The following is a 114,161-nucleotide window of genomic DNA, read 5'->3' as shown; positions in this document are numbered from 1 at the left end:
CCCCGAGACCGAGACGCTCGCGAACTACCGGCAGCGGCACGCCCAGTACAAGACCGACCTGGACCTGCAGGCCGCCCACGCCGCCGCCCCCTGGCTGGTGGTGTTCGACGACCACGAGGTCGACAACAACTGGGCCGACGAGGTGCCCGAGAAGCCCGAGGTGCCGCAGCCGAACTTCCTGGCCCGCCGCGAGGCCGCGTTCCGCGCGTACTACGAGAACATGCCGCTGCGCCGCACCTCCGTCCCGCGCGGCATCGACATGCAGCTCTACCGGCGCGTCCGCTGGGGGCGCATGGCCACCTTCCACATGCTCGACACCCGGCAGTACCGCGACGACCAGGGCTGCGGCGACGGCTACCGCGACTGCCCCGCCGCCGTCGACCCGGCCCGCTCCATCACCGGCGCCGCCCAGGAGAGGTGGCTGCTGGACGGCTTCCGCCACTCCCGCGCCCAGTGGGACATCATCGGCCAGCAGGTCTTCTTCGCCCAGCGCGACAACAACGCCGGACCCGCCAAGGTCACCAGCATGGACGCCTGGGACGGGTACGTCGCCTCCCGGCAGCGCATCACCCAGGGCTGGGTGGACGCCAAGGTGCGCAACCCCGTCGTGCTCACCGGCGACGTGCACGCGCACTGGGCCTCGGACCTCAAGCTCGACTACGACGACCCCACCGGCCCGTCGGTCGGCTCGGAGCTGGTCGCCACGTCGATCACGACCGGCGGCGACGGAGCGGACTCCGACCCCGCCACCCACCCCTACCTGGCCATCAACCCGCACCTGAAGTTCTACAACAACCAGCGCGGGTACGTCCTGACGAAGATCGAGCGCGACCTCATGAGCGCCGACTTCAAGGTGGTGCCCCACGTGCAGGTCGCCGGGGACCCGGCCTACACCCGCGCGACGTTCGTCATCGAGGACCAGGTCCCCGGCGTCCAGCAGACCTACCTGCGCTCGCTGGACACCACCCTCATGCGCACCCGCCCGATGACCGTCGAGGACACCGTCACCTGGGAGACCGAGCGCCCCTGACCCCTCCCCTCGACTCTGGTGATCGCCGGGCACCGTCGTGCGGCGGCGTCCCGGCGATCGGCCCGGCATCCCGGGGCTCTCGGCCCGCGTGTCAACCGGATCCGGTCCCCGTCGTGTAGGTCACTGTGAGACCTTCCGGACGGAGACCATGGATGGACGACGGGTTCGACGACTACGTGGCGGCGCGCTACGAGCGGCTGCGGCATGCGGCCTATCTGCTCACGGGCAACCGGGCCACCGCCGAAGACCTCGTCCAGACGGCGCTCGCCAAGGCGTGGGTGGCCTGGCGCCGCATCGACGGCGACCCCGACCGGTACGTGCACCGCATCATCGTCAACACCCACGCATCCTGGTGGCGCAGGAAGTGGCGCGGCGAGGTGCCCGCCGAGCACCTGCCCGACCTGCCCGACCAGCGGGACCTCGCGACCGAGGTCGGCCGCAGGCACGTCCTCAGACAGGCGATCGGCGACCTGCCCCGGCAGCAGCGGGCGGTCATCGTCCTGCACTACTTCGAGGACCTGACCCTGGTGCAGTGCGCCGACGTGCTCGGCTGCTCGGTCGGCTCGGTCAAGGCCCAGCTCAGCCGGGCCCTGCGACGCCTCCGCGTCGACTCCGAGACTCACCTGACGGGAGCTGAGCGATGACCTTCACCGAAGCCGACCTCCGCGCGGCACTGGCCGACGACCTGCGCGCCGGCCTTCCTGACGTGCCCGGCATCGTGCGGCGCGGTCACCGCATCAGGCGGGGCAGGGCCGCCTCCGCGGTGACCCTCGCGGGCGCCGCGGCGGCCGCCGCGGCCGTACTGATCGCCAGGCCGGAACTGGTTCCGGCGGCGGTGGACAGGACGCCGGTGACGGCGGCGACCATCGCGCCGCCTGACGGCCTGCCGGCGACGAACGATCTGGACGGCCCGTTGATCACGGCGGCCGTCTCCACCACCATGGTCACCAGCAGGGAGATCACCTTCCGGCCGCTGAGCACTTCCACCTCATTCAAGATCGTCTGCGACGATCCGATGGCATGGGTGGCGATCCGCACGTCCGACTCCGGGATGATGACCGGCAGATGCGGTAGGGACGGGATCGGCGACTTCTTCAGCGGCGATTCGGTCCCTTCCGACTGGCTGGACCGGCCCCAGCGGCTGACCGTCTGGGTGTTCCCCGCCGACACGCCGATCATCGACCACCGGCTGCGAATGAACCAGAGCGAGATGTACGCCGGCTGCAAGGTGGTGGACGACTCCGTGGGCCGGTGCGACGGCGGGTACCTCGCGCAGGTGCTGATCCTGCCAGGTCGCGTCGAGAAACTCGCCACCCAGATCGCTCCCCGACCAGGCCGCTGGGCCATCGGCGTCTACGACCGCCCCATCCCCATCCCCATCCCCATTCCCACCCCCTTCGCCAATCGGACCCACACCGTCTTCCCCACGGCCTCCCCTAACCCACCCACACCGCCGTCCCCGCCTCCCGCTGACTAGTGCGCTACCACGTTGGTGGGGCGGGGTACGGCGATGCCGGCGCCCATGTACGGTGCGCGCGCCTGGCAGGAGCGTGCGCAGGTAGGGTCAGCGACGGGCGAGTACCCGGCGTACGAGCCAGGCGAGGAAGATCACGGCTGCCAGGGCGGCGACGGCCGGGGCGACGCGCTTGAGCACGGGCACGCCGGCGATCTCCAGCAGGTCGAGCGCCTCCTCCTCGGCGGTGCGGGACGTGCGGGCCGTCCCGGCGGGGTGCACCTCGCGGCCCGCCGCCGCCTCCTTGGCGTACGGCGGCTCGTAGGAGTCGGGCACGGCGGTGAGATGCCGCGCGGGCGGTTGCTCCCCTCCGCCCGGACCGGCGGCCGGCGTCGCGGCCTCCGCCGGCGCGGCGGCCTGGAAGGGCGGCTCCTCGGCGGCTTGGGCGGACGGCTCCTCGACGGCCTGGCCGGTCCCCTCCTCGGCGGCCTGGCCGGATGGCTCCGCGGTGGCCGGCTGCTGGAGGTCCTGGTCGCCGGTGCCCCTCAACGGCACCACGTCGGCCGGTGCGCCGATCGCCGTCACCGTGGCCGGCTCCTGGTCGCCCACCGGGACGATCTCGGGAACCTCCTGCTCTTCGGCGTCCGGCAGAGACGTGCCCGGCTGGTTGAACGGGGTCGTGGCGGGCGCGCTGGGCAGCGGCGGAGCGGTCACCTCGGCCGCGGCCTCGGCAGGGGTCTCCGGTGCGGCGGCGCCTGTCGGGTCAGCGGGGGTCCCGGGGGGCGCGGCGTCCGTTGTCTCAGCGAGGGGTTGAGGGGGCGCGGCGTCCGTTGTCTCAGCGAGAGTCTCGGGGGTCGCGGCGTCGAGGGGCTCGGCGGGGCTCTCGTGGAGAAGGGCCGCCAGGTTGGCCGCGAAGCGGTCGAGCAGCTTGGCGCCGACCTCGGCCATCACCCCGCGTCCGAACTGCGCGGGACGGCCGGTCACGTTGAAGGAGGTCTCGACCTTGACCCGGGTCTGGGCGCCCTCCCCGGCCAGCGCCGCTCTCACCGTGGCGGTCGCGGTGCCGGTGCCGCGCGCCTCCTTGCCGGATGCCTTGAGGGTAAGGGTGTGGGCGTCCTTGTCGACCGCCTCGAAGCTCGCCCGGCCCCGGTAGGTGACGGTGATCGGCCCGACCTTCACCTTCATCCGCCCGGTGAAGTCGTCGCCCTCCGCGCTGTCCAGTGCGGCGCCCGGCAGGCACGGAGCCACCCGCTCGACGTCGAGGAGCACCGCCCACGCCTGCTCAAGCGGCACCGGGACCGTGAACTCGTGCTCGAACCGCATCGTCATCGACCCGCTCCTCATCCAGGTGCCGCCCAGCCGGTGGACGCGGGACGGCCCTCGTCGCTCTTGCGCCATTATGACCGTCCTCACCTACCTTGCTACCCCAGTGATTGGCCAGGCATCATCCGTCCCACCCCGTACACGGTCCACCGCGCAGCCCTGCCTTCTCCGCGCCGTACAGGTGTCCACCCTGGTGGAGGAGTGGTCAGCGGGACGTTTCCTTGGCCCGTCGTTCGAGGAAGGCCCGAACGGCCGGGTCCGTACTGAGGGTGGACGCTTGGGTGTAGGCCGCGACCGCGTCCTCGTGCCGGCCGAGCCGGGCGAGCAGATCGCCGCGTACCGCGTGATAGGGCTGGAATCGCTCTCGTTCGACGGGCAACGCCGCCAGCAGCGACAGCCCCGTCCGGGGTGATCGGGTCCGGCCGATGACGGCGGCGTGGGCGACCCGGCTCCCCAGGCTCGGCGCGATCGCCACCAGAGCGGTGTACAGCGTGCACAGTGCGTCCCAATCGGTGGCGCCACTGCGGGCCCGGTCGCAGTGGACGGCCTGGATCGCCGCCTCCAGTTGGAACCGCCCGGGCGCCTGGCCTGGCCGCCCGGCCCGGCGGAGGTAGGCCTCGCCCTCGGCGATGAGACGGCGGTCCCACTCGTCCGGGTCCTGGTCCTGTAACGGCAGATAGCGGTCGCCGGGAGCCGTGGCACGCGCCGAGGCCAGGGTGAGCAGCGCCGCCAGCGCCCACGCCTCGGGCTGGTCGCCGAGCAGCTTCGCGGTCGTGACGGCCAGGTACCGGGCCTCGCCCGCGGGCGACGTCCCCTCGCCCCGCTCCGCGAAGGTCAGCGCGTAGCAGGCGTACACCGCCTCCAGCACCGACGGCAGCCGTTCGGGCATCGCCTGCCGCCCGGGAACGGCGAAGGGAATCCGGGCGTCCTTGATCCGCCGCTTGGCCCGCACCAGTCGTTGCGACATCGCCCCGGCGGGCACGGCGAAGGCCCGCGCGATCTGGGCGGAGTCGAACCCGAGCACGGCCTGCAGCATCAGCGGGGTACGGACGCCGGCGGCGATGGCCGGGTGCGCGCAGACGAACAGCAGGGCCAGTCGCCGGTCGGGGATCCGGCCCGGGTCGAGATCGTCCAGCTGCCGGACGGCGTCGGCACTGATGTCCGTGGCCGTCTCCAGCGGCTGGTTGCGGCGGTGCGCGGCGGACCTCCACAGATCTCGCTGCCGGTTGCGTGCGACCGTCAGCAGCCAGCCTTCGGGGTTGTCCGGCACACCGTCGCGCGGCCAGGTGATCAGAGCCTGCTCGAAGGCCTGCGCCAAGGTGTCCTCGGCGAGTTGGAGGTCGCCGGTCGGAGCGGCCAGCAGGGCGACCAGCCGGCCATAAGACGCCCGTGCGGTGCGCTCGGCGACGTGCGCGGCGCTCTCACCGGTCACGACGACGCGACCCACGTCCCGGCCTCGATGTGCACCGCACCGGGCCGGACCTCGACGGTGCCCCACGACAGCGGCGGCGCCTGCCGCGCCCACTCCAGGGCGGCGTCCAGATCCGGCACGTCGATGACGACCACGCCACCGAGTTGCTCCTTGGTGTCGGCGAACGGCCCGTCCTGGATCCGCGGCTCCCCGTCGACGAGCGTGAGCGTGGTCGAACCGGTCGACGGTCGCAACACCTGGCCGCTCACCAGGATGCCGGCCTGCTCCAGTGTCGCGGCGTAAGCGGCCATGGCCCGCATCCCCGCGGCCATCGCCTCCGCCCCGATCGTCTCCTCGCTCGCCTCGCTGTAATGGAACAGCAGCATGTACCGCATATCCCGATCCTCCCTCGTCACTTGACCCGGTAGCGTGCGATGACCACTCCGGTCGTGGAGGTCGTCGCTTCTTGAAGTATCAGGTCGGTCCGTTCCCCCTCGCCGAACAGGCGCGCCCCTGAACCGAGCACGATCGGGTGGATCAGCAGGACGTACTCCTCGACCAGGCCGGCCGCATGCAGTGAGCGCACCAGTTCACCGCTGCCCAGCACCCTGATCACGCCGTCGGTACGGCCCTTGAGCCGTGCGACGGTGTCGGCCGCCTCCCCCACCAGCAGCGTGGAGTTGGGATAGGCGAGTTCGGTGCGCGCCTGGTGGGAGGCGACGTACTTGGGCGAGTTCACCAGCACCTCGGTGAACGGGTTGGGGTCGGCCACCGAGGTCCAGTATCCCAGCAGGTCGTCGTACGAACGGCGCCCGAAGAGCATCGCCGTGGCCCTGTCCATCCTCCCGACGAACTTCCCGATCACCTCGTCGGTGTACCCGATGCCCCAGCCGCCGTGCCGGAACCCACCCCTGGTGTCCTCCTCCGCCCGGCCCGGCCCCTGCATGACGCCGTCCGCACAGACGTTCGCGAAAACGCTGATCGTGCCCACCTCGAACTCCTCATCTCGTGATCCTCCAGGCCGCGGCCATGCGCGACATGGTGATGACGAGGTCGGGAGGGCAGGACAGACAGTGCGCGAACGCGCCTTCGGGCTCAGGCGGCCGACCAGGAAAGCAGGGTTCCGAGGACGGCGAGGGCGGCGTTGACGGAGATGGTCACCCCGTGGCGCAGGGCGAGGCCGAGGTACTGCAGCAGGGCCGTGGCCTCGGGGCGGAACCAGGCCGCGGCGGCGAGGGCGATCATGGCGGCGAGCTGGGCGAACGCGAACGCGGAGGCGGCGAAGTAGACCCCGTTCAGCCGGGCGACGATCGTGGTGAGCGAGGACGCCATGCGCTGCGCCCGGTCCGCGAAGGCCGTCCCGTCCGCGACGAACGCCGCGAACCTCCGCTCGGCGGCCGTGCTCGCCTCTCCGGTCCAGTCGGGGAACAGCGAGGAGCGGATCGCGGGCATCCACTCCGAGAAGATCGTCCGTGCCACCGCCGCCGTCCCGTGCCAGGAGCCGATGGCCGCGTCGATCGTCTCGTCGGACATGACCACCGCGTTGGCCGTCCAGAGCATCGACGCGGCCGCGGCGGCGAGGGAGAACGAGCCCGTCTTGCGCAGGATGGCGTCGGTCCGCCGGCTCAGCTTGGCGAGGTTGGAGACGCGGTCCTCCGCGACGATCTGCCTCTCCAGCGTGCGGCCCAGCGGTTTGTCCATGCCCGACTCGCCGAAGTCGTTGAACCTGGTCTCCGCGAGGACCGCGTCGTCCGGATGCATGAACGCCTTGCTGAAGTCCAGATCTCTCTGGGCTCCCCACACCTTGAGCGCCTGTTCCAGCGCCGTGTCCAGTTCGGCGCTCACCGAGTGTGCGGCGGCGCGCGCCTCGCCCAGCCTGCCGTCCACGAGGGAGCGCGCGACGTGACCGGTCACCCAGGTGGCGGGGAAGACCCCGACTCCCATGGCCTCGGCCGTCCGGCCGGCCACGGGGACGGCGCCCGTGGCCCGCGCCTCGGCGGCCCGCTCGATCGCGGAGAGGTTGGCCACCTCGGCGGACACGTAGCCGACGGCGCTCTTGCCGAGCGTCCGCGCCAGCGTCGCCGCCTCTCCCGCCAGGCCCGTCATCGCGGTGCCCGCCTCGGAGCAGCCGTCGTTGTAGCGGGCGCACGCCGGGGCGCCGATCACGCCCAACGCCAGGGAAGGCAGATGACAGTGCCGGTCGATCAGCACTCGTACCTGTTCGAGGTGGGCGGCGACCTCCTCCATGCTCACCGCCGTCGAGGCCAGCGCCTTGGAAGCGACCTGTAACGGTACTTCGACCATGCCGCCGTCCCCCGTAAGTGATCTACGTCTCCCCGGGCAACGTACCGGCCGCTCAATGACCGGCGAACCATCCCCAAGTGAATTCCCGGTGCGCCCACCCACGTCGCCCGCCCACCCCCACGCAGGGGAGACCTCTGCCGGTCCGGCCGGCCGGGCCTGATCCGGAATTCCGCCGGCCTGCTTTGCTGCCCTCGATAACGCGATAAATGCTATTCGGGACGTTGGTCGAGCGGGTTATGTCCAGTATTGATGCAAAGTTTTGGTCAGGCTTTGGTGGGGATGTAATGTCGCTGCCGTGCCTTCCCAAGAACACGAGGCGCTGATCCTGCTTTTCCGAAATCGTCCGGAATTGGCGGCCGAGCTGCTGGGCGATGGATTCGGTATGGAAATGCCGGAATACAGCGAGGTAAGAATCGAGTCGGGTGACCTCACCGCGTGCCCGCCGGTGGAGTACCAGGCGGACGCCGTCGTGGTGCTCTCGTCGGGTGCGTCGCCGGTGCTGGCGGTGGTGGTGGAGGTCCAACGCGGCCGTGACCCGCACAAGCGGTGGAGCTGGCCGGTGTACCTGGCGTCGGTGCGGGCTCGGGCGCGCTGCCCGGCGATTCTCCTGGTGGTGTGCACCGAAGCCCCGATCGCGCAGTGGTGCGCGGCACCGATCGACATGGGCCATCCCGGCTGGCGGCTCACCCCCATGGTCGCCGGTCCGGCGACCGTTCCGGTGGTGACCGATCCGTCCGAGGCGGTTCGCGCACCGGAGCTGGCGGTGTTGTCGGCGGTCGCCCACGGGGGTGACATCGAAGCGCAGCCGATCATGGATGCGTTGTTCGCGGCCTTGGCCACCATCGACGCGGATCAGGCACGGCTGTACGCTGATTTCGTCCTGATGATGCTCCCCGAGGTGGCTCGCAAACATATGGAGGAATTAATGGCTACCGGGACTTACGAGTACCAAAGCGACTTCGCGCGGCAATACGTCGCCGAAGGTCGGGCTGAGGGTAGGGCTGAGGGCCGCGCGGAGGGGAAAGCCGAGGGCCGGGCCGAAGGGAAGATCGAGGGCCGGGCCGAAGGGAAGGCCGAGGCGGTCCTGATTCTGCTCGGCACGCGGGGGGTCGCGGTCTCCGAGGAGGCCCGGGGACGCATCCTCGGTTGTACGGAGGCGGCCCGGCTCGATGTCTGGATCCAGCGTGCGGCCACCGCCGATGCCATCGACGACCTGTTCGCCTGATGGTCGTCCTTCAGTGTCGGCCTTCCTGACCGCTCTTCCGCGTCTGGTCTCCTGGTGGTTCCCCGCTTCGTCAACGCTGCTCCCCTAAGGGATGGAGACGTCGGTGAGGGGGTGGCTGAGGCGGCCCAGGGCGTCGCCGAGTGGGGCGCCGCATCGTTGGGGTGGGATGCGGCGCCCGTGGTGCCGGGGTCAGACGGTGGCGGCGGCCGTCAGGAGGGCTCTGTGGGTGAGGACGCCGGCCAGGTGCCTGCGGTAGCCGGGGGTGGCGTGGAGGTCGGTGGGCGGTGAGGTGCCGTCGGCCGCCGCCGAGGCGGCCTGGCGGAGGGCGTCGCCGGCGTGGGCGCCGTCAGCACCGTGGGCGCCGGGCCGGCCGGAGCCGTTGGTCCGATTGGAGCCGTTGCCGTTCGCTGTGGGACCGTAGGAGGAGCCGTTCAGTTCGAGGCCCGGGACGGTCGTCTCGACGGCGGTGGCGCGGACCGGGGTCGGGCCCATGTTGGTCAGGCCGATCCTGGCCTCCTCGACCCGGCGGGGCTCGCCGCGCGTGCCGCCGGAGACGCGCACGGCCGCCGCGACGCCGACGATGGCCCACGACTGGGCGGTGCGGTGGAACTTCTCGTAGTGGAAGCCCCAACCCTCGCCCAGCTTGGGCACCCGCACCGCGGCCAGGATGTCGCCGGGCTCAAGAGCCGTCTCCAGGTAGTCGAGGAAGAAGTCGCGGGCCGCCACCACCCGCTCGCCGGACGCGGAGTGGACCAGGAACTCCATGTCCAGGGCCAGGGCCACCGCGGGCAGGTCGCCGGCCGGGTCCCCGTGGGCGAGCGAGCCGCCGAACGTGCCGCGGTGACGCACCGCCGGGTCGGCGACGGTGGCGGCGGCGAGCGCCAGCAGCGGGCATTCGGCGTTGACGATGGGCGAGCGGACCACCTCGTCATGGGTGGTCGTGGCGCCGATCAGTACGTGGCCGTCCTCGTCGCGGACGCCGTGCAGTTCAGCGAGGCGTCCGACGTCGACCAGCACGCTCGGATAGGCCAGCCGGAGCCGGAGCAGCGGCAGCAGCGACTGCCCGCCGGACAGCACCTTCGCGTCCTCTCCGGCGTCGGCGAGCACCGAGACGGCCTCGTCGAGCGAGGAGGGACGGACGTAGTCGAACGGCGCTGGAATCATGAGGTGCCTCCCTGGAGGGCGCGCCAGACGCGTTCGGGGGTGCAGGGCATGGGGACGTCGTTCACGCCGTACGGGCGGAGCGCGTCGACGATCGCGTTCACCACGGCCGGGGTCGAGGCGATCGTCCCCGCCTCGCCGACGCCCTTGACGCCGAGCGGGTTGCTCGTGGCCGGCGTCTCGGTGCGTTCGGTGACGAAGTCGGGCAGGTCGGCCGCCGACGGCACCAGGTAGTCGGCCATGGTCGTGGTGAGCAGGTTCCCCTCGGCGTCGTAGACGGCCTCCTCGAACAGCGCCTGCGCGATGCCCTGGGCGAGGCCGCCGTGCACCTGTCCCTCGACGATCAGCGGGTTCACGACCTTGCCCACGTCGTCCACCGCGACGTACGACCGGATCTTCGTGGCGCCGGTCTCGGTGTCGACCTCGATGGCGCACAGGTGCGTCCCGTGCGGGAAGGAGAAGTTCTCCGGGTCGAACGTCGCGTCGGAGTCCAGGCTGGGCTCGACCCCGTCGGGCAGGTCGTGCGCGGCGAAGGCCGCCAGCGCGATCTCCTGGATGGTTTTGCCCGCGTCGGTGCCGCGCACCTTGAACCTCCCGCCGTCGAACTCGACGTCGTCGGCGGAGGCCTCCAGCAGGTGGGCGGCGATGTGCCGGGCCTTCTCCTTGACCTTCTCGCACGCCTGGACGACGGCGACGCCGCCGACGGCCAGCGAGCGCGAGCCGTAGGTGTCCATGCCCTTGTGCGAGATCGCCGTGTCCCCGTGGAGGACCGAGACGTCCTCGAACGGCACGCCGAGCGCGTCGGCGACGATCTGGCTCCAGGCCGTCTCGTGTCCCTGCCCGTGCGGGCTGGCGCCCGTGACGACCTCCACCCTGCCGGTCGGCAGCATGCGGACGGAGGCGTGCTCCCACCCGCCGGCGCCGTAGCTCAGCGAGCCGAGGACCCGGCTCGGGGCCAGGCCGCACATCTCGGTGAAGGTGGAGACGCCGATGCCGAGCTGCACTGGGTCGCCGCGGTCGCGCCGGTCGACCTGTTCGGCCCGCAGCTTGTCGTAGCCGAACAGGGCGAGCGCCCTGTCGGTGGCCGCCTCGTAGTTCCCGGAGTCGTAGGTGAGCCCGGCGATCGTGGTGTACGGGAACTCCTCGTGGGTGATCCAGTTGCGCCGCCGCACCTCGATCGGGTCGAGGGACAGTTCGGCGGCCAGCTCGTCCATGAGGCGTTCGACGGCGAACGTCGCCTCCGGCCGGCCCGCGCCGCGGTAGGCGTCGGTCGGCATCTTGGTGGTGAACACGCCCGTGCAGGTGAAGTCGTAGGCGTCCATCTTGTAGATGCCGTTGTACATGAACGCGCCGAGGATCGGGATCCCCGGCGTGACCAGCATCAGGTACGCGCCCATGTCGGCCAGCAGGTCCACCCGCATGCCGCGCAGCCGCCCGTCGGCGTCGGCGGCGAGGGAGACCCGCTGGAGCTGGTCGCGGCCGTGGTGCACGGTCAGGTTGCCCTCCGAGCGCGACTCGGTCCACTTGACCGGCTTGCCGAGGCGCCTGGTGAGCAGCAGGAGCAGGACCTCCTCGGCGGTGACCTGGAGCTTGGAGCCGAAGCCGCCGCCCACGTCCGGCGCGACCACGCGGAGCTTGTGCTCGGGGATGCCGGTGACCTGGGCCAGCATGATGCGCAGGATGTGCGGGATCTGGGTGGCCGAGTGGAGGGTGAAGTGGTCGCCGTCGGTCTGGGCGACGACGGCCCGCGGTTCCATGGCCGTCGGGATGAGCCGCTGCTGGACGAAGGTCCGCTCGATCACCACGGGCGCGTCGCGGAAGGCCGCGTCGATGTCGCCCTCGGCGTACTTCCAGGTGTAGGCGCGGTTGCCGGCCTCGTGGACCTTGGGGCCGCCGTCCTTGAGCGCCTCGGTCATGTCCAGCACCGGGGGCAGCGGCTCGTAGTCGATCTCGATGGCCTCCAGCGCGTCGCTGGCCTTGTACCGGTCGGTGGCGACGACGCAGGCGACCGCCTCGCCCGCGTACCGCACCTCGTCCACGGCCATCGGCGGGTGGTCGGGGATGACGATGTCCTCGGTGACCGGCCAGGCGCACGGCAGGGTGCCCTGCTCGCCCGCGAAATCGCGCCCGCTGAAGGCGGCGATCACCCCGGGCATGCTCCGCGCGGCCGAGGTGTCGACGCCGGTGATGCGCGCGTGCGCCATCGGGCTTCGCAGGAACGCCACGTGCAGCATGCCGGGGAGCTGGATGTTGTCGGTCCACTGGGTGCGGCCGGTGACCAGCCGCGCGTCCTCCTTGCGCCTGCGGGCGGCGCCCACCTCGTGCCGGTCGGGGGTGGGCTCGCCGAGCATGTCGCTTTCGGCGATCTTCTGGGCGACGAGGCCGGCGTCGAGCTCCTCGGTCATCTGCCGCTCACCGCTTCCTGGTCGCTCATGCTCTGCGCGCCCCGCCGTACGGCGCGGACGATGTTGCAGTAGCCGGTGCAGCGGCACAGGTTGCCCTCCAGGCCGTCGCGGATGGCCTCGTCGGAGGGGTCGGGGTCGTCCTTCAGCAGGTCGATGGCCGCCATGATCATGCCGGGTGTGCAGTAGCCGCACTGGAGGGCGTGCTCCTCGTGGAAGGCCCGCTGCATGGGGTGCCACCGCTCGCCCTCGGCCAGGCCCTCGACGGTCAGCACGTCGCATCCGTCGGACTGGACGGCGAGCACCGAGCAGCTCTTGGCGCTCCTGCCGTCGAGCATGACGGTGCAGGCGCCGCAGTTGCCGGTGTCGCAGCCGATCGGTGTCCCGGTCTTCCCCAGCCGGTCGCGAAGGAGGTGGACCAGGAGCAGGCGTGGCTCGACATCCTCCTCGTACTTGACGCCGTCGACGGTGAGGTTGATACGGGTCATTGGTCCTCCAAGCGCGCTGGCTGCTTGAACTATTGCCGTGCGCCGACCTGTGCGAACATCGCCGGACCTCGCGGGAGGTGCCGTCCCCGGCCGGCGGCCGGAGGCGCCCCCCTGCGGGGGAGGCGGTGGGTGGCGAGCGCACTAACGGTGAGAGGAGTGGATGGAGTGAGAACCGACAAATGCGAACGTACGCCCCTGATGTGGCCGGTCAACCCCTCGGGCGTCGAAACACCGCTCCCGGCGGTCGCGACGGTCAGGCGAGGGGGAACGGGCGGCCGTACTCCTCCGCGGGACGGGGGCCGAAGATACGGCGCTCCTCCTCGCCGATCGGCAGGTCGTTGATGCTCGCCTCGCGGCGGCGCATCAGGCCCTCGGCGTCGAACTCCCACAGCTCGTTGCCGTAGGAACGCCACCACTGGCCGGCGGCGTCGCGGCACTCGTACTGGAACCGCACGGCGATGCGGTCGCCGGTGAAGGCCCACAGTTCCTTGCGCAGGGCGTAGTCCAGTTCGCCGGACCACTTCCGGGTGAGGAATCCGACGATCTCCTCCCGGCCGGTCACGAACTCCGACCGGTTGCGCCAGACCGAGTCCTCGGTGTAGGCGAGGGCCACCTTCCGCGGGTCACGGGTGTTCCACGCGTCCTCCGCGGCCTGGACCTTGATGCGCGCGCTCTCCTCGTCGAAGGGCGGGACAGGAGGTTTCATCGCGACGGTCCTTCCTCGTGCCGGACGGGGAGCGGAGGGTTGAAGGGAGAGGCCTCGACGAACCGCCACGGCGCGGGCACCTCCCCCGCCATCTCCACGACCTCCTCCACCTCGAAGGCGATCTCTCCGGCCTCGCCGCCGCCGGGCGTGGCCCGGCCGGTGATCCGGAGCCCTCCTCCACTCTCCCAGTCGGGGAACAGCAGGCCGCAGGCAGGGTTGAGCCGCAGGTTCCCGAGCGTCATGAACATGAAGTTGCCCGGGTACTCCCGCCATGCCAGCCGCCGCTCGTCCAGCACCCGGACGAACCCGGGTGCGCCACCCCGGTGGGAGGCGTCGGAGCCCAGCCCGTCGACGTGGGTGGCGATGAAGAAGGTGTCGGCCGTGCCGATCCACCGGCGCTGCGCGGCCGTGAGCGCCCGGCCGGCGCCGAGCAGGCGGGACGGCCCGGACGGAACGGGCGGCCCGGTTACCCCGGACGGCTCGGATACCCCGGACGGCGCGGACGGCCGCGCCGGGCCGAAGCCGGGCTCGCGGCGCTGGATGTACTTGGGGCAGTTGGAGACCACCTGCTCGGTACGGACGACCAGGCGGTCTCCTTCGCGCCGGGCTCGGCCGTTCACGCGCATGCGGCGGCGCGTGGCGGGCTCGATGGCGATGACGCCGATGTCGCGCCCGTCCTGTCCGGCCTCGTCGAACAGCCCGGCCAGGGGCCCGGTGGGCAGCGCGCCGATGAGGAGGTGCCGCTCGTCCGGCGCGTCGGCGAACCCCTCGGGCCCGGTGAGCGCGCTCGCCCAGACCCGTCCCTGGTCGTCCGGGGTCGCGATCACGAGCATGCGCTGGTCGCGGAGGAAGGCGGCCGCCACGGCGGGGATCTCCGGACGCGCCCGGGCCGACCCCAGGGGCCTGGTCACGCCGGCCCGGCGCTGCAGCAGCAGCTCTCCCGGGTGCTCCATCAGAACCTCGGCAGGGGACCGTCGCCTTCAGGCGACGGGGGAATGCCGTCCCTGACTGGTTTTCTCTCTGCGCTCATCGCGGGTTCCTTTCTCCTGATCATTAGATGAGCGGTGCTGTTATAATGATCGTGTGACTCGTCAGGTGCGCACCTCCCCCGGCGCGGCGTACGACCTCGGGTACCACGTCGTGTGGTGCCCGAAGTACCGCCGCCCGGTCTTGGGCGGGCGGGTCAAGATACGCCTGGAGGAGCTGATCCGTGCTAAGGCGGACGAGCACGACTGGGAGATCGTGTCGCTTGAGGTGATGCCTGACCACGTGCACCTGTTCGTCAAGCCACACCCGAAGAACTCGCCGTCGTACGTGGCCAACCAGTTCAAGGGATTCACCTCCCACCACCTGCGCGCCGAGTTTCCGCACCTGCGCTCGCAGTTGCCCACGCTGTGGTCGCGGTCGTACTTCGTGGCCACCGTCGGCGCGGTCTCCGCGCAGACGGTGCAGCGCTATATCGAGACGCAGTACGAGCGCGCTCCCAAGGGGAGTGGCCGTGCGTAGGTCGTACAAGTTCCTGCTGCGCCCAACCTCCAAGAAGGCCGCCGCGCTCGCGGCGTGTCTGGAGGATCACCGGCAGCTCTACAACGCGGCTCTTGAGCACCGTCGCACCGCCTACCGCAAGGCAGGCGTCACCGTTCGCTACGGTGACCAGTCCGGGGAGCTGAAGCACATCCGCTCCGACGATCCTGACGGTCAGGGCCGGTGGTCGTTCTCCTCCCAGCAGGCCACGCTGCGCCGCCTGGACAAGGCGTTCGCGGCGTTCTTCGCCCGTGTGAAGGCCGGGCGCACGCCGGGGTTTCCCCGTTTCAAGGGGCGCGGCTGGTTCGACACAGTCGAGTGGCCGAAAGATGGGGACGGCTGCCGGTGGGACTCCCAACCTGAACACCCGTCCGCCACGTTCGTCCGTTTGCAGGGCATCGGACATGTGCGAGTGCATCAGCACCGGCCGGTGCGGGGCCGAGTGAAGACGATCAGCGTGAAGCGGGAAGGCTCCCACTGGTATGTGGTGCTGTCCTGCGATGACGTGCCCGCCGAGCCCCTGCCCGCGACGGGCGCGGCGGTTGGACTGGACATGGGCGTGGCCTCGCTGGTCACCACCAGCGACGGGGAGCACTGGCCAACCCCCGCCACCTGCAGGCGTCCGCTGACCGTCTCGCGGTGGCACAGCAGGCTCTCTCCCGGAAGAAGCGGGGGTCCAAGCGCCGCCGTAAGGCGGTCGCGCGGGTGGCCGCCCTGCACGCCAAGGTACGGCGGCAGCGCCTGGACGGCGCGCACAAAGCCGCACTTACGCTGGTCGCCGCGTACGACGTGATCGTGCATGAGGACCTGCGGATCGCGAACATGACCCGCAGCGCGTCCGGCACGATCGAGCAGCCCGGCCGGAACGTCGCCGCCAAGTCCGGGCTGAACCGAGGCATCTTGGACGCGGGTTGGGGGGTGTTCCTGACGGTCATCGCGCACAAGGCTGAAAGCGCCGGTCGAGAGCTGATCGCAGTGAACCCCGCCAACACCTCCCGCACGTGCGCCCGATGCGGGCACTGTGCGAAGGAGAACCGCTCTGGCCAAGCCGAGTTCTGGTGCGTGGCCTGCGGGCATGCCGCGCACGCCGACGTGAACGCGGCTGTCAACATTCTCAGGGCAGGGCTTGCCCTTCGCGACGCTGCGGAAGCGGCTTAGCGAGAAGCCGCTCCCTTCAGGGAGCGGAGGAGTCACTAGAAGAATCCGCAGGTGGGAGCCTCGGCGACCGGGGCTTTGAGGTCCTCGGCGCCGGTGGGGGAGGAGATCTCCACGCGGATGCCGTCGGGGTCCTCGAAGAACACGCCGCCGGACGGCCTTCCCTCGCCGTGCGGGACGGGCCCGTCGTAGGCGAACCGCACGCCGATCTCCTTGAGGGCGGCCTCCGCCCGGCGCACCGCGTCCATGTCGGGCACCTGGAAGGCCAGGTGGTGCAGGCCCGGCGAGGTGGTCGGGAAGCGGCCCTCGCTCTGCTGCCAGAGCGTCAGCGCCGTCCGGCCGTCGCGGCCCAGGGAGGCGTACCGCCGGTCGCCCTCGGTCGACTCCTTGAGCAGTTCGAACCCGAGGAGGCGCAGGTAGAACCGCTTGCTGCGCTCGAGGTCCGTCACGTTGAGCCCCACATGCCCGATCTGGAAGGTCATGCGCCCTCTCCCTTCGCCCATCCTTGTCAACGGTAAAAACAGATGCATCCGTTAGAGGACGGGGCGGAGCCTACCTAACGGATAATCTCGATTCAATCCGTTAGGTGGCGAGGTGAGGGGGGACCCGGCGTCAGCGCTTGCGGAAGGCCTTGCTGAGGACGCCGACGAAGCCGGCCAGGCCGAGGCCGAAGATGACGATGGGCGCCATGACCATCACGTCGGGCACGGGCGCGATCACGAAGCGGATGCCGACGCCGACGAACAGCAGCCCCGCGAGCAGTGACAGCCAGTCGGTCCTATGCCGCACGGCTGACCTCCACATCTCCGATGCCGGCCTTGACGTGCAGTTCGATGACCGGCACCGTCCCCGCGGAGGTGACGTCCGGCTCGATCACCTTGTCATGGTGGACGTCGGCGCCGCCCTGCACCACGTGCTCGATCTTGACGTCGCCGAGCCGGGTGTAGCCGAAGACCTTCACGCGCGCCGTGCGGGGCACGATGACCTTGAGCTCGCCGACGGACACCGAGGCGTCGAAGCGGGTGCTCGAGCCGGGCGGGAACTTGGTGTCCCGCAGGTCGAGCGTCCCGTCGCCGATGCCCACCGAGTAGGTGCGCACGGCCTGCGAGCTGTCGACCGGCTCCCAGGTGTAGCTGCCGATCTTCTTCGGGATCCCGTTCACGGTCGATCCGGCCACGAGGAGGAAAGCGACGATCGTTCCGGTCGCCACCAGGCCCGCCCCCCGGCCGAACCAGGTCGCGACCAGCAGCCCGGCGCCGATGGTGATGAGCACCGCGCCGCCGATGACCGGCGCGTTGAGCGAACTGGAGGATGACTGCGTGGCAACCATGATCCCTCCGACCATGAAGGCGATGAACACGGTGACCGCGCCGATGAACGACTTCGGCCGGTCGCGCCGCGCCGCGCGGGCGGGCGGGGTGTTGCCGTAGACCCAGGCGGGCGGCTCGTACTGGCGCTGCGAGTCGTACGGGCGGTAGGGGCCGCGCGGCGCGAACGGCTCACCCGAGCTGTCGAACCCGCCGCCCGCGGGCCGCCGGTCCCCATAGCGGGAACCGGCCGAGCCCGCCGGGGAGCCGTACCGGGCCGATCGGCCGGTGGAGGAGCCGTACCGGGCCGATTCGTGGCCGGCGGGGGAACCGGAGGCGGCGCGCGCCTCCTCGGCCAGGTCGGCGAGGCGCCGGTACGGGCCGTGCGCGTCAGGGGCCGGCGCGGGACCGGAGTCCGCGGGCGCGCCGGAGGCCGGAGGGGTGAACGCGGCGGAGGCCGGGGGAGGGGCGTCCGCCGGCGACGCCTGGACCCGCGTCACGTCGGCGGACCCGCCGGTGGGAAGCGTCTCGTCCGCCCGTGAGGACCCGCCGGTGGGAAGCGTCTCGCCGGCCCGCGAGGACCCGTCCGCGGGAAGGGTCTCGCTGAGCCGCGTTCCGGCCGATCCGTCCACGGGGAGCGTCTCGGCCGGGGACGCGTCCGAACGGCCGTCCGTGGGAAGCGTCTCGCCGGGAGAGGCGCCGGAGAGCGAGGTGTCCGCGGGCATGGCGGACGCGGCGCGTGCCGCACTCGGAGCGGGCGGAGCGGGCGGAGCGGGCGGAGCGTATGAGGCATACCGGTCATCGGTCGGCGGACCGTACGGGTCGCGCGCGGACGCGCCGTATGGGTCGTACGGGTCGCCGGGGGCGGCGGTGCGCTGAGCGTACGGGTCGCCGGCGGGCGGGGCCGCCGCGCCGGGGCCGCCGGCGAACGGGGTGGGCGGGAAGGGCGGGGGGCCGCCGAACGGGTGGCCGAGCCAGCTGTCGGGCGCCGGCCGGGTGCCCTTCTTGCCCCTGACCCGCTCGGGCAGGCTGCGCGCCATCGCCAGCAGGTCGACCCCGCGGGCGTGCGCCGCGAGCAGGGTGATGGCCAGCAGGGTGCCGACCACGACGGTGGCGGTGCTGATGCCGCCGGCCGCCAGGTTGATGATCAGGCCGAGCGCGAAGATCGCCGCGAGCAGCGCCATCACCGTCTCGGTGTCGAAGACCCTGCGGCTCCACTGCTCGACGTACCCCGGCCCGCCGTTCGTGCTCCTCATCAGCAGGAACGCCGCGACGTACAGCATGATGCCGATGCCGGAGCCGATGACCAGCGCGGCGAACCCCACGCGGAAGATCACCGGGTCCATGCCGGTGTAGCGGCCCAGGCCGGCGCACACGCCCGTGAGCATGCGTCCCTCGTCGCTACGCTGGAGTACGCGCTCCTCGTTCACAGGTGCGAAGCTACCTGGCTCCATCGTCGTATCGGGACCGCGTGCGTCGTTCATGGCTCCATCGTGGCCGCGCGCCCGCGTCGCCCACCATCGGGGAGACCCCTGACTCGTCCCCGAGCACTCAGGGCAGGAGTCAGGGAGCGCCCTGATGCGTTCCTTCCCTTCACGTGTGACGATGCTCGAGAGATGTCTGAGACCCCCACCATTCCCGAGGCCTACCCCCGCCTGGTCCGTCCGCTCCGCGGCCGGCTCGTCGCGGGCGTCGCCCAGGGTGCCGCCGCCCAGCTGAAGCTCGACCCGGTCGTGCTGAGGCTCGCCTTCGTGCTGCTCAGCGTCCTGGACGGGCTCGGCGTCCTGGCGTACGCCGCGCTTTGGATGTTCACTCCGCACGAGCCCCACGAGGGCGAGGCGCCCAGCCGCGACTGGGGCCAGATCGCCGCCTACGCCGTGCTGGGCATGGCGCTGACGGCCTTCGGCTGGCTCACCGGCGCCTCCACCGGCGGCGCCGGCACCTGGTCGATCGCGGTGGGCGGCATCGGCACGCTCATCCTGTTCCAGCAGGCCGAGCCCGGCCGCCGCCAGCGCTGGATGACCGACGCGGTCCGCCAGGTGCGCCGCTCGTGGATCCGCACCGGCATCGGGCTGCTGCTGGTGGTCAGCGGCGCGATCGGCTTCCTGGCCGCCCAGGGCAAGCTCGCCGAGGCGCGTCCCGGCCTGGTCTTCACCGCCGTCGTGGTGGGCGGCATCGCGCTCATCGCGGCTCCCTGGCTGACCGCGCTGTGGAAGGAACTGCAGAAGGAGCGCCGCGAGCGCATCCGGCAGGAGGAGCGCGCCGAGATGGCCGCGCACGTCCACGACTCGGTGCTGCACACGCTGACGCTCATCCAGCGCAACGCGGGCGACCCGTTCGAGGTGACCCGCCTGGCCCGCTCGCAGGAGCGCGAGCTGCGCAACTGGCTGTACCAGCCCAAGGCCGACGCCGACGCCACCATGGCCGCCGCCGTGCGCCGCGTGGCGGCCGAGATCGAGGACGAGCACGGCGTGCCCATCGAGATCGTCTGCGTCGGCGACTGCGACCTGGACAACGGGCTGCGCGCGATGCTCCAGGCCGTGCGGCAGGCGATGGTGAACGCCGCCAAGTACTCCGAGGCGCCGGTGATCTCCGTGTACACCGAGGTCGAGCCCGGCGAGGTCACCGTGTTCGTCAGGGACCGCGGCAAGGGTTTCAATATGGACGACGTGCCCGACGACCGCATGGGCATCCGCCAGTCGATCATCGGCCGGATGGAACGCCACGGCGGCGGCGCCCGGGTCAAGACCGAGCCGGGCGAGGGCACCGAGGTGATGTTGACGATGAAACGGGAGCAGTCGTGATCCGCCACCTGCCCCGAAGGGTGAGGAAGCCGTGAATGCCGTGAATATGGTCAAGGTTCTGATCGTCGACGATCACCGGCTCTTCCGGTCGGGGGTGCGCGCCGAGCTCGGCCCCCAGATCGAGGTGATCGGCGAGGCCGAGGACGTCGAGTCCGCGGTCGCCGCCATCGAGTCGCTCAAGCCCGACGTCGTCCTGCTCGACGTGCACATGCCCGGGGGCGGCGGCCAGGAGGTCCTGCGCCGGGTCCTCGGCTCGGGGGCGCCGGTCCGCTTCCTGGCCCTGTCGGTCTCCGACGCCGCCGAGGACGTCATCGGCGTCATCCGCGGCGGGGCCCGCGGATACGTCACCAAGACCATCAGCGGCCGCGAGCTGACCGACGCGATCGTCCGGGTGTCGGAGGGCGACGCGGTGTTCTCGCCGCGTCTGGCCGGGTTCGTCCTGGACGCCTTCGCCTCCACCGAGGCGCCCTCCATCGATCCCGAGCTGGACTCGCTGACCACGCGCGAGCGCGAGGTGCTGCGGCTCATCGCGCGCGGGTACGCCTACAAGGAGATCGCCAAAGAGCTGTTCATCTCGGTGAAGACGGTCGAGACCCACGTCTCCTCGGTGCTGCGCAAGCTCCAGCTGTCCAACCGGCACGAGCTGTCCCGCTGGGCCACCGCCCGCCGCCTGGTCTGACCCGCCCGCGTGGCCGTATGGCCGGGTGGCTGCGTGGCCGGGTGGCCGGGTGGCCGCCCGTCCCGCGACGGGGAACCGTTCGCGGCGCGGGGGCCGGTCGGCCAGGATGGGCGTGTGACCCCTCGCGCACTTTCGACGCTCGTGCTCGCGGCCGTGCTGACGGCGAGCTGCTCCCTCGTGGCGTCGCCGAAAGACCGGCACTCCGCGCCCGACCCCGCCACGGGCCCCGCCTCCGGGTCCGCGAGCCCGTCCGCGCTCGGCCAGACGTTCGAGGAGGACGTCGAGCTCGCGCGCACCCTCACCGAGCGCTACTGGCAGCAGACCTTCCAGGCCGCCGGGCGCACCTACCGTCCGCTGAGCAGGTTCGAGGCGTACTCCGGCCAGGACGGTCCCGACTGCGGCGGCCAGCCGGCGGTGCCCGAGAACGCCTTCTACTGCCCGGTCGGGCACTTCGTCGCCTATGACGCGCAGTGGATGCGTTCCCTGTACGAGGAGAAGGGCGACGGGGCCGTGTACGTGATCATTCCGCACGAGCTCGGCCACGCCGTGCAGGCCCAGCTCATGAGCGACTTCAGCCTCAACATCAACCGCGAGCTGCAGGCCGACTGCTACGCCGGCGGCGCGCTCAAGGGCATGATCGACGCCGGGCAGCTGGAGGCCGAGAGCGGCGACGACGAGGAGCTGCTCGCCAACCTGGCGGCCGCCGGCGACCCGACCGACGCCTGGTGGCGTGAGGACGCGCACGGCACCCCGGCCGAGCGCCAGCAGTCCTTCGCCAAGGGATACAACAACGGCGTCAACACCTGCTGAGCCCGGGTGGACGTTCCGGGCCGTTGGGGCCCGTAGCGTGGCCCGCGTCGGTGTCGGTGTCGGTGTCGGCGTCGGCGTCGGCGTCGGCGATCAGGCAGGCAGACAGACAGGCCGGTAGCCAGGAGGTGGGTCATGAGCACGCGAGCCGTCCACGCGGCCCCGCGCGGGAGCGGAACACCGGCGCGGGAGGAGGGCGTCATGCCCGCGACGCGGCTGCTGCTGCCGGCGGTGGGCGTCCTGGCGGCGGCCAACGTCCTCAACAACCGCGCGGCCCGGCGGCTGGCGCCTCTGACCTCGGCCGCGGCCACCGGCGCACTGGTGCTCCTGGGCCGGCGCGGCGGGCTGTCGTGGCCGGAGATGGGTTTCACGGACGCGCGCAGGGGGGCGCGCATCGGCGGATGCCTGGCGGCGGCGGTGGCGGCGGTGTACACGGCGGGGGTGCTGCTGCCGCCGACGCGGCGCTACTTCCGCGACCAGCGGGCGCTCGGGCTGTCCCGCGCCCGCCTGGCCGAGGAGATCCTGCTCCAGGTGCCGTTCGGCACCGTGCTGCTGGAGGAGGTCGCCTTCAGGGGCGTGCTGCCCGCCGCGCTGCGCCGTTCGCACGGGCCGTCGGCCGCCGTCGCGGGCTCGTCGGCGTTGTTCGGCCTCTGGCACATCCTGCCGTCTCTGGACATGGCGGCCGCCAACCCCGCCCTCGGCCACCTCGTCCAGGCCGCCGACCCGCCCGCGACCCGCCCGGCGAAGGGCGGGGCGGCCGCGACGGTGGCGGGGTCGGTGGCGGTCACCGGGCTGGCCGGGGCGTTCTTCCTGGAGCTGCGGCGTCGTGGGGGCCTGCTCGCGCCGTCGCTGCTGCACCTGGCGACCAACTCGCTGGGATTCCTCGCCGCCCGCGCCACCCGCCGGCTCGACCGTGGCGGCCGGGGGACGGCGGACTGAGCCGGACGGGGGCCACGGCCGCCGACGGACCCGGTGGCTCGCGTCAGGCGGTGGCTCGCGTCAGGCGGTGGCTCGCGTCAGGCGGTGGCTCGCGTCAGGCGGTGGGGACCACCTGGAAGGCTTCGGCGTAGGTGCCCTCCGGCTGGCCCGCGGCCTGGGCGTTGGTCGCCAGCCAGCCCTTGACGAAGGTCTCGAGCCGGTCGTCCATGTGCGCGGTCTGGCTGGCGTGCGCCCGCAGCGCCGCGAACTTGCGGTCGAGCGTGGCGGTGACGTCGATGTAGTGGTTGTTGGCCTGCCCGCCGGTCAGCCACACCTCGCGCGCCGTCCACGCCTCAAGGCCCTCCTCGGCGAGCAGCTCGGGGAAGGCGTACGGGTTGCGCGCGTCGGGGTAGACCGCGTCGAGCGTCGCGCCGCCGACGGCGCGGTGGTCGGGGTGGCTCGGCCCCATGCGCAGGTAGTTGCGCTCGGGATGAGAGGTGATCACCCGGTCGGGGCGCACCTGGCGGATCACCCGGGCGATGTCGCGGCGCAAGGGGAGGGTCTGCTCCACCGTGCCGTCCTTGTAGCCGAGGAAGCGCACGTCCTCCACGCCGACCACCTTGGCCGCCGCGATCTGCTCGCCGCGCCGCAGCTCGGCCATCCCGCCGTTGTCGAGCTCGCGGTCGAACCCTCCGGCGTCGCCGTCGGTGACGATGCAGTACACCACGCGAATACCCTTGTCGGTAAGGGCCGCGATGGTGCCCGCGGCGCCGAAGTCGACATCGTCGGGGTGCGCGGTCACCACCAGGGTCGTGCCGATCTCGGTGTCGTCAAGTGCCGTCACGGTCGTCCTCCTTGGTCCACTGGGCGCTGAACAAGCGGCACGGTCGCGATATTTCCGCGACCGGCGCCGGGCGTGCGATCTCGTGCGGCGCGAAGCCTATCCGGCGGCCCGAGAGGAGCCGAAGGGGCGCCCATTGTCGGTGGGCGGCCATAATCTAGGGGCGTGTCGACCCGAGCCGTGAACCCCATCGTTGATCACCCTTTGCTCGACGGGCTCAACCCGCAGCAGCGGGACGCCGTCGTCCACGCGGGCAGCCCGCTCTTGATCGTCGCCGGAGCGGGGTCGGGGAAGACGCGCGTGCTCACCCACCGCATCGCCTACTTGCTGGCCGAGCGCGATGCGCAGCCGCAGGAGATCCTGGCGATCACCTTCACCAACAAGGCCGCCCGCGAGATGAAGGAAAGGGTCGACCGGCTCATCGGCCCGCGGTCCAAGGCCATGTGGGTGATGACCTTCCACAGCGCCTGCGTGCGCATCCTGCGCCGTGAGGCCAAGCGGCTGGGCTTCACCTCCAGCTTCTCCATCTACGACCAGGCCGACTCCCAGCGGCTGATGGCGATGGTCTGCCGCGAGCTCGACCTGGATCCCAAGCGCTACCCGCCGCGCTCGTTCTCCGCGCAGGTCAGCAACCTCAAGAACGAGCTGATCGACTACGAGACGGCGGCGGGCAAGGCGCAGACCCATCTCGAGCGCACGCTCGCCGAGGCCTACGCCGCCTACCAGCGCAGGCTGACCGAGGCCGGCGCGATGGACTTCGACGACATCATCATGCTCACGGTCACCCTGTTCCAGCTCTTCCCCGACGTGGCCGAGCACTACCGGCGCCGCTTCCGCCACGTGATGGTCGACGAGTACCAGGACACCAACCACGCGCAGTACATCCTGATCAGAGAGCTGGTCGGCCACCCCGAGGTCCGCACCGCCGACGGCGACGTGGTGCGCGAGGGCGCGGTCGAGCCGGCCGAGCTGTGCGTAGTCGGCGACGCCGACCAGTCGATCTACGCCTTCCGCGGCGCGACCATCCGCAACATCCTCGAGTTCGAGCGCGACTACCCCAACGCCCGCACAATTTTGCTCGAGCAGAACTACCGCTCGACGCAGACCATCCTGTCGGCCGCGAACGCCGTGATCTCGCGCAACGAGAGCCGCAAGCCCAAGAACCTCTGGTCCGACCAGGGCGCCGGGCCCAAGATCGTCGGCTATGTGGCCGACAACGAGCACGACGAGGCCATGTTCGTCGCCCAGGAGGTCGACCGGCTCGCCGACGAGGATGACGTGACCCCCGGCCAGGTGGCGGTCTTCTACCGCACCAACGCCGCCTCCCGCGTGTTCGAAGAGATCTTCATCCGCACCGGCCTGCCGTACAAGGTCGTCGGCGGCGTGCGGTTCTACGAGCGCAGGGAGGTCCGCGACCTGCTGGCCTACCTCCGCGTGCTCGCCAACCCCACCGACACCGTCTCGCTGCGCCGCGTGCTGAACGTCCCCAAGCGCGGCATCGGCGACCGCGCCGAGGCGATGGTGGACGCCTTCTCCGTCCGCGAGCGCGTCCCGTTCTACGAGGCGCTTCGCCGCGCCGACGAGGCGCCGGGGCTCGCCACGCGCTCGCTCAACGCCATCAAGGAGTTCGTCGCCCTGCTCGAGGAGCTGCGGGGCAAGGAGCTGCCGATCTCCGAGCTGGCCGAGGAGGTCCTGACCGCCACCGGCTACCGCACCGAGCTGGAGACCTCGGGCGACCCGCAGGACGAGAGCCGGCTGGAGAACCTCAACGAGCTGATCTCGGTGGCGCAGGAGTTCGAGGAGGCCAATCCCGACGGCACGCTGGTCGACTTCCTCGAGCAGGTCTCGCTGGTCGCCGACGCCGACCAGATCCCCGAAGGTGAAGATCACCAGGGCGTCGTCACGCTGATGACCCTGCACACCGCCAAGGGGCTGGAGTTCCCGGTCGTCTTCCTCACCGGCCTGGAGGACGGCGTCTTCCCGCACACCCGCTCCCTGGGCGAGCCCCGCGAGCTGGAGGAGGAGCGCCGGCTCGCCTACGTCGGCATCACCCGCGCCCAGCAGCGGCTCTACGTCTCGCGGGCCGCCGTCCGCAGCTCGTGGGGGTCGCCGGCGTTCAACCCGGCCTCGCGGTTCCTGGCCGAGGTGCCCGCCGACCTGGTCGACTGGCGCGGCGATCCGGCCAAGAGCGCCTGGGGCGCGGCCACCAAGCGTGAGACGCGGGCCCAGGCGGCGCCCGCGCGCAAGGCGGGCGGCCGCGCCGTCCCGAACCTCAGCCCGGGCGACCGCGTCACCCACGACCAGTTCGGGCTCGGCACCGTGGTGTCCGTGGACGGCATGGCCGAGAAGACCAAGGTGAAGGTCGACTTCGGCTCCGGCGGCGAGAAGACCCTCCTGCTCGCCTACGCCCCCCTCGAGAAACTCTGACCCACCGGCCGGCCCTGAGGCCGGTCCCGGCCGTGTCCGTCGGCCCCTGAACGGGTGAGGCCCGGTGAGCACGCTCACCGGGCCTCACTTCGTCAGTGCTCGCGGGTGGGAAGGCCGGGGATCTTGGTGGTGAGGTCGGGGATCACCGGAAGCTCGTCGGTGAGGTCCTTCTCGTCGACGACCAGGTCCGCCGGGGGCGCCGTGATGACGATCTTGGCGCCCCAGGAGGTGTAGCGGTTGTCGGCGGCGATGTACACCTCGCCGAGGGAAGAGCCGGTGGACGGGCCGACGGGCACCTTGACGGTCGTCTGGAAGCGGCGGGGAAGCTGGTCGGCGCCGATCCACATCCGCCACGGCACCGTGATCTTCTTGCCGTTCTTCGATTTGGCGATCGACGACAGCATCGGCGAGACCTTGCCGAGCGAGGACAGCGGGATCGAACCGCGCACCAGCGTGGTCCTGGCGCCGCCGACCGTGCCGCCGGGGCTCTTGGCCTTCGCGGTGGCGAGGATGGCCTTGAGGACGTTCGGCTTCAGCAGGTCGATCGGGCCGTTGCTGTAGGTCGAGGGCTTGCCGGAGGTGCGCACCCAGGTGCGGCCGGCCGGCAGCAGCTCGTCGTACAGCGCGCTCTTGAGGTACATCTTGCCGCCGACCACGATGGCGCGGACGGTGCTGTCGCCGTCCTTGTCGAAGCCCTTGAGGGTGATCTTCGCGTCGTAGGCGTCGACGCCCGAGCGGCCGAAACGCAGCTTTCCGGTCTCCCGGAACGCGAAAATGTCCTGCTTGCCGATGCCCATTCTGGTGTTCTCGTCCACCTGCACGCCGCTCTTCTTCGCGAACTGCAGGCGCAGGGCGTCGACCGGGTTGCCGGGCTTGGCGGTGGCGGGCGCCGCGGCGGTGGTCGCCGACTGCGCGGTGGCCGGGGCGGCCAGCGCGAGCGCGGGTACGGCCGCGGTGACCGCGGCCAGGGCGATGAGTCGCCTCATTTGGGGGGTTCCTCCCGTTATAGTCCCTCGCCCCGTCGTCGAGGGGTTTCGCATTCTCTCCAGTCAAGATCACGGTGAAATCACGACTTGTGGAAATGTAGCGGTAAGCGGGGTGGTAGGGGATCGTCGCGGGATTTGCGGGATTCTTGGGAAAAGACGGCGTATCCGATTACCGCCGGCGTGCGGGTAATGGACCCCCGGCGAGCGCCGCACGTCCTGGTGGCGGCTAGGCTTCTCAGGCCAGGCTTCCGGCGATCGCGGGTGCTCTGAGGTCTGGTCTCAACGTAGAGAAGAAGACAGCCGGACAAGCAAGGACGGACCCTCGTGGACCTGTTCGAACATCAGGCGAAGGAGCTCTTCGCGGAGTATGGCATCCCGGTGCCGCGCGGCGTCGTCGCGCACACCGTGGAGGAGGCGCGCGCGGCGGCAGAGCAGCTGACCGGCCGCGTCGTCGTCAAGGCCCAGGTCAAGACCGGGGGCCGCGGCAAGGCGGGCGGCGTCAAGGTCGCCGCCGACGCCGCCGACGCCGAGAGCAAGGCCACCGGCATCCTCGGCATGGACATCAAGGGGCACACGGTCCACAAGGTCCTCGTCGAGGAGGCCAGCGCGATCGCCGAGGAGTACTACTTCTCCTTCCTGCTCGACCGCGCGAACCGCACCTTCCTCGCCATCTGCTCCGCCGCGGGCGGCATGGAGATCGAGGAGGTCGCGCACACCTCGCCCGAGAAGGTCGCCCAGATCCCGGTCTCCCCGCTGACCGGCGTCGATCGCGCGCGCGCCCGCGAGATCGCCCAGGCGGGCGGTCTGCCGGAGGCCGCGCTGGACGGCGCCGCCGAGATCATCGAGAAGCTCTGGGCCGTCTTCGTGGACGAGGACGCCACGCTGGTCGAGGTCAACCCGATGATCCTGACCGAGGACGGCCAGGTCAAGGCGCTCGACGGCAAGGTCACCCTGGACGACAACGCCACCTTCCGCCAGGCCGAGCACGAGTCCTACGCCGACAAGGCCGCCGAGGACCCGCTGGAGGCCCGCGCCAAGGAGAAGGACCTCAACTACGTCAAGCTCGAAGGCGCGGTGGGCATCATCGGCAACGGCGCGGGCCTGGTGATGTCGACCCTCGACGTCGTCGCCTACGCCGGCGAGCAGTACGGCGGCCAGCGGCCGGCCAACTTCCTCGACATCGGCGGCGGCGCCTCGGCCGAGGTCATGGCCAACGGCCTTGAGATCGTGCTGTCCGACCCGAGCGTGAAGTCGGTCTTCGTCAACGTCTTCGGCGGCATCACCGCCTGCGACGCCGTCGCCAACGGCATCGTCTCGGCGTTCAAGCTGCTGTCCGACCGCGGTGAGGCGGTCACCCACCCGCTGGTCGTCCGGCTGGACGGCAACAACGCCACCCTCGGGCGGCAGATCCTCAAGGACGCGGGCCTGCCCCGCGTCGAACTCGTCGACACGATGGACGAAGCGGCCAAGCGCGCCGCCGAGCTCGCTGCGGTAGGTGCGTAATGGCAATCTGGCTGACCGAGAACAGCAAGATCATCGTTCAGGGCATCACGGGTTCCGAGGGCTCTAAGCACACCCGTCGCATGCTCAAGTCCGGTGCGAAGGTCGTCGGCGGGACCAACCCCCGCAAGGCGGGCACCACGGTCGACTTCGACGGGGTCGAGCTGCCGGTCTTCGCGACCGTGGCCGAGGCCATGGCCGCCACCGGCGCCGACGTCACCGTCATCTTCGTGCCGCCGGCCGGCACCAAGGCCGCCGTCAAGGAGGCGATCGACGCCGAGATCCCGCTCGCCGTCGTCATCACTGAGGGCATCCCGGTCCACGACTCCACCGAGTTCTGGGCCTACGCCATCGCCAAGGGCGCCAAGACCCGCATCATCGGCCCGAACTGCCCCGGCATCGCCTCGCCCGGCGCCTCCAACGCCGGCATCATCCCGGCCGACATCACCTCCAAGGGCCGCATCGGCCTGGTGAGCAAGTCGGGCACGCTGACCTACCAGCTCATGTACGAGCTGCGTGACGTCGGTTTCTCCACGGCGGTGGGCATCGGCGGCGACCCGGTGATCGGCACGACGCACATCGACGCTCTGGAGGCCTTCCAGGCCGACCCGGAGACCGAGGCGATCGTGATGATCGGCGAGATCGGCGGCGACGCCGAGGAGCGCGCGGCGGCCTACATCGAGCAGCACGTGACCAAGCCCGTCGTGGCCTACGTGGCGGGGTTCACCGCGCCCGAGGGCAAGACGATGGGGCACGCCGGCGCCATCGTGTCGGGTTCGGCGGGCACCGCGCAGGCCAAGAAGGAAGCGCTGGAGAAGGTCGGCGTGCGGGTCGGCAAGACCCCCAGCGAGACCGCCCGCCTCATGCGCGAGATCATGCGCACCCGCTGACGCGCAGCACGCGGCAGGAAGCACGCACCAGGGAGAACGCCCGGTCCCCGACCGGGCGTTCTCGCGTTTCGCCGCCCGCCCCAGGCGCCGCTCTCGCCGGACCACTCAGGGCGGTCGTCGGGGTGGTTGTCGATCGTCCATCGGACAAAGGGGGCGACACGCGGGGCGTGGTAGGCCCGTGACGGGCGGACATGCTGAGACCATCGACTACTGTGACGGCCCTTTTCGACCAGCTCCGGGCGGCCCCCCGCACCGTCCTCAGTCGCATCCCCCTCGCCGGGAGCGGCGACGACGACGAGGCGCGCCGTCCGCTGCCCGTGTCCGGCATGCTCGCCGCGGCCTGGACCCTCGGCGTCGGCCTCGCCGTCCTGACCACGCTCACCCTCATCGGGTGGATCGCCGCGCCCCGCGGCGCGTTCGGGCAGGGGCTCCCCGGGGTGTTCCGCGCCGCCTGCCAGGTCTGGCTGGCCGCCCACCACGCCGGCTTCGCCATCCCCGGCGGGCGCGTCGGCCTGTTGCCGATCGGCCTCACGGTGCTGCCCGCCGCGCTGCTGTACCGCGCGGCGATGTGGATGGCGCGCGACGCCGACCTGCGGCTCCGGCTGCCCGCCCGGCTGCCCAAGGGCAGCACCAAGGACCTCGCCAACGCCCGCCGCCGCGCCCAGCTCGTGCTCATCGCCCAGGCCGGCATCTCGCTGGCCGCGCCGTACGCGCTGCTGGCCGGGGCCATCGCGCTGGCCGCGCAGAACAACCTCACCCAGCCGTCCGTCGGCGAGGCGCTGGTCAGCCACCTCGTCCTGGCGTTCGTCGCCGGCTCGCTGGCCACCGCCCGCACGATCGGACCGTGGCGCTCGATGCTGCGGCTGCTGCCCGAGCGTGCGCGGTCGGTGGCGGTCGGCACGGCCGTCGCGCTGTCGATCCTGCTGGTGGCCGGGCTCATTCTGGTGCTCGTGGCCGTCGTCGCCGACTTCGGCCAGGTCAGGCGGCTGTCGGAGCTGCTGGCCCCCGGCTTCGTCGGCGGGGCGCTGCTGCTGCTGGTCGAAGTGCTCTACCTGTTCAACTTCGTCATCTGGGGCCTGGCCTACATCAGCGGGCCGGGGTTCGCCCTCGGCACGGGCACGCTGGTCGCGCCCACCGGCGTGCAACTGGGCGCGCTTCCCGCCCTGCCGATCCTCGGCGCCCTGCCCGACTCGGGCTCCATGCCGCCATGGATCATGGGCGTGCTCGCGGTGCCGTTCATCGCCGGCGCGGTGGCCGGGGTGGTGGTGGCGCGCGTCTCGCCGACCCCGCACTTCGAGTCGGCTCCGCTGTGGGGCTTCGTCTGCGGTCTGGCCACCGGCCTGGCGTCGGGGCTGCTCGCGGCGCTCGCCGGCGGCCCGCTCGGCGGCGCGCGCCTCGCGGCCGTCGGGCCCTCGGCGTGGGAGGTGGCGCTGTCGGTCACCCTGGAGGTCGGCGTGGCCGCGGGCATCTCCGCGGGGCTGGCCAACTGGTGGCTGGTGTTCCACGGCGCCACGGTCGAGGCGACGCCGGTCCGCAGGGCGGGGGACGCGCTGGTCAAGGTGGCCAGCAAGGTCAAGCTGGCCGCGCCGGCCCCCACCGGCGAGCTGTCGGGCCACTGGATGAACGCCACCGAGGCCGACACCCAGCCGATCCCGGTGATCAGGGCCGACTGGGCGGACGAGCACGCCTCGGCGGCCGTGGAGACCTTCGACCCCGCCCCGGTGGACGACCCCTCGGCCAACGCCCCACGCGCGGGCAAGGGGCCGGCGGGCAGGCGTCCCACGGGGAAGGGGCTCGCCGGGACGGGGGCCGCGGCCGGCGCGGGCCGCGGCACGGCCAGGCGCGAGGAGCCGCGCCCGCCGCGCCGCGACATCGTCGACGAGTCCGACGACCGCGGCGGCCACATCATCTACGTCGACCCCTACGCCTGGGACCGCGACTCCTGACCCCGTGCCGGGACGCGCCGTCGTCCGGCCGTGCCGCGGGGATGGCTAGAGGTGGAAGCGCGCGGCGTGGGAGCGCTCGCCCTTGCCGCTCGGGGACGGCTCGAACAGCTGTTCGTCGGCGTAGCACCACGCCCAGTCTTCGCCGGGCTCGAACGACTCGGCGACCGGGTGGCCTTCGCTCGCGTAGTGGTGGCTGGCGTGGCGGTTGGGGGAGGAATCGCAGCAGCCGACGTGACCGCAGGTGAGGCAGGTGCGCAGGTGGACCCAGCGCGACCCCATGGCAAGGCACTCCGCACAGCCCTCCTGCGGGGTGGGCTCGACGTCGTGGATGGCCGCGATGTGCTCGCAGTGGTTCATGGTTCTCCTCGGTTCGGCGGCGACGCGCCCGGCGGCGTCCTGGTCACCGGGGTGTCAGCGAGGCAGGCCCTGGTGTCCTTGTCTCTCTACGCCACCATAAGCGGCGGCACACCCCGCGGGGTCAGGCCGGTCCCACGGCCCGAGGGTGGAACCCACGCCGCGGCGAGGTCGGGGCTCACGGAGGGAAGGGAAGCTTCACGCTGCCCTTGGGCATGAACGGCAGCCGGTGCTCCACGGCGCGTTCCAGGTCGCCGACGCACACCTGTTGCGAGGTCGCCGTGCCCGCCCCCTTCATGCACTCGGTGTAGGCCGTCAGCTCTCCGCTGAAGTACGTCTGGACCCACATCACCAGCGTGGCCAGGCACAGGGACGCCAGCGACAGCAGCATCCCGAGGACGGCGAGCACGACCGGCCGATGCCGGGCCGACAACGCCCGCCACGCCCGGTAGCACACGACGGCCGAGAAGACGGCGAGGGCCAGGCCGAACACCGGCACCAGGAAGGTGAGCGCCAGCGCGCCGATGGAGAGCAGCAGCGCCCGGCGCCCGATCTCGCTCCCCGTTGATGTCTCCGCGGGTGGTTGCACCTGACCTCCTCTGCGTCGTGGAGCGGGCGGGCCGATACGCTGACGCCATACCGTCAACCGTCGCCCCGAAGGAGTGCAGCCCTGTCGGCTCGGCTCGTGGTCCTCGTCTCCGGTTCCGGGACCAACCTACAGGCCCTCATGGACGCCGCCGCTGATGACGCATATGGAGCCCGTATCGTCGCGGTCGGCGCCGACCGCGACGACATCGAGGGGCTCGCCCGCGCCCGGCGCGCCGGCCTGCCCACCTTCGTCGTCAAGCTGGCCGATCACCCGGCCCGTTCGGCCTGGGACCAGGCTCTGCGCGCGGCGATCGCCGCCCACGAGCCCGACCTCGTGGTCTCCGCGGGATTCATGAAGATCCTCGGCCCGGAGGTCCTCGGCGCGTTCCCGGTGGTCAACACCCATCCCGCCCTGCTGCCGTCCTTTCCCGGCGCGCACGCCGTGCCCGACGCCCTCGCCTACGGCGTGCGGGTGACCGGCTGCACCGTCCATCTCGTCGACGCCGGCGTGGACACCGGCCCGGTGATCGCCCAGGAGGCGGTGCCCGTCCTCGACGGCGACGACGAGGACGCGCTCCACGAGCGCATCAAGACCGTGGAGCGCCGCCTGCTCGTCGAGATCGTGGGCCGCATGGCCCGGGAGGGCTGGACGGTCGCCGGCCGCCACGTCCGCCTGGGCGAGCGGGACCATCTGAGCCAGTCGCAATCTCCGGGCGGTCCGGGTGGTCCGGCCCGCCTGGACACAGGGAGGAGCACGAAGTGACCCGCATCGCCATCCGGCGCGCGCTGATCACGGTTTACGACAAGACCGGGCTGGAGGAGCTCGCCCGGGCCTTGGACGCCGCCGGTGTCGAGATCGTGTCCACGGGGGGCACGGCTTCCAAGATCGCCTCGTTCGGCGTGCCGGTGACTCCGGTGGAGTCGCTGACCGGCTTCCCCGAGTGCCTGGGCGGCCGGGTGAAGACCCTGCACCCGCGCGTGCACGCCGGCCTGCTGGCCGACGGCTCCAACCCCTCCCACGTCAAGCAGCTCGAAGAGCTGGAGATCGAGCCCTTCCAGCTCGTCGTGGTCAACCTGTACCCCTTCCAGCAGACGGTGGCCTCGGGCGCCTCGCCGGAGGAGTGCGTGGAGCAGATCGACATCGGCGGCCCGGCCATGATCCGCGCGGCGGCGAAGAACCACGGCACGGTCGCGGTGGTGACCGACCCGGCCCGCTACGACGACGTGCGCAGGGCCGTGGAGGAGGGCGGCTTCGCCGAGCCCGAGCGCCGTCGCCTCGCCGCCGTCGCCTACGCCCACACCGCCGCGTACGACACGATGGTGGCCTCGTGGTTCGCGAGCGTCTACGCCCCCGAGGAGGACACCGCCTGGCCGTCCTTCATGGGCGCGGCCTGGAAGCGCCGGGCCGTGCTGAGGTACGGCGAGAACCCCCACCAGGGGGCCGCGCTCTACTCCGGCGGGCAGGACGGCCTGGCCAACGCCGAGCAGTTGCACGGCAAGGAGATGTCCTACAACAACTACGTCGACGCCGACGCGGCCTGGCGCGCCGCGTGGGACTTCGCCGAGCCGGCCGTGGCGATCATCAAGCACGCCAACCCGTGCGGCCTTGCCGTCGGTGCGGACGTGGCCGAGGCGCACCGCAAGGCGCACGCCTGCGACCCGGTGTCGGCGTACGGCGGAGTGATCGCGGTGAACGGCGAGGTGACCGAGGAGCTCGCCGAGCAGATCGCGCCGATCTTCACCGAGGTCGTCGTGGCGCCGTCGTTCACCGGCGAGGCCCTGGCCGTGCTGACCAAGAAGAAGAACCTCCGGCTGCTGCGCTGCCCGGCCGGCCCGGCCAACCCGGCCGAGTTCCGCCGCATCGACGGCGGCCTGCTCGTCCAGAGCGTCGACCGGGTGGACGCCCCTGGTGACGACCCGGCCGGCTGGGAGCTCAAGACCGGGTCGGCGGCCTCGCCCGAGGTGCTCGCCGACCTGGCGTTCGCGTGGAAGGCCTGCCGCTCGGTCAAGTCCAACGCCATCCTGCTCGCCTCCGGCGGCGCCACCGTCGGCGTCGGCATGGGTCAGGTCAACCGGGTCGACTCCGCCCGCCTGGCGGTGTCGCGGGCCGGTGACCGGGCGGAGGGCTCGGTGGCCGCCTCCGACGCCTTCTTCCCCTTCGCCGACGGGCTCCAGGTGCTCATCGACGCCGGGGTGAAGGCCGTCGTCGAGCCCGGAGGGTCCGTCCGCGACGAGGAGGTCGTCGAGGCCGCCGCCAAGGCCGGCATCACGCTCTACTTCACCGGCACGCGCCACTTCTTCCACTGATCGCCAACTGATCGCCAACTGATCGGCGACTGATCGCCGCTGATCGCGTGCGGCGGCCCGGCGGGCGTGCCGGGCCGCCACCGCACCACCCCCCCTTACGTCCCCCTATGAGGGCGACCGCCGGGCACGTCCGGTCTACCGTGGACACGGGTCCGGCGACCCGGCCGCGCGCCGCCCGCAGGGCCCCCGCCCGTACCGAGCCCCGCGAGGTGGCACGGGAGCGCGGCGGCGCTGGGCAAGGGCAGTCGTCGCATCTCAGGGAGGACCCGTGGAGACACCCGCGATCGTGTCGCGCGAGGAGTGGCTGAAGGCTCGCACCGAGCTGCTGGAGAAGGAGAAGGAGCTCACCCGGGCGAGGGACGCGCTCAACGCCGAGCGCCGCGCGTTACCCATGGTCGAGATCACCAAGCCGTACGTCTTCCGCGGGCCGGGCGGCGAGGCCGGCCTGGCCGACCTGTTCGAGGGGCGGCGCCAGCTCATCGTGTACCACTTCATGTGGGTGCGCGAGGCCGACGAGGGCTGTACGAGCTGCTCGTTCCTGGTGGACCACGTCGGCGACCTGCGCCACCTCAACGACTCCGAGACGACCCTGGCCCTGGTGTCGCGGGCTCCGCTTCCCTCCATCGAGCGGTTCCGGCGCCGCATGGGCTGGCAGGTGCCGTGGTACTCCTCCGACGGCGGGGATTTCAACTACGACTTCCACGCCAGCAACGACGAAGCCGTCGCGCCGGTCGAGTACAACTACATGGACAAGGCGACTCTGGAGGCCAAGGGCCTGCACTTCTTCGCCCAGAACGGGCAGGACGGGCACGGCCTCAGCGTCTTCCTGCGCGACGGCGACCGCGTCTTCCACACCTACTCGACCTTCGGCCGGGGCCCCGAGGTGCTGCTGAACACCTACAACTACCTCGACTTCACCTCCCTCGGCCGGCAGCGGCACGTCAGCCAGTTCCCCCACCACGACCGCTACGGCGACGTCGGAACGGACGCCTGCTGCCACTGACTCACCGCCCACCGATCCCCGGCCCCGGGCGCCCGGCGGCCGGGGGCGGCCGTTCTCCCGGCGGCGGTTCGCCGGGGCCGGGCGTGCCATGTCGAGGGGAGCGGCGGGCCGTCCCCTCGACGAGGGAAGGCGGCCTCCCACCTCGCCCGGGCGGCAGGGCGGGGAGCGGCACCCTCGTAGCGGCGGGCGGCGGGGCGGGGGAGCGGCACCCTCGTATCCTCGGGCGGCGGGGCGGCGTGGGAGGATGGCGAGTTGTGAGCGCGCGGATTCTCGACGGCAAGGCCACAGCGGCGAAGATCAAGGCCGACCTGGCGCAGCGGGTGAGCAGGCTCGCCGCGCGGGGCGTCACCCCCGGCCTCGGCACGATCCTGGTCGGCGACGACCCCGGCAGCCAGATCTACGTCGCCGGCAAGCACCGCGACTGCGCCGAGGTCGGCATCGCCTCGATCCGCAAGGACCTCCCCGAGACGGCCTCGCAGGCCGAGGTCGAGGCCGCGATCGACGAGCTGAACGCCGACCCCGCCTGCACGGGGTACATCGTCCAGCTCCCGCTGCCCCGCCACCTCGACACCCAGGCGCTGATCGAGCGCATGGACCCGGGCAAGGACGCCGACGGCCTGCACCCGGTCAACCTCGGCCGGCTCGTCCACATGGTGGACGCGCCGCTGCCCTGCACGCCGCGCGGCATCGTGGTGCTGCTGCAGGAGTACGGGGTGTCGATCAAGGGCGCCGACGTCACCGTCATCGGCCGCGGCATCACCGTGGGCCGCCCGCTCGGCCTGCTGCTGACCCGCCGCACCGAGAACGCCACCGTGACCCTGTGCCACACCGGCACCCAGAACCTCCCGGCGCGGGTGCGCGAGGCCGACATCGTCGTGGCCGCCGCGGGCGTGCCCGGCCTGATCACCGGTGACATGGTCAAGCCCGGCGCGGCCGTGCTCGACGTCGGCGTCTCCCGGGTGGACGGCAAGCTCGCGGGCGACGTCGCGGCGGACGTCCGCGAGGTCGCCGGGTTCGTCGCGCCCAACCCGGGCGGCGTCGGCCCGATGACCCGCGCGATGCTCCTCACCAACGTCGTCGAGGCCGCCGAACACCGCACCCGCTGACCCGGCCGGGCACGGACCCGCGGTTCGGGCCGGGGGAGCGGGTCAGAGGGCCAGCAGCGCCTGCTCGACGACCTCGGTCGGCGCGGGGTGGATGTACAGCACGTCCTGCGCGATGCGGTCCGCGGTCTGCCCGAGCGTCATCGCCTGGATCAGCGGCTGGATGAGCGTGGCGGCCTGGGGACCGATGATGTGCGCGCCGAGGAGCGTGCGGTCGGCCGGGTTAGCTAGGATCTTGACGAAGCTGGTGGTGTCCTCCAGCGCCCACCCCCACGCGGTGTCGGCGTAGTCGCGGACGCTGACCAGGTGCGGGATGCCGCGGGCGCGGGCGTCCTGCTCGGTCAGCCCGATGGAGGCGACCTGCGGGTCGGTGAAGACCGCGTGCGGCGCGACCGTCGTGCGCAGGTCGCGCACGTCCTGCGGGTGCAGCATGTTGTGCCGTACGACCCGAACCTCGGCATTGGCCATGTGCTTGAGCTGGTAGTGGTTGGCGGCGTCGCCGACCGCCCAGACGCCGGGCACCGACGTGCGGCACGCGGCGTCGATGCGGATGTGGCCGTGCTCGTCGAGGTCGAGCCCGCCGGCGGCGCAGTCCAGCCGGTCGGTGTTGGGACGCCGGCCAACCGACACCAGCATCATCGCGGCGCGCACCACCTGCTCGCCCTCGGATCCCACCACGCGGACCTCGACGCCGTCGGCGTCCCCCCTCACCGCGGTGGCGTGGGCGTTCAGCAGGACGCGGTGCCGGCGTGCGGTGAGCTCGGTGAACCGCTCCGACACCTGCTCGTCCTCCGCCGTCAGCAGCCGCGGACCGCGCTGCACGATCGTGATCTCAGAACCGAGGGCGCCGAAGATGTGGCCGAACTCGGCGGCGATGAACCCGCCGCCGACGATGACCAGCGAGGCCGGCATCTCGTCGATGCGCATGATCGTGTCCGAGGTGTGGTACGGAACGCCGTCGAGTCCGGCGATGTCCGGGACGACCGGCCGGGACCCGACCGCGACCAAGATCGTGTCCGCGCTGATCCGCTCGGAGCCGACCTGGAGGACCTTCGGCGCGACGAACCGGGCCTCCTCGGCGTACACGTCGACGCCGTGCCGGCGGCGGTACCGCTGCGCGCTGTCGTGCAACGGATCGATGCGGTCGAACACCCGCTCGCGGATGGCCTTCCAGTCGACCTTCTCGACCGTGGCCGTGACGCCGAGCCGCGCCGCCGCGCGGGCGCCGGTCGCCGCGTCGGCGGCGGCGACCAGCATCTTGGTCGGGATGCATCCGCGGTTGAGGCAGGTGCCGCCGAACCGGTCGGGCTCGACGACGGCGGTGCGCAGGTGCGCGAGGTCGTCGTTCAGCAGCATGTTCCCGCTGCCCGCCCCCAGGACCACCAGGTCGTAGTGCCGCACGTCGGTCTCCATTCCGCCGGACGCCTCCGACCGGTTCGCCAAGATCGTTCACCATCGGCGGACCCGTTGACGACGACGCCGTTCGCTGTCGTGATCATGCCGTTCCGGAGATCGCGGGACGCGGTTCCGTCGCGGCGGCCGGGCCCCGAGGCCCGGGAACCCGCCTACGACTATGGGTCATACTCCGCCCGCACGGACAGCCAGGCCCCCGGATTCACACCGACTGCGCCAGGTCGCGACGGCCACCCGAGCAGCTCGATGCATGAGAGCCGCCGGCCGTTCGTGTGGCGGGACGACCCGCACCTCGTCGTCGGCCAAGGCGCCGAGCAGCCCTCCAGCGCCCGTCCCCGGACGCCGCCCCCGTAGCGATAGCTTATTACCCTCCTGGCGCCGGTCATCTGGTCCGGTCCGCCGGTGAGCGAAGCGGGACGGCTCCGTCAGCACGGCGGTCTCCAAGTGCGGCTGGAGTATCAGATGAGGAGGCGACGATGCCGAACGAGCTGATCGACCTATATCTGAGGACCCTCAAGACAGATCTGCCCGATGACATCTGCTGGATCGTGGTCCAGCCGCTTTCGGGTGCGCTGACCGTGAAAGATGCCGTTACCCGGATCGGCGGCAAACTTGAGCGCTGTCGTGACATGACTCCGGTGGACGCGTATCTGCTGTCTCCCGGAGATACGCTCTCCTTTGAACAGGCGGAGACAGGAGTCGCCGTCCTGCAGGTCGCTGGGTTTCTGGGCATGCTTCCAGAGGTGATCGAGCCATTGAGCCGCGGTGCCCGGGCGTGGGTGGCGCACTGGGATGTCAATGCCGGATTCAACATGCTTCACTGGGTTGACGGTTCATGTGTCGGCGGGTGGGATCCGTACGCGCCGCGTGAGGGATGGACAACAGGGCTGGGCCCGATGGCCCACCACGCCGAGTTCTTCCTCGGGTATGACATCGATGATGATCGTCAAGATCCGCTGTATCCGGAGGCAGTGGCGCTTGCGGTGATAGAGCTTGAGAGCGGAATACGGCTGGATCGAGCACGATTCGACCGAGAGCAGCCGACAATGCTCGTTATCTGGAATACCAGCGGCGGACTGGATTTCCCGAAATTCGATGACTGAGGGCTCACCGATCTCCGACCCGTACGACCACTACGTTCGGCTTCTCGACGAGCACCGATGGCTGGCCAACGGCCTCTGCTGGACGGTGATCCAGCCGGTGAGCGGCCTGGCTCTATCGCTCGACGAGGTCGGGTCGAGGCTGACGGGAGGAGGTGATCCCGAAGTCCGAGAAATGGAGATCCGAGGAGAAGACCTCTATCCGCTGGAGGTTGTCTTCGTTGGGCGGTCCAACGGTGCGACGATTCTGCTGCAAAAAGACGGAGGGGCGCACGCGAGTTCTCCGGAGGTCATGAGCCGGCTGAGCGTGGACGCCCGATTATGGAATGTCTCGTGGCAGAGCCAGGGCGCCGGGCGCCTCTCCCATTCCGTGTACGGGCGTATTCTGGCCGACGTCTACGGTCTGGACGTGAACAACGCCACCGGTGCGGACCCTGATGCGCTCGCCCCAGAAATCGAGCCCCTGCGGCGGGCGGCGGTGGCCGGCCAGGGCGAGGCGACCACACTCAAGGAGGCCTGGGGGCGCAAGACGGCGGCGTTGACCGTCATCGAACTCGCCACGGGCGCAAGGCTGCTCGAAGAGTGGCTGAGTGCCCCGCAGTCCGCGTTCGTCATAGACCAGCCCATCGCGATTCCGCCGGAGCCGTTGGCGTTCGGGCAGATCGACCCCGATCTTGATGCACGTCTTCGCCTGTCCGCCAGATCGATTCGACAGGAGGTCCTGCTGTTCGTGGCCAGGTATCTCTCCGACCGGTACGACCTGGACAGAGAGTTTCTCGCCGCCGTGACGGAAAAGATCGGGCAAGGCATCCCGCTGGACCGGCAGGCACGGGACCACCTACTGGAGACGCAGCTCGAATGGAGCCAGGAGATAACCGGCCCACTGCTGCAAGAGGGGGCGGAGTCCGATCACGAGAACCTGCGGCTGGCAGCGTTGATAGCGACCAGACACGCACTCCTCGAAGCCGGTGGCCGAGCGGACAATTTCCAGGCATTGACCTACGCGAAGCATGTCCTCGGCCCCGCATGGCCGGCACTCCGCGCGACGATCAGAGCATCCTTGGGACTTCAGTGATCCGAGCGGCACGGCGCGCACGTCTCTGGATGGTCGACCGTCCTGTCCGACCGGAGAAGCGGTGGGTGTGCGGTGCCCGATCCGTCACGCGGCCGGGGCCGTGACATCTGTCGTGGGGTGGTCGTGACAAACGGCGGGGGAGCGGCGGGGCGCGGAGCCGGATGCTGGCGGCATGACGACGACACAGGCCGCACGGACGGCCCAGGGGTATGCGGTGGAGCTCCGCGGACTCCGCAAGCATTACGGCGAGGTCCGCGCCGTGGAGGAGGTCGATCTGCTGATCGGGCGCGGCGAGGTCGTGGCGCTGCTCGGCCCCAACGGCGCCGGCAAGTCCACCACGGTCGACATACTGCTGGGGTTGACCCGGCCGGACGCGGGCGAGGTGCGGCTGTTCGGCGACCCGCCGAGGCGGGCCATCGCCGGTGGCGCGGTGGGCGCGATGCTCCAGGAGGCGGGGCTGCTCGATGACGTCACCGTCAGGGAGACCGTGGCGCTGGCCGCCGCGCTGCACCGCGCTCCGCTGCCGGTGGAGGAGGCGCTGCGCAAGGCCGGTGTCGAGGATCTCGGCCCGCGCCGGGCCGCGCGGCTGTCCGGCGGCCAGAAGCAGCGGGTGCGCTTCGCCATGGCGCTGGTCTGCGACCCCGCCCTGCTGGTGCTGGACGAGCCGACGGCGGCGATGGACGTGGGCGGGCGCCGGGACTTCTGGCGGTCGATGCACGCCTTCGCCGACTCGGGCCGGACGGTGATCTTCGCCACCCACTACCTGGAGGAGGCGGAGGACTACGCCGACCGGGTGGTGCTCATGCGCGACGGGAGGATCGCGGCCGACGGCCCGGTCGCCGCGGTCATGGCAGGGGTGTCCGGCCGTACCGTCCGGGCCTGCGTCCCCGGCGTGGACGCCGAGGAACTGCGGCGGCTGCCCGGGGTGGTCGAGGCGCGGGTGCGCGGCGACCGCGCCGAGTTGCGCTGCGCGGACGCGGACGCGGTGGTGCGGGAGCTGCTGGCCCGCTTCCCGGCCGCCCGCGACATCGAGGTGGTCGCGCAGGGCCTGGAAGAGGCGTTCCTGCGGCTGACCGAGGACTCGACCGAGGACCCTGAGGAGGGACGGCGATGAGGATCGCGTACGTGCTGTTCGAGGTCAGGCGGGTGGTTCGCGACTCCAGGTTCCTGGCGTTCGCCGTCGCGCTGCCGGTGGGCCTGTTCCTGCTGCAGGCCGGCATGTTCGGCGGCGCGAACGGGGCCGCTTCGATCATGGGCGGCCTCGCCGCCTTCGGCGCGTTCAGGGCGGCGCTCGACACCGGGGCGCGAGCGGCCGTCGAACGGGGCGCCGGGTGGCAGCGCCAGCTCCGGCTGACCCCGCTCACGGGAGCCGGATACCTGGCGGCGAAGGCCACGGTGGCGATGCTGGTGGCCGTCCTGCCGATCGCGGGGGTGACGCTGGCCGCGGCGCTGCTGTCGGGCGTGCACCTGTCCGCGGGCGGCTGGGCCGGGGCGGTGCTCGGCGTGTGGGCGGGCACCGTGCCGTTCGCCCTGCTCGGCCTGCTCGTCGGCCAGGTGGCCACGCCGCAGAACGTCCAGACCTACCAGGGTGCGCTCCTGCTGCTCCTCGGCTTCGCCGGCGGCCTGCTCATCCCGGTGAGCGTCTTCCCCCGAGCGCTGGCGTCCGTCGCCCAGGTCCTGCCGACCTACTGGCTGGCCGACCTCGCGCACGGCGCCGCCACGGGCGGCGGCCGGGTGGGTCAGGCGGCCCTGGTGCTGGGGCTGTACACGCTCGCGCTCGGCGCGGCGGTCATCATCCGCTACCGCCACGACGGCGCCCGCACCTGACCGGGACAACGGTGAGAACGCGACCACCGATCCGGCGGATGAGTACGTGGTGGCCGCTCTGGTGGGACGGCCGGGTGAGCAACGTGCCGATCGCCGGTGGGCAGGTGCTGGTGGGGATGGGACGACTGAGTACGTGGTGGTCGCTCTGGTGGGACGGCCGGGTGAGCAACGTGCCGATCGCCGGTGGGCAGGTGCTGGTGGGGATGGGACGACTGAGTATGTGGTGGTCGCTCTGGTGGGACGGCCGGTTGAGCACCGTGCCGATCGCCGGTGGGCAGGTGCTGGTGGGGATGCGACGACTGAGTATGTGGTGGCCGCCGTGGTGAACCGGCCGGGTGAGCACCCTGCCGATCGCCGGGCGGCAGGTGCTGGTGCGGAGGTCGCCCACCTTGACCGGGCGCAGCATATCCCCGCCCCAGGGGGATGCGTTCTTCGGCGCCGAAGCGGCCGGTCATAGGTACGGCGAAACCGGCGCCCTCGTACGGCGGCCGACCGGCCGAACGTTCAGGGATACCGCACCAGGCGGGTCAATGGAGATGCGGCCTTCGGGCGATGGGGCGGCGTCATCGGCCGGGATTAGGGTGAATCCATGCATGAGCAGGGCCTTTTCGGTGCCACGGCGTGGCCGGTGTGGAACCTCACCCCGGTGAGCGACGGCCGGTGGCGGAGGGCGCGGGGCGTCGTCGTGCTCGCGTTGTTCCTGGTCTGGCCGCTGCGAGACGCCATCACCGCCGTCGTCCGGCCGGGCGCCGGGCCGGCGCAGGTCCTCGTCGCCGCCCTGGTTCTCCTCTACGGAGCGGTGTGGGTCTTCGCGATGATGTACGGCGTCACCCGGCCGCCCCGCGACCGGCTGGTGATCATCGGCCTGCTGTTCGCCCTGGGGACGGGGGTCGCGCTGCTGCGCGGGCACCCGGCCGACCTCGGCCACCTGGCCTACGCGCTGACGGTGGCGGTGTGGCTGCTGCCCGCGCGCTGGGGCCTGCTGCTGGCTCTGGCCGTCGGCACGGGGGAACTGGCCGCCACCTGGGCGCTGAACGGCGGTGTCGGCTGGAGCGACGCGCAGGAGCTCATCTCGCAGACGGTGACCCCGGTGGCCGTCGGCTTGCTGGTCCGGCTGGTCATCCAGCTCAGCCGGGCCAGGCAGGAGATCGAGACGCTGGCCGCCGCCGCCGAGCGCGCCCGCCTGGCCAGGGATCTGCACGACGTGCTCGGCCACAGCCTCACGACGATCACCGCCAAGACGGGCCTGGCACGGCGCCTGCTGGAGAGCGGCGCGGACCCCGAACGGGCGCTTGCCGAACTGCGCGACGTCGAACGGCTGTCGCGGCAGGCGCACGGGGAGATCCGCGCCACCGTGTCCGGCCAGCGCCGGCCGTCGCTGACGGTGGAGCTGCTCGGGGCGCGCGAGGCGTTGCGGGCGGCGGGCATCGCCGCCACCCTGCCGGCCTCGGTGGACCACGTGCCCGCCGAGCTGGTCGAGCCGTTCGCGTACGTGCTGCGCGAGGGCGTCACGAACGTGATCAGGCACAGCGGCGCGACGCGGTGCGAGGTGCGGCTCGGCGAGGCCGCGCTGGAGGTCCGCGACAACGGCCGCTCGCCGGCCCGCGTCCGCCCGGCCGGCAACGGCCTCACCGGCCTGGCCGAACGGCTGTGCGCCGTCGAGGGCCGCCTGGAGGCCGGCCCGCTGCCCCAGGGCGGCTACCGCCTCCGGGCGAGCCGGACGTGAGGCGGTCGTGATCAGGGTGCTGCTGGCGGACGATCAGGCGCTGGTCCGGGGGGCCTTGGCCGCGATGCTCGCCCTGGAGGCCGACATCGAGGTGGTCGCTCAGGCCGGGTCGGGCGCCGAGGCGGTGGAGGCGGCGCGGCGCACCCGCCCCGACGTGGCGCTGCTCGATGTGCAGATGCCGGGCGGCGACGGGCTGGCCGCCGCCGCGGAGCTGCGCGCGGCCGTCCCCTCCTGCCGGGTGGTGATCTGCACGACCTTCGGACGGCCCGGCTACTTCGCGCGGGCGATGGAGAACGGCGCCGCGGGGTTCGTCGTGAAGGACTCCTCGCCGGAGCATCTGGTCGAGACCGTCCGCAGGGTGCACGCCGGGCTGCGCGTCGTGGACCCCGCCCTGGCGGCCGAGTCGCTGGCCAGCGGGACGAGCCCGCTCACGGCGCGCGAGCGCGACGTGCTGCGCGAGGCCCGGCACGGCGGCACCGTCGCCGAGATCGCCAGGGCGCTGCGCCTGTCGAACGGCACCGTGCGCAACCACCTGTCGGCGGCCATCGGCAAGACCGGCGCCGCCACCCGCGCCGAGGCGGCCCTGATCGCCGACCAGCAGGGCTGGCTCTGACAGACGTTCAGGCCCCGGGGGAGCCCGGTGGCGTGGACGTCATGAGGCCCTGCGGCCGGCCGTCTGTGGGGGCGGGGACTCGCCCGGCCCGGAGGTGCGCTGTGGGGGCACCACGGGCGTGGGACGCACCAGGCCGAGGGCGACGACCTCGTTCGCCAGCCTCGTGCGCCGGTTGATGCCCTCGGGGATGCGGAACTTCTGGTACAGGCGCAGCAGGTGCTGCTTGACCGCGGCCTCCGTCACCACCAGGTCGTCGGCGATCTCGCGGGCGGTCGCCGGCGCGACGAACGCCTCGTCCGACAGCGCGGGCCTGCACAGGGAGGTCAGCACGTCGACCTCCCGCCTGGTCAGCTCGGGCGCGGCCGCGCGGCGCAGCTCGACCTCCGGCGCGAAGTCCTCCCTCGGGATGCCGCCCACGCGGCAGCGCGCCGCGCCGAAGGAGACGACGTCGCCGTCGTCCAGCACCCTCCGGGCGATCGGCCTGCCGTTCACCCGGGTGCCGTTGCGGGACAGGCCCAGGTCAACGACATACAGGTAGGGTCCACGGCGGACGAACTCGGCGTGCAGCCGTGACACGCTCGGATCGGCCAGCCTCACGTCGACGCCTCGGCCTCGGCCGATCGTCGTGATCTCGGGGCGCAACGGGACCACCTCACCGGTGTCCTCGACGCGTATGAACGGCCCCTCCACGGCAGTTCCTCCCCAGGTAGCCCGCCGTTACTTCCGCTACAGCTCCGGCTTACCCAAACGAGGGGTTGGGGAATCTCCTTTGCCATAACGAGAATCACTGCAGAAATTGGTCTGGACCTCCTCGGCCGGTTTTACCAGCTCACAGGTAGACTGCGGACGAAGATAAGCGGAGGAAACAACACATGGCGGACAACCCCACCAAAGGCCTCGCCGATGTCGTCGCCGCGTCCACAGCGCTGAGCGACATCGACGGCAAAGCCGGTCGCCTCTTCTACCGCGGCTACGACATTCACGACCTGGCCGGCCGCACGAGCTTCGAAGAGACCGCGCACCTGCTGCAGCATGGCACGCTCCCCACGCGACAGCAGCTGGCCGATTACGGAGCCGAGCTGGTCAGGGGCCGCACCCTCGGCGCCCTCGTCGAAGCCAACGTCGCCGAGATCGCCGAGAAACAGGGCCCCATGGAGGCGCTACGGACGCTGGTCTCCCTCGCCGGCGCCGAAGACCCCGACAAGGACTCCAACGAGGCCGAGGCCAACTGCCGCAAGGCCGCGCGCCTGACCGCGCAGCAGCCCATCCTCGTCGCCCGGTACCACGCGGCCCGCACCGGCGCCCCGCTGCGCGAGCCCGACCCCGAGCTGAGCGTCGCGGCGAACTTCCTGCTGCAGATCACCGGCCGCGTCCCCGACCAGCACGCCGTCGACGTCTTCGACGCCTGCCTGGTGCTGCACGCCGACCACACCATGAACGCCTCCACCTTCGCCGCCCGCGTGTGCGCGGCGACGTTGTCGGACATGCACTCGGCGATCGTGGCCGCCATCGGCACGCTGAAGGGCCCGCTGCACGGCGGCGCGAACGAGCAGGTCATGCGCACGCTGGAGAGCATCCCCGCGGACGGCGTGGCGCAGGCCGTGCGCGACAAGCTGGCCCGCGGCGAGAAGATCATGGGCTTCGGGCACCGCGTCTACAAGACCGAGGACCCGCGCGCGACCCACCTTCGCAAGATGTCGCGCGAGTTGGGCGAGGCCGGCGGAGATGACACCTACTATCGGATGTCGAAGGAGATGGAGGAGGTCGTCTTCGCCGAGAAGGGCCTCTATCCGAACGTCGACTTCTACGCCGCGACGGTCTACCACTATCTCGGTATCCCGACGGACCTGTTCACCCCCGTCTTCTCGGTGAGCCGGATGTCCGGCTGGACCGCTCACGTGATCGAGCAGCACGCCGACAACCGGTTGATCCGTCCCGACAGCGAGTACATCGGGCAGCGCGACCAGAAGTGGGTACCGATTGACGAACGGTAAGGGCTGGGGGTCGTACCTGCTGGTCCTGGCGGGTGCGGCCATCGGCCTTGGGGCGATCGCGGTGGGCCTGCCCGCATGGGCGGGCTCATTGGTCGTGGCGGGCTCGCTGCTGCTGGGCGCCGTGCTGCGACTGATCGTCCCGGACGGCGGCGAGAGCCTCCTCGCGGTGCGCAGGCGGCGCACCGACGCCGTCACCTATGGCGTCCTCGGCTGCGTGCTCGCCGTGGTCGCCGCCAGCGTCGCCGTGCAGTGGATGACGGGCAGATAGCGGCCCGGCATACCCGGTCGGGTAGCCTCACGACGATTGCGTGCGTAGAAAGACCGGTTTGGTCAGCCTAGTCGTAAGAAGTTGTAAGAAGGGGAACCCCAAGCATGCCCAAGATCAAGGTAGCGGGTCCCGTCGTCGAACTCGACGGCGACGAGATGACCCGGATCATCTGGAAGTTCATCAAGGACCAGCTGATCCTGCCCTACCTCGACGTCGACCTCAAGTACTACGACCTGGGGATCGAGCACCGCGACGCGACCGACGACCAGGTGACGATCGACGCCGCCAACGCCATCAAGCAGTACGGCGTCGGCGTCAAGTGCGCCACCATCACCCCCGACGAGGCGAGGGTCGAGGAGTTCGGCCTGAAGAAGATGTGGAAGTCGCCGAACGGCACGATCCGCAACATCCTCGGCGGCGTCATCTTCCGCGAGCCGATCATCATGTCCAACGTGCCGAGGCTCGTCCCGGGCTGGACCAAGCCGATCGTCGTCGGCCGTCACGCGTTCGGTGACCAGTACCGCGCCACCGACCTGAAGATCCCGGGCGAGGGCACGCTCACCCTGACCTTCACCCCCAAGGACGGCTCGGAGCCGATCGAGCTCGACGTCTACGACTTCCCGGGTTCCGGCGTCGCGCTGGCCATGTACAACCTGGACGAGTCGATCCGCGACTTCGCCCGCGCCTCGATGCGCTACGGCCTGGCCCGCAACTACCCGGTCTACCTGTCGACGAAGAACACCATCCTCAAGGCCTACGACGGCCGGTTCAAGGACCTGTTCGCCGAGATCTACGAGACCGAGTTCAAGGCCGACTTCGAGGCCGCCGGCATCACCTACGAGCACCGGCTGATCGACGACATGGTCGCCGCCGCGATGAAGTGGGAGGGCGGCTACGTCTGGGCGGCCAAGAACTACGACGGCGACGTGCAGTCCGACACCGTCGCACAGGGGTTCGGCTCCCTCGGCCTGATGACCTCGGTCCTGATGACCCCCGACGGCCGCACGGTCGAGGCCGAGGCCGCCCACGGCACGGTCACGCGCCACTACCGCGAGCACCAGAAGGGCAACCCGACCTCGACCAACCCGATCGCCTCGATCTTCGCCTGGACCCGTGGGCTCGCCCACCGCGGCAAGCTCGACAACACCCCCGAGGTGACCGCGTTCGCCGAGGCGCTGGAGCAGGTCTGCATCGAGACCGTCGAGGGCGGCCAGATGACCAAGGACCTGGCCCTCATCGTCGGCGCCGACGCCAAGTGGCTGACCACCCAGGACTTCCTGGCGGCGCTGGACGAGAACCTCAAGAAGAAGATGGCCGGCTGACGCCTGCGAGCAGACGTGGGGCCCTCCGCCGGGAGTCCGGCGGACGGGCCCTTCGCCGTTCCGGCGAGAGCCCGCGCCCGGCGACCCCGCGCCCGGCGAAAGCCCGCCCCCGGCGACCCCGCGCCCGGCGAAACCCCGTCCCCGGCGAAACCCCGTCCCCGGCGAAAGCCCGCGCCCGGCGGGGTCCCGTGCCGCCCGGATCCTGGGACCCGCCCGGGTCATGACGCCCGCCGGAGGAGGTCACGTCGTGGTCTCGGGCACCGGCAATACTCCCAAGGGGCCGTAAAGTTCTCATGGTCGGAACCTGACACGACCAGAGGACGGGAATGCCGGAGCTCGGGCCGCTCGGACGAGGAGATCCCGAGCAGATAGGCCCCTTCAGACTGACCGGCCGCCTCGGAGAGGGCGGCCAGGGGGTCGTGTACCTCGGCCAGGACGACACCGGCGAACGCGCGGCGGTCAAGCTGCTGCACGTGAAGTTCAGCGGCGACCACACGGCCAGGTCGCGCTTCGCGCGTGAGCTCAAGGCCGCCCAGCGCGTCGCCTCGTTCTGCACCGCGCGGGTGATCGCCGCCGACCTCGACGGGGACACGCCATACATCGCCAGCGAGTACATCGAGGGCAGGCCGCTGCGCGAGGCCGTCGAGACCGGGGGGCCGCTCAAGGCGGGCGCGCTGGAGCGGCTGGCGGTCGGCACGGCCACCGCGCTCACCGCCATCCACCGCGCGGGCATCGTGCACCGCGACTTCAAGCCCGACAACGTGCTCATGGCCGTCGACGGGCCGCGCGTGGTCGACTTCGGCATCGCGCGCATCCTGGACTCGACGGGCACGATCACCAGCAGGGCCGTCGGCACGCCCGCGTACATGGCGCCCGAGCAGATCTCCGGGGGAGAGGTGGGTCCGGCCGCGGACGTGTTCGCGTGGGGCTCGACCATGGCCTTCGCCGCCACCGGGTCGGCGCCGTTCGGCGGCACCTCCATCGCCGTGGTGCTCAACCGCGTGCTCAACCACGAGCCCGATCTGAGCGCGATGCCCGACCCGCTGCGCGCCGTGGTGCGCGCCTGCCTGGCCAAGGATCCGCGGTCCCGCCCGACGGCCGACCGGGTGCTGCTGCGGCTGCTCGGCCACGCCGACGCCGACGGCGCCTCCACCGCGGTCCTCAGCGAGGGCGCCGAGCTGGCGGGCCGCGAGACGGGCGGCACCGGCGGCACCGGCGGCACCCGCGACACCGCCTGGGCGGCCGGCCCCGGCGGCACGCCCACGGCCTGGCCGGGCGCCCAAGGCGGCGTTCCGGCCGGTCAGAACGCCCGGTTCGCGATGGTGGGCCCGGACGCCGCGGGCGGCCCGCCCGGGTCGCCGGAGGCGGCGCCCACGAGCGGCATGGCCCCCTCCCGGCGCCCGCGCAGGGGACGCTGGGCGGCGGCCGCGGCGGCGGTCCTGGTGCTGGCCGGGGGCGGCGCGCTGGCCGTACGGCAGTGGGGACCGAGCCTCGGCTTCGGCGGCCCCGGGCCGTCGTCCCACATGGGCACCGCGCCGCCGAAGACCGCAGGCGCGCCGTCGCCGAGCCCGTCCGCCACCCTGGCGACCTTCCGCTCGATCGTCGACAAGGCCGCCACGACCGGCCGGCTGACCATCGCCGTACGCGACCTGGTGCCGGGCATCGCCCTGCACGGCCAGGGCGGGTGGCACGGGTTCGAGGTGGAGGTCGGCTCCTACATCGCCAGGCAGCTCGGGGTTCCGGCGAGCGGAGTCTCCTTCCGCGCCGTGCCTCTGAGCGAGCGGGCGTCGGTGCTGGCCTCCGGCGAGGCCGACCTGGTCATCGCCAGTTACTCGATGTCCGCCGGCCGCAAGGACGCGGTGACCTTCGCCGGGCCCTACTACACCGGCCACGTGGACGTGCTCGTGCGCGCCGGAGATCCGTTCGCGAAGCTGTCCGACCTGGAAGGGCACAAGATGTGCGCTCCGGGGGCCAGCGTGACCACCGGGCTCGTCCAGGATGCCGTGCGCGTCCAGCTTGAGTCGGCCCCCACCTACGCCGCGTGCATGGACCTGCTGCGCCAGGGCAAGGTGGACGCCGTTCCCGGTGACGACCTGCTCCTCGCCGGGTTCGCCGACCGCGAGAGCATCCGCTACAAGGTGCTGGGAGCGCGGCTGACCGACGAGCGCTACGCCGTGGCGGTGAAGAAGGGCGATGTGCGGGCGTGCCAGGCGGTGCGCGCCGCGATCTCCCAGATGTACGCCGACCGCACGGCGCAGGCGCTGCTGAGGAAGTACTTCGCCAAGGTCGACTTCACCCCCGAGACCACCAGACCCGCCCCGGCCCCCTGCGACTAGCGCGGGCCCCGCGAGCCTTCGCCGGTCGAGCTCCGCACACCGGCGCCGCCGTCGCTAGGCGTCGTGGCGGAGGGCGTCGATGGTGGTGGTGGCCCAGGTGAGGAAGCTTTCGGTCTGCATGATGCCGAGTTCGAGGGCGTGGACGCCGAGGCGGCCGGACGCCGGCGGGTTGGCGACCTTCAGTTCGTAGAGGTGGCCGAGCCTGGCCCGGCTGACGGCCGACATCCTCTCGAGCACGGCGACGGCCTCGGGGGCGTCAAGGAGCGGCAGCAGGAACGCCTGCAGGGCGTTCTCGCTGCGTGCGGGCTCGGCCGGTACGTGTTCCATCATCCAGCGGTGGACCTCGGCCCTGCCCTCGGGCGTGACCGCGTAGGTCTTGCGTCCGCGCGCGCCCTCGGCCTCCACGGTGACCAGGCCGTCGGCGGCGAGTTTGGCCAGCTCCGGATAGATCTGGCTGTGTCCCGCCTGCCACACGTGGTTGATCGACACCTCGAACTTCTTGGTGAGGTCGTACCCGCTCGCCGGGCCGGAGGAGGACAGCAGGCCCAGCAGGGCGATGCGCAGGGACATGGCGTCATGATATCCAAGGATTGACATGTCATGCCAGACATGTCACCTTCTACATGTTCGGCCGGACAGGACGCGGCGCTCGCCACGGACCGGCCATGCCACGAAGGGCGAAGGGACGACAGATGGCGGCCACCACCACCACGGCTCCGGCGGGGACGGAGCCGTCCACCAAGGGGAACGGGCTCCTGCTGTTCGGCGTGCTCGGCGGGATGTTCCTCGCGATGCTCGACCAGACGATCGTCGGCACCGCCCTGCCCCGCATCACCGCCGAGTTCGGCGGCGCGGGCCTGTACACCTGGGTCGTGACGGCCTACCTGCTCACCTCGACGGTTACGGTCCCGCTGTACGGCCGGCTGTCGGACGCCTACGGGCGCAGGCCGCTGCTGCTGGTCGGCGTCACGCTGTTCCTGCTCGGGTCGGCGCTGTGCGGCCTGGCGCAGGACATGGGGCAGCTCATCGCCTTCCGCGGCCTGCAGGGGCTCGGCGCGGGCGCGCTCATCCCGCTGTCGCTCGCGCTGGTGGCCGACCTGTTCCCGCCGGACAGGAGCGGCAGGGTGCAGGGCGCGCTGGGCGGCGTCATGGCCGCCAGCTACATCGCCGGGCCGTTCCTCGGCGGGTTCTTCACCGACCACGCGACCTGGCGGTGGGCCTTCTTCGTGAACCTCCCGGTCGGCGCGGTGCTGCTGGGCATAATCGCGCTGCGGCTGCCCCGAGCCGACGGCACCGGCCGGGCCAGGCCCGACCATCTCGGCATCGCCGTCTTCACCGTCGGCATCAGCGCGCTGCTCGTCGGTCTCACCGAGAAGGGCCTGGACGGCCATTCCTGGACCAGCCCGGCGGTCGCGGGCCCGCTGGCCGCCGCCGTCGTGCTGCTCGCGGTCTTCGTGCCGGTGGAACTGCGCGCCGAGCAGCCGATCGTGCCGATGCACCTGTTCCGCAACCGCTCCTACACCATCGCCAACCTGGCCTCCTTCTTCACCGCGGCCTGCCTGTACGCCGGGGCGGTGTTCCTGCCGCGCTACTTCCAGCAGGCGCAGGGCATGAGCGCCACCGAGTCCGGCCTGCGCATCTATCCGTTCATGCTCGGCATGCTGGCCGGAAGTGTGCTGACCGGCGGCCTGATCGGCAGGACGCGCCGGTACAAGCCCTGGCTGGTGGCCGCGCCCTTCCTCATCGCCGCCGGAGGGCTGCTGTGCTCGGGCCTGGCCGTCGACACCCCGGCGTGGGCGCTGGTGGCGTGGATGGCGCTCATGGGCCTCGGCGTCGGGCCGATGCTGTCGGGGCTGACGGTGGCCGTCCAGTACGCCGTCCCGGCCGGCTACATCGGCACGGCCACCGCCAAGCTCACCTTCTTCCGCCAGATCGGCGGGTCGGTGGCCCTGGCCGTCGCCGGCACGGCCTACGCCTCGGTCGTCCGCGACCATGCGGTCACCCGCGTGCCCGCGGAGGCGCACGCGGCGGCCGCCGCCGCGGTCATCCCCTGGCTGGCCGTGACCGGCGCGGTCATCGCGCTCGCCGCGCTGGTGTTCCTGCCTCGGCACGTGATCGAGCGGGGCGCGGCGCCGGGCGCCCCCGCCCTCGCGGAATAGGACACATCAGCCCAGGTCAGGTGCCGGCGGGACGTCGTGACAAGGTTTTGCGGTCGCGTGGGGTTCGCCTGCACCAGGGGTCGCGTGTCGGGCGGGCGGCGCGCGACCCCGGCGGCGTTCAATTGAGCCGAACGCTTGGGGGTCGCACATCAATGGGTCTGTTCACGGCTGGAACCGCCGCCGGTCTGGTCTTCTTCGTCGTCTCCGCCGCGCCGCTGGTGGTGAACGCCTCGTCCGGGTCCGCCCCCGGGCGGTGGGGCGGGGCCGACCTGTCGGTGCGCGTCGCCGCGTCGCCGCGGGTCGCGCAGCCGGGTCAATGGCTGTCGTACCAGGTGAAGGTGCGCAACGCCGGACCGGGCGACGCGGTGCTCCCCGTGCTGAAGATCCACCTGCCCGACCAGGTGGACATCGCCGCGGTGAACGTGGCCACCTGCCGTCCTGGGGCCGCGAAGAACGAGGTGGTGTGCCCGTCGCCGGACGACATCGCGGCCGGCGGCTCCGGGGCCGTGACGGTGATCGGGCTGGTGCGGGCGGGCGCCCGCGGCCCGCTGCGCGCCACGGCCGGTCTGTCGTCGGAGGTCGTCGACGACAACGAGGCCGACAACAGCGCCGAGGTGGTCACCCGGGTCGACGAGGGGGCGGACCTCGCGGTCCGGCTGTCGCCCGCCGCCACCAGCGCCAAGCCGGGGGAGCGGTTCCCGGTCAGGGCGACGGTGCGCAACAGCGGGCCGCGGGTGGTGCGCGACGCGCGGGTCCACTTCACCGAGAACGGGGCGCGGTTCCTGTCGGCCAAGGGCGCCCGCTGCGCGGAACGGCACGGACGGCTGGGCTGCGCGCTCGGGCCGATCAGGTCAGGGGCGCGGGGGACGTTCGACCTGGTCTTCCGGGTGCCCCGCGGCCGGGCGCGCGACGTCGGCGCCAGGGCCACGGTGTACTCCGCGCGCGTGGGCGACCGGCGGCCGGCCAACAACCAGGCCCGCGTGCACGTCTCGCTGCGCCACGGCTGACCCCCGGCGCCGTGCGAGCCCGTCCTGCGCCCGCGCGCCGCCGAGCCCGCGCCGGCGCCCGCCCGCGCGGGCCGGCGTCCGTCTCACCCGGCATGGGTGGGACAGGTGGCGCCGGCCGGGCCTCCGCGGGGGTAGGTCGTCGCGAAGACGGCGCCGGCCGCGGCCATGCTCGCGCAGAGCATGATGAGACCGGCGAACGCCATCCTCAGCGTCAAAGGTGAAAAGCTTCCAGCTTTCCTCACGAAGGAGATCTCACCACACGATGACGGAATGAGACTCGGTTTTCGCGGAACGTGATTCCAGTCGGGGCCGCGCGGACCGGCCGGGGTCAGCGCGCGATCGCCGCCCAGGCGTCGGCGACGATGGAGCGCAGGTCGGCGCGCTCGGGCTTCCAGCCCAGCTCACGCTGGATGCGCTCGGAGGAGGCCACCAGCACCGCCGGGTCGCCGGGGCGCCGCTCGCCGGTCACCGTGGGGATGGGGTGGCCGGTGACCTCCCGGCACACCGAGATGACCTCCTGCACGGAGAAACCCGTGCCGCTGCCCAGGTTGTAGACCGTGTGCTCCCCGGGCCGGCAGGCGTCCAGGGCGAGCAGGTGGGCCCGCGCGAGGTCGGCGATGTGGATGTAGTCGCGCACGCAGGTGCCGTCGGGGGTGGGGTAGTCGGTGCCGAAGACGCTCACCGCCTCCCGCCGGCCGAGCGCGACGGCCAGCACGTTCGGGATGAGGTGGGTCTCCACGGCGTGCCGCTCGGCGTACACGCGCCCGTCCGCCGCGGTGTAGGCGCCGGCCACGTTGAAGTAGCGCAGGCTGACGGCGCCGAGGCCGTGCAGTCCGGCGAAGGCGGTCAGCGCCGTGTCCACCGCCAGCTTGGAGGCGCCGTAGGGGTTGGTCGGGCGGGTCGGGGCGGTCTCGGTGATCGGGGTCCCCTCGGGCTCGCCGTAGGTCGCCGCGGTCGAGGAGAACACGATGCGCCGCACGCCGTGACCGCGCATGGCCTCCAGCAGCGCGAGGGTGCCGCCGAGGTTGTTGGACCAGTACAGCGACGGCTTCTCCACCGACTCGCCGACGAGCGAGCGGGCCGCGAAGTGCAGCACGCCGTCGAACGACGGGTCAAGGACGCCGGCCGCCTCGGCGATCGGGGCCTCGGCGAACGAAGCGCCGGTGGGCACCGCGTCGGCGTGCCCCGTGGACAGGTCGTCCAGGACGGTGACCTCGTGGCCCGCCTCGACGAGCTGTGCGGCCACGGCGCTCCCGATGTAGCCCGCGCCCCCGGTTACCAGCAGCTTCACTTGCCCGGCCTCCGTTCGATCGTGTGTGATCGTGTTTGATTTTGTAGGTCTATCGTCTAGCTTACGCGCCTCCGGCGGCGAGCGGACAAGGGGCAGCGGGTACGCTGACCAGATCATCCTGAGCGCCTCACCCGAACGGACATCGACGTGCACAACGTCGCGGCCAACATCGTCCTGGTCCTCGTCTTCGTCCTGATCGGCGGGTTCTTCGCCGCGGCCGAGATGGCCCTGGTCTCCCTGCGTGAGAGCCAGATCCGGCGGCTGGCCGAGGAGGGCCGGCGTGGCGCGCGCGTGGCACGGCTGGCCCGCGACCCCAACCGCTTCCTGTCGGCCGTGCAGATCGGGGTGACCGTCGCCACCGTGCTGTCGGCCGCCGTCGGCGCCGACACGCTGGCCGGCCAGCTCCAGCCCGTCATTGCCCGCTCCGGGCTGCCCGCGGCCTCCGCCCGGCCGCTGGCGCTGGTGGTGGTCACGCTCGCGATCTCCTACGTGACGCTGGTCCTCGGCGAGCTGGCGCCCAAACGCCTGGCCCTGCAGCGGGCCGAAGGGCTGTCCATGGTGGTCGCCCCGTTCCTGGACCGGCTGGCCGCGCTGTCTCGCCCGGTGATCTGGCTGCTGTCGAAGTCCACCGACGGGGTGGTCAAGCTGCTCGGCGGCAACCCCCAGGCCGACCGCGCCGAGATGACCACCGAGGAACTGCGGGACATGGTCGTCGGCCACCAGGAGCTCACCAAGGACGAGCGCGACCTGATCGACGAGGTCTTCACCGCCGGAAAGCGCCACCTGCGCGAGGTGATGCTGCCGCGCACCGAGGTGGAGTTCATGGCGCTGGACACGCCTCTGGCCGAGGCGGCGATCCTGGCGGCGGCGATGCCGCACTCCCGGTTCCCCGTCTACCGCGACTCCTACGATGACATCGTCGGGTTCGTCCACGTCCGCGACCTGCTCGACCCGGTGCTCACCGGGCGCATCGAGCCGATCGGCGAGCTGGTGCCCATCAGGCCGGTCAAGCTGCTGCCGGCCACCAAGCGGGTGCTGCCCACGCTGAGCGAGATGCGCGACGACGGCCAGCACCTGGCGATCGTCGTCGACGAGTACGGCGGCACGGCCGGCATCGTCACCATGGAGGACCTGGTCGAGCAGCTCACCGGCGACATCCGCGACGAGTACGACGCCGACGGCGAGTCCGTGCGCCTGGTCGCCGGCGAGATGGAGATCGACGGCCTGGTCAACCTTCCCGACTTCGCCGCCGAGACCGGCATCGAGCTCGAGGCGGGCCCGTACGAGACGCTCGGCGGCTACGTCATGGCCGCGCTCGGCCACCTGCCCGAGATGGGCGAGCAGGTCGAGCGGCCCGCCTGCACCCTGATCGTCACCGAGATGGACGGCCGCCGCGTCGCCCGCGTCCGCGTCATCAGGAAGGTCGTCGCGTCCCCTGCCGAGGACCCTGAGGAGGCCCGGGACCCCTCCTGATCCACGGGGACATGCCCCGTGCGCGAGTCGCGGACGGTCCCCGACTCCTGACACAATTGAGTGCTATGGCCAGACCTCGCGTGCTCTCCGGCATCCAGCCCACCGCCGAGTCCTTCCACCTCGGCAACTTCCTCGGCGCCGTGCGCCAGTGGGTCGACATGCAGGAGACCCACGACGCGTTCTACTTCATCGCCGACCTGCACGCGATCACCGTGAACCCGTCGGCCGCCGACCTGCGCCGCCGCACGCGCGTGTCCGCCGCCCAGCTCTTCGGCGCCGGTCTGGACCCCGAGCGCAGCACGCTGTTCGTGCAGAGCCAGGTCCGCGAGCACAGCGAGCTCGCCTGGATCCTCATGTGCAACACCGGCATGGGCGAGGCCGCCCGCATGACCCAGTTCAAGGACAAGTCGGCCAAGTACGGCGAGAGCTCGGCCGGGGTGGGCCTGTTCACCTATCCGATCCTCCAGGCCGCCGACATCCTGATGTACCAGGCCGACTTCGTGCCGGTCGGCGCCGACCAGAAGCAGCACCTGGAGCTCACCCGCGACCTGGCCCAGCGCTTCAACAGCAGGTACGGCCAGACCTTCAACCTCCCCGCGCCGTTCATCCCCAAGGAGGTCGAGAAGATCACCGACCTCCAGGATCCGCTGGCGAAGATGTCCAAGTCCTCCTCCAGCCCGCAGGGCCTCCTGGAGGTCCTGGAGGAGCCGGGGCCGCTGCGCAAGAAGGTCATGCGCGCGGTGACCGACACCGGCTCCGAGGTCGTCGCCGACCCCGAGAACAAGCCCGGCGTCACCAACCTGCTGCGCATCCAGTCGGTGCTCAGCGGCACGCCGATCCCCGAGCTGGAGGCCCGCTACGCCGGCCTCGGCTACGGCGCCTTCAAGAAGGACGTCGCCGAGGTGGTCGTCGAGGCCTTCGCGCCGATCCGCGAGCGCACCGAGAAGCTCCTGGCCGACGAGGCCGAGCTCGACCGCCTGCTCGCCGTCGGCGCCGCCCGCGCCTCGGCCGTGGCCCGCGAGACCATGGAGGCCGTCCGCGACCGGGTCGGCTTCCTGCCCAAGCTCTGACCACACCGGCCCGGTGCCCGAAGGCCCCGCGGGCGGGCTCGCATACCGTACACCTGTGGGGTAGATGGCCTGCATGGGAAGCACGTGGGCCTCGATCCTGCGCACGATCGAGGCCGTCAAGCGGTGGGGGCGGGTCAGGACCGAACGCTCCCGCGTGCGCTGGCCGTGGCTGGACCACCTGATCCGCACCTTCCACCGCTACCAGAGCCAGCGGGGCGACCGGCTGGCGGGCGCGGTGACCTACTTCGCCTTCCTGTCGTTCTTCCCCCTGCTGGCGCTGGCGTTCGCCCTGTTCGGGTACGTGCTCACGCTGCGGCCGGACGCGCTGACCACGCTGGTGAAGGCCATCGACCAGCAGCTTCCCGGCCTGGCCGACCAGTTGCGCGTCCAGGACCTCGCCACGGCCCGGGGCAGCGCGGGCGTCATCGGCCTGCTCGGCCTGCTGTACGCGGGCCTCGGCGTCGTGGACGCGCTGCGCGACGCCGTCCACGAGATCTGCGTGAGCTGCGAGCCGCCGATGAACTGGTTCGTCGGCAAGCTGCGCGACCTGGTCGCCCTGCTGCTGATGGGCCTGACGCTCGTGGTGTCGGTCCTGGTCGGCGGGTTCGCCGTGCAGGCCACCGGCACGATCGTCGGCTGGCTCGGGCTGGCCGACTCGGTCGTGGCCGCGGCGCTCGTGCGGACGGCCGGCGTGCTGATCAGCGTCGCCGCCGACATGCTCGTCTTCCTGGTCATCCTCGGCTGGATGGGCAAGGTGGGCGAACCCCTGTTCACCACGCTGAAGGGCGCGCTGCTCGGCGCCGTCGGCTTCGGTGCTCTCAAGCAGGCGGCCACGCTGCTCCTCTCGCACACCCTCAGCAACCCGATCTACGGCACGTTCGCGGTGATCGTCGGCCTGCTGGTGTGGCTCAACCTGTCCAGCCGCTGGGTGTTGTACGTCGCCGCCTGGACCTCCACCGCCAACGGCGCCCCGCCTCCCGAGCCGACCCCCGCGCCCGCCGGCGGGTACGAGTGAGGGCCCGCCGCGCACACATCTGTACAGCGCTGAGCACGCCTCGACACAGAGTGAGGGGTCCGCTGAGCGGTCACACCTCGGACGGCTCCTCGCGCCGGGTGCGGGAGCGGGAGCGGCGGCGCACGCCGTAGACGACCCACACCACGCCGCCGAGCAGGCCCGCGGCCACGACGCCGGCGCCGATGCCGACCAGGGGGGAGTCCTGCGCCGCGACGACGGGCCGGGGCGAGGCGGCGGGGACGGCGCCGGGCGGGCCGCCGACCGGCTTGGTCGGCTTGACGTCGGGGACGGGGGAGACCAGGGCGCCGACGGCGGCCACGTGGCCCCGGGAGGCGAACCCCCAGTCGAGCAGCTCCTTGACCTCCTCCCAGAACCCGCCCTCGTGGTGCATGATCGAGACGATGATGGTGTGCCCGTCGCGCCGGGCGGCGCCGGCGAAGCTGCCGAGCGCCTTGGTCGTCCAGCCGTTCTTGACGCCCATCATGCCGGGGTAGCGGCCGAGCAGCCGGTTGTGGTTGGCCATCTCGTAGTGCTTGCCGCCGGGGGCGGGGAAGTTCGCCACCTTGGTGCCGACGTACTCCCGGAAGTCGGCGTTGGCCAGCCCGGCGCGGGCGATGAGCGCCAGGTCGTAGGCCGAGCTGCTCTGGCCCGGCTTGTCCAGGCCGTTCGGCGTCTTGGCGACGGTGTCCAGCGCCTGCAGCCGCTTGGCCTCGGCGTTCATGTCGGCCAGGGTGCGGGGCAGGCCGCCGTTGGCCTCGGCGAGCGCGACGGCCGCGTCGTTGCCGGAGACCATCATCAGCGCGCGGAGCAGGTCGCGCACCCGGTAGATCTTGTGCTGGGTGAGCCCGACCGCGCTGCCCTCGACGTTGCACGCCTCGGCGCTGGGCTTGATCAGCTTGGTCTTGTCGAGCTTGGGGATGAGCGTGACGGCCGTGAGCATCTTCAGGGTGCTGGCCGGCAGGTAGCGCCCGTGCGGGTCCTTGGCGGCCAGCACCTCGCCGGTGTCGCCGTCGGCCACCACGAAGGCCAACGCCCCGGTCTTCGGCAGGGCCGCGGCCGCCGGGTCGACCACCACGCCGTGGCGGCCGAGCATCCCGCCGCCGACGGGCGCGGTGTCGTCGGTCGCCGAACGCGCCTGGGCGGGGGTGACGAGCGTGAGCCCCCCGGCGAGCGCGAGCGCGCTGACTGCTGATACGTGCTTCATCCCCATAGGGAACTCAGAGTAGCTTTGTCGCTTTTCACGTGGGGCAAGACACGACAAAGATCGCGAGTGTGCCTGGTCAGTAACCGTGGAGGTACCATGGAGGCGGTGAAGATGACACGACGTATGGCCGGCTTTCTGCTGGTCCTGGCCGCTTTCATGGTCGTCGAGTGGGTCATGCTCGGGTTCAACCTCGCCGACGGGCATCCCACGGCCTTCTATGTGGTGCACGGCATCCTGATCGTCGTCAACGTGGTGCTCGCCGTCGTGGTCGGGGTCATCGGCTGGCGCGCCTGGCGTCCGCGGCGCCCCGCCGATCGCTGAGCCTGGCCTCCGTCCGCATATAAGCCCTCCTGCGCGGGCAGAGACGGTTAACGACCGTTTTGCGGTTGACCATGCATGAGTGGGTACCTCCTCCGGTCTGGTGGCCAAAGTGCGGAAAGCCGTAAGTCGGGACGTACTGGGGTGACCGTAGGGTTGGCCGATGCCGTCGCGAAGGCGGAGACTCGGCCTTGGGACCTTTCGCATGGAGGCGTGCTGTGCCAATCGAGTTCAATCCTTCGCGCGGCCCGACACTGGGCGTCGAATGGGAACTCCAGCTTGTCGACAAGCGCACCCGCCGTCTGCGCCAGGACGCGCGCCTGGTGCTGGACGCGGTCCCCGAGTTGAGCGAGACCCCGCGTCCGAAGGTCATGCACGAGCTGATGCAGTCCCAGCTCGAGGTGATCACCGATGTGTGCCACACGGTGTCGGAGGCCGTGCGCGACCTGCGCACCACCATCGACCGCCTGCGGCAGGTGGTCGACCCGCAGGGGATGGCCCTGGCCTGCACCGGCACCCACGCCATCAGCGACTGGCGCGAGGCCGTCTACGCCCCCGTCCAGCGGTACACCGAGCTGGTCGAGGAGATGCAGTGGCTGGCATGGAGGATCCAAACATTTGGCGTACATGTCCACGTGGGGGTGCGGGAAAGGGATAAAGTCATCCCCATCGTCAACGCACTTGCGGCCTACCTGCCGCATTTCCTCGCGCTGACGGCCTCCAGCCCTTACTGGGGCGGCCAAGACACCGGGCTCGCCTCCAGCAGGGCCATCGTCTTCGGTTCTCTGCCGACAGCGGGACCGCCGCAGATGCTGGCCGACTGGGCCGAGTTCGAAGAGTACATGGACACCCTGAAGCGCGCGGGGACCATCAAGAGCATCAAGGAAGTGTGGTGGGACATCCGGCCACACCCCGACTTCGGCACGATTGAGATTCGAATGTTCGACGGTATACCGACCCTTCGGGAGGTCGGGATGGTGACGGCGTTGTCGCAGTGCCTCGTGCAGCAGTTCGACCAGCAGCTCGATCGCGGGTATCGCCTTCCGCACCCCGCGCCCTGGGTCGTGCGCGACAACAAGTGGCGGGCCACCCGCTACGGGCTGGACGCCTTCGTCATCACCGACGACCACGGATCGACCGCGCCGATGCGCGACACGCTCTATGAGCTGACGCGCGAGCTCGCCCCGGTGGCCGAACGCCTCGGCTGCCCCGAAGAGCTCGCCACCATCACCGACGTGGTGGAGCAGGGCAACTCCTGCGAGCGCCAGCGCGCGATTCTCACCGGAGGCGGCACCCTGGACGACATCGTCGACGCGACGATCGTCGAACTCGCGGAGGACCGCTTCGTCACCACCAACCTGCGAACGTCGAACGGGGCGATGGGCCATGCCGGCAAGTGATCTAAGGGGCGAGCTCGACGCGTTCCTGGGCGCTCACAACGACTCCCTGATCGGGTTCCGGCGTGACCTGCACGCCCACCCCGAACTCGGTTTCGTCGAGCACAGGACCACCGAGCGAATCGCCGAGCGGCTCGCCGCCGCCGGGCTCGTCCCGACCCCCCTGCCCCGCGGCACCGGCCTGATCTGCGACATCGGCAGCGGAGGCGGCCACACCGTCGCCCTGCGCGCCGACATCGACGCCCTTCCGCTGCCCGACGAGAAGGACGTGTCCTACCGCTCGACCGTCCCGGGCGTCTGCCACGCCTGCGGCCACGACGTGCACACCGCGATCGTCCTCGGCACCGGGCTGTTCCTGGCCGAGCAGGCGGCGGCCGGCCTGCTGCCCGGGCGGGTGCGCCTGATCTTCCAGCCCGCCGAGGAGGTCATGCCCGGCGGCGCGCTGAAGGTGCTGGAGGCCGGCGGCATCAGCGGCGTCGACCGCATCTTCGGCCTGCACTGCGACCCCCGCGTGGAGGTCGGCAAGCTCGGCCTGCGCGTCGGCCCGATCACCGGCGCCTGCGACAAGGTCAGCGTCCGCGTCGCCGGCCCCGGCGGGCACACCGCCCGCCCCCACCTGACCGCCGACCTCGTCTTCGCCCTCGCCAAGATCGTCACCGAGCTGCCGGCCGCCCTGAGCCGCCGCGTCGACCCCCGCTCGTCGCTGTCGCTGGTGTGGGGCCGGGTCCAGGCGGGCTCGGTCGCCAACGCCATCCCCGACGACGGCGTCGCCGAGGGCACCATCCGCTGCCTGGACGAGCAGGCCTGGCACGAGGCCCCCGACCTGTTCAAGTCGCTGCTGGACTCGGTCGCCATCGCCTACGGCGTCGAGGCCGAGATGAACTACCTGCGCGGCGTCCCGCCGACCATCAACGAGGCCACCAGCGTGCACATGCTCCGCGAGGCGGCCCACCAGGTGCTCGGTCTGGAGTCCACCGTCCCCACGCCGCAGTCCCTCGGCGGCGAGGACTTCGGGTGGTACCTGGAGTCGGTGCCCGGCGCCTACGCCCGGCTCGGGGTGCGCGCCCCGGGGGAGACCCGGCAGATGGACATCCACCAGGGCACCTTCGACGTGGACGAGAGCTGCATCGGCGTCGGCGTGCGTGTGATGGCCGCCACAGCCCTGACCTCTCTGTGGGACGGATGCACCGTCTCGGCCGAGAGGTCCGACGCGCAGCCCGTCACCGCCTGACGGCGCCAGGCCCGACGGGGACGTCCGAAAGGCGGCTCCCCGTCCCCCCATCTCGCGGTTCCGCAGGTCACAGGGTGGCGTGAGCTGCATAACGGACCTATTTCGGAGCCGGGCGGCGGTTTGGCCAACACCGGTCAAACAACTATCTTCCGTGCAGGGTTGCCGTGCGGTCTGCTTCGCGCGTGCACACGAGTTGGACGGCGAAGAACACGGAAGGAGTCACCTTGCTCCGCATTCACGCAGGCAAGTTGGCCGCCACGACCGCGGTGAGCGCCATGCTCATGGCCGTAGCGGCATGTGGTGGCAGCGGATCGGAAGGCACCGACGCGGCGTCCCCGGGCGCGTCGAGCGCGGCCTCCGCGCCGGCGGCCGCAGGGCCCAAGGTCGGCCTGGCGTACGACATCGGCGGGCGCGGTGACCAGTCGTTCAACGACGCCGCCGCCGCGGGCCTGGAGAAGGCCAAGACCGACCTGAAGATCACCGACGCCAAGGAGCTCGAGGCCGGGGCCGGCGAGACCGGCGCGCAGAAGGAGCAGCGGCTCCGCCTGCTCGCCCAGAGCGGCTACAACCCGGTCATCGCGGTCGGCTTCGCCTACTCCGACGCGATCAAGAAGGTCGCGGCCGAGTTCCCCGACACCAAGTTCGCGATCATCGACGACGCCGCCCAGGGGCCGAACATCTCCAACCTGGTGTTCGCCGAGAACGAGGGCTCCTTCCTGGTCGGCGCCGCCGCGGCGCTGAAGACCAAGAAGGACCACATCGGCTTCGTCGGCGGCGTGCAGGTGCCGCTGATCAAGAAGTTCGAGGTCGGCTTCACCAAGGGCGCCCAGTCCGTCAAGCCGGACATCAAGATCGACGTCAAGTACCTCACCCAGCCGCCGGACTTCGCCGGGTTCAACGACCCGGCCAAGGGCAAGACCGCCGCGCAGGGCATGTACGACGCCGGCGCCGACATCGTCTACCAGGCCGCGGGCGGCTCGGGCGGCGGCGTCTTCGAGGCGGCCAAGGAGTCCAAGGCGTCGGCCATCGGCGTGGACTCCGACCAGGCCCTCACGGCCGACGAGAGTGTGCGCGGCGTCATCATGACCTCCATGCTCAAGAAGGTCGACGTCGCGGTGTTCGACTTCCTCAAGAGCTACGTGGACGGCACCGTCAAGGCGGGCCCGACGACCTACGACCTCAAGGCCGGCGGCGTCGACTTCTCCACCACCGGCGGCCAGGTCGACGACATCAAGAACAAGCTCGACGAGTACAAGCAGAAGATCATCAGCGGCGAGATCAAGGTTCCCTCCGAGTGATCCGCTGACGGTCCAGGGGCCCGGGTCCGCATCACCGGGCCCCTTGGGCTACTGTCGGTTCACCGCTCGGCCACGCGAGGCCGCGGCACCCGCCCGCGGCCGGCCCGCGTGCCGGTTACGGCTCCGCCCGCGGGCGCGGGCCGCGATTCCAGAGCCCCGTCAGATCCGCCGACACGGCCGGCCGCCGTGCCCCACCGGGCGCCGGCCGCGCCACCGAGGCCGTCCGCATGGAGGAGGCCGCCATCAGCACTTCGACTTCTTCGGCTCCCGCCACGGAGCCCGCCGTCGAGCTCGAGGGGATCACCAAACGATTCCCCGGCGTCGTCGCCAACCGTGACATCCGTCTCACCGTGCTGCGCGGGCACGTGCACGCCATCGTCGGCGAGAACGGCGCGGGCAAGTCCACGCTCATGAAGATCCTATACGGCATGCAGCGGCCGGACGAAGGCGTGATCCGCGTCAACGGGTCGCCCGTCTCCTTCCGCACGCCGGGGGACGCCATCGCCGCCGGCATCGGCATGGTGCACCAGCACTTCATGCTCGCCGACAACCTCACCGTCCTGGAGAACATCATCCTGGGCAGTGAGCCGCGCAAGGGCGGCATCGGCATCGACTTCGCCGCCGCCCGCCGGAAGATCAAGGAGATCTCGGACGCCTACGGCCTCGGCGTCTCCCCCGACGTCCTGGTCGAGGACCTCGGCGTGGGCGCCCGGCAGCGCGTCGAGATCCTCAAGGTCCTCTACCGCGGCGCGCGCATCCTGATCCTGGACGAGCCGACCGCCGTGCTGGTGCCCCAGGAGGTCGACGAGCTGTTCGACAACCTGCGCGGACTGGTCCGCGAGGGCCTCACCATCATCTTCATCTCCCACAAGCTGGACGAGGTGCTGCGCGTCGCCGACGCCATCACGGTCATCCGGCGCGGCACCACCGTGGCGAGCGTCGACCCGGGGGACGTCACGGCCCGGCGGCTCGCCGAGCTGATGGTGGGCAGCGAGCTGCCCAGCCCCGAGACGCGCGAGTCGACGGTCACCGACCAGGTGGCCCTCGCCGTGCGCGGCCTGACCGTGCGCGCCGGCGACGGACGGGCGGTCGTGGAGGACGTCTCGTTCGACATCCGCAAGGGCGAGGTGCTCGGCATCGCCGGCGTCGAGGGCAACGGGCAGGCCGAACTGGTCGAGGCCATCATGGGCATGCGCCCCGCCGAGGGGACGATCACCCTCGACGGCGCCGACGTCTCGGCCTGGGCGACGTTGCGCAGGCGTGAGGGCGGCATCGGCTACATCCCCGAGGACCGCCACCGGCACGGCCTGCTGCTCGGCGCCCCCCTCTGGGAGAACCGCATCCTCGGCCACCAGACCCGCAGGCCCAACGTCAAGGGGCCGTGGATCGACCGGGCCGGCGCCCGCGCCGACACCGAGCGCATCGTCCGCGAGTACGACGTGCGCACCCCCGGCATCGACGTGGACGCCATGGCGCTGTCCGGCGGCAACCAGCAGAAGCTCATCGTCGGCCGCGAGATGAGCAGCGAGCCGGTCGTCCTGATCGCCTCCCACCCCACGCGCGGCGTGGACGTGGGCGCGCAGGCCGCCATCTGGGACCACCTGCGGGCCGCGCGCGCCAGAGGGCTGGCCGTCCTGCTGATCTCGGCCGACCTGGACGAGCTGATCGGCCTGTCGGACTCCCTGAAGGTCATCCTGCGCGGCCGCATGGTCGCCGACGTGGACCCGGCGACCGTGACCCCCGAACAGCTCGGCTCCGCCATGACCGGCGCCACCGCCGAGCCCGCGGACCAGCTACCGGCCGCCGCCTCCGACGGCCCTGAGCGACTCGGCTCGGCGGCGGCCGAGGCCGGGGAGGAAGCATGAGTTCGTCCTTCACCGACCGGCTGCTCGGCAGGGTCAGGCTCGGCGGCCTCCTCGCGCTGGCCGCCCCCGTCCTGGCCGTCGTCTTCGCCGGCGTCGTCACCTCGATCATCCTGCTGCTCAACGGCAACCAGCCGTTCCAGACGCTCGGGCTGCTGCTGGACTTCAGCGCCACCCCCTCCATCCAGGTGCTGATCCTCAACACCGCCACCACCTACTACATCTCCGCCCTCGCCGTGGCGATCGGGTTCCGGATGAACCTGTTCAACATCGGTGTGGACGGCCAGTACCGCCTGGCCGTGCTGGTCGCCGCCGCGGTCGGCGGCGCGGTCACCCTGCCAGGCCCCCTGCACGTCGGCGTCATCATGCTGGTCGCCGTGCTCGTCGGCGGCCTGTGGGCGTCGATCGCCGCGGTGCTGAAGACCGCGCGCGGGGTCAGCGAGGTCATCTCCACGATCATGCTGAACGCCATCGCCACCGGCTTCGGCGCCTGGCTGCTCACTCCCGGCCGGCTGGCCGTCCTCAACGGCAACAACGTCGGCACCAAGCCCATCGGCCCGTCCGGGCACTTCCCCGGCATCGCTCTCGTCTCCGGCACCCAGGCCAAGGTGTTCGGGATGATCATCGTGGCGGCCGTGCTCGGCGTGGCCTACCACGTCGTGCTGAACCGCACCCGCTTCGGCTTCGACCTGCGGGCCACCGGCCGGTCGGAGACGGCGGCCGTCGCCAGCGGCATCAACGTCAAGAAGATGGTGCTGTACACGATGATCCTGTCCGGCGCGGTCGCCGGGCTCGTCGGCCTGCCGCAGCTGCTCGGCGCGTCGTACTCCTACAGCCTGGACTTCCCGGCGGGCCTGGGCTTCACCGGCATCGCGATCGCCCTGATGGGACGCAACAACCCGATCGGCATCGCCGTGGGCGCCCTGCTGTGGAGCTTCCTGGACAACTCCAACGACATCCTGGACTTCAACGGCATCCCCAAGGAGATCGTGATCATCATGCAGGGCACCATCGTGCTCTCGGTCATCATCGCCTACGAGCTGGTCCACCGGTACCGCGCGGTGGCCGAGCAGCGCCGGGTCAGCCGCCAGCTGTCCACCGCGGCCCCCACCGAGCCCCAGGGAGCGGCCGTATGACGGTCACCGGCCTGTCCGCCAAGGCGCCGGCCGCGCCCCCGGCCGCCCGGCGTCTCACGCTCAACTGGCAGGTGGCCCTGCTGGGCGTCCTGGCGCTGCTGGTCATGATGTCGCTCGCCCGGGTCGTCACCGGCGCCAACGACATCACCTCCGGCGGCACCATCGGCGCGGCCATCGGGCTCGCGGTCCCCATCGGCCTGGCCGCCCTGGGCGGACTGTGGTCCGAGCGGTCCGGCGTGGTCAACATCGGCCTCGAAGGCATGATGATCCTCGGCACCTGGTGCGGAGCCTGGGGCGCGCTGACCTTCGGCACCCCGTGGGCCGGCGTCATCGCCGGGACCATCGGCGGGGCGCTGGGCGGCCTGCTGCACGCCGTCGCGACCGTCACCTTCGGCGTCGACCACATCATCTCCGGCGTCGCGATCACCCTGCTCGGCCAGGGTGTCACCCAGTACCTGTCCAAGCTGGTGTTCGTCGGCATGAAGGGCGGCGGCGAGACCCAGTCGCCGCGCATCCCGCCCATCGAGACCATCAGCGTCCCCGGCATCGGCACGCCGCTGCGCGACCTGGCCAACACGCACGTGTTCCTGCTCTCGGACCTCGCCGGCGTGCTCTACGGCGTGACGCAGAACGTGTCGCTGTTCGTCATCCTCGCCATCCTGCTCGTCCCGCTCAGCTTCTACCTGCTGTGGCGCACGGCCTTCGGGCTGCGCCTGCGCTCGTGCGGTGAGAGCCCGGTGGCCGCCGAGTCGCTCGGCGTCAACGTGTACCTGTACAAGTACCTCGCCGTCGTGGTCTCCGGAGCCCTGGCCGGGCTCGGCGGCGCGTTCCTGTCGATCGTGGCCGCCGGCATCTACCGGGAGGGCCAGACCGGCGGGCGCGGCTTCATCGGCCTCGCCGCCATGATCTTCGGCAACTGGCGGCCGGGCGGCCTGGCCGGCGGCGCGCTGCTGTTCGGGTACACCGACGCCCTGCAACTGCGCCAGGGCGGCACCTCGGTCCACGCGCTGCTGCTGGTCGTCGCGATGCTGCTCGCCGCGTTCGCCGTCTACCAGCTCGTACGGCAGCAGCGGGGCCGCGCGGCGCTGTTCACCGGGATCTTCGCGGTCCTGGTCTTCGCGGTTTTCGCCACCACCGACACCGTGCCCGAGCAGTTCACCTCCTTCACGCCGCACCTCACGACGTTGCTGGTGCTGTCGCTGGCCTCCCAGCGGCTGCGCATGCCGGCGACCGACGGCCTGCCGTACCGCAAGGGTCAGGCCACGTGAGACGGCCGTACCGCCACACGGGCCAGGCCACGGGACGGCCGCGCCACGACAGCAGGCGGGCCGGCGCGAGCCGGCCGTGCCACGACCGACGCCATCGGAACCACGGGGGAACCAGCACGTGAGCGACACCGGCACCACCGACGTCCCCATCGACTGGGACGCGCTGCGCGAGGCCGCGACCGACGCGATGGCCAACGCCTACGCGCCCTACTCCAAGTTCCCGGTGGGCGCCGCCGCGCTCGTGGACGACGGCCGCGTCGTCACCGGGTGCAACGTCGAGAACGCCTCCTACGGGCTCGGGCTGTGCGCCGAGTGCGGGCTGGTGTCGGCGCTGCACGCCTCCGGCGGCGGGCGGCTGGTGGCCTTCACGTGCGTGGACGGCCACGGCGAGCTGCTCATGCCGTGCGGCCGGTGCCGCCAGCTGCTGTTCGAGCACGGCGGTCCCGAGCTGCTCGTGGAGACCCCCGACGGCGCGTGGCGGATGGCCGAGGTCCTGCCGCACGCCTTCGGCCCCGACGACCTCTCCCGCGGCGCCTGACGCCTGCCAGCACGACCGACACCGTTTCCGGGGGATCCTGAGTTCATGGACGCGATCGACGTCATCGTCACCAAGCGGGAGGGCCGCGAGCTCTCCTCCGAGCAGATCGCCTGGGTGGTGGACGCCTACACCCGCGGCGAGGTCGCCGACGAGCAGATGTCGGCCCTGGCCATGGCGATCCTGCTCAACGGCATGGGCCGGCGCGAGATCGGCCGGTGGACCGAAGCCATGATCCGGTCCGGGGCGCGCATGGACTGGTCCGGGCTCGACCGGCCCACCACGGACAAGCACTCGACCGGCGGCGTGGGCGACAAGATCACGCTGCCGCTCGCTCCGCTCGTGGCCGCCTGCGGCGCCTACGTCCCGCAGCTTTCCGGGCGCGGCCTCGGCCACACCGGCGGCACCCTGGACAAGCTGGAGTCGATCCCCGGCTGGCGTGCCTCCTTGTCCAACGACGAGATGCTCGCGGTCCTGCGGCGGGCCGGCGCGGTGGTGTGCGCCGCCGGCGACGGGCTCGCCCCCGCCGACAAGAAGCTCTACGCGCTGCGCGACGTCACCGGCACCGTCGAGTCGATCCCGCTGATCGCCTCGTCGATCATGTCGAAGAAGATCGCCGAGGGCACGGGCGCGCTCGTGCTCGACGTCAAGGTCGGCTCGGGCGCGTTCATGAAGAACGTCGAGACGGCCCGCGAGCTCGCCCGCACCATGGTCGACCTCGGCACCGACCACGGGGTCACCACGGTGGCCCTGCTGACGGCCATGGACCGCCCGCTGGGCCTCACGGTCGGCAACGCCCTGGAGGTGGCCGAGGCCGTCGAGGTGCTCGCCGGCGGCGGCCCGTCCGACGTCGTGGAGCTCACCGTGCTCCTCGCCCGCGAGATGCTGGCCGCGGCAGGGGTGAGCGGCAAGGACCCCGCGGACGCGCTGAAGGACGGCTCGGCCATGGACGCCTGGCGTCGCATGATCGGCGCGCAGGGCGGCGACCCGGACGCCGGACTGCCCACCGCCGCCGAGACCACGCAGGTGACGGCGCCGTCCTCGGGCGTCCTCGCCGCCCTGGACGCCTATCAGGTGGGGCTGGCCGCCTGGCGCCTCGGCGCGGGCAGGGCACGCAAGGAGGACGCGGTGTCCTTCGGCGCGGGCATCACCCTGCACGCCAAGCCCGGCGACGTCGTCCGCGAAGGTCAGCCCCTGCTGACCCTCCACGCCGACGACCCGTCCCGCTTCGACCGGGCTCTGGAAGCCCTCACCGGCGCCTATACCGTCTCTGACGCGCCCGCCCCGCTGCTGCCGCTGGTCATCGACCGCGTCACCGCCTGACCCGCCGACGGTCGCGCATCCCGCAACGACCCTGAGGACCGTGCGCGGCCCTCCAGGGCGGTGCGTTCGGCGGCGTGTCGGCCCAGCCGCTTCGGCTCATAGACGGTGAACAGCACGCGGCGGTGCTGGACGTGGGCCTTGATCTCCCGCGCTGGAGGGAGGGACGCGGTCCCGTCGACCTGCGGGTTTCGGAAGATGGTCCTGTTCGGAAGATGGTCCTGTTCGGAAGATGGTCCTGTTGGGAACGGTGTCTCAGCCGTCGGCGGCGAGGCGGTCGAGCCATTCCTTCAGCAGATGCTGTTCCGCGCTGCTGAGGGTCGTCTGTTCGGGCAGCGCGGCGCGTAGGGCGCGGGCCGCGCCGGCCGGGCCCGAGTCTCGCACGGCGGGCTCTTGGGTGGTCACGGCGGCGACCATGGATTCCCGGAGAGTGGTCAGCAGGGCCGGGTCGCGCCGGTCGTCGGGCAGGGTCAGCCAGGTGAGCACGGCACCGCGCGCCGTTGCGTGGATGAGGGTGACCGCGAGTTCTTCGTCGACGCGAAGCCAGCCGCCGACGGCGAGGCGTCGGATACGGCTCATCAGGATCTCCACGCCGGCCTTGAAGGCGGCCGACGTCTCTTTCGCGGGCTCGCTGTACATCAGCGTGTAGAGCGCGGGATTGGCCAGGCCGAACTCGACCGCCAGGTCCCAGCCTGCCCTCAGGTCCTCGACGGGATGCCGCGAATCGGGGGCGGTGTGCTTGGTCTCGAGAAACCTGGCGAAGCCGTACTGGGCCACCGCGTCGAGCAACCCGTCCTTGTCGCCGAAGAGGCGGTAGATGGCCGGTGGTTGCACTCCTGCCGCGACCGCGACCGCGCGAGTGGTGACCGCGTCGCGACCCTCGCGGGCCAGCAGGCCGGCGGCGGCCTCGATGATCCGCTGCCGGAGCTGCTCGCGGCCCAGGGCCGCGGTGTCGGATTCGACGGCGGTCACGCCGTCCCCGCCGTGTGAACTCGGTGCCATTTTCCAACGATACCACGACGGTGTTTCCATTGATATTTCCGGTGATACTGTATCGGTGGTTCCAATGGAAACGGCAGGGTGAAGGAGCACGAATGCCAGACAAGATCAAGATCGTGGCACTCGAGGAACACATCGCTCCACCCGCGCTGCTCGACGCGTGGGCCAAGGCGGGTGTGCCGCGAATCCCGCAGCTCGGCTTCGGCGACGAGCCCTTCGCGCGGCGGTTGCGGGACTTCGGGGAGGCGCGTCTGGCCGACATGGACGACCAGGGCATCGACGTCGCGGTTCTGTCCCTGGCCTCACCGGGCGTGCAGAACCTCGCGCCCGAAGACGCCGTCAGCGTGGCCCGCGAGGTCAACGACACGCTGGCCGAGATCGTCGCCGGGCGGCCCGACCGGTTCCAGGCCTTCGCCGCCATCCCCACCGCGGCGCCCGAAGCCGCCGCGGCCGAACTGGAACGCGCGGTCACCCGGCTCGGCCTCCCCGGCGCGATGCTGTACGGACGAACGGGGGACAAGCCGGCCGACGCCCCGGAGTTCGACGACCTGTACGCCACGGCCGAGCGCCTCCAGGTGCCGCTGCACTTCCATCCCCAGACTCCGGTCCCCGAGGTTCTCAGGGCCTACTACTCGGGCTTCGATGACGGAGCCGGGCTGGCGCGCAGTACCGGGATGACGCTCGCGACGGCGGGCCTGGGGTGGTACTACGACCTGGGTGTCCAGTATCTACGGATGATCTTCTCCGGCGTTTTCGACCGGCACCCCGGATTGCAGGTGATCGCGGGACACTGGGGCGAGGTCGTCCTGTTCTACCTCGACCACACCGGGGTCATGGCGCACAACGCCAAGCTGGAGCGCCCGCTCGCCGACTACTTCACGCAGAACTTCTGGGTCTGCGGCAGCGGCACGGTCAGCGAGCGCTACATGAGGTGGACCTCGGAGGTCGTCGGAACCGGGCGCATGATGTACTCGACCGACTACCCCTACACCTTCGGGACCCGACCTGGCGGATTCCCCTTCCTCGACACCGCCGGAGGGGTCGCCCGCTCGTTCCTCGAACAGGCGCCCTTCACCCGCGAGGAAAAGGCCGCGATCGGGTCCGGCAACTGGGAGAAACTGACCCAGCGCATCAGGGTGCGCCGCGAACACGACTCGGCTTGACGCTCCGCCTCGGCCAACCGTCAACCCCCACGCTTGTCCCCGAACCGGCGCGAACCGTAGTGGCGAAGATCCACCCCGGTCTGAGAAACCCGAGTAACAGGAGGTCAGACCCAGGTTCTCCCTGGGGGTCAGTGGGGGAGGTCGGTGAGGGAGGTGTTGAGGACGGCGCGGTGGGTGGGCAGGGCCTGGCGGTGGCGTTCGATGCCGGCCTCGGTGATTTGCACGAACACCCCGCGCCGGTCGACCTCGCACATGTTGCGGCACACCAGGCCGGCCTTCTCCAGGCGGGAGATCAGGCGCGAGAGGGCGCTCTGACTGAGGTGGACGGCGTCGGCGAGTTCCTGGACGCGGTACTTGCCGTGGTCGGACTCGACCATGCGGTCGAGGACCTCGAAGTCGCTGACACCGAGCCCATGCTTGTCGCCGAGCTCGCGCTCGAGCGCGCACCAGGTCGTGGCATGACAGGCGAGGATCTCCCGCCATGAGCTCACGACATCGACATCGTCGTCCATGACCTGACTGTAGCATGCGTCGTCAATAAATGCACGGGAATTAAATGCTTGTGCATTGAATGTATGTGCATGTACTGTCCTGTCCCATGTCCCTCACCTCACATGACCAGCGTTGGGATGCACGCCTCTGGGGGGCGCTGACCGTGCTCAGCGCCGTGATCTTCCTCGATGCGCTCGATGTCTCGATGGTGGGAGTGGCCCTACCGTCCATCCAGGCCGACCTCGGCCTGTCCACCTCCACCCTGCAGTGGGTCGTCAGCGGGTACGTCCTGGGCTACGGCGGCCTGCTCCTGCTCGGCGGGCGCACCGCCGACCTGCTCGGCCGCCGCAGGGTCTTCCTGACCGCCCTCGCGGTCTTCGCCGTGGCCTCGCTGCTCGGCGGCCTGGTCGACAACGGCAGCCTGCTCATCGTCGCCCGGTTCATCAAGGGCATCAGCGCGGCCTTCACCGCGCCCGCCGCGCTGTCGATCATCACCACGACCTTCGCCGAAGGCCCGGCCCGCAACCGGGCGCTGAGCATCTTCACCGCCTGCGGCGCCAGCGGCTTCTCCCTCGGCCTCGTCCTGTCCGGTTTCCTCACCGAGCTGGGCTGGCGCTGGACCTTCCTGAGCCCGGTGCCGGTCGCGATCATCGCGCTCGTGGCGGGCTTCAGGCTCCTGCCGCGCCACTCCGGCGAGGAGCGCACCCACGGAGGCCACGACCTGCTCGGCGCCGCCACCATCACGTTCTCGATGCTGCTGTTCGTGTTCGCCGTCGTGCAGGCCCCCGAGGCCGGCTGGGGCTCGGTGCGCACGCTGGCGAGCCTCGCGGGCGCCGTGGCCCTGCTCGCCCTGTTCGTCGTGACCGAACTGCGGGTCAAGCACCCGCTCGTCCGCCTGGCCATCCTGCGCTCGGGCCCGCTCGTGCGGGCCAACCTCGGACTGGTGGTCCTGTTCGGCTCCTACGTCAGCTTCCAGTTCGTCGCCATGCAGTACTTCCAGAACCTTCTGGGCTGGACCGCGCTGCACACCGCCCTGGCGTTCCTCCCGGCGGGCCTGCTCGTCGCCCTGACCTCCACCAAGATGGGCGACTTCGCCGACCGGTTCGGCACCGCCCGGCTGATCGCCATCGGCTCGGTTTCCCTGGTCGCCGGGTACGCCGTGTTCCTCGGCGCGGGGGAGCACCCGAGCCTGGCCACGATGGTCATCCCCGGCATGCTGCTGCTCGGCATCTCCTTCGCCCTCATGTTCCCCTCGCTGAACATCCAGGCCACCGCGGGGGTGGCCGACGACGAGCAGGGTCTGGCCTCCGGGCTGCTCAACACCTCCGGCCAGGTCGGCGGCGCGCTGATGCTCGCGGTCGTGACCGCCGTGGTGACCGCTCACGGGGGCGCGGTCACCATGCCGGCGATCAGGTCCTCGTTCGCGGTCTGCGCGGTGATCGCCCTCATCGGGCTCGGCATCGCCCTGACCGGCCTGTTCGCCCGCCGCGCGACCTCCCCGGCCGCGAAGGCCGAGCAGGAGGGCGGCGACCTGCCCGTCCTGGAGAACGCCTGATCCAGCCGGCTCCGAGACCAGGCCGGTCCGGACGGCCTCCCCCTCCCTGCGCCCTCATGACGTCCCCTCGTCCGTCCAGGCCCTCGGTGCGCACGCGCCGGGGGCCTGGCGCGTGCGGTGGCGTCCTTCCGGAGGTCAAGGGGCACATCGGACACATTTTCGGGTTACGGAGTTTCTTCGCGAACCTGTGAGGCATTCTCGGGGTCAAAGGAGTAGGCGCATTCAGTGGAGGAGCCGAGGCCATGAACAGGATCGCCGTCGCAGCCGCCCTCCTGCCCGTGGCCCTGGCCACCGCCGCCTGCGGCGCGGCGCCCGGGTCCGACACCTCCGCGAGCAGCACGCCCGCCGCGTCCTCGCCGGGCCCCGCTCCGGCGTCCCCGGACCCGTCCATCTCCTCACCGGCCGTGACACCAGCGGTGACGCCCGTCGTGACGCCGTCCGGGCGGACCGTCCCGACGCCGGGCGAGACGGGCGGCGTCCCACCGGTCAGCCGGACGCCGACCGCCGGCGCGAGCGAACCGCCCGCGCCCACGAGCACCAGGCGGGTCGCCGTCACGCGCTCCCCCGAGAGGCCGCCCGTGGTCACGGGGGCGCGGTTCGCCGCGCATCCCGGGTTCGACCGGGTCGTCATCGACCTGCGGGGCGCCAAGACCGGCTACAGCGTCGACTGGGTGCGCAAACTGTACGAGGACGGCTCGGGCAAGCTCGTGGACATCAAGGGCGGGGCGTACCTGCAGGTGATGCTCAAGCCCGCCAACGCCCACACCGAGAACGGCAGGCCGACCTTCCCCCGGACGCCCGTCCTGCGGCCCGGGCTGCCGAACCTCCTCGGCGTCGTGCGCACCGGCGACTACGAGGGCGTCGTCACCGTGGCGCTCGTGCTGCGCGAGCGCGCCGGATTCCGCGTCTTCGAGCAGTCCGACCCCGCCCGCCTTGTCATCGACGTCGCCCACTGACGCCCGGCGTCCGCCCCCGATCCGCGGCCGGCGGAGCCGGGCGGACACCGCCCTTGGGCGGAATTGGACATAGTTCTCATGTACGCCTCCTAGACTGGCCGCGTGGTACGCAGAATCGCGGGCGCGACCCGCATCCCGGTCCCGGGTGGGAAGGTCATCGACGAGTACGTCGGACGGGTCAACACCGGCGACGACCAGGTGTCCATCGCCCACATGGTGGCTCCGGCGGGATGGGAGGAGCCCGCCCAGACGCCCGAGTTCACCGAGTACACCCTCGTGCTGCGCGGCACCGTCGTGGTCGAGCACGAAGGGGGCACGACAGAGGTGCACGCCGGTGAGGCGATCACGACCCTGCCGGGCGAGAAGATCCGCTACACCGCCGGCCCCGAGGGCGCCGAGTACGTCGCGGTCTGCCTGCCCGCGTTCTCGCCCGACACCGTGAACCGCGACGAATGAGCCGGGGCTCCGGCAGACCACTCTCTAGGATGTTGCGATGACTCAGCAGCCCACACGTGACGGCATCCGCAAGGCCCCGAAGGTCCTCCTGCACGACCATCTCGACGGCGGCCTGCGGCCGCAGACGATCATCGACCTGGCCCGCGAGACCGGATACGACAGGCTGCCGAGCAAGGACGCCGACAACCTGCGCGAATGGTTCCGCGAGGCGTCCGACTCGGGGTCCCTCGAACGCTACCTGGAGACCTTCGACCACACCGTCGGGGTCATGCAGACGCGCGAGTCGCTGATCCGCGTCGCCGCCGAGTGCGCCGAGGACCTCGCCGACGACGGAGTCGTCTACGCCGAGGTCCGTTACGCCCCCGAACAGCACACCTCCGGCGGGCTCAGCCTCGACCAGGTGGTCGAGGCCGTTCTGGAGGGCTTCCGGGTCGGGTCGGAGGGGCGCGGCATCCGGGTCGGCACGCTGCTGACCGCGATGCGCCACCAGGCCCGGTCCATGGAGATCGCCGAACTGGCCGTGCGCTACCGCGACGTGGGCGTCGCCGGGTTCGACATCGCCGGCGCCGAGGCCGGGTACCCGCCCACCCGCCACCTGGACGCCTTCGAGTACCTCCAGCGGGAGAACGCCCACTTCACCATCCACGCGGGCGAGGCGTTCGGGCTGCCGTCCATCTGGCAGGCCATCCAGTGGTGCGGCGCCGACCGGCTCGGGCACGGCGTGCGCATCATCGACGACATCCAGGTCGCCGAGGACGGCACCGCCAAGCTCGGCCGGCTCGCGGCCTACGTGCGCGACAAGCGCATTCCGCTGGAGATGGCCCCCACGTCGAACCTGCAGACCGGCGCGGCCTCGTCGCTCGCCGAGCACCCGATCGGCCTGCTGCGCCGCCTGTACTTCCGGGTCACCGTCAACACCGACAACAGGTTGATGAGTGACACCAGTGTGTCCCAGGAATTCGCCAACCTCGTCGAAACCTTCGACTACGGGTGGGACGATCTGCAGTGGTTCACGGTCAACGCCATGAAGTCGGCGTTCATCCCGTTCGACGAGCGGCTGGCGCTGATCAACGGTGTTATCAAGCCGGGCTTCGCGCAGCTCAAATGGCAGGCGTGAGCAGTGCGCGGGAGGCGTTAGCGTGGTGACCGCCTGCTGAACGGAAAGGTAGCGGTGAGCGAGCGGTGAAGCCACAGGTCTTCCGGTCCAAGATCGCATGGGTGCTCGGCTGGGTGTGGATGGTGTTCGCCGCGCTGAACACGGCCGACCTGATCGCCCACGGCAGCATCCCGTCGGCGCTGGTCGCGGGCGCGGTGCTCGCGGTGCTCACCGCCGCCGTCTTCGTCGGCTGCCTGCGCCCGGCCGTCCTCGCCCGCGAGGACGGCATCTTCGTGCGCAACCCGCTGCGCAACTACTTCGTGCCGTGGAAGGCCATCGACGGCATCCACGTCTCGCACGCGATCATCATCGAGTCGGGCGACGACAGCGTGCGCTGCTGGACGCCGCAGGCGAGCGCCCGCGAGCGGGCCAAGGCCGTGCGGCGCGGCACCGCCGGCGTCCCCGCCAAGGCCGGGCGCTACCCCAGCACCCAGCCCCAGCTCTCCAAGGCCGAGCACGCGGCGGCGCAGGCCATGGCCGGCCGCACGCATGCCGACTGGGTCGCCCAGCAGCTCACCGAACTGGTCGAGAAGAAGTCCCGCACCGCCGGCGAGCGGGCGCCCCTCACCGCCACCTGGTCCCCCTCGGCCCTCGGCGCCCTGGCCGCCGCCCTCATCCTGGTCATAGCCGCCCTCATCACCTCCTAGAGGCCCAGGGCGGCGGTGAGGTCGGTCTTCAGGGCGTCCAGGTCGCTCGCCGCCAGCGTCCTGGCGTCGGAGACTGTGCCGGTCACCGGGACGACGACCTCCAGGTAGCACTTCAGCTTCGGCTCGGTGCCCGAGGGGCGGACCACCACGCGGGCGTCGCCGTCCAGCCGGTAGCGCAGCCCGTCCGTCGGCGGCAGGCCGTCCACGCCCGCGCTCAGGTCCTCGACCGAACCGACCGCCCGCCCGCCGAGCACCTGAGGCGGCCGGGAGCGCAGCCGTTCCATCGCGGCGGCGATGAGCGACAGGTCGGCGACCCTGAACGAGAGCTGCGCGGTCGCGTGCAGGCCGTACCGCTGCGCCTGCTCGTCCAGCAGGTCCAGAAGCGTCTTGCCGTCCCGCTTGGCCCGCGCCGCCATCCCCGCGACGGTGAGGGCCGCGCCGATGCCGTCCTTGTCGCGCACGGGCAGCCCCTGGTCGGACCCGACGCTGTGGCCGAGCGCCTCCTCGTACCCGTAGACCAGCCCGTCGCCGGCCTTGACGATCCACTTGAAGCCGGTGAGCGTCTCGGCGTGGCGCACCCCGTGCGCTTTGGCGATCTTGCCGAGCAGGGACGAGGACACGATCGACTCGGAGACCAGGCGGTCCGGCGCGGTGGTGTGCTCGATGACGTACTCGCCGAGCAGCCCGCCGACCTCGTCGCCGGTCAGCATGCGAAAGCCGCCGTCCCGCGTGGGCACGCCCACGGAGCAGCGGTCGGCGTCCGGGTCGTTGGCGATGACCACGTCGGCGCCGGCCTTCTCGGCCAGCCGCAGCGCCAGGTCCATCGCACCCGGCTCCTCCGGGTTCGGGAAGGCCACCGTCGGGAAGTCGGGGTCAGGGGCGAACTGGGCCTCGACCACCGCGGGCGGCTCGAACCCGGCGACGGCGAAGGCTTGCAGCAGGAGCTCCCCGCCCACCCCGTGCATCGGGGTGTAGACGGTGCGCAGGTCGCGATCGTCCCCGATCGGCAGCGCGGTGATCGCGGCCAGGTACGGCTCGACGATGTCCGCCTCGCTCAGCGTCCGCCACTCCTGGCCCAGCGGCAGCCGGTCCACCGGGCCGACGGCGTCGATCGCCGCCGAGATCTCCACGTCGAGCGGCGGGACGATCTGGGCGCCGTCCCCCCAGTAGACCTTGTAGCCGTTGTCGCGCGGCGGGTTGTGCGAGGCGGTGACCATGACGCCGGCGTCGGCCCCAAGGTGCCGCACGGCGAAGGCGAGCACAGGGGTGGGCCAGTGGTGGCCCATCAGCGAGACGCGCAACCCCGCCCCGTTCAGCACCGCCGCCGAGTCGCGGGCGAACACGTCGGAGTTGTGCCGGGCGTCGTACCCGATCACGACGTGCCCGCCCGGCCCCAGTCGCGCGGCCAGCCCGGCGGCGGCCCGCATGACGGTCACGCGGTTCATCCGGTTCGGCCCCGCGCCCAGCTCGCCGCGCAGCCCGGCCGTGCCGAACTCCAGCTTGGCCCCGAACCGGTCCTGGAGCGCCGCGGTGTCGCCGCCGTCGAGGATCCGCCTGAGCTCCTCCCGGGTCTCAGGGTCGGGATCCTGCGCCAGCCACTCCTCCGCCCGCCGCACGAGATCGGACATCGAACCCCTTCGCTCGCATCTCTCTCAGAAACCATCCGCGGCCCGGCCGCCCGCCCAAGGTGCCCTACAGCTTGTTGACGACCTTGGCGAGCAGGACGCCCATGCGGGCCGCCGTGGCCCTGCCGACCTCCAGGACCTCCTCGTGGTTCAGCGGCTCGCCGGCCAGCCCGGCGCCCGGGTTGGTCACCAGCGAGATGCCCAGCACCTCGGCCCCCGCCTCGCGCGCGGCGACGGCCTCCAGGACGGTGGACATGCCGACCAGGTCCCCGCCCAGCGTCCGCAGCATGCGGATCTCCGCCGGGGTCTCGTAGGTCGGCCCGCGGAAGGCGACGTACACGCCCTCGGCCAGCGACGGGTCGGCCTCGCGCGCGAGCTCGCGCAGCCGCCGCGAGTAGACCTCGGTCAGGTCGATGAAGGTCGCGCCCATGATCGGGTTGGCGCCGGTCAGGTTGATGTGGTCGCTGATCAGCACCGGGTCGCCGACGTCCTGCGTCTCGGGCCGCAGCCCGCCGGCCGCGTTGGTCAGCACGACCGTGCCCGCTCCGGCCGCGACGGCCGTCCGCACGCCGTGGACCACCGGCTCCACGCCCCGGCCCTCGTACAGGTGGGTACGGCCCAGGAAGATGAGCGCCTTCCTGCCCGACTCGGTCTCGACCGCCCTGACCTTTCCGGCGTGGCCGGCCACCGACGGCGCGGCGAACCCCGGCACCTCGGTCACGTCGTGCTCGGCGATCGTCGTCCCGATGGCGTCGGCGGCCGGGACCCACCCCGACCCCATGACCAGCGCGACATCGAAGGACTCAACCCCGGTGAGTGCCTTCAGCACCCCCGCCGCCTCCGCGGCCAGTGAATAAGCGTCTTTGCTCACGTTTCCCGAGGCTACAGCTGAGTTGCCGCGGCCGGCACATCACGGGACGTGCGTGCACTCGGCCAACCCGCCGGCGAGTCCGCTGGGGCCGGCACGCGCTTGCACCGGTCGTGTCCCACGGCCGCCTGTACTCCCTCTCTCGGGTTGCCGTCGCGCCTTCTTCGACGGTCCTGGCATATCAACCCAGCATTTCGCATTGTTGGTCCGTTGTCTGTGGACGGGCTATCCGGCTCCTCTGTCCCCTGATTTTATGTTGGTCGGCCATCGTGTGATCACTTACCGTGATTAGCGACTTCCGGTAAGCCACCTACCGTCACGCGTGTTCGCCTTAACGTGATGTGATGCACATCACAATTGATTTGACGGCCCTATTTACATACGTTCCAACTGTTCCGCACTGGGGTTGAACCACCTGCCGTGAGCGACGGGGTAATCGTCCGTGACGACGCCTTGCTGTTTTGCGTGCCCAAACGGAGGGACGCCGTATGCGTCGTTCAGGGTCCCGTCGGCTGATGAACGCCATTCTCGCGATCCCCGCCGCACTCGCGATACTCATTTCAGGGGTCGGTGTTCCCGGAGGGGTGGCTCCCGCCGCCTCCGCGAACTCCACCAAGGGTGTGGACGTCGAGGTGTCCGCGGAGGCGGTGGCGAGCCCCGTGCAACAGTCGGGGTCCACGGCGGACCGGCCGCACTTCGTGCCCGCGGAGACGACGGCGGCGGCTATCGGGGCGACCCCGAAGGCGGCCGCCGGTGGTGAACGGCCGTCCAACGCCCTGCCGCTACGGTCTCCCTGGCCCGCTGGGAGAACGGCGAGCCCACCGGCGAAGGTGCTCAAGCACCGGGCGGACGAAGTACGAAGGCTGGTCGGGCAGGCGCGTGCGGTGAACCGCTTGCCGGGGAATGGTGATGCTCTGCGGGAGCAGCTACTGCTCCGCGGGGTGACCACGACGTCGGCTTCGGCGTCGGCGGCTCGTCCGACGCTGCAGTGGACCTATCCGGGCAATAACGGCGTGGTCACATCGCCCACCCCGATAGTCGCCGCGTACGGCACATCAGCGGTTCCGGCGCCTCAGGACTGGGTGTTCTACTGGTTCACCGTCTGCCCATCGGTCGGCGGTCAGCCGGCTCCATACGAACAATGCGCTAAGTCTCCGACGATCAGCACATACGACGCTTCCTCCGTCGGTACATGGCAGGTGCCGGCAGGCATCTTGAAATGGGGAAGCGATGCCTTCTGGTATGTCCAGGTCTCGGATACCCAAGGCGGGTCGACGATCTCCGACACCCAGAAATTCAGCATTGTCGTACCGCAGCCTCGAATCAACGCCGATCTCACCAAGAGCTCGCATGGACGAGAGTTCAACGCGCTCACCGGCAACTACACCTCGACCGTCACAGACGCGTCGGTGAGTACGGTCGGCCCTCCGCTCAGCGTCGCGCGCACCTACAACAGCGCGGACCCTCGCATCGGCGCCTTCGGCGCCGGATGGTCCTCGCGCTGGGACACCAGACTGGTCGCCGAACCGTTGAGCGGAACAATTCTGCTGACCCGGCCAGACGGTTCCCAGGTCAGGTTCGGTGACAGAGGTGATGGCACCTACGCCGCTCCGGAGGGTCTCTACTACACCCTCGCGACGGTGAACGGTGGTGGCTGGCGGCTCATGGACAAGTCGGCGATGTCGTACCTCTTCGACGCCGCGGGCCGCCTGACCAAGCTGGCCGACGCGCGGGGAAATGGCCAGGATCTCACCTACGGGACCGACGGCAAGCTGGTCAAGGCCACCGCGCCGGGCGGACGGTCGCTGACCTTCACCTGGGACGGCGGACATGTGGCCACCGTGGCGACCGACTCCGTCAATGGGCAACCCCTGACCTGGAACTACTCTTACACCGGTGACAAACTGACCCGCGTATGCGGGCCCGGCGGCTCCCAGAAGTGCACGGTGTACGCCTATACCGACGGGTCCGCCTATCGGAGCACAGTGCTCAACGCGGTCCCTCTGCACTACTGGCGCCTTGGCGAGACCGGGAGTGCGGGTGGCTTCTCCTTGGCCGAGGACGAAGGCTTGGCCCGATCCTACGAGGCCCAGTACACCACCGGAGGTATGACAGGTGCTCCAGGCGCGCTAGCGGGTTCGACCGACACCGCGGCCACCTTCAATTACGGTTCCAGCTACGTCGTTCTACCCGATAACGGACTCAATCTCCTCGGTGGCCGTCTGGCTTTCGAAGCATGGTTCAAGACGACCGGGTATGGAACCATTCTTGGCACGCAGGACACCCGCCTTGACTTTAATATTTACGCGAACTACAGCCCGGTTCTTTATGTCGGCAAGGATGGCAAGCTTCGTGGCGCCTTCCCAGGGACCGCTCTGGTCACCTCTTCAGGGGTCGTCAACAACGGCGCATGGCACCATGTCGCGCTTTCCTCGACAGGCAGCTCCCAGACTCTTTACCTCGACGGTGCGGCGATAGGAACGAAAACCGGCGCCGTCGACCTCAGCGCCCAGCGGTACGCGCAATTGGGAAACGGACAGACATCATCGAACTGGCCGTCCACCACGACCACCAACGCGCAGTTCCCCTTCACCGGCCAGATCGACGAAGTGGCCGTGTACGACAAGGCGCTCAGCGCGGCCCAGGTACAGGAGCACTACGCGGCCCGTGCCACGATCCCCCAGCTCACCACCACCACGCTCCCATCGGGCCGGGTCTGGGCGAACAACATCTACGAGACAGTCAAGGGACGCCTGGCTACGCATGTCGACAACAACGGCGGCTCGTGGAAGATCAGCCTTCCCGGCGAGAATCAGAACACCGGGAACACGACCATTACGGTGACGGACCCGCACAACGGCGCTCTCAAGACGGAGTTCGACCCTGTCTTCTTCCGCGCCGTCCAGTCGACCGATCAACGCGGCGAGTCCGCCTCCTACGAGTATGACACCGGTGGATTCCTCAGCAAGATCACTGACCCGAACGGCCATGCGACCGAGCTCACGCATGACGAACGCGGCAACGAGCTGAGCGCGAAGAAGTGCCGGTCCACGGAAAGCTGCCAGACCACGTACGCCTCGTACTACTTGAACGCGGCAGACAAGTTCGACCCGCGCAACGACCAGATGACCGCCTACCGGGATGCGCGATCGACCACCAGTACCAGCAACACCTACGCCACCACGTGGGAGTACACGACCTTCGGCGAGAAGTCCAAGGAGACCACGCCGGCCACCAGCGACTTCCCCAACGGCCGCTCGACCATCTACGCCTACACCGACGGCACGGAGCCGGCGGACGGCGGTGGCAACACCCCTGCGGGACTACTGAAGAGCCAGACCGATCCCAAGGGGAACAAGCGCGAGTACGCCTACACCTCGGCGGGTGACCTCGCACAGGTCACCGAGCCGACGGGCTTGGCGACGAAGTTCGGCTACGACGCGGTCGGGCGTGCCGTCACCCGCACGGAGACCTCCGCAGGCCGGGCGCCGGTCTCCACCGCCTACGCCTACGACGCCTTCGGCCGTACAAGCAAGATCACAGGCGCCGGCGTGAAGAACGAGGTCAGCGGGGTCACCCACACCGCCGAGACGCGTTACACCTACGACGACGACGGCAACAGGCTGACCGAGACGCTGGCCGACCTCACCGGCGGCGACCCGGCTCGTACGACGACCTACGACTACGACACCTACGGTCGCGTGGAGAAGGTCACCGGCCCCGAAGGCGGGACCAGCCTCACCGCCTACGACCACATGGGCAGGGTCGTCAGCACGACCGACGCGGCCGGGGCGACGTACGCCTACGGCTACACGGTGCGCGGCGAGCCCGCGGTCACCACGCTCAAGGGGTGGACCGGCAGCCCGACCAGCCCCGAAACCGCGCGCGACGTGGACGTGGAGTCCTTCGCCTACGACCCGGGCGGGCGACTGGAGTCGCGCAAGGACGCGATGGGACGAGTCATCCGGTACACGTACTTCGGCGATGACCTCCTCGCCACCGAAGTCGCCGATGACGTCAAGCTCAACTCCGCCACGACGACCACGGTGGACGTGGAGCTGACCTCCTCCATCTATGACGCCGCCGGCAACCTGGTCCGGCAGGACGCCGGAGGCGGCAAGACCCGCGTCGACTACGTCTACGACGCGGCCGGCCGGCTGACCTCCTCCACCCTCGACCCGGCCAAGCTGGCCAGGAAGTCCGCCTACGTCTACGACGCCAACACCAACGTCACCCGGCTGAGCTGGACGGCCGCCAACACCACTCGCACGGAGATGGAGTCCTACCGCTACGACGTCGCGGACCGGCTCATCGAGAAGACCGTCGAGAACGGCGCCACGGACCTGACCACGTCCTGGACCGTGGACGACCGCGGCCTGGTCACCGAGGTCACCGACCCGCGAGGCAACGTCACCGGCGCCACGCGCGCGGACTACACGACCACGATGGCCTACGACGCGCTGGGCAGGACCGTCAAGCTGGAGGGCCCGCCGGTCAAGGTCGAACGCAACGGCGGCGCCGCGACCACCGAGCGCCCGACCTCGCTGTTCGGTTACGACACCGCGGGCGAGCAGACCCACGAGACCGCGCCCGAAGGCCGGACCAGCGTCACGAGCTACGACAGGGCAGGAAGGGTCACCTCAGTCACCGGGACCGCCTACACCCCTCCGGGCGGCACGACCCTGACACCTCAGGCGTCCTACGGCTACGACGCGGCGGGGCGCGTCACCTCGGTCACCGATCCGCGCGGCAACGTCTCCAACGCCACCTACGACGTGCTGGGCAGGACGGTGCGCATCACCGACCCGCCAGCCTCGACGGGGGCCGCTCGCGGCACCTGGGACTACACCTACGACCTCAACGGGGAGCGTCTCTCCTCCACCGATCCGACCGGCGCCCGCATCGAGGCCACCTACGACGACCTCGGCCGCCAGGTGACGCTGACGCAGATCGAGCGCAAGCCGACCACGGTCGCGCTCGTCACCGTCGGCGAGTACGACACCGCGGGCAACCTGATCGCCGTCAAGCGGCCGGCCGGCAACCGCAGCACCGCCTCGGTCAACGCGGCGGGCGAGGTGGAGACCGAGACCGACCCCCTCAGTCACTCCACCACGTTCGGCTACGACCTGAGGGGACGGCCCGCCAAGGTCACCGACGCGCTCGGCAACGCCACGACCGCCGAGTACGATCTCGCGGGCCGGAAGATCGCCGCCAAGGATCTGAACTCCTCCGGCACGGTGCTGCGCACCTACGGCTTCGACTACGACGAGGCGGACAACCTGACCGCCCAGACCAGCCCGGAGGGCCACGTCACCCGCCGGTCCTACGACGCCGCCGACCAGGTCACCCAGCTCGTCGAACCCGTGTCGGCCACCAAGAACATCACCACGAGCTTCGGCTACGACGCCGCCGGGGCGAAGACCCGTACCACCGACGGGCGGGGCAACGCGTTCCTGACCACCTACAACACCCTGGGCCGGGTGGAGTCGCGCATCGAACCCTCGACCCAGGCCCACCCCGGCTTGGCCGACCGCACCTGGACCATGTCCTACGACGCGGCGGGCAACCAGACCGGCGTCCTGCAACCCGGCGGGGTCCAGATCACCGACACCTACGACAACCTCAACCGCCTGATCACCGAAGCGGGATCCGGGGCCGAGTCCGCCACCCAGAGCAACACATTCGGGTACGACCTCGCAGGCCGACGCACCAGCGCCAACGATCTCAACTTCACCTTCAACGACCGCGGCCTGCTGCTGAAAACCGCGAAAACGGGGACGTCAGGCGACCTGTCGTCGTTCGGGTACGACGCCAACGACCGGCTGTCCCAGCGTACCGACGCCTCCGGCTCGGCGACGTTCACCTACGACACCGCCGACCGCCTGAAGACCTTCAGCGACCCACTGACCGCGACCACGTTGACCTACGGGTACGACAACGCCGACCGGCTCACCGGCATCGACCACGGCACCAGCGGCCCGAAGCGCACCTACTCCTACGACCCCATGGACCGCCTCACCGGCGACACCCTGAAGACTTCGGCCGGCGCGGCCATCGCCTCCATCACCTACGGCTACGACCGTGACGACAACCTGACCACCAAGACCACCGCCGGCACGGCGGGCGCGGGCACCAACACCTACACCTACGACTTCAGCAACCGGCTGACCTCCTGGGCCGCCCCCGGCGGCGCCGTCACCGACTACGCCTGGGACGACTCCGGCAACCGCGTCAAGGCCGGCGCCAAGACCTTCACTTACGACGAGCGCAACCGAATGACCTCCGGTGACGGGACGACGTACACCTACACCGCCCGCGGGACCACCGCGAGCGAGACCAAGGACGGCGTCACCAAGCTGCTGAAGTTCGACGCCCTCGACCGGATGACCAGCGACGGCGAGGCGACCTACACTTACGACGCCCTGGGTCGCGTCGTCGGCCGCAGCCAAGGTGGCGTGCTCAGCCGCTACGTCTACGGCGACCTGAACAACGACATCGTCGCGATGACCAACGACGCCGGCACCGTGCAGAGCCGCTTCAGCCGCGGCCTCGACGGCGAACCCGTAGGCATCTCCGACGGTACCGGCAGCCCTCGCTTCGCCTTCGCCGACCAGCACGGCGACGTGGTCGGCACCTTTGCCACGAACGCCACCGCCCTGGCCGACTCGGTCGCCTACAACCCCTTCGGCGAAGAGACCACCAGAACCGGCGCCCGCCACGACCTCGGCTACCAGGGCGAACTCACCGACCCCACCACCGGCAAAGTCAACATGCACGCCCGCTGGTACCAACCAGGCACCGGCACCTTTGCCTCGCGTGACACATGGACCCTAGCTTCCGCCTCTTCAGCACAAATCAACCGATACGGCTATGGCAATGGGTCGCCACTCGTAAACACCGATCCTTCGGGACATTGCCTGCCATACCCATGGTGGTGCGATCTCGTCATTCCCAAGGGGGTATTAGGTCCTGAACCTTGTCAGGACCTGACGGCACATGCGCTAAGCGAGGGCAGGGGTCCTTGTACTACTGCGCCACCGCGCAATGAGCCGGTACAAGATTATTGCAATGGCGATAAGAGAAGGTGTAACGCGCCGCAACCACCCGTCAGAGACTACTGCAACGGTGACAAGAGGTATTGCAACGCGCCACATGGGAGAGACGGCGGTGGCGGTGACGACGGCGGTGGCGGTAACGATGGCGGTGGCGGTAACGATGGCGGTGGCGGCCGTGGGGGGAAGCCTGCCCCACGCGAGCCGGTCATCGACTGCCGCAACGGCCCCCAGCAGGGGTACTGCGATACGCCAGACTGGCATCAGACTCACGGGTGCGGAAAGAAATGCGGATATGAGCCGTATAATTATGCCGACGAAGACCTGGTATCGAATTGCGACCTTTGGTCCCCTGATGCGGATTGTCCCGTACCAAACCCTGACCTGGTTTCTTGCATGGGCACGTGCGGATCACCGGCGAATTGCGGCAACTCGGGCAGCGGCGGGTTCTTCGGCACGTGGTACGTCCCGTGCCCGTCCGATGGTGAACCTCGGAATCTACAAGAACTCGCGGAGGTATGCAGCGACAACATAATCTGTAATCTGACGGTTGGTGACGCCATCAACTGTCTAGCGGACCCAAACTGGCTGGACTGCATATCGGCGGGTGTCGGTGTCATCCCAGGGGGTGGGAAGCTTCTTGGTGGTGGTATCAAACTCGGCAGCAAACTGCCCAAGCTGTTGAAGCCGCTCGAGAAGTGCCTGAACAGCTTCGTCCCCGGCACCATGGTCTTGATGGCCGATGGCACTCACAAACCCATCGAAGACGTACAGGTAGGCGACCTCGTCCAAGCGACCGACCCGGAAACCGGCGAGACAGGTCCCCGCCTGGTCCTCGATCGCATAACGGGTGACGGAGACAAGAGCCTCGTAGAGATCACCGCCGACACCGACGGCGACCAGGGCAAGGCCACTGGCGTGGTCATCGCCACCGACGGCCACCCCTTCTGGGCCCCTGACCTCCATAAGTGGCTCACCGCCGCCGAACTCCGCGTCGGCCAACTCCTCCAGACCAGCGCCGGCACCCACATCCAGATCACCGCTCTCAAAAAGTGGACGGCTCCCCGAGATGTCTACAACCTGACGGTCGCCGGGCTGCACGCGTACCGGGTGAGTGCAGGGGGACGGGATGTACTCGTTCATAACTGCCAGCGGCCATGGCTGGACCACATTGGTGAAAGTCATATCAGAGAACGCCATTATGGCGGCGGAAGGTATAATAGCGGTAAGTCCACCTTCGATGACCATGTGGACCCGGAAGATCTTGTTGACGATGCGGCGGATTTCCCGGCGCGGCCTCAGAATAATGGCAGGTGCACCCGGGTGTGCGAGTCTGAGGATATTGTGGGGACCGATCAGAATGGTCTGCCCACCAAGAAGTACACAGTGGTGCAGGAGGAGAATGGGAGAGTGGTGACCGCTCATCCCGGAGAGCCGAACTGATGGGGCGCCTGTGCTGACCTTTCATGTGCAAAATCAGGCGCATGAGTCGTTGTGGGAGTTCCCCGATGACGCGCAGAACTCATTTCTCAACCTCTGTCGTCGCCTGGCGGCGAGAGCGGGTAGCGTTGTGGATCCAGTGGATCCGTATGCTGACACAATGTTCAACTTCAAGCAGTTAGACAGGTTGCTGATCGAGTTGGATGGCGCTGACGAGGGGGGAGAGATGTCTGTTGAGGAGTCGCTGATAGCGGCGCAGGTCAAGGCTGCTGCGCAATATGCGCGCCAGATAAGCGGATATCTCTTCATTCAGGGCGATTGAGCGCGTAATCTCGTCTGACGCCCTTATTGAATTCCGTGTGGGGCGCATGACCTATCTGGCGTTTCCGTACATGCGAGATGCGTGCCGGTACCAGATGATCGAGATGTTCCGCTGCTGACTTCGCGGGATGGAGACGATCCCTACGATCGGGGACAGGGGTAGGGGGCGTGGCGATTGGGGGTGCAGCAGGTGGTGTTGAGGGTGAGGAATCTGCCGGCTGTCAGCCAGATGCCCCATTGGACGTCCACGCCGCCGGTGAGTGATTCCCGGGCGTTGGCCAGGCGGGTGTCCAGGCCGATGCGGGCTTCGCCGGCCGGGTGCAGGAAGGACGGCTCGGCGGCCCTGTAGCGTTCGGCGAGCCAGGTCAGGGCCTCGTCGACAGTCCTGGGGGAGGCTTCGATGCGGTCGGCGGGTTTGAGGAGCCAGTCGCAGGTGCGCATGGGAGGCAGCGGCGAGGCGCGGAACGCGGCGAGGTCGCCGGGTGGCAGTGGCGGGCGGCGTTCGCCTTCCCGGCGCTGGTCGTCGCCGATTCCCGTCCACGAGTAGCAGTGAAAGTGCATGAACGCCCCGTACGGTGAGGATGGCTCCCGCCTGTCTGCGGCGGGCGGGAGCCACCCGGGGTGATGGTCTCGCTAGATGGTGGTCATGCCGGCGGCGCGCAGCTCGGAACCGCTGAAGCGGAGCGTCCCGGCATCCGGGTGCTTGCTGTCACGCAGGGCGAACGCGTCGTCCACGCCGGGAATCGGGGCCAACTCGACGCACGCCTCGCCCTCCTCGCCGGTGTTTCCGCCGCACATCCGGGTGAACGCGATGCCGGTGAGGTCGCGGTCGTACAGGTCGTCCATGTGCTGGTCTTCCTTCCTGATGGAGGTAGGACCGTCCGGCGGGCTCGCCGGACGATTGACGGCCGGAGCCCGTGTCCGCTCACCCGAGTCGCCGTTCTGGTGGGCGATCTCGTCCTGGACGGCCAGGGCCGTCACCAGGGACATGGCGTCGGGACGGGCCAGGCCGGGCAGTAGGCCGGCGCAGCGCTGGGCGTGGGTCGGCGGAGAGAGCCGGGTGGCATACCAGCCGCCCGGCGTGCCATCCGTACGGAAGACGCGGCGGATGCGCCAGGCGGGGTAGGTCTGCTCCAGTACGGCGATCTGCCGTTCGATCACGTCATGGAGCTCCTGCGGGAGAGCCGGAGGTGGGGTGTGGCGGGTGAGGGTGGGCAGGTGGCCGCCGACGGAGATCCGTGCGTTCGGGGACATGCCGTATGGGTCGCCGAAGGCGTGATCGAAGGAGGAAGCGGCGGGGCTCATCGTGCTCTCACGGGCACACGGGCCGGGGACAGGGCGGCCTCCAACTCGGCGTCGCGCATCAGTTCGCGAAGTTCGTGAACCGTGGTCGCTTCGACCAACAGCGGGCTGGTGTGCCAGGAGGCGATGGCGAGGAACCGCCTGCTGCCTACGCCGTAGGAGATGAACCAGGCCGGTTCCCGTTGGTCGAGTTGGGCGGCGGCGGCCCGCTGAGGCAGGTCCCAGCTTCTCGGCCGGACAGGGCCGGGAGGTACGCCGCCCATCCGGTGCCGTCCCGGTCGTCGGCTTGGCGGTGGTCCCTGACCCGGTCGCCGATTCATGGGCCGTCCGGGTCGCCGGCCCGTGAGGCGTTCTGGTCGCCGGTTCATGACGCCGCTCCGGCCGGACACGGCTCGTGCCGGTAACGAGCCGGTGAGTTGTGGTCCGGCGGTGTGGGGGGCTGGTGGGGACTCCGGCCGACCTCGATCGCCGGGGTGTGCCTGATCTTTCGCATCGGTCTGGGCTCGCCTTTCTGATCAAGGACCGGCCTGGTGCCCCAGCGTTGGGCCGGTTCGTTTTACGCAGGTCTTTCTGCCTGGTCGATGTCATAGTGGAGGAGCTTTGGGAGCGGTCCAATACGAACGTTGATGGGGTGCGCATTCCCATCGATCCATCACGGGGAGTTGTTCATGCCGCGCGCGTGCGAGCCGGTCGTCCTCGACGAGTCGCCATGGCATCTACTGGGTGCTTATATGCGCCATTGGCGGGAGGAAGTGCGCAGTATTTCGCAGCGTGAGCTGGCCAGGGCCGCCTTCGTCGATCAGGGCGAGCTGTCCAGGTGGGAACGTGGGCTCGCGCGCCCGCACGCCGATCACATCAAAGGGATTGATGATGCTCTGGGGGCTGAGGGGCGACTTGTAACGCTTCATGGGTTGGTTGTGGAAATCGACCGGCTACGTACACTCGCAACAAAGGAGAATTCCGACGAGGAGGTCGCCACGGAACGCCGACAGCTTCTGCGATTCGCCGCCACGAGCGCTGCCTTCGGAGCGTTCGGCATGCCAGGCGAGCCCGTTCGCCGGCTTCTCAGCCTGTCTCTTAACCACGATTTCCGCAGCGTGGCAGAGTGGGAGGTGAGCTGCGCCGATCATCTGCACGCGCTGCGCACCCGCCCGCCCGCGCAGGTGGCCGCGGACCTGGCGATCGACCTGATGACGGTACGCAGGCAGTTGGATGCCTGCGCTTCCGCCGAGCTGGCCGGGTTGCACCGCGTCACGGCCACGCTCTCGGCCATCCTCGCGAACGCGCTGACCCGCCGGGGTGATCACGGCGCCGCGATCCGCTGGTGGCGCACCGCCCGCCAGTCGGCCGACCTCTCCGGGGACTTCGGGCTCCGCCTGCTCGTACGTGGCGAGGAGGCCGGGCACGGACTGTACGGCCAGCGCGCCCCCGAGACCGTCATCCGCCTGGTCGAGTCCGCAGAACAGATCGCCGGGAAGCCGAGCGTCGACTTCATGACCACGCGGGCGAAGGCGCTGTCCATGCTCGGCCGGCATGACGAGGCGAAGCAGACCTTGCACGCCCTCCTCCGGCTCGCCGAGACCGACAGCCCCTCCGACCCGTGGGGCTTCTGGAGTGCGAGTCAGGTTCACTTCGCGGAGAGCTGGGTCCACGCCGGCGCCGGTGAGGAGGCCGCAGCGGCCAGAGCCCGCGATGACGTGCTCAGAATCACCAGGGACTACCAGTACAAAGCGAACATCGCCCTGCATGGAGCGCTGTGCACGGTCGTTCAGGGCGGTACGGACGAAGGGGTGCGGCAGGCGGCGGGGACGATCGGCGGGATGTCTCCGGCGTACCGCAGCACCCACATCCTGGAGACGGGCCGCATGGTGCTCCGCGCCGTGCCCATCGCACAGCAAGGCCGCCCGGCGGTCATGGAGTTCCATGAGGTCCTCGCCACCACCGGGGCCACGAAGCACGCCTGAACTCGACCACGATGACGCTTCGCCGACGGGTTCGGCGCGAGCGGGCAATGGACCGCCTCACCGGCGACACGCTGAAGACCTCGGCCGGCGCGGCCATCGCCTCCATCACCTACGGCTACGACCTCGGCGACAACCTCACCACCAAGACCACCGCCGGGACCGCCGGCGCGGGCACCAACACTGGGCGGGTTCGGCCCGGGCGGCGCGACGTGCAGGAAGAGGCCCCGTGACGCCGGGCGCCACGGGGCCGGGGTCAGCGGCGCAGAGGTTTGAGCGCGACGTAGACGACGCCCGCGATGAGGAAGCCCGCCTCGAACGTGATGTCGCCCACCGCGGGGAACCGGCTCGGGACCAGGCCCACGTACAACTCCTGGTTGCAGAAGAGCCACACCGACAGCACCACGCCGGCGAGCATGGCGATCGGCCCCGCGGGGCTGCGGTGCGACCGGTCGTACAGGCGGGCCAGGGGCACCTCCCCGCGGCTCAGGTACTGGTCGGCCAGCACGACGGCCAGCCACGGGCCGATCCAGTACGAGATGACGAGCAGGAACGACTCGTACTTGTGGCCCGCGTCCTGAAGTCCGGTGAGAGCCACGACGAAGCCCACGACGCCGCACGCGACGGCGGTGAGCGCGCGGCGCATCGTGAGCGGGAGGCGCACGCCCATGGTGAGCAGGGACATCGCGCCAGAGTAGACGTTCAGCGCGTTCGCCGAGACGGCGCCGAGCGCGATGGCCAGCAGGGTCAGGCCGGCGATCAGGCCGGGCAAGTGCGAAGTGAAGGCGGTGGTGGGCTGCCCGAGGGCGTCGCCGCCGATGGTGACCGACGCCGCGCCCACTACCTCCAGCAGCACGCACGGGACGAACACGCCGAGCCCGGCCGCGAGCCCCACGGCCCGCTTGCCGGCGTCCGGCGGCAGGTAGCGGGTGTAGTCGGCGGCGTAGGGGTTCCAGCCGGCGGCGTACCCGAAGGTGGCGCCGACGGTGAGCAGGAACCCACCGAGTCCGCCGCCGCTGCCCGCGAACCCTGGGTCCGCCTTGGTCAGGATGATCGCCGACGCGACCAGGAAGATCACGGCGAGCATCGGGAAGGCGTACCGCTCGAACGCCTGCACCAGGTTGTGCCCGAAGAAGCCGAGCACCACCATCGCCGCGACCACGACCACCAGGCACAGCCACGCCGGCAGCCCGGTCAGCGTGTTGAGCGCCAGCGCCCCGCTGACGCTGTTCACCGCGAACCAGCCGATGCCGGCCGCCACCGTGTTGAACGCCGAGGGCAGCAGGTTGCCCCAGTACCCGAACGGCAGCCGCCCGAGCACCATCTGCGGCACTCCGGCCGCCGGGCCGCGCGCCGACAGCACGCCGTGCGACAGCGCGCCGAGCCCGGTGCCCACGGTGACCGCCAGCACGGCCTGCCAGAAGCTCAGCCCGAACGCGGCGACCGCCAGCACGCCGAGGAAGATGGTCGCGAATTCGAGGTTGGGGGACATCCACGTCCACAGCAGTTGCCGTGGCGTGCCGTGCCGGTCGGCCAGAGGGATGAACTCGACACCGCCGGGTTCCACCGCGGTGATCTTCGCGCCATAGTCGCCTTCGCGTACTGCGACGCCGGGGGGTTCCAGAACCGTCATACCGTGATCGCCTTCAGTTTCTCCATGAGGTATTCGTGCGCGATGACCGGAGGATGCGCGACCGTGCCGATCGGCGGCCCCAGGGACTTCACCTCCGCCAGGGGGTCGCACTCGTAGAAGTAGATGAGGGACACCAGTTCCTCGTCCGGGGCGCTCGGGTCGGGCGGCAGCACCCGGTGCCGCGTGGAGCGCCAGCGGTCGCCGGTCCAGCGGGCGAGCAGGTCGCCGATGTTGATGGTGAAGGAGTCCTCGGCGTACGGCGCGTCGATCCACTCGCCGTCCAGGGTGAACACCTGCAAACCGCCGACGCCCTGCTGCCGGTCGAGGACGGTCACCGTGCCGAAGTCGGTGTGCGGGCCGATGCGGAACTGGCCGGGCTCGGGCGGGCCGACCTGCGACAGCGGCGGGTATCTGTTGATGTTCATCGTGTACGACGGGTGGCCGGCCCGCGAGGTGAAGAAGCCGTCCGGCAGGCCGAGCGCCGCCGCGCAGACGACCAGCAGCTCATCGGCCAGGGCGCGCATGCGGGCCAGATACTCGGTGACCAGGCTCCGCAGCTCGGGCACCTCCGGCGGCCACACGTTCCGCAGGAACCACTCGGCGTCGATCACCGGGTCGCCGATCGGGTCGTCGGCGCCCACCGCGAACGTCTCCTTCAGGTCCGGCGGGGTGGGAGTGCCCTCGGCGTACCCGTTGGCCTCCACGCCGGGCGGCAGCCAGCCCCGGCCGCCGACGGTGACGGCGTAGCGCCGCTTCACTTCCTCGGGCAGCGCGAAGAACCGTTCGGCCGCGGCCCGCACCCCGGCGCGCAGCTCCGGCGGCACCCCGTGGCCGGTGACGAGCAGGAAGCCGATTTCGCGCAGCGCCTGGTCGACCTGCCCCGCCACCTGGGCGCGATCGGCGGCGCCGCCCTGGAACCATGGGGTCAGATCGATGATCGGGACCGTCTTCATGGGTCATGAATCCTCTCCGATGTCCTCGTTCCACAGCGCCGGGTTGGCGGCGATGAACGCGGTCATCAGCTCGACGCATTCGGGGGAGTCCAGCACCGTGACGGACACGCCGTTCTCCGCGAGCCACTCGTGCTGCCCGGTGAAGGTGCGGCTCTCGCCGACGACGAGGCCGGTGATGCCGAACTGGCGGATAAGCCCGCTGCAGTACCAGCACGGGGACAGGGTGGTCACCATGGTGGTGCCCCGGTATGTCCGCTGGCGTCCCGCGTTCCGGAACGCCGCGGTCTCCCCGTGCACCGAGGGGTCGCCGTCCTGGACGCGGCGGTTGCGTCCCCGGCCGAGCAGGCGCCCGTCCGGGCCGAACAGGGCCGCGCCGATGGGAATGCCGCCCTCGGCGAGCCCCTTTCTGGCCTCCTCCAGCGCGATGGCGAGCATCGTGGCCGGGTCGGCGGCTTCGCTGGTCATGGGGCAACTATCTCCCGGGAGGCGCCCGGCGAGAACGGGCAGATCGTCCGTATTATGGCCACCTTCACCAGACAATCCGTAAAGCGGGTGGGTATGCCGCTCACGCTTCGCGAACTGCTGGCCTTCGACGTACTGCGCGAGGCCCGGCCGCGCATACTCGCGGGCGATGCATCGCTGGACCGCGTGGTGCGCTGGGTGCACTCCAGCGAGATCTACGAGATCGGGCCGCTGCTCACCGGGGGCGAGCTGCTGCTCACCACCGGGCTCGGGCTCGCGGGCACCGACGCGGGCGCCCGGCGGCACTACCTGCGCGAGATCGCGCAGCGAGGGGTGGCGGGGGTCGCGCTGGAACTCGGCCGCACCTTCCCCGAGACGCCGCGTGAGCTGGTGGAGGAGGCGCGGCGGCAGGAGCTGCCGTTCATCGCGCTGCACGCGGTGGTGCCGTTCATCCGGATCACCGAGCACGCCAACACGCTGATCGTCGACTACGCCGGCCGGCGGCTGCGCCTCGGGGACCGGGCCACCCGGGCGCTCAACGAGACGCTCATCGCGGGGGCCGGGGTGGCCGGGGTGCTCGCCACCGGGGCCGAGGTGATCGGGGCGCCGCTGGTGCTGGTGGCGGCGAGCGGGGCGCTGGTCGCCGCGCACGGTGTGGCGGGCGACCGGGAGGCGTGGCGGGCCGTGGAGCACGCCGCGTGCGAGACGCCGGTCACCCTCCACGGGGGGCCCTGGGGACGGCTGGTGGCGGGGCCCGGGTCGGCGCTGCCCGGCGAGGACCTGGTGATCGCGCTGGAGCGGACGGCTGTCGCGCTGGCCCTGGCGATGCTACGCACCGGCAGCCCGCCGAGCGAGCGGGACCGGCAGGTGTCCGCGCTGCTGCGCGACCTGATCGAGGGCACCGCCGAGGCGGACGCGGCGGTGCGGGCCATGATGGCGGGGTTCCAGCTGCCGCCCGGCCACGTGCTGGTCGGGGTGGCCGCCGAAGCGGTGGAGACCGCGGCGGCGCTGGCCGTCGTCGACCGGGCCGCGCACATCCTGCACACCTCCGCGATCCGCGGCCGGGTGTCACGCCTGGTACTCGGCGCCTTGGCCGTCCCCCCTTCCCTGACGGACACGGTGGGCGCCGCCGCCCAGGCTTTGGAGGAGGCTTTGCGCCGGCTCAGCGCCACCCAGCTCCACGTCGCCGTGGGGCACCCCGTCGCGGACCTGACCGATCTCGGCCCCTCACTCCGCGACGCCCGGGCCGCCCTGGGCCTGCGCCGCGTCACTCCCGTCGTCACTACCCGCGCCCTGGCCCTGGACCTGGAACTCACCCGCCACTTCGACCCCTCCCACGCGGCGGACCTGGTCCGCCGCGCCATCAGACCCCTGGTCGACTGGGACCGCACCCACCGCACCGACCTGGTGACAACCCTGGAAACCTTCCTTCTCCACGGCTGCAGCCCCACCCGCACCGCCGCCGCCCTCCACCTGGGCCGCCAATCCTTCTACCAACGCCTCCACCGCATAGAAACCCTCCTGGGACACCCGGTCACCGACCCCACCGTCCACACCGCCCTTCTACTGGCCACCACCGCCCACCGCCTCCTTCGCTGACCATCCAGCAGACCCCGCCGGGCGCGTCGGCCGCCCGTGTGAGCGCTACGCGCAGGGAACGCAGGCCCGGCGAGCCCGTCACTGAGAACGTTCAGGGTGGTACGGACGAAGGCTCGCGTCAGCCCGTCCCGTGTCCGCCACCTCGGCCGTATGGGCTATGGGACCTGGCCCGGTTTGTCGACGATGCCGGAGGCGAGTTCCACGTCGGAGAAGACGGCGCCCTTGCGGAAGGCGACCTCGCCGTTGATCAGTTCGTCGCGCAGCCAGATGGTCTGGTCGGCCATCGCCCGGTAGGTGCGGGGGTCGAGGATGAGGTAGCGGCGTGTCGTCTCCTCGCCCTCGGTGCGCCGGAACAGGCCGAGCCCTGTTCGTCCGGTCGCGTCCCTGACGCCCTGCTCGATCGCCACTCCCGGGATCTTCGCCATCGCGCGGAAGATGGCCGCCTCCAGCTTGGGCGGCATGACCGCCTGCTGGCCGAGATACAACGACAGGATTCGATAGGCCCGCGAGTTCGGGTCCTCGACGACCTTGGACTGTGCCTCCTCCTTGGGGTAGTCGACCCAGTGCCGGTCGTCTTTGACGTGGCGGAGCAGCTTGTCCGGGTCGGTCGGGAGCTTGAGCAGCTTCTCGCGGTACTGCTGAGGTGAGAGATCGTCGTCGTCCGGATCGGGCGGCACATCGCTCACCTTGAACTTCCCCTTGAAATCCCACCCGGCGGTCTGCTTGCCGTCGTAACGCGTCCATCCCTCCCGCACCGTGGTCTCGCCGTCCGCGGGTTGCCTGTCGAGGATCTTGCTGTACACCCACTGGTCGGCCCGGGGTTCGGGCGCGAGAGTTCGCTTCTCCACGGTCTTCGCCGCCTTCTCCAGCGCCGTCTCGGAGTTCAGCAGAACGGTCCGGACGGGGGGAGTGCCCGGAACCTCCGGCGTGCTCCGCGACATCGGCACGGCGATCGCGACGACCAGCACGGCGGCCACCGCCGCGATCAGCATGGACGGCATGAGCGCGAACCTCCGCCCGTCCCGGATCACCCGGCGGCGGACGCCGCCCAGCCGGTCGGCGTCCGGTGTCGGCGCGTCGGCGCGCATCTCGCCGAGGATCTTCAGGTCATCCATGGTCGGCGTCCTCCTCCTCGTCGGTGGCGACGGCGGACGGATCGAGGCCGCCCAACGCCGCGCGGGTCTTCTTCCTGGCGCGATGCAGCCGCGAGCGAACGGTTCCGATGGGTATGCCGAGGGAGAGGGCCACCTCCTCGTAGCTCAGATCGGCCCAGGCGATCAACAGCAGGACCTCGCGGTCCTGCGGCGACAGCAGCGCGAGCGCCCCCGCGAGATCGCGCTGCGCCGCCGATGCGGAGACGCGGGCCTCGACCCGGTCGGCGTAGCTCTCCGCCACCTCATCGACGCCGGTCCTGGCCAAGGCGAGATAGAACCGCACCTCCGTGCGGCGGTGCTTGCCGATCAGGTTGGCCGCGATGCCGTACAGCCAGGGGCGGGCATTGGGGTGGCGGGCGTCGTAACGGTCGCGGCGCCTGAAGGCGGCCAGGAACGTGTCCGCCACGACGTCGTCGGCCAGTGAATCACCCAGCCGTCGGGTTACATAACGGTGCAAAGCGGGCGCGTGCCGGTCGAACAGGGCCCCGAAGGCCGCGGGATCGCGTCTGGACCGCTGGATCAGCTCCGCGTCATCCAGAGTCGCTTCGGCTGTCAAGCCTGTGCTCCGTTCCTCGGTGTGGTCACCCTCTTTCACCCGAACCCCCGGCGGCGGTTCTCGCCCCGCCGCCGGCGCATCCCCACCTGTGGCGGGAGGTGAAGAGCGCTGCCACACTTCCCCGGTGACCTCACTCCCCCTCGCTCCGCCGCGAGCGGTGATCGCCGCGCGGCGTCACCGGTTCGGCGCGAGCCTCATCGATACGCTGATCCTGACCGTGCCCGGGGTCGCCATCCGCTCCGTGGCCTTGAGCGGTCCCGCGGCGGACGGCGGCGAGCAGGCCGCCGGGTCCGGTTGGCTCGACCTCTGGCTCGCCAACCCCTACGCCGGGAACCCGTTCTGGTATCTCGACGTCGCGGTGGCCATCATGTTGTTGCTGTACTTGTGGATCTGTCACGCCTACTGGGGACAGACCATCGGAAAACGGCTGTGCCGGCTGCGGGTCGTCCGTGCTGACGGCACCCCTTTGACGCCGTCCCAAGCCGGAGTGCGGTCTGTCGTCTCCGCGGCAGGGAACTTGATCCCCTACGTGGGGCTTCTCTTCTCGCTGGTGGACGGCCTGTGGATCTTCGGCCCGAGCAAGAGGTGCCTGCATGACGTCGTGGCGGGCACCGTCGTGGTCGATCTGAAGGCCGTGGCGGGGGAGACCGGCGGTCGCTCGGGTCGCCCCCTCGTCCTCACCGTCGGGTTGCTGGTGATCGCCTTGCCGTTCGCGTGGTTCCTCTGGATCGCCTGGGGCTGAGGTCCTGGGCAGGAGGTCAGGGCCCCGTGGTACCGGGCGAAACGCGTATTGCGTAACGTTCGTCAGGAAATGGGATTTCGGTGGTGAGGCAGGCGGCCGGAGGGCGCGGGCATGGGTGAGCTGGTCGAGCGGGCGGCGAAACTGGACGCCGAGGACCCCCTGCGGCGGGTCCGGGACGAGTTCGACCTGGACCCCGAGGTCGTCTACCTGGACGGGAACTCGCTGGGAGCGCCGCTGCGCCGGGTGGCCGAGCGGGTCGAGCAGGTCGTCCGCGAGCAGTGGGGCCGCAGGCTGATCAGGTCGTGGCCGGAGGGCTGGTGGACGGCGCCGGAACGGGTGGGGGAGAAGATCGCCCCGCTGGTCGGCGCCGCGCCGGGCCAGGTGGTCGTGGCCGACTCGACCAGCGTGAACCTCTTCAAGGCGCTGGTGGCGGCCGTGCGCATGGCCCCGGGACGGCGCGAGATCGTCGTGGACGCCGCGACGTTCCCGACCGACGGGTACATCGCCGAGTCGGTGGCCGAGCTGACCGGCACGGTGCTGCGTCCGGTCCTGCCCGACGCCCTCGACGAGGCGCTCGGCGACCAGACGGCGGTGGTCCTGCTCAACCACGTGGACTACAGGACCGGGCGGCTGTACGACATGGCGGCCGCCACGGCGAAGGTCCACGCGGCCGGGGCGAGGGTCGTGTGGGACCTGTGCCACAGCGTCGGCGTGCTGCCCATCGCGCTGGACGCGCTGCGGGTGGACCTCGCCGTCGGCTGCACCTACAAGTTCCTCAACGGCGGCCCCGGGTCGCCCGCCTTCATCTACGTGCCGAGCCACCTGCAGGCGGAGTTCCGCCAGCCGCTGTCCGGCTGGGGCGGGCACCGCGACCCCTTCGCGATGGACGCCCGGTACGAGCCCGCGCCCGGCATCGCCCGCGCCCGCGCCGGCACTCCCGACATCCTCTCGCTGCTGGCCCTGGACGCCGCGCTGGACGTCTGGCGGGAGGTCGACCTGGCGGACGTGCGCGCCAAGGGGCTCGCGCTGACCGAGTTCTTCATGGACTGCGCGGACGAGCTGCTCGGCGGCGCCGTCGAGGTGGTGACCCCGCGCGACGACCGGCGCGGCCACCAGGTGTCCCTGCGCCACCCGGACGCCGAGACGCTGGTCGCCGAGCTGACCGCCCGTGACGTCATCGGCGACTACCGCACCCCCGACATCCTGCGCCTCGGCTTCGCACCCCTGTATGTCCGCTACCAGGACGCCCTGGAGGCCGCGACATCCCTCGCGGCCCTCCTCGCCAGGTCAGGCTGAGCGACGGCTCATCCCCCGATGGAGGTGCAGGGGCGGGTGCGGAGGTCGGCGACGTAGTCGTCCGGGGCGCCGGCCTTCTCGGCGGCGTCCGCCAGGATGCCGAGGTAGCGGGCCGAGGGCAGGCCGCCCTCGTAGTCGTCGAGCACGTAGAACCAGGCGACGACCTCGCCGTCCAGGGTGGCGACGCGCAGGCGGACCTTGTGGTACAGGCCGAGCACGGCGCCCTCCCACTGGTCCAGGGAGGTCTCGTCCCACTCGGGCACGTCGTAGAGGACGACGAAGACGTGCTCGTCGGGATCCTCGGCGATCGTGGCGAGCGCGCCCTCCCAGCCGACGTCCTCTCCACCGAAGGTCAGGCGCCAGCCTTGCAGCCAGCCCGTCCCGCGCATGGGCGAGTGAGGAGCCCGCTGAGCCATCTGCTTCGGGTCCATGTTGCTGCCATAGGCGGCGTAAACCGGCACGGCACACAAGACTAATCCAAGATCGGCGCGCGGATCCGGCCTCGCGGTTTCAACACGCGCGGAACCGTGGCCGACCAGCGCCGTTCTTCCGGTGATCGACACCACGACCGTGGATTCATAGGGGTTTTCCGGGGCTAATCAACCTTTTTTACTGGTCTTCGAGGGTTTAGGCCGGGTATTGCATGCCTCGCACTGCTCGTCATGCGGGACAATGGGGTACGTGACGAGGATTGTGATCATTGGTGGCGGGCCCGGCGGTTACGAGGCGGCGCTGGTCGGCGCCCAGCTCGGAGCCGAGGTCACCGTGGTCGAACGCGACGGTCCCGGCGGAGCCTGCGTGCTCACCGACTGCGTGCCGTCCAAGACCATGATCGCCACATCCGTCCGCAAGCAGGCCCTGCTGGACGCCTCCTCCCTCGGCGTGAACTTCACCGGCGGCCCCGACGGCGACGTCGGCGGCGTGCGGGCCGACATGCCGCTGGTCAACAAGCGCGTCAAGGAGCTGGCCGCCCACCAGTCGGCCGACATCGCGGCCCGCCTCGCCGCCGAGGGCGTCCAGGTCGTCCAGGGTGCGGGACGGCTGGTCGACCCGCAGGTCGTCCGGGTCGGCGACCAGACCATCAGGGCGGACGTCGTCATCGTCGCCACCGGCGCCACCCCGCGCGTCCTGCCGGGGGCCGAACCGGACGGGGAGCGGGTGCTCAACTGGCGCCAGCTCTACGACCTTCCCGAGCTGCCCGAGCACCTCATCGTCGTCGGGTCGGGCGTCACCGGCGCCGAGTTCGCCGGCGCCTACCGCTCGCTCGGCTCGGAGGTCACGCTCGTCTCCTCCCGCGACCGGATGATGCCGAACGAGGACGCCGACGCGGCCGAGGTGCTGGAGGAGGTCTACCGGCGCCGCGGCATGAACGTCATGGGCAAGTCCCGCGCCTCGTCGGTCAAGCGCACCGAGGACGGCGTGGTCGTCACCCTGGAGGACGGCCGGACGGCGGAGGGCAGCCACTGCCTGATGACCGTCGGCATGGTGCCGAACACCTCCGGCATCGGCCTTGAGGGAGCCGGCGTCACGCTGGACCGCAACGGCTTCGTGCAGGTCGACAAGGTCTCGCGCACTTCCGCCCCCGGCGTCTACGCCGCCGGCGACTGCACCGGCGTGCTGATGCTGGCCTCGGTGGCGGCCATGCAGGGCCGCATCGCCGTGTGGCACGCGCTCGGCGAGGCCGTGCAGCCGCTGCGCCTGGCCACCGTCGCCTCGACGATCTTCACCGATCCCGAGATCGCCGCCGTCGGCATCGCCGAACGGCAGATCCAGGCCGGCGAGGTCGAGGCGAACATCGTCAAGCTGCCCCTGGCCACCAACGCCCGGGCCAAGATGCAGGGCTTCAACGACGGTTTCGTGAAGCTCTTCTGCCGGCCGAACACCGGCATCGTGCTCGGCGGGGTCGTCGTCGCCCCGCGCGCCTCGGAGCTGATCCTCGCGGTGTCGCTCGCCGTCCAGCACCGGCTCACCGTGGACCAGATCGCCCACACCTTCGCGGTCTATCCCTCGCTCGCCGGCTCGATCACCGAGGCCGCCCGCCGCCTGATGCTCCCCGGCGCGACCATCATCTGATCCCGCCCGCCGTCGCCCGGTCTCGGCCAGGTCAGGTGAGGCGGGATCGGACGCGGGTGAGGGCCTCGTGGCCGTGGTGGAGGGCCGCCGCGACCCCGGCCAGCTCGGGCTCGGAGCGGGCGTTGGTCAGGGAGTGCTTGGCGGCCTCGTAGGCGTCCAGCGCGCGCCGCCAGTCCTGGTCCACGCTGCCGGTGTTCATGTGGTTGATCTTGTAGTCGAAGTCGAGCGCGTCGATCTCCTCGCCAAGCCTGATCACGTTCTCCTCCGCGGCGCGCCGGGCGCCGGCGAACCGCGCCGCCCGCTCGACCCTGCGCCGGTGCGACAGGCCCCAGAAGATCAGCGTCAGGCTCAGCCCCACGCCGCTGAGGATCACCAGGACCAGGCCCAGCCCGCCCTTGCCCCGGGAGGCCGCCGGCTGCCCGAAGTCGGACGTGGTGTCACCGGCGTCCTCGGGCAGGTCCTCGGTGCTGCCCTTCGCGTCGCTGGGGACGTCCTTGGGCTCGCCGAGCGCCCCGGTCAGGTCGAGGTCGTCGGCCTGGGTGAAGGACGCCTGCTCGACCGTCGCCCCGTGCAGGTCGGCGCCGTCCATCTCGGCCTGGGTGAACTCGGCCTCGCTGAGGTTGGCCCCCTTGAACACCGCGAACTGGAGCTTGGCCTGCCCCAGCTTCGCCTCGTGCATCTTGGCCTTGGTGAAGTCGGCGTTCCTGGCCTGCAACTGGCCGAGGGTGGCCTCGTTGAGGTCGGCGCCCGAGAGCTTGGCGTCGGTCAGGTTGGCCTGGGTCATCTCGGCCCGTGCCATGACCGCGCCGGTGAGGTCGGCGTGCGGCAGTTCGGCCTGGCCGGCGTCGGCGTCGGTGAGCACGGCGTTCCTGAGGGTCGCGTGCTTGGCGTGGAGCTGGCCGAGGTCGGCGTTGGACAGGTCGGCGCCGGTCAGGTCGGCGTACTCCAGGTGCGCCTGGGTGAAGTCGGCCTCCTTCATGGAGGCGTTGCGCAGGATCGCCCCGGACAGGTCCTTCTGGGTAAAGTCCACCTCGTCCAGCTTGGCGTTCGTCAGGTCCGCGCAGCGCAGGTTCTCCGGAAGGGCGGCCCCGTCGGTGAAGTCCTTGCCGCGGAGCTTCACCCCTGACCCGGGCTTGCAGGGCGCCGCCAGCGCTGTGTGCGCCGCCGTGGCGGCGGCCGGGGACGCCGCCGACGCCGGCACGGCGGGAACGGCGAGAACGAACAGCCCGGACATCAGGGCCAGGGGGATGGAACGACGCAACGCAAGCCTCCTCGACAACTGGGCCGAGTGTGGCAGGTGATCATATACGGGGGGTTGCACCCGCCTTGCAGATCGCTTTCGCGTGCACCGGTGCCCCGCCGTACGACGGCGCCGGCCTCGCCGTCCCACGACCCGCCGCCCCGGCGCCGATCACACTCAGCACCCTGTCGGGTGAGGAGACCTGGGCCAAGGCGGGCAAGGGAAGAGCCCCGGCCGCGTGCGCGGGCCGGGGCTCTGTGTCCAAGGAGAAGGGGTTACCAGTCGCCGCCACCGCCGAAGTCGCCGCCGCCGAAGTCGCCACCGCCACCCCAGTCGCCGCCACCGCCGAAGTCGCCGCCGCCACCGCCCCAGTCGCCGCCGCCGGACTCGGCGCCCTGGGCGAAGCCGGCGTCGTACCCGGCGCCGTAACCGCCGCCGCCCCAGCCGCCGAAGGATCCGCCGAGCATGGTGCCGATGAGCATGCCGGTCATCAGGTCGCCGCCGAAGCCGCCGTAGTAACCGGAGGCGTAGGGGGCGTACGCGGGGCCCGCGTCCCAGTAGGGACGGCGCTGGCCGTCGACCATGACCTCGCGCATGTGCGGGTCGAAGCCCTGCTCCACGCGCTGCGCGTCGGCGGCGCAGGCGGGGACGTCGCGCGGGGCGCCGCCGGGCGGGGCCCACAGGACGTCGCGCGCGGACGGGCCGTGCTGCGGGTTGAAGAAGCAGGGGGCGCGCCGCTCGGGGAGCGGCTCGTTGCTCACCCGGGCCTTGACGCACGCGAGGGCGTAGCGGCCCTCTTCGAGGGCGGTGGTCACGCCGCGCAGGTCGTCCGCGCGCTTGACCGCGGCCAGCTCGTTCTTGGCCCGCTCGTAGGCGTCCAGGGCCTGCTGCCAGTCGCCGCTGGTCTTGGCCTGGTTGTCCGACACCTTGACGTCGAGGTCCAGCGCGGTGATCTCCTCGCCGAACTTGGTGACGTCCTCCTCGACGGTCTGCTTGACCTGGGCGAGCTCGGCGGCCTCGCGGGCCTCGCGCTTGCGCTTCTTGCTGCGGGAGATGAAGAAGATGCCGAGGCCGCCCACGACGGCCAGGACCAGGATGCCGATGAGCACCCCGCCGCCGCCCCCGCCACCCGCGGCGCTGCCGGCCTTGAGCGCGCCCTTGGTGTCACCGCTCACGGCCTTGTCGACCCGGTGGACGAAGTCCTCCATGCCGGAGACGACGTCCTTGTTGTTGCTGGTGGCCGCGGTGGCGAGCTGGCCCGCCAGGCCCGTCTTGCGGATCGCGCTCGACCCGGCGAACAGCGTGGTGCCGTCCAGGACGGCGACCGTGGCGCGCGGACGGCCCTCGGCGGCCAGGGCCCGGCCGAGCGCGGTGATCAGCGGGCCCGCCGAGGCGCTGTCGGTGACGGTGCCGTCGGCCAGCGCGGCGACGTAGATCTTGCTGTCGGCGCCCTTGAGGGTCTTGCGCATGTCCGAGAGCTGGCTGGAGCTGAGCGAGACGCCGGGGGCGACGTAGAGGGGGTCGCCCGTCTTCCAGGCGGCGATGATCGTGTTGGGATCCGGGGGGGCCGCGGCCTGTGCCGCGTGCGGCAAGGCGAACAGCGTCAGCAGTCCGGCCAGCACGGCCACGAACGTGGCAGTGGCGCGGCGCATCGTATGAGTGGTCACGGCTTTATGCCTCCTTCGTCCTACAGGACGAATGGCGGGTCGTCTGAGTTCCTCGGTACGCCACCGTATCTCCACGCGTACGCGAAGTCGCGACAGACGCGTACGCGAAGTGGTGCCAGGCGCCCACACCGGTAGAGCCGGAACGCCTACACGCGGTGGTGCCGAACGCGTGCGCGAAGTCGCCGGTGGACGCGTTGTGCGCTGTCCACGAACGTTCGCCGGGTCGGGCACCGTAGAGCGGCGCCGGCATCGCCGTACCACGCCCCGCCGACCCGGCGCCGATCATCTCAGCACCGGTCGGGTGGAAAGCCGCACCAGCCTGCAGTGGTGGCGTGGGCGTATGTGGGGCCAGGGGGCGCGGGGTCAGGCGTCCTTGATCTCGCAGATGGCCGCGCCCGCCGTGACCGTCTGGCCGACGGCCGCCACCAGGCCGGTGACCACGCCGGCCTTGTGCGCGGTGAGGGGCTGCTCCATCTTCATGGCCTCCAGCACCACGACCGTGTCGCCGGCCTGCACGACGTCGCCGTCGGAGGCCGCCACCTTCACGATCGTGCCCTGCATCGGGCTGACCAGCGAGTCGCCGGTGGTGGCGGCGGCCGCCGCGCCCTTGCCGCCGGCGCGGCGGGACGGCTTCTTCGGCGCGGCCTGGCGTGTCATCGCCGAGGCGGCGGGCAGCACGACCTCCAGGCGCTTGCCGCCGACCTCCACGACCACCCGCTCGCGCTCGACCGGCTCCTCGGCGGCGCTCTCCCCGGCGTACGGCTCGATCGTGCCGGTGAACTCGGTCTCGATCCACCGGGTGTGCACCGAGAACGGCTCGCCGGTGAAGGCGGGGTCGGACACGACGGCCCGGTGGAACGGCAGGACGGTGGGCATGCCCTCGACGACGAACTCCTCCAGCGCGCGGCGCGAGCGGGCCAGGGCCTCCTCGCGGGTGCGGCCGGTGACGATCAGTTTGGCGACCAGCGAGTCGAACGACTGCGGCACCGTCATGCCGGCCTCGTAGCCGGCGTCCAGGCGCACGCCGGGGCCGGCGGGGGCGCGCAGCGTGGTCAGCGTGCCCGGCGCCGGGAGGAAGTTGCGGCCGGCGTCCTCGGCGTTGATGCGGAACTCGATGGAGTGGCCGCGCACCTCGGGGTCGCCGTACCCGAGGGGCTCGCCGTCGGCGACGCGGAACATCTCGCGCACCAGGTCGATGCCGGTGACCTCTTCGCTGACCGGGTGCTCGACCTGCAGCCGGGTGTTGACCTCAAGGAAGGAGATCGTGCCGTCCTGGCCGACCAGGAACTCGCAGGTGCCCGCCCCGACGTAACCGGCCTCCTTCAAGATCGCCTTGGAGGAGGAGTACAGCAGATCGAGCTGCTCGCCGGACAGGAACGGGGCCGGGGCCTCCTCGACGAGCTTCTGGTGGCGCCGCTGCAGCGAGCAGTCGCGCGTGGAGACCACCACGACGTTGCCGTGCCGGTCGGCGATGCACTGGGTCTCGACGTGCCGGGGCCGGTCGAGGTAGCGCTCGACGAAGCACTCGCCGCGCCCGAACGCCGTGACGGCCTCGCGCACGGCCGACTCGTACAGGTCGGGGATCTCCTCCATCGTGCGGGCGACCTTCAGGCCGCGCCCGCCGCCGCCGAAGGCGGCCTTGATCGCGATGGGCAGGCCGTGTTCGGAGGCGAAGGCGACGACCTCCTCCACGCCCGACACCGGGTCGGGGGTGCCGGCCACCAGGGGGGCGCCGACGGCCTGGGCGATGTGCCGGGCCGCGACCTTGTCGCCGAGCGCGGTGATCGCGGACGGCGGCGGCCCGATCCAGGTGAGGCCGGCGTCGATCACGGCCTGGGCGAACTCGGCGTTCTCCGCGAGGAAGCCGTAACCGGGGTGGACGGCGTCGGCTCCGGAGTCGGCGGCGACGCGCAGCAGCTTGCCGATGTCGAGGTAGGTCTCGGCGGGCGACTGCCCGCCCAGCGCGTACGCCTCGTCGGTCATGCGCACGTGCAGCGCGTCGAGGTCTTGGTCGGCGTAGACCGCGACGCCGGTGAGGCCCGCGTCCTTGCACGCCCTGGCAATCCGCACTGCTATCTCGCCACGATTGGCGATCAGGACCTTCCGCACCGAGGTCGTCCCTTTCCTCCAGAGGCCTTGCGCGCCTTCAACGGAGTGTAAGCGGGCTTTGATCCGCCGTGAGCCCCTACCCCCCGCTTACATGCGCGTCCTACGATCGTTTGTACGGCGCGGAGCCGATAATCACTAGGTATAACCGGTGCGTCTGAGGGGTTGGCCGTCTAAAGTAGGGGCGTTTGGCTACCCACTGTGTGCGACCGATCCCGAAGGAGACCGGCCATGAGCCAGAGCTTGCTCGGCGGCGACCCCGCGGAAATGCAGAACATGGCAGCCCAGTTCACACAGCAGGCCGAGCAGGTGCGCCAGACGATGGCCGCGCTCGACCGTGAGGCGGCCAAGGTCGGCACCGCCTGGACCGGCCCGGGCGCGGTGCGTTTCGGCGGCGCCTGGCAGAACTACCGCCAGGCCTTCCAGCGGATGTCGGAGGAGCTGGCCGAGGCGTCCCGCATCATCACGACCTACCGGGGCAACATCGAGTCCGCCACCCGTTAGCCCGGTGCGCCGGGCGTGCTCGCGCGCGGCCGCCCGGGTGGCGGCCATGGCGCGAGAGAGCGTGAGGACACCGCGGCAGGACGCGGCGACGGCGGACGGCGGCGGGCGGGGGCGAGCGGGCGACCGCGGCGCCTCGGTCATCGAGCTGGCGCTGATCATGCCGGTCGTGCTCGCGGTGATCCTGCTCGTCGTGCAGTTCGCGCTGGTCTTCCACGGGCGTCAGGTGGCCGACGCCGCGGCCCGTGAGGGCGCGCGCGTCGCCCGGGGCGCCGGCGCCTCCGCGGGCGGCTGGCAGTCCTCCGCCGAGGCCCGGGCGCGCGGCATCGTGCGCGCCATCGGGCCCAAGATGCTGCAGGGAGTCCAGGTGCGCGCCTGGGAGAAGGGCGACCAGCGCGGCGTGGTCGTCGAAGGCGACGCCGTCGCCGTGGTCCCCCTGTTCCCCGGAATGACCTTCAAGATCACCTCGACGTTCGGCGGGCCCATCGAGTGCTTCCGCCCCGACGACGGCGACACCGGCTGCCAGTGACCCCCTCCCGGAGCCGGGAAGGGCGTCAGGGAGCGGTGAGGGCGGCCTGGACGGGCACGGGCGTGCCCGAGGTCACCAGCAGCCCGCGGCCGGGCGGGCCGCCGACGGCGCCGCGCGGCAGGCGGACGTTGAACAGGTCGCCGTCCGCCGGGCTCTGCACCGACAGCAGCAGCCCCGTCCGCGCCTTGCGCGCCTCGGCCACGAACCCCCGGTAGGCGGTCGCCAGGTCTCCCGTGGTGCCGGCGATCAGCAGGGCGTGCTCGCCGTCCCTGCCGCTGCGCAGCGTCTCCTCCAGCGCCTGCCCCAGCGGGGAGTCCGGAGAGACCAGCTCGGCGTCGTCCACGACGACGACGTACCGCTCCTGGCCGGCCACCAGCGCGGCGAGGTCCTGGACGTCGCTGGTGAGCACCCCGAGCACCCCGGGCTCGCCGGACAGCTCGCGCAGCGGGCTGCGGCGGGGGGCCACCAGGGCGACCGGGGTGTCCTGCCCGAGCAGGAACCGCACGGCCGTGACCAGCGCGGACGAGCGCCCCGACCGCGACGGCCCGGCGACCACGGCGGCCGGACCCTGCGCCAGCAGGTCGACGCCGAGCGGGGCCAGCGCGTCGCCGCCGGCGCCGAGCAGCGCCCACAGCGGCGAGGGCGGCTTGAAGCCGGGGGCCAGGTCCAGCGCCTGCGCGGCGGTGACGCGCAGGGGCAGCGCGTCCACCCGCAGCGGCGCGGCCGGCTCGGGGAAGGCCTCGGCGGCGGCGCGGGCCAGGTCCTGCAGCGCGGCGACCTGCGCCGGCCCGGACGGGTCGTCGCGCAGAAGGGCGATCTGGCTCTCGACGACGCCCTGTTCGCCGAGGGACATCGCCCGCCCGGGGGGCAGGAAGGACGGGATGCCGCGCGGGGGCAGGCCGGCCAGGCCATAGTCGGCGGGGTCGGCCAGCCGCATGATCAGGCGGTCCTCGAACAGCGTCGAGATCTGGCCGAGCAGCCCCGAGCGGTCGGAGGTGACCACGGCGCGCAGTCCGACGGCCGGGCCCTCGCGCAGGAGCTGCATGAACGCCTCGAGCAGCCGTCCGTAGTCGTAGCCCTCGAACGCGGCGGTGAAGCCCTCCCAGCGGTCCAGCATCAGCACCAGCCACGGCAGCCGCGGTGCCGCCTCGCCGTCCGGGCCGCGCCGCCGGGCGGCCCTCGCCTCGGCGAGGGAGGCGTACCCGGCCTCGGCGAGGAGCTGCTGCCTGCGGCCGACCTCCTCGCGCAGCCGGGTGAGCAGCCGCTCCACCCGGTCGAGCTGGTCGCGGGTGACCACCGCGCCGCAGTGCGGCAGCGCGACCAGGGGGAGCAGGGAGCCCGACCCGCAGTCGACGGCGTGCAGGTGCAGGTCGTGCGGGGAGGCGTGGGCGGCGATGGCGCCGGCCAGGGTGCGCAGGGCCGTGGAGCGCCCGGTGCGGGCCGTCCCGGCGATCAGCAGGTGCCCGCCGTGGGCGGGGTCGAGCACGAGCGGCCTGCGGTCCTGCGCCCAGGGCATGTCGGTGACGCCGAACGCGAGCGGCGGCACCTCGCCCTGCTCGGCCGCGCCGCCGGATTCCGCACGGCCGTCCGATGGCAGCAGGAACGTGTCGGGAAGCGGCGGCAGCCAGGGGCTGGGCTGCTCTTTCACGCCCAGCATGCGGGCGGCGTCGGCGACGGCGTCCACCAGGAGGGCCAGGTCGGCGGCGGGCCCGGCGTCGGCGGCGGACGGGGCGTCCGCCTCGGGCCCGGTGCGCAGCGGATGGCCGAGGTCGCGCCAGCCCACCTCGACGACCTTCGGCCCGCCGCCGCGGCGTGCGGCCGTCGGCGCCCTTCCGCCGATGCGGGCGGTCTGCACGGCTTGCGCCGGTCCGGCGCCGGAGCGCACGTAGCACCGTCCGGGGGTCGCCTTGGAGATGTGCGCGGCCTCGGGTCCCGCGATCACGTCGGCCGACTCCGACGGCTCGGTGACGCGCAGCGCGATGCGCAGGGAGGTGTTGGCCTGGATGTCGGCGGTGACCACGCCGCCCGGCCGCTGTGTGGCGAGGATCAGGTGGATGCCGAGGGACCGGCCGCGCCGGGCGATGTCGACCAGGCCGTCCATGAAGTCCGGCAGCTCGGACACCATGGCCGCGAACTCGTCGATGATCAGCAGCAGGCGGGGCAGGGGCGTCGCGGCGGAGCCCCGGACGCCGTGGTCGCGCAGCTCGTGGTAGTCGTCGATGTCCTTGGCCCCGGCGGCCAGCAGCAGGCGCTCGCGCCGGCGGATCTCGGCGGCCAGGGAGGCCAGCGCCCGCTGGGTCAGATGCTCGTCGAGGTCGCTGACCATGCCGACCGTGTGCGGCAGGCGCACGCACTCCTTGAACGCCGCGCCGCCCTTGTAGTCGATCAGCACGAACGTCATCTCGTCGGGCCGGTTGGCGACGGCGAGCGAGCAGATCAGCGTCTGGAGCAGCTCGGACTTGCCCGCGCCCGTGGTGCCGGCGACGAGCGCGTGCGGGCCGTCCGCGCGCAGGTCGACGCTGAACGGCCCGTCGGGCCCGACGCCGATCGGCACCTCGGTGGTGCGGCCCCCCGCCCGCCACCGCGCCGCGACGGCCCGGCCGGACGGGGACAGCTCCAGCAGGTCGAGCAGGCGGACCGAGCCGGGCAGCACGGCCGCCGCGTCATCCCTGCTGACGTCCCGCAGCGGCGCCAGCGACCGGGCGAGGCGGTCGCACCAGGCGGGCGAGACCTGGTCGGCGAGGATCTCGCCGATGGCCTCGAGCCCTCCGCCGCGCAGCCGGACGAAGCCGTCGCCCCCACACTCGACGACCGTCGCGCACTCTTCCGGCAGCAGCCGCCGGTCCTCGTCGATGGCGATCGTGTACACCCCGGCGCGCGGCCCCTGGCGCAGGACCTGCGGCATGCCGGGCAGGGTGCGCAGCACCTGGGCGCCGTCCAGGATCAGCAGCACGTCGTAGGGCCGGTCGTCGTAGGAGGCGTACAGCGGCTCCTCGTCCGGCGTGAAGGACCGGCCCCATCCCTTGGCGGAGGTCAGCGCGCCGAGGCCGTGCGCGTCGTCGCCGAGGCGCTCGGCGATCAGCGCCGACAGCTCGGCGACCCGCTGCGCCGCCGCTTCGGGGTCGGCGCCGACCAGGGCGACGCACTCGGCGTCCCTGGGCGCGCAGTGCGGCAGCCAGCGCGTCCACCCCCACTGGTCCGCGCCGTCGGCGTTGGCCGACAGCACGACCACCGCCAGGTCGCGGGGGCTGTGCAGGGTGGCGGCCGCGCCGGCCAGGGACCGGATGAGGCCGAGCGCGACCTCGCGCGACCCGGTGACGCCCGCCACGCCGAGGCGCCGCATGGCCAGCGAGACCGGCACGGCCCCCGACAGCGGCGGCTCGGGCATCGGCGTGTCGGGCGAAGCGCCCCGTTCGGGGACGAACTCGATCTCGGCCGGCAGGTCGGCCAGGCCGATGCGCAGGCGCAGAGCGTCGGGGTCGTGGCTCCTGCGCTCCCACAGGCGCCCGCGCGGCCCGGTCGCGGTGAGCAGCAGCTCGGCGGGGTCGGGGGAGGCGGCGCGGCGCTCCACCTCGTTGACGGCCCTGGCCTTGTCGATCGCGGTCTCGAAGGCGGCCAGCCGCTCGCGGTAGGCCTTCATGGCCTGGCGGTACTTCTTGCGGCCGTGCCGGCGGTCGCTGATCCACTGGCCGATCATGATCGCGGGAGTCATGAAGGCGATCAGCAGGTAGAACCAGACGTGGAAGACCGCGACCAGGGTGATGCCGAGGACGGCGGGCAGGAGGGCGGCGAGCAGTTGCAGGCGCGCCCCCTCGCCGCGGCTCGGCTCTGCTGGCACCTCGAAGCGGCGGCGCCGCTCGGCCGGGCGCAGGCGCGGCGGACGGTTGTAGGCCAGGCCACCGTCCGGCAGGGCGTCGAGGTGAGCGTCGGCGGGCTCGGTGGCCCGCAGCACCAGGACGGAGTTCCCGCAGGCCAGCGGCGTGCCCTCCGGCCAGGGGCGGGGCGCTCCCACGGGCTCGCCCGCGAGCCTCGGGACGGTGTGCGCGGCGCCGCGCGTCAGGTCGCCGATGACCTCGGCGCCCGCGGCCACGGCGACCGGCCCCTTGCCATGGGGGGCTCGGCCCCGCGCGCGGCGGCGGGCGGCGCGGCGGGCTCGGCGCGACGGCTTGGCGGCCCTGCCGCCGGAGGAGTACATGGACCTGACCAGCACGTCCTCCGGGGTCACCCGCACCTCGGCGGCCTCCGGCGCCAGGTGGTGGTCCTCGACGTGGACGGCGCAGGACGGGTCGGACCCGATGACGTGGACGCCGAGGCCCAGCCGGTGGACCGAGCCGGCGGCGGGACCGCCCACCACCCTGACCTCGACCACGCCGCCCGGCTCGGCCAGGAGGGTGGACCCCGCGGCGCGCTGGTCGAGCGTGACCAGGTCGCCGTCGCGCAGCGCGGCGGTGACCGGCGCGTCCGGGGCGAGCCGCCTGCCGTCCACCCACAGCGACGGCGCCTCGGGCGCGGTCCGCGGGCGCGGCTGCCCGCCGAGCCCGTACGGGGCGCGGGCGCGCGGCAGGCGCACGACGTTGCCGTGGCGCTCGGCGGGCGAGCCGTCCAGCGCGGCGGCGAGCCCGGCGACCGTGGTCTCCTCGTCGCCGTCGACGACGACCTCACGGTGGCCGTGTTCTGAGACCACGGTAAGCATGATCCGCATGCGACGTCTCCTCCGGGTCCGGGCTCCCGCGCTTCAACGTAGCGACGGGAGTTCGGCCGGTCCGGAGGTTTACGTCAACCAGACCTGCGGGTGCCCGTCTTCGTGCTCGTCCACTTTGTTGCCGTCAGGCCCAATGACGTACCACTCGCCGCCCGACATGTTCCGTCCGATGCCGAGTGATTCTCCATCACTCGCGGTCCGTGGCAAGGCCGGTCGAGCTGCGGATTTCGGAGCTTCATGCATGTTTGATGCCATATGTGGTTAATAGGGCGATTTGTACTGAGTGGCCAGCGGGGCTGCCGTTCGATGTCGTGGGACGGTTGCCCACATGGGCTGTGGGTGGAGCTGTGGACAACTGCTCACCCTGTGGATAACTCGATGACCTTGTGGCGGGATTTCTGGCCTTGAATCGGATATCTGGCGATGATTCGGGCGGATGTGGGCCGGGGGATAACGTCGTGGTGCTGTGGATAACGCGGTGTGCATCGCCTATGTGGCGGTCCGGGCGGTCCGGGCGGTCCGGGCGGTCCGGGCGGTCCGGGCGGTCCGGGCGGTCCGGGCGGTCGTGAGGGAGTCTTCATGTCGGAGTACGTCCAGGTGCAGGTCGCGGTGGACGAGCGCGCCACGGCCGCCGAGCTGGCCGCTTCGGCGGTGCGCACCCGGCTTGCCGCCTGCGTCCAGATAGTGGGGCCGGTCACCAGCGTCTTCCGGTGGAAGGGCGAGGTGGAGACGGCCGAGGAGTACCTGCTGCTCATCAAGACCACCCGGGAGCGCTCCGGCGAGCTGTCCGAGCACATCCGGCGGGCGCACCCCTACGAGACCCCCGAGATCATCCTTCTGCCCGTCGAGGGCGGCCTCCCGGCGTATCTGCGCTGGATCGACGAGGAGACCTCGCCGGAGCCGGAAGGTCAAGAACGGGCAACGGGCGGTTAAGGCGGCGGTCCGCCGGGGAAAGAGCAGTGGTAAGTGTGACGCGCGTTACCGGCGATACAAAGGAGAATATCTACCGATATATCCGCGCCATCGGTGTCGCGGGGGCAGTGCGATTCTTGACC

At 71.1% G+C, this 114,161-nt stretch carries 100 protein-coding genes and 1 pseudogene (1 of these 101 running past the window's edge); 61 read left to right on the top strand and 40 right to left on the bottom strand.

Features of this window, described 5'->3' with window-relative positions:
• From ACFQSB_RS10305 to ACFQSB_RS10295, 3 genes are all read left to right on the top strand, one after another.
• Positions 1-1,030, top strand: partial view of an alkaline phosphatase D family protein gene (locus tag ACFQSB_RS10305; protein ID WP_380825869.1) — the 3' portion only. It extends 653 nt beyond the left edge of the window; the window shows 1,030 of its 1,683 coding nt (coding positions 654-1,683); its start codon lies beyond the left edge, outside the window; it ends in the stop codon at positions 1,028-1,030.
• A 152-nt stretch (positions 1,031-1,182) separates the two neighbouring features.
• Positions 1,183-1,674 (top strand): SigE family RNA polymerase sigma factor, encoded by a 492-nt coding sequence (locus ACFQSB_RS10300; RefSeq protein ID WP_380825867.1) that lies wholly within the window; start codon positions 1,183-1,185, stop codon positions 1,672-1,674.
• Complete coding sequence (locus ACFQSB_RS10295; protein ID WP_380825866.1) at positions 1,671-2,507, top strand: hypothetical protein; 837 nt, start codon at positions 1,671-1,673, stop codon at positions 2,505-2,507. Before ACFQSB_RS10300 ends, ACFQSB_RS10295 begins: the two co-directional genes overlap by 4 nt.
• 87 nt (positions 2,508-2,594) lie before the next feature.
• Here the strand turns inward: ACFQSB_RS10295 and ACFQSB_RS10290 are convergent, their stop codons facing one another.
• The 5 genes from ACFQSB_RS10290 to ACFQSB_RS10270 form a co-directional block, all read right to left on the bottom strand.
• Complete coding sequence (locus tag ACFQSB_RS10290) at positions 2,595-3,812, bottom strand: SRPBCC domain-containing protein (protein ID WP_380825863.1); 1,218 nt, start codon at positions 3,810-3,812, stop codon at positions 2,595-2,597.
• A 199-nt stretch (positions 3,813-4,011) separates the two neighbouring features.
• Positions 4,012-5,253 carry an RNA polymerase sigma factor gene (locus ACFQSB_RS10285; RefSeq protein WP_380825861.1) on the bottom strand — a complete coding sequence of 414 codons (1,242 nt, stop codon included), beginning with the start codon at positions 5,251-5,253 and terminating at the stop codon, positions 4,012-4,014.
• A complete protein-coding gene (locus ACFQSB_RS10280) occupies positions 5,235-5,612 on the bottom strand; it encodes a YciI family protein (RefSeq protein WP_380825859.1) in 378 nt (125 codons plus the stop codon). Before ACFQSB_RS10280 ends, ACFQSB_RS10285 begins: the two co-directional genes overlap by 19 nt.
• A gap of 17 nt (positions 5,613-5,629) precedes the next feature.
• Entirely contained in the window at positions 5,630-6,208 is a 579-nt protein-coding gene (locus ACFQSB_RS10275; RefSeq protein ID WP_380825857.1) for a dihydrofolate reductase family protein, read from the bottom strand.
• A 104-nt stretch (positions 6,209-6,312) separates the two neighbouring features.
• Positions 6,313-7,521, bottom strand: coding sequence for a hypothetical protein (locus ACFQSB_RS10270; RefSeq protein ID WP_380825856.1), 1,209 nt, complete (start codon positions 7,519-7,521; stop codon positions 6,313-6,315).
• A gap of 295 nt (positions 7,522-7,816) precedes the next feature.
• Here ACFQSB_RS10270 and ACFQSB_RS10265 point away from each other — a divergent pair, with 295 nt between their 5' ends.
• Positions 7,817-8,746: an RpnC/YadD family protein gene (locus ACFQSB_RS10265; RefSeq protein ID WP_380825855.1), complete on the top strand. Its 930-nt coding sequence runs from the start codon at positions 7,817-7,819 to the stop codon at positions 8,744-8,746.
• Between the two features lie 189 nt (positions 8,747-8,935).
• On the opposite strand, the gene ACFQSB_RS10260 is transcribed toward ACFQSB_RS10265, so the two are convergent.
• The 5 genes from ACFQSB_RS10260 to ACFQSB_RS10240 form a co-directional block, all read right to left on the bottom strand.
• Positions 8,936-9,910 (bottom strand): FAD binding domain-containing protein, encoded by a 975-nt coding sequence (locus ACFQSB_RS10260; protein ID WP_380825853.1) that lies wholly within the window; start codon positions 9,908-9,910, stop codon positions 8,936-8,938.
• On the bottom strand, positions 9,907-12,258 hold the full coding sequence (locus ACFQSB_RS10255; RefSeq protein ID WP_380825962.1) for a xanthine dehydrogenase family protein molybdopterin-binding subunit: 2,352 nt from the start codon (positions 12,256-12,258) through the stop codon (positions 9,907-9,909). The genes ACFQSB_RS10260 and ACFQSB_RS10255 overlap by 4 nt, the downstream gene beginning before the upstream one ends.
• Before the next feature lie 50 nt (positions 12,259-12,308).
• Positions 12,309-12,797, bottom strand: a complete 489-nt coding sequence (locus ACFQSB_RS10250) for a (2Fe-2S)-binding protein (RefSeq protein ID WP_354837417.1) — start codon at positions 12,795-12,797, stop codon at positions 12,309-12,311.
• 253 nt (positions 12,798-13,050) lie between these two features.
• Positions 13,051-13,503: a nuclear transport factor 2 family protein gene (locus tag ACFQSB_RS10245; RefSeq protein ID WP_380825852.1), complete on the bottom strand. Its 453-nt coding sequence runs from the start codon at positions 13,501-13,503 to the stop codon at positions 13,051-13,053.
• A complete protein-coding gene (locus tag ACFQSB_RS10240; RefSeq protein WP_380825851.1) occupies positions 13,500-14,456 on the bottom strand; it encodes a pyridoxamine 5'-phosphate oxidase family protein in 957 nt (318 codons plus the stop codon). Before ACFQSB_RS10240 ends, ACFQSB_RS10245 begins: the two co-directional genes overlap by 4 nt.
• A gap of 130 nt (positions 14,457-14,586) precedes the next feature.
• Here ACFQSB_RS10240 and tnpA point away from each other — a divergent pair, with 130 nt between their 5' ends.
• The 3 genes and pseudogenes from tnpA to ACFQSB_RS10225 all read left to right on the top strand — a co-directional run bounded on the left by tnpA (position 14,587) and on the right by ACFQSB_RS10225 (position 16,185).
• Positions 14,587-15,009, top strand: coding sequence for an IS200/IS605 family transposase (gene tnpA / locus ACFQSB_RS10235; protein WP_380825849.1), 423 nt, complete (start codon positions 14,587-14,589; stop codon positions 15,007-15,009).
• A pseudogene (locus tag ACFQSB_RS10230) lies at positions 14,996-15,070 on the top strand (hypothetical protein); the annotation flags it as partial. The gene tnpA and the pseudogene ACFQSB_RS10230, both read left to right, overlap by 14 nt.
• 596 nt (positions 15,071-15,666) lie before the next feature.
• Complete coding sequence (locus ACFQSB_RS10225; protein WP_380825847.1) at positions 15,667-16,185, top strand: RNA-guided endonuclease InsQ/TnpB family protein; 519 nt, start codon at positions 15,667-15,669, stop codon at positions 16,183-16,185.
• Between the two features lie 35 nt (positions 16,186-16,220).
• Here the strand turns inward: ACFQSB_RS10225 and ACFQSB_RS10220 are convergent, their stop codons facing one another.
• The 3 genes from ACFQSB_RS10220 to ACFQSB_RS10210 all read right to left on the bottom strand — a co-directional run bounded on the left by ACFQSB_RS10220 (position 16,221) and on the right by ACFQSB_RS10210 (position 18,919).
• Positions 16,221-16,664: a VOC family protein gene (locus ACFQSB_RS10220; protein WP_380825846.1), complete on the bottom strand. Its 444-nt coding sequence runs from the start codon at positions 16,662-16,664 to the stop codon at positions 16,221-16,223.
• 130 nt (positions 16,665-16,794) lie between these two features.
• Positions 16,795-16,971 carry a hypothetical protein gene (locus tag ACFQSB_RS10215; protein WP_354837409.1) on the bottom strand — a complete coding sequence of 59 codons (177 nt, stop codon included), beginning with the start codon at positions 16,969-16,971 and terminating at the stop codon, positions 16,795-16,797.
• Positions 16,961-18,919 (bottom strand): PspC domain-containing protein, encoded by a 1,959-nt coding sequence (locus ACFQSB_RS10210; protein ID WP_380825844.1) that lies wholly within the window; start codon positions 18,917-18,919, stop codon positions 16,961-16,963. The genes ACFQSB_RS10215 and ACFQSB_RS10210 overlap by 11 nt, the downstream gene beginning before the upstream one ends.
• Positions 18,920-19,105: 186 nt before the next feature.
• On the opposite strand from ACFQSB_RS10210, the gene ACFQSB_RS10205 reads away from it, so the two are divergent.
• The 4 genes from ACFQSB_RS10205 (at position 19,106) to ACFQSB_RS10190 (ending at position 22,718) form a co-directional block, all read left to right on the top strand.
• On the top strand, positions 19,106-20,293 hold the full coding sequence (locus tag ACFQSB_RS10205; protein ID WP_380825843.1) for an ATP-binding protein: 1,188 nt from the start codon (positions 19,106-19,108) through the stop codon (positions 20,291-20,293).
• Positions 20,294-20,339: 46 nt separating this feature from the next.
• The gene (locus ACFQSB_RS10200) at positions 20,340-20,972 is read left to right on the top strand and encodes a response regulator transcription factor (RefSeq protein WP_354837616.1); all 633 of its coding nucleotides are present in this window, start codon (positions 20,340-20,342) and stop codon (positions 20,970-20,972) included.
• Between the two features lie 114 nt (positions 20,973-21,086).
• Positions 21,087-21,782 carry a neutral zinc metallopeptidase gene (locus ACFQSB_RS10195; protein ID WP_380825841.1) on the top strand — a complete coding sequence of 232 codons (696 nt, stop codon included), beginning with the start codon at positions 21,087-21,089 and terminating at the stop codon, positions 21,780-21,782.
• Positions 21,783-21,914: 132 nt separating this feature from the next.
• Entirely contained in the window at positions 21,915-22,718 is an 804-nt protein-coding gene (locus ACFQSB_RS10190) for a CPBP family intramembrane glutamic endopeptidase (RefSeq protein ID WP_380825840.1), read from the top strand.
• Between the two features lie 94 nt (positions 22,719-22,812).
• On the opposite strand, the gene ACFQSB_RS10185 is transcribed toward ACFQSB_RS10190, so the two are convergent.
• Positions 22,813-23,541, bottom strand: a complete 729-nt coding sequence (locus ACFQSB_RS10185) for a PIG-L deacetylase family protein (RefSeq protein WP_354837399.1) — start codon at positions 23,539-23,541, stop codon at positions 22,813-22,815.
• 201 nt (positions 23,542-23,742) lie between these two features.
• Between ACFQSB_RS10185 and pcrA the strand changes: the two genes are divergently transcribed.
• Entirely contained in the window at positions 23,743-25,965 is a 2,223-nt protein-coding gene (gene pcrA / locus ACFQSB_RS10180; protein WP_380825960.1) for a DNA helicase PcrA, read from the top strand.
• 92 nt (positions 25,966-26,057) lie between these two features.
• On the opposite strand, the gene ACFQSB_RS10175 is transcribed toward pcrA, so the two are convergent.
• Positions 26,058-26,951, bottom strand: coding sequence for a LolA-like protein (locus tag ACFQSB_RS10175; protein WP_380825839.1), 894 nt, complete (start codon positions 26,949-26,951; stop codon positions 26,058-26,060).
• A 324-nt stretch (positions 26,952-27,275) separates the two neighbouring features.
• On the opposite strand from ACFQSB_RS10175, the gene sucC reads away from it, so the two are divergent.
• The 3 genes from sucC to ACFQSB_RS10160 all read left to right on the top strand — a co-directional run bounded on the left by sucC (position 27,276) and on the right by ACFQSB_RS10160 (position 31,287).
• On the top strand, positions 27,276-28,454 hold the full coding sequence (sucC, locus tag ACFQSB_RS10170) for an ADP-forming succinate--CoA ligase subunit beta (RefSeq protein WP_354837395.1): 1,179 nt from the start codon (positions 27,276-27,278) through the stop codon (positions 28,452-28,454).
• The gene (gene sucD / locus ACFQSB_RS10165) at positions 28,454-29,341 is read left to right on the top strand and encodes a succinate--CoA ligase subunit alpha (RefSeq protein ID WP_354837393.1); all 888 of its coding nucleotides are present in this window, start codon (positions 28,454-28,456) and stop codon (positions 29,339-29,341) included. The genes sucC and sucD overlap by 1 nt, the downstream gene beginning before the upstream one ends.
• Positions 29,342-29,553: 212 nt before the next feature.
• On the top strand, positions 29,554-31,287 hold the full coding sequence (locus ACFQSB_RS10160) for a cell division protein PerM (RefSeq protein WP_380825838.1): 1,734 nt from the start codon (positions 29,554-29,556) through the stop codon (positions 31,285-31,287).
• Between the two features lie 45 nt (positions 31,288-31,332).
• Here the strand turns inward: ACFQSB_RS10160 and ACFQSB_RS10155 are convergent, their stop codons facing one another.
• Complete coding sequence (locus ACFQSB_RS10155) at positions 31,333-31,644, bottom strand: UBP-type zinc finger domain-containing protein (RefSeq protein ID WP_380825836.1); 312 nt, start codon at positions 31,642-31,644, stop codon at positions 31,333-31,335.
• 175 nt (positions 31,645-31,819) lie between these two features.
• The gene (locus ACFQSB_RS10150) at positions 31,820-32,230 is read right to left on the bottom strand and encodes a hypothetical protein (protein WP_354837383.1); all 411 of its coding nucleotides are present in this window, start codon (positions 32,228-32,230) and stop codon (positions 31,820-31,822) included.
• Between the two features lie 81 nt (positions 32,231-32,311).
• Between ACFQSB_RS10150 and purN the strand changes: the two genes are divergently transcribed.
• From purN to ACFQSB_RS10130, 4 genes are all read left to right on the top strand, one after another.
• A complete protein-coding gene (gene purN / locus ACFQSB_RS10145) occupies positions 32,312-32,992 on the top strand; it encodes a phosphoribosylglycinamide formyltransferase (RefSeq protein WP_354837612.1) in 681 nt (226 codons plus the stop codon).
• On the top strand, positions 32,989-34,536 hold the full coding sequence (purH, locus tag ACFQSB_RS10140) for a bifunctional phosphoribosylaminoimidazolecarboxamide formyltransferase/IMP cyclohydrolase (protein WP_354924491.1): 1,548 nt from the start codon (positions 32,989-32,991) through the stop codon (positions 34,534-34,536). The genes purN and purH overlap by 4 nt, the downstream gene beginning before the upstream one ends.
• A gap of 268 nt (positions 34,537-34,804) precedes the next feature.
• Complete coding sequence (locus ACFQSB_RS10135; protein WP_380825835.1) at positions 34,805-35,539, top strand: DUF899 domain-containing protein; 735 nt, start codon at positions 34,805-34,807, stop codon at positions 35,537-35,539.
• 254 nt (positions 35,540-35,793) lie between these two features.
• Positions 35,794-36,645: a bifunctional methylenetetrahydrofolate dehydrogenase/methenyltetrahydrofolate cyclohydrolase gene (locus tag ACFQSB_RS10130; protein ID WP_380825832.1), complete on the top strand. Its 852-nt coding sequence runs from the start codon at positions 35,794-35,796 to the stop codon at positions 36,643-36,645.
• Positions 36,646-36,687: 42 nt separating this feature from the next.
• On the opposite strand, the gene ACFQSB_RS10125 is transcribed toward ACFQSB_RS10130, so the two are convergent.
• Entirely contained in the window at positions 36,688-38,085 is a 1,398-nt protein-coding gene (locus ACFQSB_RS10125) for a mycothione reductase (RefSeq protein ID WP_380825831.1), read from the bottom strand.
• A gap of 446 nt (positions 38,086-38,531) precedes the next feature.
• On the opposite strand from ACFQSB_RS10125, the gene ACFQSB_RS10120 reads away from it, so the two are divergent.
• The 7 genes from ACFQSB_RS10120 (at position 38,532) to ACFQSB_RS10090 (ending at position 44,396) form a co-directional block, all read left to right on the top strand.
• A complete protein-coding gene (locus ACFQSB_RS10120; protein WP_380825829.1) occupies positions 38,532-39,158 on the top strand; it encodes a hypothetical protein in 627 nt (208 codons plus the stop codon).
• Entirely contained in the window at positions 39,151-40,230 is a 1,080-nt protein-coding gene (locus tag ACFQSB_RS10115) for a hypothetical protein (protein ID WP_380825828.1), read from the top strand. The genes ACFQSB_RS10120 and ACFQSB_RS10115 overlap by 8 nt, the downstream gene beginning before the upstream one ends.
• Positions 40,231-40,402: 172 nt before the next feature.
• Positions 40,403-41,344 carry an ABC transporter ATP-binding protein gene (locus tag ACFQSB_RS10110; RefSeq protein WP_380825827.1) on the top strand — a complete coding sequence of 314 codons (942 nt, stop codon included), beginning with the start codon at positions 40,403-40,405 and terminating at the stop codon, positions 41,342-41,344.
• The gene (locus ACFQSB_RS10105; RefSeq protein ID WP_380825826.1) at positions 41,341-42,057 is read left to right on the top strand and encodes an ABC transporter permease; all 717 of its coding nucleotides are present in this window, start codon (positions 41,341-41,343) and stop codon (positions 42,055-42,057) included. Before ACFQSB_RS10110 ends, ACFQSB_RS10105 begins: the two co-directional genes overlap by 4 nt.
• 38 nt (positions 42,058-42,095) lie before the next feature.
• On the top strand, positions 42,096-42,383 hold the full coding sequence (locus ACFQSB_RS10100) for a hypothetical protein (protein ID WP_380825823.1): 288 nt from the start codon (positions 42,096-42,098) through the stop codon (positions 42,381-42,383).
• A gap of 263 nt (positions 42,384-42,646) precedes the next feature.
• A complete protein-coding gene (locus ACFQSB_RS10095; RefSeq protein ID WP_380825821.1) occupies positions 42,647-43,783 on the top strand; it encodes a sensor histidine kinase in 1,137 nt (378 codons plus the stop codon).
• Positions 43,784-43,790: 7 nt separating this feature from the next.
• Positions 43,791-44,396, top strand: a complete 606-nt coding sequence (locus ACFQSB_RS10090; protein WP_380825819.1) for a response regulator transcription factor — start codon at positions 43,791-43,793, stop codon at positions 44,394-44,396.
• Between the two features lie 39 nt (positions 44,397-44,435).
• Here ACFQSB_RS10090 and ACFQSB_RS10085 read toward each other — a convergent pair whose 3' ends face one another.
• Positions 44,436-45,086 carry an FHA domain-containing protein gene (locus tag ACFQSB_RS10085; protein ID WP_354837365.1) on the bottom strand — a complete coding sequence of 217 codons (651 nt, stop codon included), beginning with the start codon at positions 45,084-45,086 and terminating at the stop codon, positions 44,436-44,438.
• Positions 45,087-45,268: 182 nt separating this feature from the next.
• Between ACFQSB_RS10085 and ACFQSB_RS10080 the strand changes: the two genes are divergently transcribed.
• From ACFQSB_RS10080 to ACFQSB_RS10065, 4 genes are all read left to right on the top strand, one after another.
• Positions 45,269-46,390, top strand: coding sequence for a citrate/2-methylcitrate synthase (locus ACFQSB_RS10080; RefSeq protein ID WP_354837363.1), 1,122 nt, complete (start codon positions 45,269-45,271; stop codon positions 46,388-46,390).
• Positions 46,377-46,658: a DUF3017 domain-containing protein gene (locus tag ACFQSB_RS10075; RefSeq protein ID WP_380825817.1), complete on the top strand. Its 282-nt coding sequence runs from the start codon at positions 46,377-46,379 to the stop codon at positions 46,656-46,658. Before ACFQSB_RS10080 ends, ACFQSB_RS10075 begins: the two co-directional genes overlap by 14 nt.
• A gap of 104 nt (positions 46,659-46,762) precedes the next feature.
• The gene (locus ACFQSB_RS10070) at positions 46,763-47,980 is read left to right on the top strand and encodes an NADP-dependent isocitrate dehydrogenase (RefSeq protein ID WP_354923595.1); all 1,218 of its coding nucleotides are present in this window, start codon (positions 46,763-46,765) and stop codon (positions 47,978-47,980) included.
• 326 nt (positions 47,981-48,306) lie between these two features.
• A complete protein-coding gene (locus ACFQSB_RS10065; RefSeq protein ID WP_380825816.1) occupies positions 48,307-50,316 on the top strand; it encodes a serine/threonine-protein kinase in 2,010 nt (669 codons plus the stop codon).
• 54 nt (positions 50,317-50,370) lie between these two features.
• Here ACFQSB_RS10065 and ACFQSB_RS10060 read toward each other — a convergent pair whose 3' ends face one another.
• On the bottom strand, positions 50,371-50,886 hold the full coding sequence (locus ACFQSB_RS10060) for a PadR family transcriptional regulator (protein ID WP_380825813.1): 516 nt from the start codon (positions 50,884-50,886) through the stop codon (positions 50,371-50,373).
• 122 nt (positions 50,887-51,008) lie between these two features.
• Between ACFQSB_RS10060 and ACFQSB_RS10055 the strand changes: the two genes are divergently transcribed.
• On the top strand, positions 51,009-52,475 hold the full coding sequence (locus tag ACFQSB_RS10055; RefSeq protein ID WP_380825812.1) for an MDR family MFS transporter: 1,467 nt from the start codon (positions 51,009-51,011) through the stop codon (positions 52,473-52,475).
• 152 nt (positions 52,476-52,627) lie between these two features.
• Positions 52,628-53,482, top strand: coding sequence for a hypothetical protein (locus ACFQSB_RS10050; RefSeq protein ID WP_380825811.1), 855 nt, complete (start codon positions 52,628-52,630; stop codon positions 53,480-53,482).
• 83 nt (positions 53,483-53,565) lie between these two features.
• Here ACFQSB_RS10050 and ACFQSB_RS10045 read toward each other — a convergent pair whose 3' ends face one another.
• Together ACFQSB_RS10045 and galE are read right to left on the bottom strand one after the other, a co-directional pair.
• Positions 53,566-53,697 carry a hypothetical protein gene (locus ACFQSB_RS10045; protein ID WP_354837350.1) on the bottom strand — a complete coding sequence of 44 codons (132 nt, stop codon included), beginning with the start codon at positions 53,695-53,697 and terminating at the stop codon, positions 53,566-53,568.
• A 113-nt stretch (positions 53,698-53,810) separates the two neighbouring features.
• On the bottom strand, positions 53,811-54,773 hold the full coding sequence (gene galE, locus ACFQSB_RS10040; protein ID WP_380825809.1) for a UDP-glucose 4-epimerase GalE: 963 nt from the start codon (positions 54,771-54,773) through the stop codon (positions 53,811-53,813).
• A 147-nt stretch (positions 54,774-54,920) separates the two neighbouring features.
• On the opposite strand from galE, the gene ACFQSB_RS10035 reads away from it, so the two are divergent.
• The 3 genes from ACFQSB_RS10035 to ACFQSB_RS10025 all read left to right on the top strand — a co-directional run bounded on the left by ACFQSB_RS10035 (position 54,921) and on the right by ACFQSB_RS10025 (position 58,331).
• Positions 54,921-56,246, top strand: a complete 1,326-nt coding sequence (locus ACFQSB_RS10035) for a hemolysin family protein (protein WP_380825808.1) — start codon at positions 54,921-54,923, stop codon at positions 56,244-56,246.
• Between the two features lie 65 nt (positions 56,247-56,311).
• Positions 56,312-57,316: a tryptophan--tRNA ligase gene (gene trpS / locus ACFQSB_RS10030; RefSeq protein WP_354837344.1), complete on the top strand. Its 1,005-nt coding sequence runs from the start codon at positions 56,312-56,314 to the stop codon at positions 57,314-57,316.
• A gap of 73 nt (positions 57,317-57,389) precedes the next feature.
• Entirely contained in the window at positions 57,390-58,331 is a 942-nt protein-coding gene (locus ACFQSB_RS10025; protein WP_380825807.1) for a YihY/virulence factor BrkB family protein, read from the top strand.
• Positions 58,332-58,401: 70 nt separating this feature from the next.
• Here ACFQSB_RS10025 and ACFQSB_RS10020 read toward each other — a convergent pair whose 3' ends face one another.
• Entirely contained in the window at positions 58,402-59,535 is a 1,134-nt protein-coding gene (locus tag ACFQSB_RS10020) for a D-alanyl-D-alanine carboxypeptidase family protein (protein ID WP_380825806.1), read from the bottom strand.
• 111 nt (positions 59,536-59,646) lie between these two features.
• Here ACFQSB_RS10020 and ACFQSB_RS10015 point away from each other — a divergent pair, with 111 nt between their 5' ends.
• The 9 genes from ACFQSB_RS10015 (at position 59,647) to ACFQSB_RS09975 (ending at position 69,903) form a co-directional block, all read left to right on the top strand.
• Positions 59,647-59,856, top strand: coding sequence for an SCO4848 family membrane protein (locus ACFQSB_RS10015; RefSeq protein WP_354837338.1), 210 nt, complete (start codon positions 59,647-59,649; stop codon positions 59,854-59,856).
• 215 nt (positions 59,857-60,071) lie between these two features.
• Positions 60,072-61,253: a glutamate--cysteine ligase gene (locus ACFQSB_RS10010; protein ID WP_380825804.1), complete on the top strand. Its 1,182-nt coding sequence runs from the start codon at positions 60,072-60,074 to the stop codon at positions 61,251-61,253.
• Entirely contained in the window at positions 61,240-62,481 is a 1,242-nt protein-coding gene (locus ACFQSB_RS10005; protein WP_354837334.1) for a M20 family metallopeptidase, read from the top strand. Before ACFQSB_RS10010 ends, ACFQSB_RS10005 begins: the two co-directional genes overlap by 14 nt.
• 224 nt (positions 62,482-62,705) lie before the next feature.
• A complete protein-coding gene (locus tag ACFQSB_RS10000; RefSeq protein WP_380825802.1) occupies positions 62,706-63,779 on the top strand; it encodes a BMP family lipoprotein in 1,074 nt (357 codons plus the stop codon).
• A 227-nt stretch (positions 63,780-64,006) separates the two neighbouring features.
• Entirely contained in the window at positions 64,007-65,644 is a 1,638-nt protein-coding gene (locus ACFQSB_RS09995; RefSeq protein WP_380825800.1) for an ABC transporter ATP-binding protein, read from the top strand.
• Positions 65,641-66,777 (top strand): ABC transporter permease, encoded by a 1,137-nt coding sequence (locus tag ACFQSB_RS09990; RefSeq protein ID WP_380825799.1) that lies wholly within the window; start codon positions 65,641-65,643, stop codon positions 66,775-66,777. The genes ACFQSB_RS09995 and ACFQSB_RS09990 overlap by 4 nt, the downstream gene beginning before the upstream one ends.
• Positions 66,774-68,045 (top strand): ABC transporter permease, encoded by a 1,272-nt coding sequence (locus ACFQSB_RS09985; protein WP_380825798.1) that lies wholly within the window; start codon positions 66,774-66,776, stop codon positions 68,043-68,045. Before ACFQSB_RS09990 ends, ACFQSB_RS09985 begins: the two co-directional genes overlap by 4 nt.
• Before the next feature lie 118 nt (positions 68,046-68,163).
• Positions 68,164-68,583 carry a cytidine deaminase gene (locus ACFQSB_RS09980; RefSeq protein WP_354837324.1) on the top strand — a complete coding sequence of 140 codons (420 nt, stop codon included), beginning with the start codon at positions 68,164-68,166 and terminating at the stop codon, positions 68,581-68,583.
• 45 nt (positions 68,584-68,628) lie between these two features.
• Positions 68,629-69,903, top strand: coding sequence for a thymidine phosphorylase (locus ACFQSB_RS09975; RefSeq protein ID WP_380825796.1), 1,275 nt, complete (start codon positions 68,629-68,631; stop codon positions 69,901-69,903).
• Between the two features lie 252 nt (positions 69,904-70,155).
• Here ACFQSB_RS09975 and ACFQSB_RS09970 read toward each other — a convergent pair whose 3' ends face one another.
• A complete protein-coding gene (locus ACFQSB_RS09970) occupies positions 70,156-70,872 on the bottom strand; it encodes a TetR/AcrR family transcriptional regulator (RefSeq protein ID WP_380825794.1) in 717 nt (238 codons plus the stop codon).
• A gap of 122 nt (positions 70,873-70,994) precedes the next feature.
• On the opposite strand from ACFQSB_RS09970, the gene ACFQSB_RS09965 reads away from it, so the two are divergent.
• A complete protein-coding gene (locus ACFQSB_RS09965) occupies positions 70,995-72,062 on the top strand; it encodes an amidohydrolase family protein (protein ID WP_380825792.1) in 1,068 nt (355 codons plus the stop codon).
• Between the two features lie 128 nt (positions 72,063-72,190).
• On the opposite strand, the gene ACFQSB_RS09960 is transcribed toward ACFQSB_RS09965, so the two are convergent.
• Positions 72,191-72,574 carry a MarR family winged helix-turn-helix transcriptional regulator gene (locus tag ACFQSB_RS09960; RefSeq protein WP_354837314.1) on the bottom strand — a complete coding sequence of 128 codons (384 nt, stop codon included), beginning with the start codon at positions 72,572-72,574 and terminating at the stop codon, positions 72,191-72,193.
• Between the two features lie 86 nt (positions 72,575-72,660).
• On the opposite strand from ACFQSB_RS09960, the gene ACFQSB_RS09955 reads away from it, so the two are divergent.
• The 5 genes from ACFQSB_RS09955 to ACFQSB_RS09935 all read left to right on the top strand — a co-directional run bounded on the left by ACFQSB_RS09955 (position 72,661) and on the right by ACFQSB_RS09935 (position 77,324).
• Positions 72,661-74,109, top strand: coding sequence for an MFS transporter (locus ACFQSB_RS09955; RefSeq protein WP_380825789.1), 1,449 nt, complete (start codon positions 72,661-72,663; stop codon positions 74,107-74,109).
• A gap of 242 nt (positions 74,110-74,351) precedes the next feature.
• Entirely contained in the window at positions 74,352-75,065 is a 714-nt protein-coding gene (locus tag ACFQSB_RS09950; RefSeq protein ID WP_380825787.1) for an AMIN-like domain-containing (lipo)protein, read from the top strand.
• A 102-nt stretch (positions 75,066-75,167) separates the two neighbouring features.
• On the top strand, positions 75,168-75,521 hold the full coding sequence (locus tag ACFQSB_RS09945) for a cupin domain-containing protein (protein WP_354923547.1): 354 nt from the start codon (positions 75,168-75,170) through the stop codon (positions 75,519-75,521).
• Between the two features lie 37 nt (positions 75,522-75,558).
• Entirely contained in the window at positions 75,559-76,638 is a 1,080-nt protein-coding gene (locus ACFQSB_RS09940; RefSeq protein ID WP_354837307.1) for an adenosine deaminase, read from the top strand.
• A 65-nt stretch (positions 76,639-76,703) separates the two neighbouring features.
• Positions 76,704-77,324 carry a PH domain-containing protein gene (locus tag ACFQSB_RS09935; RefSeq protein WP_354837306.1) on the top strand — a complete coding sequence of 207 codons (621 nt, stop codon included), beginning with the start codon at positions 76,704-76,706 and terminating at the stop codon, positions 77,322-77,324.
• Here ACFQSB_RS09935 and ACFQSB_RS09930 read toward each other — a convergent pair.
• Together ACFQSB_RS09930 and ACFQSB_RS09925 are read right to left on the bottom strand one after the other, a co-directional pair.
• Positions 77,321-78,952 (bottom strand): phospho-sugar mutase, encoded by a 1,632-nt coding sequence (locus tag ACFQSB_RS09930; protein ID WP_380825785.1) that lies wholly within the window; start codon positions 78,950-78,952, stop codon positions 77,321-77,323. The genes ACFQSB_RS09935 and ACFQSB_RS09930 overlap by 4 nt on opposite strands.
• 64 nt (positions 78,953-79,016) lie before the next feature.
• Positions 79,017-79,820 carry a purine-nucleoside phosphorylase gene (locus tag ACFQSB_RS09925; protein WP_380825783.1) on the bottom strand — a complete coding sequence of 268 codons (804 nt, stop codon included), beginning with the start codon at positions 79,818-79,820 and terminating at the stop codon, positions 79,017-79,019.
• Between the two features lie 512 nt (positions 79,821-80,332).
• On the opposite strand from ACFQSB_RS09925, the gene ACFQSB_RS09920 reads away from it, so the two are divergent.
• Together ACFQSB_RS09920 and ACFQSB_RS09915 are read left to right on the top strand one after the other, a co-directional pair.
• Positions 80,333-88,312, top strand: coding sequence for a LamG-like jellyroll fold domain-containing protein (locus ACFQSB_RS09920; protein ID WP_380825782.1), 7,980 nt, complete (start codon positions 80,333-80,335; stop codon positions 88,310-88,312).
• Positions 88,313-88,469: 157 nt separating this feature from the next.
• Entirely contained in the window at positions 88,470-88,631 is a 162-nt protein-coding gene (locus ACFQSB_RS09915; RefSeq protein WP_380825780.1) for a hypothetical protein, read from the top strand.
• A 140-nt stretch (positions 88,632-88,771) separates the two neighbouring features.
• On the opposite strand, the gene ACFQSB_RS09910 is transcribed toward ACFQSB_RS09915, so the two are convergent.
• From ACFQSB_RS09910 to ACFQSB_RS09900, 3 genes are all read right to left on the bottom strand, one after another.
• The gene (locus ACFQSB_RS09910) at positions 88,772-89,191 is read right to left on the bottom strand and encodes a hypothetical protein (RefSeq protein WP_380825779.1); all 420 of its coding nucleotides are present in this window, start codon (positions 89,189-89,191) and stop codon (positions 88,772-88,774) included.
• 72 nt (positions 89,192-89,263) lie between these two features.
• Positions 89,264-89,884, bottom strand: coding sequence for a DUF397 domain-containing protein (locus ACFQSB_RS09905; RefSeq protein WP_380825777.1), 621 nt, complete (start codon positions 89,882-89,884; stop codon positions 89,264-89,266).
• 47 nt (positions 89,885-89,931) lie between these two features.
• Positions 89,932-90,195 (bottom strand): hypothetical protein, encoded by a 264-nt coding sequence (locus ACFQSB_RS09900; protein ID WP_380825775.1) that lies wholly within the window; start codon positions 90,193-90,195, stop codon positions 89,932-89,934.
• A gap of 405 nt (positions 90,196-90,600) precedes the next feature.
• Here ACFQSB_RS09900 and ACFQSB_RS09895 point away from each other — a divergent pair, with 405 nt between their 5' ends.
• Positions 90,601-91,896 carry a helix-turn-helix domain-containing protein gene (locus ACFQSB_RS09895; RefSeq protein WP_380825773.1) on the top strand — a complete coding sequence of 432 codons (1,296 nt, stop codon included), beginning with the start codon at positions 90,601-90,603 and terminating at the stop codon, positions 91,894-91,896.
• An 11-nt stretch (positions 91,897-91,907) separates the two neighbouring features.
• Positions 91,908-92,126 (top strand): hypothetical protein, encoded by a 219-nt coding sequence (locus tag ACFQSB_RS09890; protein WP_380825771.1) that lies wholly within the window; start codon positions 91,908-91,910, stop codon positions 92,124-92,126.
• Between the two features lie 23 nt (positions 92,127-92,149).
• Here the strand turns inward: ACFQSB_RS09890 and ACFQSB_RS09885 are convergent, their stop codons facing one another.
• The 3 genes from ACFQSB_RS09885 to ACFQSB_RS09875 are packed head-to-tail and all read right to left on the bottom strand — an operon-like array spanning position 92,150 to position 94,944.
• The gene (locus ACFQSB_RS09885; RefSeq protein WP_380825770.1) at positions 92,150-93,526 is read right to left on the bottom strand and encodes a purine-cytosine permease family protein; all 1,377 of its coding nucleotides are present in this window, start codon (positions 93,524-93,526) and stop codon (positions 92,150-92,152) included.
• Positions 93,523-94,479 (bottom strand): isopenicillin N synthase family dioxygenase, encoded by a 957-nt coding sequence (locus ACFQSB_RS09880; RefSeq protein WP_380825769.1) that lies wholly within the window; start codon positions 94,477-94,479, stop codon positions 93,523-93,525. Before ACFQSB_RS09880 ends, ACFQSB_RS09885 begins: the two co-directional genes overlap by 4 nt.
• A 3-nt stretch (positions 94,480-94,482) precedes the next feature.
• Positions 94,483-94,944 (bottom strand): nucleoside deaminase, encoded by a 462-nt coding sequence (locus ACFQSB_RS09875; protein ID WP_380825768.1) that lies wholly within the window; start codon positions 94,942-94,944, stop codon positions 94,483-94,485.
• 93 nt (positions 94,945-95,037) lie between these two features.
• On the opposite strand from ACFQSB_RS09875, the gene ACFQSB_RS09870 reads away from it, so the two are divergent.
• Positions 95,038-96,540: a PucR family transcriptional regulator gene (locus ACFQSB_RS09870; RefSeq protein WP_380825765.1), complete on the top strand. Its 1,503-nt coding sequence runs from the start codon at positions 95,038-95,040 to the stop codon at positions 96,538-96,540.
• 155 nt (positions 96,541-96,695) lie between these two features.
• Here the strand turns inward: ACFQSB_RS09870 and ACFQSB_RS09865 are convergent, their stop codons facing one another.
• Together ACFQSB_RS09865 and ACFQSB_RS09860 are read right to left on the bottom strand one after the other, a co-directional pair.
• Positions 96,696-97,655: a CU044_5270 family protein gene (locus ACFQSB_RS09865; protein WP_380825764.1), complete on the bottom strand. Its 960-nt coding sequence runs from the start codon at positions 97,653-97,655 to the stop codon at positions 96,696-96,698.
• Complete coding sequence (locus ACFQSB_RS09860; RefSeq protein WP_380825763.1) at positions 97,648-98,250, bottom strand: RNA polymerase sigma factor; 603 nt, start codon at positions 98,248-98,250, stop codon at positions 97,648-97,650. Before ACFQSB_RS09860 ends, ACFQSB_RS09865 begins: the two co-directional genes overlap by 8 nt.
• A gap of 157 nt (positions 98,251-98,407) precedes the next feature.
• On the opposite strand from ACFQSB_RS09860, the gene ACFQSB_RS09855 reads away from it, so the two are divergent.
• Entirely contained in the window at positions 98,408-98,992 is a 585-nt protein-coding gene (locus ACFQSB_RS09855) for an RDD family protein (protein WP_380825762.1), read from the top strand.
• Positions 98,993-99,103: 111 nt separating this feature from the next.
• Positions 99,104-100,288 (top strand): kynureninase, encoded by a 1,185-nt coding sequence (kynU, locus tag ACFQSB_RS09850; protein ID WP_380825760.1) that lies wholly within the window; start codon positions 99,104-99,106, stop codon positions 100,286-100,288.
• 8 nt (positions 100,289-100,296) lie between these two features.
• On the opposite strand, the gene ACFQSB_RS09845 is transcribed toward kynU, so the two are convergent.
• On the bottom strand, positions 100,297-100,749 hold the full coding sequence (locus tag ACFQSB_RS09845; protein ID WP_380825759.1) for a gamma-glutamylcyclotransferase: 453 nt from the start codon (positions 100,747-100,749) through the stop codon (positions 100,297-100,299).
• Positions 100,750-100,969: 220 nt separating this feature from the next.
• Between ACFQSB_RS09845 and ACFQSB_RS09840 the strand changes: the two genes are divergently transcribed.
• Positions 100,970-102,361, top strand: coding sequence for an NAD(P)H-quinone dehydrogenase (locus ACFQSB_RS09840; RefSeq protein WP_354837277.1), 1,392 nt, complete (start codon positions 100,970-100,972; stop codon positions 102,359-102,361).
• A 31-nt stretch (positions 102,362-102,392) separates the two neighbouring features.
• Here ACFQSB_RS09840 and ACFQSB_RS09835 read toward each other — a convergent pair whose 3' ends face one another.
• The 3 genes from ACFQSB_RS09835 to ACFQSB_RS09825 form a co-directional block, all read right to left on the bottom strand.
• Positions 102,393-103,622, bottom strand: coding sequence for a pentapeptide repeat-containing protein (locus tag ACFQSB_RS09835; protein ID WP_354837275.1), 1,230 nt, complete (start codon positions 103,620-103,622; stop codon positions 102,393-102,395).
• Positions 103,623-103,876: 254 nt separating this feature from the next.
• Positions 103,877-105,268 carry a hypothetical protein gene (locus ACFQSB_RS09830; RefSeq protein WP_380825758.1) on the bottom strand — a complete coding sequence of 464 codons (1,392 nt, stop codon included), beginning with the start codon at positions 105,266-105,268 and terminating at the stop codon, positions 103,877-103,879.
• A gap of 363 nt (positions 105,269-105,631) precedes the next feature.
• Positions 105,632-107,377, bottom strand: coding sequence for an acetyl/propionyl/methylcrotonyl-CoA carboxylase subunit alpha (locus ACFQSB_RS09825; protein WP_354923501.1), 1,746 nt, complete (start codon positions 107,375-107,377; stop codon positions 105,632-105,634).
• Between the two features lie 228 nt (positions 107,378-107,605).
• Here ACFQSB_RS09825 and ACFQSB_RS09820 point away from each other — a divergent pair, with 228 nt between their 5' ends.
• Together ACFQSB_RS09820 and ACFQSB_RS09815 are read left to right on the top strand one after the other, a co-directional pair.
• On the top strand, positions 107,606-107,878 hold the full coding sequence (locus tag ACFQSB_RS09820; RefSeq protein WP_354837269.1) for a WXG100 family type VII secretion target: 273 nt from the start codon (positions 107,606-107,608) through the stop codon (positions 107,876-107,878).
• Between the two features lie 61 nt (positions 107,879-107,939).
• The gene (locus tag ACFQSB_RS09815) at positions 107,940-108,404 is read left to right on the top strand and encodes a TadE family protein (RefSeq protein ID WP_380825756.1); all 465 of its coding nucleotides are present in this window, start codon (positions 107,940-107,942) and stop codon (positions 108,402-108,404) included.
• Positions 108,405-108,429: 25 nt separating this feature from the next.
• Here the strand turns inward: ACFQSB_RS09815 and ACFQSB_RS09810 are convergent, their stop codons facing one another.
• Positions 108,430-113,106 (bottom strand): FtsK/SpoIIIE domain-containing protein, encoded by a 4,677-nt coding sequence (locus ACFQSB_RS09810; RefSeq protein ID WP_380825754.1) that lies wholly within the window; start codon positions 113,104-113,106, stop codon positions 108,430-108,432.
• 579 nt (positions 113,107-113,685) lie between these two features.
• On the opposite strand from ACFQSB_RS09810, the gene cutA reads away from it, so the two are divergent.
• Positions 113,686-114,039 (top strand): divalent-cation tolerance protein CutA, encoded by a 354-nt coding sequence (cutA, locus tag ACFQSB_RS09805; protein ID WP_380825753.1) that lies wholly within the window; start codon positions 113,686-113,688, stop codon positions 114,037-114,039.
• Positions 114,040-114,161 lie beyond the last annotated feature (122 nt).

Source organism: Sphaerisporangium rhizosphaerae, from assembly GCF_042665155.1.
In the GTDB taxonomy this organism is placed as follows: domain Bacteria; phylum Actinomycetota; class Actinomycetes; order Streptosporangiales; family Streptosporangiaceae; genus Sphaerisporangium; species Sphaerisporangium rhizosphaerae.
This window is presented reverse-complemented; position numbering and strand designations above follow the sequence as displayed.

What these genes read in the sequence shown, in the direction of transcription:
- ACFQSB_RS10065 (WP_380825816.1), top strand. Translation starts at nt 48,307, where the DNA reads ATGCCGGAGCTCGGGCCGCTCGGACGAGGAGATCCCGAGCAGATAGGC.
- ACFQSB_RS10175 (WP_380825839.1), bottom strand. Translation starts at nt 26,951, where the DNA reads ATGAGGCGACTCATCGCCCTGGCCGCGGTCACCGCGGCCGTACCCGCG.
- ACFQSB_RS10205 (WP_380825843.1), top strand. Translation starts at nt 19,106, where the DNA reads ATGTCTGAGACCCCCACCATTCCCGAGGCCTACCCCCGCCTGGTCCGT.
- ACFQSB_RS10240 (WP_380825851.1), bottom strand. Translation starts at nt 14,456, where the DNA reads ATGGAGCACCCGGGAGAGCTGCTGCTGCAGCGCCGGGCCGGCGTGACC.
- ACFQSB_RS10015 (WP_354837338.1), top strand. Translation starts at nt 59,647, where the DNA reads ATGACACGACGTATGGCCGGCTTTCTGCTGGTCCTGGCCGCTTTCATG.
- ACFQSB_RS10220 (WP_380825846.1), bottom strand. Translation starts at nt 16,664, where the DNA reads ATGACCTTCCAGATCGGGCATGTGGGGCTCAACGTGACGGACCTCGAG.
- trpS (WP_354837344.1), top strand. Translation starts at nt 56,312, where the DNA reads ATGGCCAGACCTCGCGTGCTCTCCGGCATCCAGCCCACCGCCGAGTCC.
- ACFQSB_RS10295 (WP_380825866.1), top strand. Translation starts at nt 1,671, where the DNA reads ATGACCTTCACCGAAGCCGACCTCCGCGCGGCACTGGCCGACGACCTG.
- ACFQSB_RS09885 (WP_380825770.1), bottom strand. Translation starts at nt 93,526, where the DNA reads ATGACGGTTCTGGAACCCCCCGGCGTCGCAGTACGCGAAGGCGACTAT.
- ACFQSB_RS10190 (WP_380825840.1), top strand. Translation starts at nt 21,915, where the DNA reads ATGAGCACGCGAGCCGTCCACGCGGCCCCGCGCGGGAGCGGAACACCG.
- ACFQSB_RS10055 (WP_380825812.1), top strand. Translation starts at nt 51,009, where the DNA reads ATGGCGGCCACCACCACCACGGCTCCGGCGGGGACGGAGCCGTCCACC.
- ACFQSB_RS10005 (WP_354837334.1), top strand. Translation starts at nt 61,240, where the DNA reads ATGCCGGCAAGTGATCTAAGGGGCGAGCTCGACGCGTTCCTGGGCGCT.
- ACFQSB_RS10200 (WP_354837616.1), top strand. Translation starts at nt 20,340, where the DNA reads ATGGTCAAGGTTCTGATCGTCGACGATCACCGGCTCTTCCGGTCGGGG.
- ACFQSB_RS09900 (WP_380825775.1), bottom strand. Translation starts at nt 90,195, where the DNA reads ATGGGCGGCGTACCTCCCGGCCCTGTCCGGCCGAGAAGCTGGGACCTG.
- ACFQSB_RS10070 (WP_354923595.1), top strand. Translation starts at nt 46,763, where the DNA reads ATGCCCAAGATCAAGGTAGCGGGTCCCGTCGTCGAACTCGACGGCGAC.
- ACFQSB_RS10050 (WP_380825811.1), top strand. Translation starts at nt 52,628, where the DNA reads ATGGGTCTGTTCACGGCTGGAACCGCCGCCGGTCTGGTCTTCTTCGTC.
- ACFQSB_RS09990 (WP_380825799.1), top strand. Translation starts at nt 65,641, where the DNA reads ATGAGTTCGTCCTTCACCGACCGGCTGCTCGGCAGGGTCAGGCTCGGC.
- ACFQSB_RS10100 (WP_380825823.1), top strand. Translation starts at nt 42,096, where the DNA reads ATGAGTACGTGGTGGCCGCTCTGGTGGGACGGCCGGGTGAGCAACGTG.
- ACFQSB_RS09920 (WP_380825782.1), top strand. Translation starts at nt 80,333, where the DNA reads ATGAACGCCATTCTCGCGATCCCCGCCGCACTCGCGATACTCATTTCA.
- ACFQSB_RS10095 (WP_380825821.1), top strand. Translation starts at nt 42,647, where the DNA reads ATGCATGAGCAGGGCCTTTTCGGTGCCACGGCGTGGCCGGTGTGGAAC.
- ACFQSB_RS09960 (WP_354837314.1), bottom strand. Translation starts at nt 72,574, where the DNA reads ATGGACGACGATGTCGATGTCGTGAGCTCATGGCGGGAGATCCTCGCC.
- ACFQSB_RS10080 (WP_354837363.1), top strand. Translation starts at nt 45,269, where the DNA reads ATGGCGGACAACCCCACCAAAGGCCTCGCCGATGTCGTCGCCGCGTCC.
- ACFQSB_RS09955 (WP_380825789.1), top strand. Translation starts at nt 72,661, where the DNA reads ATGTCCCTCACCTCACATGACCAGCGTTGGGATGCACGCCTCTGGGGG.
- ACFQSB_RS10290 (WP_380825863.1), bottom strand. Translation starts at nt 3,812, where the DNA reads ATGACGATGCGGTTCGAGCACGAGTTCACGGTCCCGGTGCCGCTTGAG.
- cutA (WP_380825753.1), top strand. Translation starts at nt 113,686, where the DNA reads ATGTCGGAGTACGTCCAGGTGCAGGTCGCGGTGGACGAGCGCGCCACG.
- ACFQSB_RS09940 (WP_354837307.1), top strand. Translation starts at nt 75,559, where the DNA reads ATGACTCAGCAGCCCACACGTGACGGCATCCGCAAGGCCCCGAAGGTC.
- ACFQSB_RS10115 (WP_380825828.1), top strand. Translation starts at nt 39,151, where the DNA reads ATGACTGAGGGCTCACCGATCTCCGACCCGTACGACCACTACGTTCGG.
- kynU (WP_380825760.1), top strand. Translation starts at nt 99,104, where the DNA reads ATGGGTGAGCTGGTCGAGCGGGCGGCGAAACTGGACGCCGAGGACCCC.
- ACFQSB_RS10110 (WP_380825827.1), top strand. Translation starts at nt 40,403, where the DNA reads ATGACGACGACACAGGCCGCACGGACGGCCCAGGGGTATGCGGTGGAG.
- ACFQSB_RS10060 (WP_380825813.1), bottom strand. Translation starts at nt 50,886, where the DNA reads ATGTCCCTGCGCATCGCCCTGCTGGGCCTGCTGTCCTCCTCCGGCCCG.
- ACFQSB_RS09820 (WP_354837269.1), top strand. Translation starts at nt 107,606, where the DNA reads ATGAGCCAGAGCTTGCTCGGCGGCGACCCCGCGGAAATGCAGAACATG.
- ACFQSB_RS09995 (WP_380825800.1), top strand. Translation starts at nt 64,007, where the DNA reads ATGGAGGAGGCCGCCATCAGCACTTCGACTTCTTCGGCTCCCGCCACG.
- ACFQSB_RS09890 (WP_380825771.1), top strand. Translation starts at nt 91,908, where the DNA reads ATGACGCTTCGCCGACGGGTTCGGCGCGAGCGGGCAATGGACCGCCTC.
- ACFQSB_RS09865 (WP_380825764.1), bottom strand. Translation starts at nt 97,655, where the DNA reads ATGGATGACCTGAAGATCCTCGGCGAGATGCGCGCCGACGCGCCGACA.
- ACFQSB_RS10245 (WP_380825852.1), bottom strand. Translation starts at nt 13,503, where the DNA reads ATGAAACCTCCTGTCCCGCCCTTCGACGAGGAGAGCGCGCGCATCAAG.
- ACFQSB_RS10260 (WP_380825853.1), bottom strand. Translation starts at nt 9,910, where the DNA reads ATGATTCCAGCGCCGTTCGACTACGTCCGTCCCTCCTCGCTCGACGAG.
- ACFQSB_RS09975 (WP_380825796.1), top strand. Translation starts at nt 68,629, where the DNA reads ATGGACGCGATCGACGTCATCGTCACCAAGCGGGAGGGCCGCGAGCTC.
- ACFQSB_RS10250 (WP_354837417.1), bottom strand. Translation starts at nt 12,797, where the DNA reads ATGACCCGTATCAACCTCACCGTCGACGGCGTCAAGTACGAGGAGGAT.
- ACFQSB_RS10105 (WP_380825826.1), top strand. Translation starts at nt 41,341, where the DNA reads ATGAGGATCGCGTACGTGCTGTTCGAGGTCAGGCGGGTGGTTCGCGAC.
- ACFQSB_RS09895 (WP_380825773.1), top strand. Translation starts at nt 90,601, where the DNA reads ATGCCGCGCGCGTGCGAGCCGGTCGTCCTCGACGAGTCGCCATGGCAT.
- ACFQSB_RS10270 (WP_380825856.1), bottom strand. Translation starts at nt 7,521, where the DNA reads ATGGTCGAAGTACCGTTACAGGTCGCTTCCAAGGCGCTGGCCTCGACG.
- ACFQSB_RS10300 (WP_380825867.1), top strand. Translation starts at nt 1,183, where the DNA reads ATGGACGACGGGTTCGACGACTACGTGGCGGCGCGCTACGAGCGGCTG.
- ACFQSB_RS10255 (WP_380825962.1), bottom strand. Translation starts at nt 12,258, where the DNA reads ATGCTCGGCGAGCCCACCCCCGACCGGCACGAGGTGGGCGCCGCCCGC.
- ACFQSB_RS09910 (WP_380825779.1), bottom strand. Translation starts at nt 89,191, where the DNA reads ATGCACTTTCACTGCTACTCGTGGACGGGAATCGGCGACGACCAGCGC.
- ACFQSB_RS09950 (WP_380825787.1), top strand. Translation starts at nt 74,352, where the DNA reads ATGAACAGGATCGCCGTCGCAGCCGCCCTCCTGCCCGTGGCCCTGGCC.
- ACFQSB_RS09965 (WP_380825792.1), top strand. Translation starts at nt 70,995, where the DNA reads ATGCCAGACAAGATCAAGATCGTGGCACTCGAGGAACACATCGCTCCA.
- ACFQSB_RS10120 (WP_380825829.1), top strand. Translation starts at nt 38,532, where the DNA reads ATGCCGAACGAGCTGATCGACCTATATCTGAGGACCCTCAAGACAGAT.
- ACFQSB_RS10280 (WP_380825859.1), bottom strand. Translation starts at nt 5,612, where the DNA reads ATGCGGTACATGCTGCTGTTCCATTACAGCGAGGCGAGCGAGGAGACG.
- ACFQSB_RS09905 (WP_380825777.1), bottom strand. Translation starts at nt 89,884, where the DNA reads ATGTCCCCGAACGCACGGATCTCCGTCGGCGGCCACCTGCCCACCCTC.
- ACFQSB_RS09930 (WP_380825785.1), bottom strand. Translation starts at nt 78,952, where the DNA reads ATGTCCGATCTCGTGCGGCGGGCGGAGGAGTGGCTGGCGCAGGATCCC.
- ACFQSB_RS09985 (WP_380825798.1), top strand. Translation starts at nt 66,774, where the DNA reads ATGACGGTCACCGGCCTGTCCGCCAAGGCGCCGGCCGCGCCCCCGGCC.
- ACFQSB_RS10020 (WP_380825806.1), bottom strand. Translation starts at nt 59,535, where the DNA reads ATGAAGCACGTATCAGCAGTCAGCGCGCTCGCGCTCGCCGGGGGGCTC.
- ACFQSB_RS09810 (WP_380825754.1), bottom strand. Translation starts at nt 113,106, where the DNA reads ATGCGGATCATGCTTACCGTGGTCTCAGAACACGGCCACCGTGAGGTC.
- ACFQSB_RS10025 (WP_380825807.1), top strand. Translation starts at nt 57,390, where the DNA reads ATGGGAAGCACGTGGGCCTCGATCCTGCGCACGATCGAGGCCGTCAAG.
- ACFQSB_RS09880 (WP_380825769.1), bottom strand. Translation starts at nt 94,479, where the DNA reads ATGAAGACGGTCCCGATCATCGATCTGACCCCATGGTTCCAGGGCGGC.
- ACFQSB_RS09870 (WP_380825765.1), top strand. Translation starts at nt 95,038, where the DNA reads ATGCCGCTCACGCTTCGCGAACTGCTGGCCTTCGACGTACTGCGCGAG.
- ACFQSB_RS09875 (WP_380825768.1), bottom strand. Translation starts at nt 94,944, where the DNA reads ATGACCAGCGAAGCCGCCGACCCGGCCACGATGCTCGCCATCGCGCTG.
- sucD (WP_354837393.1), top strand. Translation starts at nt 28,454, where the DNA reads ATGGCAATCTGGCTGACCGAGAACAGCAAGATCATCGTTCAGGGCATC.
- ACFQSB_RS10155 (WP_380825836.1), bottom strand. Translation starts at nt 31,644, where the DNA reads ATGAACCACTGCGAGCACATCGCGGCCATCCACGACGTCGAGCCCACC.
- ACFQSB_RS09915 (WP_380825780.1), top strand. Translation starts at nt 88,470, where the DNA reads ATGTTCAACTTCAAGCAGTTAGACAGGTTGCTGATCGAGTTGGATGGC.